Genomic DNA, 115,343 nt, shown 5'->3' with positions numbered 1-115,343 from the left:
GAGTCAGCCCCGCCCCATTAGTACAGCGGTCCAGCGTGTCATCATGAAAAATGACCAACCCGCCTTCGGCAATTAAATACACATCAATTTCAACCCAGGTCGCCCCCACTTCGGCAGCGGCACGGATAGAAGCGAGTGTATTTTCAGGCGCTAACAATGCCGCACCACGATGCCCCATTACCTTGGTATCAAGGACTTTGTCTTTCACGATATAACCGGTTGCCACGCTGTCGTTTTCCATATCGACCTCACAATCGTTGTTGAGTATTTGCGTCAAATAAATGCCACTGAGACACAGGTGCCGTTAACCACATAAGGCTATTCACATCGGGTAAATGAGGGCCTGACAAACGCACCACCAAAGGCTCACCTTGGCCAGACTCCGTCTCTATTTTACCGTGAATGAGCGTCTCTGCTCCTAGGGATTCTACCGCTTGAATACGCAAAGCGAAATCGGCATTTTGCTCTTCACACACTTCTAAATGCTCTGGACGAATCCCCCAGACAATAGCACCTCGATGCTGATGAGTGTGAGGCAAAGTCAGTGTCTCAGAGATCTTAACGCCCTGCTCCGTCAGATTGGCATTGATCAAGTTCATTGATGGAGAACCAATAAACGCCGCCACAAATGGCGTAGCAGGTTTATTGTATAAATCCATTGGCGTACCGATTTGCTCGGCCTTACCTTTATTCAATACCACCAAACGATCCGCCAACGTCATGGCTTCCACCTGATCATGGGTAACATACAAGGTCGTCGTGCCTAACTTGCGCTGTAACTGACGAATCTCAACACGCATCTGCACACGCAATTTTGCGTCTAAATTCGACAAAGGTTCATCAAACAAAAATACCTTGGGGTCACGCACCATAGCACGTCCCATGGCAACTCGCTGACGCTGCCCGCCGGATAACTGCCGCGGCTTACGCTGTAGCAGTTCAGTTAAGCCCAGCATTTGCGCTACATCACTGACTTTCTCTGCAATCTGGTCCTTTGGCATACCGCGATTTTTCAAGCCATAAGCCATGTTGTCGTACACAGACATATGCGGATACAAGGCATAATTCTGAAACACCATAGCAATATCACGCTCGGCAGGCTCTTTATCATTCATACGCTCACCACGAATGCGTAGCTCACCAGTGGAGATGCTTTCCAGCCCTGCAACCATGCGCAACAAAGTCGATTTACCACAACCAGACGGCCCAACTAGAACAATAAATTCGCCCTCTTCAATGGATAAATCCACGCTGGGAATGGCTTGATAACCGTTTGGGTAAGTCTTACCTACTTTTTCTAAAATTACGTCCGTCATTACTACTTCTCCGAATCCACTAAGCCTTTAACAAACAGCTTCTGCATGCCAATGACCACGGCAACGGGCGGCAACATTGCCAATAAGGTGGTCGCCATAATTTGGTTCCATGCGATATCGCCATCCGTCACCGACAGCATGCGCTTAATACTCATCACCAAGGTGTAATACGCGTCATCAGTAGTGATCAACAAAGGCCATAAATATTGGTTCCAACCATAAATAAACAAAATCACAAACAATGCCGCGATATTGGTTCTCGACAAAGGCAACAGAATGTCAAAAAAGAAACGCCAAGGCCCAGCGCCATCCATTCTTGCTGCTTCCACCAATTCTCCAGGAACACTCAAGAAGCACTGACGAAACAAAAAAGTCGCCGTCGCACTGGCGATCAATGGCAGAGTTAGCCCCGTGTAGCTGTTAAGCAGATCCAGATTCGCCACCACCTCGTAAGTCGGCACAATCCGCACCTCAACAGGCAACATCAAGGTCATGAAAATGATCCAGAAACACAGGTTACGAAACGGAAAGCGAAAGAACACAATCGCATAAGCCGACAACAAAGAAATGGCGATTTTACCGAACGTAATCCCCAATGCCATGATCAAAGAGTTCAGCATCATAAACCAGACTGGGGTATCCACGCCGTTACCGGCTTTTTCAAATAACACGGTTCCCCAAGTTTGTGCACCCGCATCGCCAAACCATAAAGGAATATGCCCGACACCAAAGGCCGAAGCGGGATGAGTCGAGGCCACCAGCGCCATCCAAACAGGCAACGCCACCAAAGCAATCCCTATCATTAACGTGGCATGACTCGCAAAAGTTAACCAAGGTCGATTTTCGATCATGAGTACTGCACCTTACGCTCAATAAAACGAAACTGAATCACCGTCATCAGACCGACAATCGCCATCAATACAACCGATTGGGCGGCCGATCCCCCCAGATCCAAGCCGACAAAACCATCATCAAATACTTTATAAACCAAGGTAGTTGTACTTTGCCCTGGGCCACCTTTGGTGGTCGCATCGATCACCCCGAAGGTTTCGAAGAAGGCGTACACCAAATTCACCACTAACAAGAAAAACGTTGTTGGCGATAATAACGGAAAGACAATTGTCCAAAAGCGCTTGAAGGGACTTGCACCATCAATGGCCGCCGCTTCAATGAGCGAACGAGGCACCGCTTGCAAACCGGCAAGAAAGAATAAGAAGTTATAACTGATTTGCTTCCAAGTAGAAGCAATCACCACCAATATCATGGCTTGGTTGCCATTCAAATAATGGTTCCAGTCCACACCAGCAGACTTAAGCCACAGGGCAATCGGTCCCATGCTGGGGTCAAAAAGAATCCACCATAAAACACCCGCCAAAGCAGGCGCGACCGCATAGGGCCAAATTAATAAGGTTTGATAGGCCAGCTTGGCACGAATAACGCGATCGGCCATCACCGCCAATAATAAAGCCAACGACATCCCGACAATGGCAACAGAAAAACTGAACACCAAGGTAGTCAAAATAGACTGGTAATATAAAGGGTCGGTAAAGAGATCTATAAAATTTTCTAAGCCAACAAATTCTCGGCTCAAACCAAAAGCATCTTCCTGAAAAAATGCTTGTTCTAACGCTTGTTCTGCAGGCCATAGAAAGAAAATCGCTGTAATCAATAATTGCGGTAACAGCAATAACCAAGGCAGGCCTTTTTGGGGAAAAGTAACCGTCATCAGACCATCCAAAAAAAGAACGACAAATAAAAAAGAAACCGATTTAACGCATAAAAAAGCGCCCTTATTCAACATAAGGGCACTAGTTGTAGTTAGTCGTTCGCTTTTTCAAATTTACGAAGTTGCGCATTACCACGTTCAACCGCAGTATTTAACGCTGTTTGGGCATCCACATCACCACTCCAAACGGACTCTAGCGCTTCATCAATGATGCCGCGAATCTGGACAAAGTTACCCAAACGTAAACCTTTGGTGTTCGCCGTTGGCGTCCCCGTGGTCATCTGCATCACACCGATTTCAGTTCCAGGATTAGCAGCGTAGAAACCTTGCCCTTTGGTCAAATCGTAGGCCGCTTTGGTAATGGGCAAGTAACCAGAAAATTGGTGCCAATCGGCTTGCACAGACGCTCGAGATAGATAACTCAAGAAAGAAGCCACACCTTTGTATTCTTCTTTAGAATGGCCTTGTAGCACCCACAAAGAGGCACCACCGATAATGGTATTTGAAGGTTGTTTCACCTTGCCTTCCCAGTAAGGAAGTTCAGCCACACCAAAATCAAATTTAGCATTACGTTTTATGCCAGCGTAACCAGCAGAAGATTCGGTAAACATGGCGCATTCTTGGCTATAGAATTTCGCCGCGCCATCGTTGGTACGACCAGAGTAGCTAAAAATGCCATTCTTTTGCCATTCACCCATTTTGGAAATGTGCGCTACTTGCAATGGGCCGTTAAATTTCAGCTCAGTTTTCAAACCGCCAAAACCATTTTCCAATGTGGCGAATGGTACGTTATGACGAGCACTGAGGTTTTCTAATTGTACCCAAGATTGCCAAGCTGTTGTGAAACCACAAGACACACCTGAGGCTTGCAATTTTTTCGCTGTACTTTCGACTTCTTGCCAAGTTTTCGGTGCTTGGCTAATGCCAGCTTTTTTAAATAAATCTTTGTTGTAATACAAGACTGGCGTAGAACTGTTGAACGGCATGGAAAGCATTTGCCCTTCGCTGTTGGTGTAATAACCGGTTACAGCACTCAAATAAGCACTTTCATCAAAGGCTTGACCCGATTCACGCATCAATTTGTATACAGGGTAAATCGCACCTTTAGCGGCCATCATACTGGCGGTGCCGACTTCAAAGACTTGAACAATAGCGGGCTGTTGTTTAGCTCGAAACGCGGCGATAGCCGACGTCATTGTCTCGGTGTAATTGCCTTTATAAACCGGTTTCACTTCATACGCGTCTTGCGAATCATTAAACGCTTTGGCGATTTCATTTACTTTTTCGCCATTTGCGCCCCCCATTGCGTGCCACCATTCTATTTCGGTAGCAGCGAAGCCTGAACTCGCAATCGATAGACCAACAACCACTGACGCTAACTTCAAATTATGCATTTCCGTGTTCCTCACAATGAGTTTTTATTAGAAAAGAAAGAACGACTATAGAAAGAAAATATTTCAGTTTGATGATAGATAGGTTTCATTTGAAATACAATTATAATTCAAACGAAACTTTTAACGTAATAAAATAAGAGAATTGACCAATATGAAAGGTCATTTGAATAGAGGCACAACTAAAAAAGCAGAAAGATCTTAACCAAACTTACAATAAAATTTCTTGTTGAAGTGATAACGCCAAAGCATCAAGCTCCTCAGCGAGCGCTTGGACACTTTTTACCAATAAATCAGAATTAGATTGACTGAGATGCAGTTTCATTGCCTCGATTAGTTCACATAATCGATAACCAGACACTTCCAAGGCAGCACCTTTTAAACGGTGGGAGACAAGTTCAAATTGATGCCAATCTTGCGCTTCTAGATGATTCTGTAACATCACCATCAGCGCAGTCGCTTCCTTAATGAACTCGCTCGCAACCAATGTCATCAGCTCTTGATTAAAAGCTAAGCGGCTCTCGTAATCATTATGATCAAAAACCTTTAATTTCAACATTTTCAGTCACTCCATATTCTTGGCATTTAATCTTAATTAAGACAGCCATTTTGTCAGTATCGCGGTCAACTTATCTTGCGAAATTGGCTTCGCGATATGATCATTCATGCCCGCTGCAAAACATTCATCTTCATCACCTTTCATGGCATTAGCGCTCAATGCAACAATCGGAATATCGGCAGGCGTGTTCGAATCGGTAAACTGACGAATAGTTCGTGTAGCCTCATAACCATCCATGATGGGCATTTGGCAATCCATAAAGATCATATCGAACTTGGTTGATTGAGCTAGTTCAACCGCTTTCTGACCATTTTCCGCCACAACGACTTCTACGCCGTATAAATTTAACAAGCCTCGGGCAACAATTTGATTGGTCAGATTATCTTCTGCCAATAACACTTTCGCATTGAAAACAGGCCTACCATCTGGCGTTTTTTCTACTTCTTTTGCAACCATTGCAGGATCTCCTTTAATTGAAGAGTTTAATTTCTCAAGTACATCTAATAACGGTTGATGAAATACAGGTTTTGTTAAAGCCGCATCATACTGCACCTTATCAAAATCCATACTTGACCGCCCTTGCACTAACACACGTTTAACGCCGTTTTGCTGGCAAAATGCATTTAACTCATCAACCTCAGCAGACATTGTTAACACATCAGAATCCAGTAATATTGTATTGCCTAGCCATTCCTTATCAGCGAGAGCACTGGCAATACTGTCATAAACATTGTAATTGACGGCTTGGGAATCCAGCAATGCAGCAACATACTCACGACCTGTTTTATTTGCATAAATCAACGTCACTCTAATATTCTGCAAAACTGACTTATTAGCAGATTCAGTTGAGTCCAAAGTCGACTTCATTGTAAGAGGAATTCGGAACCAAAAAGACGAGCCCTGACCTTCTACTGATTCAACGCCGATTTCACCCTCCATGGCTTGGATGATTTCTTTACTGATTGCCAACCCTAAGCCAGTTCCACCAAACTTACGCGTTGTCGAACCGTCAGCCTGTTTGAAACGCTGGAATAAATGCACCTGACTCGCCTGAGGAATGCCAATACCAGAATCATCAATCGACACATTCAATACAATATCGTCATCCGCTAAAGGATAAATAGAGAGTCTTAATTTCACCTCACCTTCTTGGGTGAATTTCACTGCATTCCCCATCAAATTGACCAAAACCTGCTTGATGCGCAATCGATCGCCAAATAACACAAGATTAGGAATCGGCATAGAAGGCGAATTGAGCACTATGCCTTTTTCTTCCGCCCTCAAAACAAAGATATTGGTCACTTCTTCAATTAAGGCTCGCAGTTCAAATTCTTGTTTGTCTAATGAAAGTGACCCCATCTCAATCTTAGACAGATCTAAAATGTCATTAATAATTTCCAATAAGGATTCCGCACTCTGCCGAGAAACCTTAGCTAAATTAGCCTGATCAGACTGTAGCTTCGTATTCATCAACAAAGTTAAACAGCCAATGACACCGTTCAAAGGCGTACGAATCTCATGACTCATATTCGCCAAAAATTCACTTTTAGCCCGATTAGCATTCTCCGCCTGCTCCTTAGCTTTACTCTGCTCTAGTTCAGACGCTTTCAAATGTTCGTTTGCTAGCTGTAAATCGCGTGTTCTTAACCGTACTCGATTTTCAATTTCTGCGGTATGACTGCTGACGATCAATAAAAACCAGCCAAATAAACCTGTAAACAAAAATCCGCAGGCCAAAACGAATTTCACAATCCAAGGCTGTTTAAAAAAGTAGTTGTCACTGACTTGATACAACTGCCACGTTTTGCCACCCACACTAATGACAAAATTCGCCGCATGATTAAACTCACCATTAAAATATCGAGAAGCTAATTCTTCTACGGTCAAATTTGCCGACTCGCTTTTTGTGACAATAAGTGGCTTAGCGTCATCAGTATAATAATCCACTAAGTAAAGCTCGGTATTTGGCAACACCCCTTGCTTTACAATGGTTTCCGTTAAGACATCTAGTTTAATAACGGCCGTAGCCACTCCTAAAAAGTCATCAGTTTGTCGATCATAAAAAGGCAAAAACAGTAAAATACCATTGGCATTCTGCACCAACTTAATGGGTGATGTAGGGTAAGACTCACCAAGTGAAATTGCATTATCTAGAGCAAAGCGGCGATCTGCCTGGGAATAGACGTCGTAACCTAATGCCGCCTGATTCGTCTTTAATGGATGAATATAAGTGACAACAATATGCCGTTCTCTGGGAGTAACAGGCTGAAGCTTTCCTTCACTGTTTCTTTCTTTCACATGAAAAGGAATGTCTGGATAACTTTCTTGAACCTTCTGCTCAAAACGAGAAATGTCTTTTCCAGCCACAGCAAAATTTAGCGACACCCCAAGAATTGAATCGTCTCTTCGCATGACACTATCAGCAAACAGTTCAAACTCCTCAGCTTCAATTTGTTCGCTGCCATTTATCAAACCAACAAAACTGTGCAACATATCCACACTGTTCTTAATTCGATTATTGAGTAACACAGCGAGTAACTCGGCATTAGAACGAAATTCTTTCGATTGTTTATTCCATTCGGAATAGCTACTGCCCCACGACAGCACAATCGTAATAGTTAATACCGTTAAAAGACCTCCCAGCAGACGAAGTGGATGATCAAATTTATTACCAAAATATTTGGGGAAGCACACCGCTAGCCAAGGCACCACAACGAGTACGCCGATCATATCGCCGCCCCACCAAACCAACCAATTAGTAATAAAATCTTCTCGGTCAATGACGCCAAACGAAAACAATGCGGTGGAACCCACACTCGCACCGATCAAGGTCGATAAAACGCCCGCTAAAAAAAGGAATCGCACCACCAAACTAGTGCGATGAAAATGGAAAGGCAAACCAACAAAGCGACGCACCAAATAGCCGCCAACAAAAGACTGCAGCGTTGATCCGAATGCGATCAGAGCAGGAAGAGACCAAGCAAGAATATGATTATTAAACCAAGTTGCCCCTACGTTTACTAATAAAGAACCTATAAAAATTCCAAACGGCGCGTACTTAGGGAAAAAAATAGACACAGCCACTGCAAAACCTGAAGCGGGCCAAATAATCGTCGAATATCCAGGTGAAATAGCAACAGCCAGACCCACAACGCCAAGGACAAAATACCCTACCGCCGTTAAGACCACTATCGACATCACTTTCATCATATCCACTTGCTCCATCAAAGATAGTCTAAGCATAGCTAAAAACACGAATTTTGAAGATCTAATATTGGTTACGATATGTAATAAATAGCAATCTGTTGGGGGAAAGCAGACTACGAACTTATGGTCTGTTTGGAAGGTATAGAGTTAAATATCAATGAGGACATATGAATAATATTTTTGATAAGTTTGAAATGCCGACAGCTCAGAATTTAGCCAAGTGTTAGTGGATGACTTTAATGAATCAGACATAAAAAGCCCACATTTAATGACACAGGTTTTGTTTCAATTGTCTAAGAGGGAAGAACGCTCGACAAACTAATCACAAAAATAATGGCCAAAAAGCAGTTCCAGAGCATAGTATCAACATCTGTTTCAGATCACTCTATTCAATAAGGACTTTGTAGACATGTCAGTTGATTTAGTTAAAGAGCAAATTAGGAAATTTCTTTCCACCGATAATCCCGAAGTGCTCGCCATCAAAGGCAGTTGGGGGGTGGGTAAAACTTACAGTTGGGAGGAAAACATCAGAGCACTCAAAGATGAATGCAAATTGAAGTCATACTCCTACGTTTCTCTGTTTGGTATTAACTCTATTGCCGAATTAAAACAAATGACATTTCTAAATGCCATTGATACCCAAAAAATTGGTGACGCATCTAACATCAAAAGCTACTCAAAAAAATTTATGAGCTTAATGGGAAATACAAAAATACCTTTTATCGGTCAGTATGTTGGAGGAACTAGCAGCATTATTAGCTCAGTTTCTCAACTAGCCATGAGCAAGACCATCATTTGCTTTGATGATTTAGAGCGTCATAGCAAGGGAATCACCATCAAAGACTTAATGGGGTTGGTTTCATTCTTTAAGGAGCAAAAGGGTTGCAAGATTGTATTGTTACTTAATGAGGATGCTGGTGACGAGACCTTCGAAGACTACAAAAAGTACAAAGAAAAAATCGTAGATAGGCAACTTCATTTCGAGCCAACAGCAGACCAGTGTTTTGACATAATGTTTGCAGATAACTTCGAGTTCAGAGACTTCATCCGTGATCGCTGTATTGATTTGGACATCAAAAACAAGCGAGTCATAAAAAAGATAGTCACACATACAAATGAATTTTTGACACACGTGGATGACTTTGATGAAAGCATCAAAAAACAAGTCATACACTCAACTATAGTGCTCAGTTGGTGCTACTACTGCCATGGAGCAGATAAAGAGCGTATCCCAGAGTTTGCATTTGTAAATAGACACGGGTACCGAAAAGAGAACAATGAATTAGGTTGGACCAAAAAAATCACAGACCATTGGAATTCGACTTTGAATCAATATGGTTATGGAAGCTCTGATGAGATAGATTTAGCTGTTGCTCGCGGTATAGAGCAAGGCTTTCTTGATGCAGACAAACTACTCCCTCTTTGTGTTCAAAAGCAACGAGAAGCAGAAATTGGGCGGGCTAGTGAGAAATGGGATCATGCATGGAATCTTTTTCACGATTCCTTTAGCAACAATGAAGCGGACATTGCTTTAGCTTTTGAAGACGGCATNCGAGATATAGCTGCTAGTGCCTCAGCCTCTCAATTAGGTGGTGGACTGCAGATATTGAGAGAGATTGGGTATGAAGAAAAAGCTGACGAGTTGATTGAGCTATTCATTGAATCAAATCGTGAAAACCCTGAAAAACTTAATGTTGATAGTTTATCGTTTGAAGTGAAAGACCAAAATTTTGTTAGCAAGTTACGTGAAGCATATTTAGAATTAAAGCCAGAACCGACCGTACACGAGATATTGGAATTGAGGCGAGGCACTCGGTCATACAACACTTCGGAAGCAGAGATATTAGCCCAGCTTACAGTCGACGAAATGTATGACCTGTTTATGGGATTTAGAGGTGAAGAATTAACGGATTATATTCGTGTCTTTTTATTACTTTCTAATAGCAACGAGAAGTTGGCCCAAAAAGTTCGTGAAACTCTCGAGAAGATATCAAGCACTAGCAAGTTAAACAAAGCCCGAATGAGTAAATTTAGGGTCTAAACGAACGACTCAAGTGCATAAGGTTGATGTCAAAATCAGTATCCACTCGTAATACCTTCTTTAGTTGCTCAACACATTGCAGACAGGTTTGAACAATGTATTGATTTTCGGGATCAAAAACTCATTTGCTCGTGGTATCAAGTTATACAACCCCTTTTTCAGCTGCTCAACTTCATATTTGGTTTCCGGTGTCACCAAGAAAAGGAATTCACTACTTTTGAAGGTTAGTGTGAGATATATAAAGTAACAGCGATTAGAGGATTTGAAAGAAATCTGGAAAATACTATAAATGGTGCCCAGAGACGGAATCGAACCGCCGACACGAGGATTTTCAATCCTCTGCTCTACCGACTGAGCTATCTGGGCAAATAGAAAAATGACTGTGTGGAAGTGCGTGCCATTTCGACCAAAAAAAAGCCTGCTAAAAATAGCAGGCTTTCTTTTTAATCATGGTGCCCAGAGACGGAATCGAACCGCCGACACGAGGATTTTCAATCCTCTGCTCTACCGACTGAGCTATCTGGGCAAGTGGGGCGTATTATAGAGAAACCTTTATTAGGGTCAATAGTTTTTTTGAAAAAAAATTAAAAACTTAGTTTCTTCTGCTCGTCTGGTATTATCTTCCTATATCAAGGAGATAAACCAATGCTTCATATTGTACTTTACCAACCAGAGATTCCGCCTAATACGGGCAATGTTATTCGACTGTGTGCCAATACAGGCTACCACCTTCATTTGATCGAGCCACTTGGCTTTGAACTGGAGGATAAAAAATTACGCCGAGCGGGACTGGATTATCATGAGTTTACACGTTTAAAGCGTTATCCAGATTTTCAGGCATTTGTTGATCAAAACGAGATAGGCACTGTTTACGCATTAACAACCAAAGGCAGTCACACTCATAGCGAAGCGCAATTTGCTGAAAATGACGTCTTGGTGTTTGGTCCAGAAACTCGCGGTTTGCCTGCTGAATTCATTGACGCTTTGCCACCAGCCCAGCGCTTACGTTTGCCGATGCAGGCGAATTCTCGTAGCTTGAATCTGTCTAACACCGTTGCTGTCATGGTATACGAATCTTGGCGTCAGCTAGGTTACGCCATGCCTGCAGACAGCGAATAATGAACTGAGGTACGATGAATTCTCTTTCACTACTTTTAAAGAAAAAAAATAACCGCCGGCAATTTCGTAAAAAAGTGCACCTTCATGAAACCGGTGATTTAAAAAAACGCCTTGTTTTATTGGCGGGTGTTATTGCTCTGCATAGCTTGGCAATGGTGTTTTTTGAAGACTTAAATTGGTGGCAAGCCTTCTGGCTAACGATGACATCAGCCAGCACTACAGGCTATGGTGATATTTCTGCGGCCACTTTTTGGGGACAATTTTCAACCATTATCTTAATTTATGGAATGGGAATTACCTTACTCGCACAAATCGCCAGTGACTATGTTGAAATCAGGCTAATGCGCAAAGAAATGCGCATCAAAGGCCGTATGAGATGGGACGAAATGCAAAACCATATATTGATCATTAACACCCCAAAATACGATGCAGAACGATATTTAGGTCTGCTGATTAATCAGATCAGCCAAACACCTGAATTAGTGGATATTCCAATTCAGATTTTAACCAAGGCCTTTCCTGAGGGGTTACCTCTCGATCTTAGGTCACAAGGAGTGGTTCATCACACTGGTGATGCATTAGAAGACGGCATGCTGGAGTCAGCAGGAACACACAAAGCAAAATACATTGTTGTGCTTTGCCAAGACCCTCAAGACAGCCATTCTGATAGCTTAACCTTTGATGCCTTGCATAGAATCCAAGCTTTAAATACGTCGGCATTCGTCATGGCGGAAGCGGTTAATGATACAAATCGGCCACGCTTCAGAGCGGTTGGTGCAAATGCCGTTATACGCCCAGTGAGAGCTTATCCTGAAATGCTAGTGAGGTCTTTGATTGCTCCGGGTACAGAGCAAGTGTTGGAAGATTTGTTTCGCCACCAAGGTGATCATACGATTCGCCTTGATGTGGAAATAACTGGTGTGACTTGGGCCAAAGTCGTTACGACCTTGATTCAAAAAAATGTGGGTACGGCACTGGGATATGTGAATAAGTATGGTGCCATCATTACTCATCCTCAAACCTATTCCACCATTGAGGCACAAGGGCTAATTGTTCTTATTAACGATGATCAAGTTATCCCACCATTAGCTGAAATCAGTCAGTTCTTTAGTGAATGATAATATGGGCTTAAACTTGCTTATCTTGCAGCTTAAGCCCAATCATTTCGATATGATTGCCGTCCATCTGTCTTATTGTCAGGCGGATATTACCAAATCGCACTCGGTCACCCACAACAAGGTTCTTACCAAGCTGACGCTGTAACAAATCTGCCGCTGTCTGTGCCTCTTCAATTCCCTCAAGCGACACACCGTACACTTTCGCAAGATCGATTAAAGACGCATCGCCACGAATCGAAAACTCACCAAAGAAATTCTGTAATAAGAAAGACGCTGACGCTTTATGAGAGAAAATCTGTGCGACATCATTTACATCGCCAGGATGCAACAACATCCATATCCTATCGCCCGATTTCAACTCCGTATCTGCATTGACTACGATCGGCTTTTGATCTCGAACCAGAGAGACAAGTTGGGGAGTCGATACCGTAGTGCTCGGAACATTTTGTACAATCGCAGCGGGAATACGGACACCTTCGGTTTGAACTAAAAATTCGTACAATTCTAAGGTGTGATTTGCATCCTCATCATTAATAAGAGAAAAACGCGTTGTGGGTGCTGGCGCTGGCGGAACGACGATATTTAGCCACCTTGCCACGTGAGGAACCGTAGAACCCTGTAATAACAAAGAGATCAGCACCACGGTAAAGGTAATCTCGAACAATAACTCTGAATTAGAAAGCCCTGCGATCACAGGATACAAGGCTAATACAATCGGTACGGCACCACGTAAGCCAACCCAACTAATATAAATACGCTCAGGAAAACGAAAATCGAAAGGCAATAGACATACCAATACCGCCACGGGTCGAGCGACAAAAATTAAGAAAATTGCAATAACGACCGCCTGCCAACCATGTGTTAACAAGCTTGAAGGGGTGACCAGCAAACCGAGCAATAAGAACATACCGGCTTGCGCTAACCAAGCTAACCCATCCATGACTTGAGAGATCGACTCTTGCTGCTTTATACGTCCATTTCCTACTGTCAAACCAACCAGGTAAACCGCAAGAAAGCCGCTACCACCAATGATATTGACACCAGAAAACACAGCTAATCCGAAGGAGATAATTAATAACGCGTACAGGCCTTCGATTAAAGGTACCCGACGCAAAACGAGAAGCAGTAACTTACCACCAATCAGACCTAATACACCGCCGACCGCAAACTGTTGAATCATTTGCCCTAGAAAAGCCCAAATACTCAATGACTCAGCACTTTGTAATAGCCCTGTTAACATCACCACCAACAAAATGGCCATGGGGTCATTGGCACCAGACTCTATTTCTAAAGTACCGCCTACACGCTCGTTAAGTTTCACACCGCTATTACGCAGTAAACTAAATACCGCAGCAGCGTCTGTCGAACCCACGATAGCACCAAGCAACAATCCATAAATAAGCTTAACGTCTAACAACCAAGCGGCAAACGCACCTACAGAAGCTGTGGTGATCATCACCCCCAAAGTGGCTAATGATAAAGATGGCCAGAGAGCGACACGGAAAGTACTGGTCTTCGTTTGCATACCGCCATCCAAAAGAATAATGGCTAAAGCAAGATTACCAACAAAAAAGGCAAGATTAGGGCTGTCAAAATTTAACCGACCCAATCCCTCTTCACCGGCTAACATTCCCATCCCGAGAAACACCAGTAATAAAGGTAAGCCGACACGAAGAGTAAAGGAGGTGGCCAGAATACTGAATAAAAACAGTATTCCAGCTAAAAAAATATAACTATTGGTATCGATAGTAGGAACTACCTATTGGTTATAGTTGACCTGTGAGCGTTAGATATTTTTCCATCAACTGCTCTTCTGTTTCTTTGTGATTAGGATCCAAAGGAATGCAGTCAACAGGACAGACTTGCTGACATTGAGGTTCATCGAAATGCCCCACACATTCAGTACACTTAGATGGATCAATCACATAAATTTCTTCGCCCTGAGAAATGGCCTCATTAGGACACTCAGGCTCACATACATCACAGTTGATGCATTCATCAGTAATAATAAGAGACATTTTTCTCTCCTAAAAACGCTACCCAATTTTCACAGGTGCTCAGCAGCGTGACTAAAAAAACAGAAACTAAACGGTTTTATAATGCTCTTGCAAAATACGTTTTACTTCTGGATTAACAAACTGACCAAAATCGCCATTTAAGGATGCAATTTCACGAACCAAAGTTGATGAAATATAAGAGTGCTTTTCAGAAGGCGTCAAAAAGATGCTTTCTACATCTGGCGCTATCGCACGATTCATATTGGCTAACTGGAATTCATACTCAAAGTCAGAAACAGCACGCAAGCCACGAATCACCACTTTACCATTTACGGAACGAGTAAACTCGGTTAGCAAGTTATCAAAACCGACGACTTCCACATTCGGCAAATGACCCAACACTTTTTTTGATAATGAGATTCGCATCTCATGGGACAATGCCGGACGCTTTTTAGGGCTCGCAGCAACAGCTACGATAACTTTTTCAAATAGTTTTGACGCGCGTTCAACCAAATCCGTATGGCCGTTAGTAATAGGGTCAAATGTCCCCGGATAAACCGCAATCGTACTCATAGCTTTCATCCAAAAAATTAATAGGGAGAACGAGTCTGTTAGCTAACATTTTGTCTGCGCTAATTCCCGTTTAGGTGAGGCATCATATAGGAATACGCCTTCGTTCTCAATTCACCGAGTTGAAGCAAGAATGATCTCGCTTCAACTCCAGCCTATATATGATATTAAATACTGTATGGCGCTAAGAATTGCTTCAAAAAAGTAATCGCCAAAAAGATAAATATTGGAGAGATATCTAAACCACCTAAAGGCGGAATCACTCGTTGACAAGCCCGATACAGAGGCGCTGTGATTTGCCAAACTAACATAGCGCCAGGGTGATTAGCGGTCGGGGCGACCCAACTAAGAATAACCGAAATAAGCATCGCCCAAAAATACAAATCCAATAAGTGATACATGGTCCCAGCCACAGTATAAATGGCGTAGCTGGTCGGTGAAATTGCGACACCTTTAATCAATACAACTAAAAATACAGTGGCCAATTGCACGCCAAACGCCAAAATAAGTGACGCTGTGTCTAATCGACCAATCGCTGGAATCACTTTTCGCAATGGCAAAATAATTGGACTCGTCGCCTTCACTATACCTTGGCTGATTGGGTTATAAAAATCGGCTCGCGTTAGTTGAAGCACCAAACGCAACAGCACGATAAATAAATACAGGTTACAGATAACCTTTACGAGCATGACAAATGGATCGGAATACATGGTATCTATGTCCTTAATTAGTCTTTTTTAGCAGCAAAGTCTGCCGCCATTTCTTTTGATCGGTTAACGCAGGCCATCATTGCATCTGCGACTATTTTATCAATGTTGGCCGCTTCAAAGGACAACAAAGCTTGTTCGGTTGTTCCTTTTGGTGAGGTAATATTTTTGCGTAACTGCTCAATAGGATCTTCCAATTCAATAACCATTTTGGCCGCTCCCAACATAGCATGACTCGCCAATTCTCGACTGGCTTTCTCATCCAAACCTTGCTCTTGGGCATTTTTAACCATAGCTTCAAGAAAGCGAAAGAAATACGCTGGCGCACTACCTGATAAGCTGGTTACAGTATGCATATGCTCTTCATTTTCAACCCAAACCGAGTTACCAATACTAGAAAATAACTCGCTTACCCAGCTTTTTTGCTCATTAGTAGTGTGTTCATTGGCAATCAATCCCGTCATACCTGCGCCAATTTGCGAAGGCGTATTTGGCATACAGCGGACAACAGCAACAGGCTTTCCTAGCCAGTGCGCTAATGAACCCAATTCTATACCAGCTGCCACCGAAATAAATAATTGATCCTCAAGTACTTTAGAGGAAAAATCCTCGACTACTGCTTGCATTTGCGCCGGTTTAACGCAAAGCACCACGACATCAGCCTGTTTAATCGCTTCATCATTATCCGCCAACATAGAAATACCATATTGCTCATGATAATAATCACGTTTTTCTGGCGTTCTTGATGTACCAATGATGTTTTTTAAGGGATAGCCACTGGCGATCATGCCACTAAAAATCGCTCTTGCCATATTTCCCACGCCAATGAAGGCAATATTTAGCGTCATTGTTATATCCTATTCTTTCATTATTTAAGCTGACAATATTTCTGCCGCTTCTTCAAATTTGGGGGCCCAAAAAGCTTTCCCACTATGCTCTACCTGAGTAATCTCGTTCACCAAAAATCGCCGTTCCAACACGAACCATGGTACTACCAGCCTGAATAGCGGCTGGCAGATCTCCCGACATACCAATCGATAAGGTATCTATCATGCTATCGGATTTGGATAATTCAACAAAGGCTTGAGCTAAAGGTTGATAAACCGCACATTGAGCTTCATGGCTTTGCTGTGGTGCGGGAATAGCCATTAACCCGCGAAGACGTAAGTTGGGTAATTCTGCTACCAGCGCGACCATATCATTTAATTCAGACAAGGTTACTCCGGCTTTCGTATCTTCGCCGCTAATATTCACTTGAATACAAACATTTAACGGTGGCAATTCAGTCGGGCGCTGTTCGCTCAAACGACGGGCTATTTTTTCGCGATCGATTGAATGTACCCAATGCATAGTTTCGGCAATAAGACGAGACTTATTAGATTGAATAGGACCAATGAAATGCCATTCAACATCCGACAAATGTGTTAAAGCATGATATTTATCCACTGCTTCTTGTACATAATTTTCACCAAATGCTCTCTGTCCAGCATGGTAAGCGGCCTCTAATGCTGATAACGGCTTGGTTTTGCTGACTGCCAGTAATCGTACACTGCCAGACTCTCGTTGATACTGTTGAGCAAGATGATCAATTTGCTGAGATACTCGGACTAAATTCGCTTGAATTTCTTTCGCTTCAATATTTTCGACTTCTATTGCCATTTCGCAACCAGCTCCTTTATATAGAGGTATAACAAGCTAGCCCTGTTATCACTATTTACAAATATCCAAAAAACGCTAATCAAGCGCATCATATCATTATTATACTAGGGCAAAAAAACTAAGCAGGACCTACAAAGAATAGAAATCTTCACTTGATTCATAACATTCACCATGGAATTCAATACGAAATCCTGGTGTATTTTTCAATGAACTCGCAGCAAAAGAAGCAGCCTGATGTAACGCCTCAAGAGTGGCGTGCTCAGGATAAAAGGCGATACCAATAGACAAGCCATCACTAATTAATCTGTTTTTAGAAAGTGTTGATGAGCTTAATGATTTTAATAATTTACTCGCAACCACTTCAGCATCTTCAAGGTGTTGAATACGAATCCCCATGACAAGCTCTCGTTCATCATAATGAGCAATCAAATCATTATCTCGAACGGTTTCACGCATTAAATCGGCCAACCATTTCAACTCATCTATTACAATTTTAGCGTTTGAAAGCAGTTTAATTGAAAGCAAAGCGGCTCTCTGAAAGTGGCGACGAGAATCTTTTAAAACAATACCAAAGCTATTTTCAAAACTATAACGTCGTAATAAGCCCGTTGCTGGGTCACGGTGACTATCTTCTAATAATATTTGGTCTGCTTTTTCTCGTTCAAAAACAGACCCTAACCAAGACGCGTAAGTATCTAAAGCAAGCTCCATTAGTTCGCCTTCGATACGGTTTTCTTCACGCTGAAATGACAACATAAGATAAATAGAACCACGACCATCGGACACACTAACCATAGAAACATCAGAAAAAGCATGCTCACGTAAAAATGGCTGCCAAAGCTTCCAGCTAGAAACATTTTGAATATCGATATCATGGCGTTTAGGGCAAGAAGGGCTTGCAGCGAACGTTACCATTGCTTGAGGCACTAAAGCCAATTGCCCTTTAGAATTTAATAAACAGTCATTGATGGAGTCTGTGTATTGTAAGCGCCACTGCAAACAGTCTTTATCACAGACAACAAACAGGCAATATGCATTAGACAGTTGAGACTGCAACTTACTTTTAAAACGGTTCAATAAGGTGCTTAACAAAGCTCCCTTCGATATCGCCAGTAATATTTGTGGCATATCACTATAGAGGTTTTTCACGAAGTCTCGCTCTTTTTCAAGAGAGGCAACACGAGATCGGAGGACCTGCTGCTCCTTGAGCAATGTATTTGACGAGTCGATTGACATAAAACTATTGAAACCATAATGATTTGTGATTCAAACTAGATTAACGGTCGAATACAAAAAGTAAAGGAATAGTAAGACCAAGATTGCGAAAAAACCAACTTAGTCTTACTAAATAGGCTCAGACAGCCTGATAGACACGTTGTCCTGAAATATAAGTCGACATTACTCGACCAATAAACTCTTCCCCAAAGTAAGGAGAATTATGACCTTTGGTTTTGCGTGTTTCATAGCTCCAAGCCCAACGAACCGTGCTATCAAACATAATAAAATCAGCAAAACTCCCCACCGATAACGAACCGGCCTCCAATCCAAAGCAAGCCGCTGGACCAGACGTTAGGCATGTCAACACTGTAGAAAAGTCCAAATCACCTTCATCCATCAATTGCATCGACAAAGGTAATAAAATTTCAATGTTTGCCATACCTGGCTCGGTTGCAGCAAAAGGCGCAATTTTTGCCATTTTTTCATGAGGTTGATGATCTGAGCAAATTGCCGAGATCACACCCGCTTTAATGCCTTCGATCAGAGTCAAACGATCTTCATCGCTGCGCAATGGAGGCAAAACATGATAATGACCATCAAATCGACTCAGAAGCTGATCAGTCAGCAGTAAATTATGAATCGCTACATCTGCGGTCACATCTAAGCCTGATGCTTTAGCATCAGCGATCATCTCTACTGACTTTGCACAAGATAAGCGAGCAAAGTGAGCCCGTACTCCGGTTTTTTCAACCAACAGCAAATCACGCATCAGAGCAATGGTTTCCGCTTCTTCAGGAATCCCCGCCAAACCATGCATAGTTGACATCAAGCCCTCATGAGCACAGCCCCCTTCAGAAAGACTTGACTCATCCGGGTGGAAAACCACTAATAGATCGTGTGTTGCAGCATATTCCAGTGCACGAGACAAGACTTTCGTATTCGCCATGGGATGTCGATGATTAGATACAGCTACACACCCCGCTTCTGTCAAAGCTACCATGTTGCTTAATTGTTCACCTTCAAGCCCTTGAGTCAACGCGCCAATAGGAAAGACATTCGCCATGCCCGCCTCATCGGCTTTATCTTGAATAAGAGCAGCTACCGCAGGCGTATCAACAATTGGGCGTGTATTAGGAGGACAGACTAGAGTTGTGACACCACCAGACACAGCCGCTCGACCTTCAGTCGCGATGTTACCTTTCTGCGTCATACCGGGTTCACGAAGAGAAACCGCAAGATCTACCAGTCCTGGCAAAATCCACTGGCCAGAAGCATCAACAATGTCAGCATTCTCAAAGCCTTCTGGCGCTTCACCAATCGCAACGATTTTCTGGTTATCAATAAACAAATCAGTGACAGCATCAATGTCTTGGCTCGGATCGATCAAACGACCATTTTGAATACGTAATTTCATTTTATTTTTCTCCCCTCGCTACTGGCATATCATCACGTTGTAACTGACCACTCATTGCCATAGACATCACCGCCATACGCACTGCAATGCCATTGGTGACTTGGTTCAAAATGACGGAATGATCACCATCAGCAACTTCAGAGGAAATTTCTACCCCACGGTTAATAGGTCCCGGGTGCATAACAATCGCATCAGGCTTAGCCCAAGCAAGGGTTTCTTCGGTCAAGCCATACAAGCGATAAAACTCACTCTCACTTGGCAGCAAAGCACCTTTCATACGCTCTTTCTGTAAACGCAACATCACCACGACATCAACGTCTTTTAAGCCAGCTTCTAAGTCATGACAGATGGTTGCTCCCATTTCTTCGAAAAAGCTCGGCACTAACGTCTTTGGCCCAACTAAGCGGACCTCACTAACCCCTAGAGTCGTTAACGCTTGAAGTTGTGAGCGAGCCACACGTGAATGCAGGATATCCCCCACAATCGCTACCTTAAGACCTTCAAAGCGGCCTTTATGACGACGAATGGTCAGCATGTCCAGCATGGCTTGAGTTGGATGAGCATGACGACCATCACCTGCATTGATGATAGCGACATTCGGCGTGCAATGTTCCGCGATAAAATGTGCTGCGCCACTGTCTGAATGACGAACTACAAACATATCACTTTGCATCGCCTCTAGATTCTTCAGGGTATCGAGTAACGACTCGCCTTTCGACGTCGCCGACGTTTCAATATTTAAATTAATAACATCAGCAGACAAGCGCTTTGCAGCGAGCTCAAATGTGGTTCGTGTGCGTGTGGAGTTTTCGAAAAATAGATTAACCACCGTTCTACCTCGTAGAAGAGGCACTTTTTTTACAGACTGCTCCCCCATTGAGAGAAAAGAATCTGCTCGATCAAGAATTTCCGTCAAAATGGTTTTATCTAACCCATCCAAGGTTAAAAAATGCTTAAGCTGCCCGTGTTCATTTAATTGTAATGCCCGAGGTTCGGATCGCATCATGGTTTGCTTTCCTCAAACTGCAAAGACGGTATCGTCTTTCTCTATTTAAAATAGTTAGTCTAGAGTCAATACGACCTTGGTAAATAACGGCGTTTACCCTAGATAGGAAAATGCCCGGTACAGAAAACCTGCAACCGGGCATTAATAACACTAAACGATTGTCCCACCATTTGTTCTTGGTGAGATCTGATACTTTTAACCATCACATCGTCAATTCTACTCATAGGCTAATTGTCGTATGTGTTTAACAAAAAATAAAGCTTTGTTATGCATATTAACGAGTCTCAATCACTGAAACTGACAAAGGTTTTGGCCCACTTAACTTAATCCTTTGATCAGAATTGAGAGTTAAACGTTCTCCTACTATATCTGCAGCGATAGGCAATTCATGCTGACCAAGATCATAAAGAATCGCTAAGGTAATGCTAGCAGGTCGACCAAAGTCAAAAACTTCATTCATTGCGGCACGTATCGTTCGCCCAGACATCAACACATCATCCACCAAAATAACGTGACGATCTTCAATCGCAGGCAGCAGAGTTTGATTAACCTTAGGGTTCAAGCCTGCTTTGGTAAAGTCATCGCGATAGAAAGTGATGTCCAAGGTTGCCAAGGGATCTTGTGTAGGTACAGCCGACATCAATTGCTCAGCAACCCAAACACCACCACTATGAATCCCCACTACGATGGCATCTTCAATATTTTTCTGTTCGCAATAAGACGCCAGTTGCGCTTTCATGGATGCTAGAGAATGCTCTAAATCTAACTTCATTATTTTCTTAAACCCTATTATATTCTTTATAAAACACTGTTCAGCAAACAGCTCCTAGTAAGATTGGGCAAACCAAGTCTCTAAAATCATTTGAGCGGCCAGGCCATCCACCGAGTTTTCTTTAAAATTACGATTACCTCCTCGCGCTATGACTTGACCTTTTGCTTCATAGGAAGATAAACGCTCGTCCATCATATGGTAAGGACGGTTAAAACGTCCATGCAATCGCTTAGCAAATTTGCGTGCTCGTTGACACATCTCATTTTCTGAGCCATCCATATCCAATGGCAACCCAACAACAAAGGCATCAGGCTTCCACTCTGCCACTAAACGCGTTATTTCATCCCAATTAGGAATGCCATCTTTAGCTTTCAGTGGATCAAGCGGTTGTGCTGTACTTGTTATATTCTGACCGATTGCAACGCCAATACGCGTTGTACCAAAATCAAAACCCAATACTGAATGAACAGTATTGGGTTTCTTATGATCACTTTCCAACGTTTCCGTAGAGCTTGACGCCGTCATTAACCATGTCCTATATCCGGTGAAAGTCTTGTCATATCAATTCCCAATACGCGTGTCGCCGCGGTAAATTGCATATCACTTGGTGTGTGGAATAATACGTCTAAATCTGCCTCACATACCAGCCAATCGTTATTGGCAATTTCTGTTTCAAGCTGCCCCGCATCCCAACCAGCACACCCCAGTGTAATACGAAATGCTTCTGGGCCTGTGCCTCGAGCAATATCCTCCAACGCTTCCAAAGAAGCAGATAGAGAAACTTCATCTGTCACTGGTAAAGTATTACTCCACGTTTTATCTGTCGTATGTAAAATAAAACCTCGCTCAGCTTCCACTGGCCCACCGTTGTAAATCGGCTCCGAGGTTAACTGCGGACTTTCAATTTGAATTCCAAGGTGATTAGCCAATTCGGTAAAATCAACGTTTGTGGGGCGATTAATAATAATACCCATGGCACCTTCTTTGCTGTGTTCACAAAGATAAATAACAGTGTGTTCGAAATGTGGGTCGTCTAGGTGTGGCATTGAAATTAAAAAGTGATTTTTAAACGAATCGAAAAATGCATTCATAGTCATGAGCCCTCTTTAATTGATGACAGCGCAAAAAAACACGCCTGTAACTTAAACCTAAGAAGTACCTGAACTTTAGAAAAAAACTCGTCTAATAAGACGAAATACAGTCATAGTGAAGAGCAAAAGAAGACGGTAAAAAATAAACCGACCATTTCAGTATAAGGCATATAAAGAATTAACCCACCCCAAAATACAATTTATTACGGAATCCCTTCAAAACTCACATTTCTAGAAGTAAACTAACACGCTTAATCCTTAATCTAGGGTTAAATTACATATTTTCGTACTCAGGAGACATGTTGTGCTCTCACTATCATCGCAAAACGTTCAAACACCATCAGCTCGTGCTGAGATGCTTGACTGCCTAAATATGATGAGCTTGTCAGCATGGACTCAACACTATCAAGCTGAAACCATCGACTTGCGCTATTTCTTCCATAGCGGCTGGTCATCGTAGTTTTCCAATTTTGTCCTAACAACCTAACTGCTCTTTCGATTCAACGAAAGCCGCATCTTTATAATATATACGACAAGACAGGAAATTATCATGCAACTAAAAGCCGTTGATTACACAAGCCCAACCGCCGCTGAAGACTTTGTTAAATCTTTACGTGAAACCGGGTTTGGCGTTCTTAAAAATCACCCAATCAAAAAAGAATTGGTTAGCGCCATTTACAAAGATTGGGAAGCGTTTTTCGCAGACGAGAGCAAATACGATTATCGCTATAATGTTGGTCCACAAGATGGTTATTTTTCGCCGAAGGCTGCGGAAACAGCCAAAGGCCACACCAAGCGCGACATAAAAGAATACTTCCATTACTACCCTTGGGGACAATGTCCAGAAAAGCAAAAGCCACTTCTAGAGCAATACTATGGCGAAGCCATTAGTTTGGCGGAAGAGTTGCTTGGATGGGTAGAAAAACATTCCCCAGCGGACGTTGCGATGCACTACTCACAGCCTCTTTCCAGCATGGTAGAAGGCAGCCAACAAACACTATTGCGAGTTCTACATTACCCGCCACTAAAAGGTGATGAAGAGCTAGGAGCCATTCGTGCCGGCGCACATGAAGACATCAACTTACTGACCATTCTGCCTTCTGCAAACGAACCTGGCTTGCAGGTAAAAGCCAAAGACGGATCTTGGATGGACGTGCCTTGTGATTTTGGCACTTTAATCATCAACATCGGTGACATGTTACAAGAAGCCTCTGGCGGGTATTTCCCATCGACCTCTCACCGAGTGATCAATCCAGAAGGGGCTGACAAAACCAAAGGACGTATTTCTTTGCCTTTGTTCCTTCATCCAAAGCCTGAAGTCGTCTTGTCAGCCCGTCACACGGCGAAAAGCTACCTACATGAGCGTTTAGTTGAATTAGGAGTATTACCAGCGTAGTACTGACAACTTAGCCAACCGTTCGACAAAAAACGCGGTTCATCTTGTAAGATAAACCGCGTTTTTTATGTAGGTTATTGGTTTAACCACCCGTTACGCGAATAATAATAGGCGCGCAAACCACAATAACAACGGAAGAAACCAAGGTTGTGGTGGCAATGGCATTGGCCGTTGATTTGCCATCGTCCCCTTTTGCCACAGCGGTAACATACGCGGATGCCGCCGTTGGCGCCGCGAGAAAAACGAACAAAAACAGCAATTCTTTCTGACTAAAGCCAAGCACATACGCCAAACTGGTAAACAACATTGGACTGATGGCGACCTTGCTTAGAATCGCCATAGAGAAGTGTTTAGGTAAGGTAAAACCACTGGTCACCAACGAGCCACCGATACAAATCAATGCCAAAGGCAAAGATAACCCACCGACTAACAAACCGGTTTTCATAATAAAAGCGGGCAGTTTCAAACTAATAAGATTGGCTAGCACACCCAACACAATGCCAAGTATCAAAGAATTCTTAAATAGACTTTTTAAAACAGGAACCAGTTGTAATTTACCATGGCTGTAACGCGTTAAAATCACTTCCGCCAAGACATTAAACAGCAGAACACTCAAGCCCGACATCACACCACCAAGCGCAACCCCCTCTTGACCAAACATATTAACCACAAGCGCAACACTGAAAACCCCACAATTACCACGAAAAGCGATTTGCACAAAAACGCCTCGTTGCCGTTCGGGAATATTGAGTTTTATTGCCAACCACCAAGTCATTAAAAAGGTTAACAATATGGCCGCAATAAAGTAGGCGGCTAAATTGACACTGATTAGCCCATTTAAGTTGTTACCCAACATGCCAAAGAAGAACAGCACAGGCATTGAAACCTTAAAAACAAATCGCGAACTCACCAGAATAAAATCGTCATTTATTAACTGAATTCGGCGCAGAAAAGCGCCCATTGCGATCATTAATAATACAGGTGCAGCGACATGCAAAATCACGCTTTGCGTATCTAAAAACATAGACTCCCTAAAAAAACACTCTCAAACCACCTTGGTTAATAGAGTGCTCCATCTATAAATTTAAAAGTCTATTTTATACCAACCTTCCATTCACTAATTGAGGAATATTCAAGGGATTTTTATCTTGAATTGCCTCAGGGATCAATGAGCTAGGGAAATTTTGATAGCAAACAGGGCGCAGGAAGCGATCAATTGCAGCGCTACCTACCGACGTTGAACGGCTATCAGATGTTGCAGGAAAAGGACCGCCATGAACCATAGAATGACAAACTTCTACACCAGTTGGGTAGCCATTACACAGGATACGACCCACTTTACGTTCTAAAGTTGGCAATAAAGCTCGAACGGCTTCAACATCCGCATCAGACATTTGAACAGTTGCAGTCAATTGACCTTCTAAATGCTCAGCCACCACCTTGTATTCATCCAAGGTATCGCATTCGATAATCAAAGACGTTGAACCAAATACTTCGTCTTCCATTGATGCGTCAGCTAAGAAAGCTTTTGCACTGGTAGCAAAAACATGTGGGCAACACTGGTTTGGTTGATCTCTGTCATTACCTTTCGCCAAAAGTGCCGCTGCTGAATTCTTATTCAGTTTATCAACACCTTCACAGTAAGCTTGATAAATACCAGGTGTTAGCATGGTTTGTGTACCCAATACTTGCACTTCGCTGGCAACCGTCGCTTTAAAGCTATCCGCCGCTTCGCCTTTCAACAGCACAACCATGCCTGGGTTTGTACAGAATTGACCTGCGCCCATGGTAAGTGAACCAACAAAACCTTTCGCCACACTTTGCGCTTCAGCGGACAACTTTTCAGGCATGACAAAGACTGGGTTGATGCTGCTCATTTCTGCATAAACAGGAATTGGCTCAGGACGATTTGCCGCGATATTCATTAGCGCAACGCCGCCACTACGAGACCCAGTAAAGCCGACGGCTTTAATAGAAGGATGCTCAACCAAAGCACTGCCGATTTCACGACCAGAGCCATATAGTAGAGAAAACACACCAGCAGGCAGGCCGCATTTTTTAACCGCTGCCGTAATCGCGCGGCCAACAAGTTCAGACGTACCAGGATGAGCTGAATGTGCTTTTACAACAACAGGACAACCTGCCGCCAATGCAGACGCTGTATCACCACCAGCAACAGAGAAAGCTAATGGGAAGTTACTTGCACCAAAGACCGCAACTGGGCCTAAGGCAATTTTTTGGAAACGCAAATCAGAGCGAGGCAATGGCGTACGATCTGGCATAGCAGGATCAATGCGAGCATCCGTAGCTTTGCCCAAACGAACAACGTCAGCGAACAAACGTAATTGGCCCATAGTACGGCCACGCTCACCTTCGATACGCGCTTTTGGCAAACCAGATTCCGCCATAGCACGCTCTACTAGCACATCACCTAGCGCTAAAATCTCATCAGCAATACATTCAAGGAAAGCGGCACGTTTTTCTGTACTGATGGCTCGATACGCATCAAAAGCTCGCCTTGCAGCACTAACTGCTTGATCAACATCAGCTTTAGTACCGCCGAGATAAGCTGGTTCAAGTGTTTCGTTTGTCGCAGGATTAATTGCATAAATGGCTTTTTGAGTACCAGTAATATCGTTACCGGCCACCAATGAAGTACCTTTAAGAAGCTCTTTCGTGTCCATGTTTCCCCTAAGTTTTATAAAAAATAAAAGCAAGCCGTAAAAACAAAAGTGAACAGGGTTCACTTTTAACAAATTATTCTGAATAGCGCGGTATTTAGACCTATATACCAAAGTATTCCTCTTAAACTATCTAACAAGCGCAGACTTCTTTGGATCAAAGGTCCAACCCGGTATGAGGAATTGCATTGCCAAGCTGTCGTCTCGTTGCCCGAGAGTCAAGGTTTTATAAAGCTCATGGGCTTGCATCAGTTTTTCCCTATCCAGCTCAATACCTAAACCCGGTTTGGTCGGAACACTAATTTTGCCATTGCGTATTTTTAGTGGTTCTTTGGTGATTCGTTGACCATCTTGCCAAATCCAGTGGGTATCAATCGCCGTGACTTCGCCGGGACAGGCGGCAGCAACATGGGTCATCATCGCCAAGGAGATATCAAAATGGTTATTACTGTGAGAACCCCATGTCATGCCCCATTCATGACATAACTCGCCAACGGCAACCGCCCCTTGCATTGTCCAGAAATGACAATCAGCTAAAGGAATATCAACAGAATCAAGACGAACGGCGTTTTTCAGCTGTTTCCAGTCTGTGGCGATCATGTTCGTCGCGGTTTTCAAACCTGTTCTACGTTTAAATTCAGACATGGTTTCACGACCAGACCAAGCACCTTCTTGGCCACAAGGGTCTTCCGCGTAACTCAACATATGTTTGATAGGCGTAAGGTATTCAACTGCTTGGTCTAGTGTCCAAGCACCATTAGGATCCAGCGTTAATCGTGCATTAGGGAAGGCTTCATACAGAGCGGCAATGCATTCTGCTTCTTGATGACCATCTAACACGCCGCCTTTTAATTTGAAATCTTTAAAGCCATAACGGGCATAAGCCGCTTTTGCTAATGTGGCAATGGATTCTGGGGTTACGGCTTCTTGGCTGCGTACTAAATCCCACTCATCGACTGGATTATCGTAGGTCAGGTAAGGCAAATTCGTTTTGCGATGATCACCCAAGAAGAATAAATAGCCTAGCGCCTCTACTTCATTACGTTGCTTACCATACTGACCTAATAAATCGACTACCGGCAAGCCCATATTCTGACCCGCTAAGTCTAACAATGCAGATTCAATAGCGGTAATAACATGCACAGCGGTTCTTAGATCGAAAGTTTGATTGCCACGTACATCATCCGATTTACCGGATGTGGCACTGCGAATATCACTGATAATACTTTTCCATTTGCCGACGCTTTTACCTTCTACCAGCATTCGACATTCTTCAAGAGTGGAAATGATTTTATCGGTAGCAGGCACTTCACCTAGGCCAATATTGCCATCGTTATCTTCTAATACGACAACGGTACGAATAAACCAAGGCGCATGGCCACCACTTAGGTTTAATAAAAAACTATCGTGACCTGCAACAGGTATAACCTGCATTTTTTTTATTGTTGTAAACATAGCGCGAGTCTCCGCCTTATCAAAAAATGAGTAGGCTGAATTATTCAACCCAACCTACTCTAAATTGTCATGAGTTTTTCTTGATGATCGCTTCTAACTCTGCCATTTCGCTTGCTGTAGGCATAGTTAGTGGCGCTCGAACCTTGCCTGCACTACGTCCCATCAAGGTAGCGCCGGCTTTAATTAGGCTAACGGCATAGCCTTTTTTGCGATCACGCAAACGACAGAATGGAATAAAAAAGTCTTTAATGATTGCCGTCACCACAGCCTGATCACCAGCACGCAATGCTTTATAAAACTTGTTTGCCAGTTCTGGCATAAAGTTAAACACAGCAGAAGAGTAGGTATTTACGCCAATAGACAAATAGGCTTCGGCGAAGATTTCAGCCGTTGGCACACCACCAATATAAACCAAACGATCGCCTACGGTTTTGATGGTGTCGTTTAATGCAGCAATGTTGCCGACACCGTCTTTTAGGGCCACCATATTTGGATTCGCCGTTGCCAATGCTTTTACGTTTTCAGCCGTTAAAATGCCATTACCACGGTTGTAATAAATAAAATGTGTTTTGCTGGATGCCATGATTTGACTAGCGTATTCCACAATCCCATCTTCTGGACACTCAGTCAGGAAAGGAGGCATCAATAAAATACCATCACAACCCGCCGCATCAGCAATCGCCACATACTTTTTAGCATCTGCCACACTGCGACCCGCAGAAGCAATTACTGGCACGCGACCTTTTACTGTGGCAACCGATAATTCGACAATTTGACGATAATCATCTTCATCTAGAGAGAAAAATTCCCCTGTTCCACCAGCAACAAAAATAGACGATACGCCATGCTCGATAAAAGACTCTAGACGTATACGAAATGTCTCTGCATTGAATTTACCATTCGCATCAAAATCGGTTACCGGAAAGGACAATAGTCCGTCACTCAGTGCTGCTCTCATTTGTTCAACCGAAAAAGCCATATTTTATTCCCTCTTATATATTATTTAGACTACCCTGCAGGGTGCTGTATTTTGTTTGGACGGGTTAACACCCATGCTCATTAGTTAAATCGATTACTAAAAACGCGGTACTGTACCTTTCCAGTCGGGTTCATATTTGCGCATTTCACTCACATCATCACGGGCTCTAATACCACAGTTTTTGTAGTTTTCAGCGAGTATTGCCAATGCTTCGCGGTCCAGCTCAACACCCAAACCCGGTTTGTCGGGCACCACAACAGCACCGTTTTCAAATTGGATTTTGCCACCCTTTATGACTTCTTCTTCTTGCCACGGATAATGGGTGTCACATGCGTATGTCAGGTTTTCGATTGCCGATGCGGCGTGCGTCATCGCCATAAGACTGATGCCTAAATGAGAATTTGAGTGCATGGAGAGACCGATCCCCCATGTTTTACAAATTTGCGCAAGATCGTGGGTTGCTTTAAGACCACCCCAGTAATGGTGATCGGATAAAATGACCTGTACTGCGTCTAACTCAATGGCTTTAGGTAAATCAAAAAAGCCAATGACACACATATTGGTTGCTAGAGGGATGTCGGTGATAGCGCTCACTTGTCCCATCGCTTCTTTACCGGGCGCAGGATCTTCCAAGTACTGCAATAGTCCATCATCAAACTCTTTTAACAGCGTTTTGGTTGTTTCAACTGTCCAACCGCCATTTGGATCAATGCGTAAAGGATGACTTGGAAAAGCCTCTCGCAATGCTCGTAACGCTTCGATTTCTTGTTCTGGTTCAAATACACCCGCTTTTAATTTGATGGATTGAAAACCATATTGATCAATCATTTTTTTAGCTTGCTTGACGATTCCTGCTGGCGTTAATGCTTCCCCCCAAGAATCTACCCACGGATCATTAGTAAACCCATGACGTTCGTACTTATAAAATAAGTAAGCACTGTAGGACACGGAATCACGCACTTTCCCACCCAGCAAATCACACACAGGACGGCCTGTGATTTTGCCAACTAGGTCTAAGCAGGCCACTTCAAAAGCCGAATAAATTCGTGGTACGGTTGTGGCGCCTAATGTGCCCGGCGCTATCTCTAATCCTGATTTAGGATCTGGCAAGGTAATCACTTGTTCAATTTTCTGACGAATCAGATTCATTTGAAAAACATCCATATCAACCAAGTAAGGCGCAACTTGTTGTAATTGGCTGATGGTTTGCTCATCACCATAACTTTCACCCAAACCATACAGACCATTCTCTGTTTTGATTTCAATGATGGTACGTAATGCCCACGCTTCATGAATGCCGTACACATTCAGTAATGGCGGATCACGAAAGGCAATAGGTGTAATTTCGATAGCTTGAATACGTGACATAACAAAATCTCCTGACAAAAGCTGTCTGTACTGATTAATTTCTTAATCAGCAGACAAGCGTAATTTATATATGAAAAGTGTTGTTTAACTTGGGCTAGGCAAATCCTGCGGCCAAAGCAAACATGCAAATGATTAACGCAGCCGCCATGACTCCACCAGCAATCCAAGGAGCAAAGCCATAACGATTTACATCAGACTGATCATCTTTACCGACCATAAAATTCTCCTTAATTAACTTCCAAGTGTTTCAGGCAGCCAAAGGGCTATTTGAGGGAAAGCCATCACCAAAATAAGTCCTACTATTTGAATCGCGATGAAAGGCAAAACAGACATAAATATTTCTTGTAATGTCACATCTTTGGGAGCAACCGACTTAAGCCAAAAACAAGCAGGCCCGAATGGCGGTGATAAGAAATAAATCTGAATATTCAGTACGAACAAAATACCAAACCATACTTTCGCTTGATCAGCGGTAAGCCCCAGCTCTGGTGCCAAAGACATCACCACAGGAGCAAAGACAGGAACGGTAATTAAGACAATCGCAATCCATTCCATAAAGGTGCCAAGGATGACCAAAATCAGCATCATTACCAGAATCACCCCAATGGCAGGCAAGCCTAGATTCATAAACAACGAGCGCATAAATTCTGCCCCGCCGATTAAGTTAAAAATCCCAACGAAGGAGACCGAACCAAGCACTAACCAGATAATGGTGCCAACCGTCGACATTGAACCCACCAAAGAAGCCTTTAGCATGGACCACTTAAATTCATGACGAACCGCAGAAACAATCATGGCACCAAGAGCACCTAAAGCAGCCGCTTCGGTAATAGAAGCAACACCGGCATAAATGGACCCCATTACGCTACCAATAAGCAAAATACTTAACATAACCGCATTTAATCGGGCTCTAGATAACTTATTTTCTTCGCCTGTTAGTTCTGCAACTTCCTTCGCCGTTGGTGCCATAGAAGGATTGATATGTACACGAACAAGAACATACAGTGCGTAAAAGACAGCCAACATGACACCGGGAATAGCCCCCGCCATAAACAAATCACCAATCCCTACTTCCGCCGACAAACCATAAACAATCATGATAATGGAAGGTGGAATTAAGGTAGCTAAAGCGCCAGCCGCACAAATAAGCCCTATTGCCATTTTTCGGTTATAGCCCAAACGTAACATTTGCGGTAAGGCGACTAACCCCAACATTACGATTTCGCCCCCCATCACACCCGACATGGCGGCCAAAATGACAGCAACAACCACAGTTTGAACGGCAACACCACCACGCAAATTACCGGCGAAAATAGACATGGCATCAAACAAGTCTTCGGCTATACCAGATTTTTCCAAAATGGAGGCCATCAGAACAAAGAATGGAATGGCAATCAGAGTGTAATGATCCAGTAAAGAAGCCGTATTAGCAGACACCAAATACAAACCACGCGGCCCGAAAAATGCAATCGCCATCACCACCGAAACAATAAGCGTCACAATACCTAATGGCATTCCAGTCATCATCAGTGAAATAAGCATTGCCACCATGATCAGAGAAATAACGCCAAGACTGTATGAACGCATATTTAACGTCTGACTTGGGTCGAGCGCCGCGCCAATAGATGAGAAATAACCACTGGTAGCATCAAAGATAGAACCAGGCCCAGAAATATAAGCCAGTGCCCCATTAATGAAATAAAGTGCCATAAATAGGCCAACTAACTTAACCAAGGTTTTGGCCCAAGAACTTTGCACATGCCGCCATAAATTAACGGTCAATTGTGCTAGATAGAGCAAACCGCCCAACAGCAATAATGTTTTCAACACCATTGGCATAGGTGAGTTAAAGGCACTCCCTGCTCTTTCAATATGATCAATAGCCAAATAGGCACGCAAAGAGGCATCGGACAACAACAAAAATAGCGCCATGATGCCAACGATCATGGCAAAAAGATCTAAACGCCATTTAGCTCGGGCAGATACCATATTATGTATAACGGTAATACCAATATGACGTTGTTTTAACGTGATAAAACCAGCAGATAACATCCAAGTAGCAGCGCACAACACCATTACCACTTCAAATGCCCACTGAGTTGGGGCATTAAAGACATAACGTGCGACCACTTCCCATAACGTTGCTCCTGCGGCAACTAAATAGAGTAACGACACTCCAATGCCAATAAAATGGCTTATATGATCAATAGGAGTATAAGAAAAACGCTCGGCAACCTCATCGGGTTGAATCGGATTATCACCAGCGACTTCAATGACATCATCAAAAGGAAGTTCCTGAGAATTAGACATAACCTCACCTTATTACTTAGAAGCAAGCACTCGCCACCACTAAGACACATAACTAGGAAGACATAAATAACAGAGAAATCAGTCTCTCTGTTATTTACCCGTAGTGACTTAAAATGACCTATAACAAACCATGACTCTTCATATAAGCAACGTGTGCGTCATATACTTCTTGAGCTAAAGGAGAAGCCGCTGCAAACGCGCTCCATGCTGTTTGCGCAATTTTACGGAACTTATCGCGTTCTGCTTGAGACCAATCAATAACCGTAATATCACCCGCTTTTTTATCACGCGCGACTAACTCTTTATCTTTCGCATCCAAATACACACGTAAATCATCATAAGCGCTGGTGAACCATGTGGTCAGCGCTTGCTGATTTGCTTTAGATAAAGATTCCCACTTGCTATCCGTTATTGTGAATTGCATAAATGGCATTGAATGAATACCGGGATAAATTGGAAACTTAGCCACTTTGTGCATACCGCTAGCATCATTATTGGCATACGCTGAAGAGTCAGCGGCATCGATCACATTTTTTTCTAGCGCGGTATAAACTTCGGAACCGGGAAGAGATACGGGTGCCGCTCCAGCACGTCTAAACACATCGGCAGCTAAACCTTCTGGTGAACGAACCTTCAAGCCTTTTAAATCGGCCACACTTCGCAGTGGCACTTTAGAGACAAAGGCTTCACGTTTTTCTGAACTACAACCAATAACGTGTACACCCGGATCGTATTTATCATACAGTTTTTGCAGTAACTCTTTACCACCACCATTCATACAGAAGTCTTGAATTTGAGATGGGTTATCATACCCAGCGATCAAATCTCCCATTAAAGCGAATGCTGGATCTTTACCGGCAAAATAACTTGTTGCCGTCAGGTCGCCATCTAGTATCCCCATAGAAACCGCAACTGGCGTTTCTTTATGAGCTACCACAGAACCAATCGGCAATAACTCTAGCTCTACAGCGCCATTTGTCATCTCTTTGAGTTTAGGAATCCAGATTTGGTTAAGTCGAGTAAGACTGATATGAGAAGCATTAAAACTGGTTTGAATCTTTAGTGTTTCAGCATAAACAGAGGGGGTAAGTGCGATTCCAGCTGAGACGGTTAATACAGCGACAGCCTTACGAATAGATACTATTGGCATTGAGGTACTCCTAATTTTTTAATTTTATTATTTCAGGGTAACTATTTATTGATACTAGTCACAACAACTAATATATTAGTATATGAGTTATCGAGTCAAACACTTTTTCTACTTTCGGCTATACCAAGTCTCTGAGATAATGTAGATATAACAAACAAATCCAATGTGAAGTTTTCAACTATGAGTCAGAACAGTAATAATTTTCTAATTAAGAATTACCTAGAAAGTGTCGGTGACAAACCAAGAACCGCCGTTGAAAAGGTGTATGAAGATTTATTACGCAGAATTATTAATTTAGAGTTACCGCCCGGAAAGGCATTAACTCGTGGTGATCTATGTAAAGAATATCAGGTAAGTCAAACGCCGGTTCGTGAAGCTTTACTGCGCTTAGAACAAATAGGCCTAATAAAAGTGAAGCCGCAATCTGGGACTGAAATCACCAGCATTGATATTGAGCAAATAGAACAAAACCATTTTTTACGTGAAGCACTGGAATTTGAAGTCGTTAGACGCCTTGCCCTTAAACCAAACAAAGAACTCATCAAACACCTTCGCTCGATTGTAGATATGCAAGAACAAGTTTCTACCGGAGACAGCATGGATCTTATGCTATTTGCGAAACTTGATGAGTTCTTCCATCGTTCAATGTTCGAGGCTGCAGGGCAAATAAAACTCCACGAACTAGTTCGATCACGATCTGGACATATGGATCGCATTCGCCGCTTACACTTGCCTCATGAGGGAAAGATCCGCGCGATATTAGAATCGCATCGAAAGATTATAGATGGCATTGAAGCTAATGATATAACTGAAGCCGTTAATTCAATGCGCGAACATTTATCAGGAACATTAACAAGAGTCCAGTCATTAAAGGATGAGTTTCCAGACTACTTTCTACATTAACACTCCGAATTTAACTCACCGAAAATAAAAAGGGGATGACCACTAATCATCCCCTTTTTTCCGATACAGTAAAGTAAGTATTAAAGGTCAATCCCTTTGGATTTAAGCAATTCAGCCACTTCGATGATCTTGCCTGTTTTTACGGATTCTTCCGCGGCACACCCTACCACAACAGACCAGAAGCCTTCCTCCACGGTCGCGCTATTGGTCTTCTTGCCGGCCATTTGATCGGCAAAAGCAATGTGTTCGAACCATGTTGCACCGTTGTGACCGGAGGCCTCGATCAATTTAGGGTAGCTTGGTTGCGAGGTTTTAGAGGGACGATTCTGACCACAGAACACTTCCATTTCGGTACGTAAACGGGCGTTTTCACTGAAGTCTTCAATCTCGGCGGCTTTGACACGGCCTTCATCACCGCAGACTAATAGTTCTTCATGGAACATAGGCGCAAACATACAAAGGTTAAAGCCAGCGCGAACGCCATTTTCATATTCAACAGTGACAAAAGCGCTATCCAGAATGTCGGATTTTTCGCCTTTATACTCGAAGTCACGGAAATTGGTAGACTGGGAACCGTTAGCATAAACGCGTACTGGACGAGATTGAGCAAACAGGTTCATTAAATCAAAGTAGTGACAGCATTTTTCTACTAGCGTACCGCCAGAGAATTTAGAGAACTTGTTCCATTGGTTTACTTTATCAAGGAAGGGAATGCGGTGTTCCATGATGTTGATCATCTTCACTTCACCGACCGCTTTGCGTTCTAGCACTTCATGAATGGCTTCGGAATAAATCGATTTATAGCGATACTGCAAGCCAATCTGCAACACAGCGCCGTATTCTTTCGCCATTTTGGTAATTTCGTAAGCATCTTCCAACTTGGTCGCCATCGGCTTTTCCATGAAGATGTGCTTGCCCGATTTGATCGCCACTTTTAAAACATCAAGGTGCGTAAAGTTAGGTGTACAGATTAAAATGCCATCAACTTCTGGGTCATTACAGGCCGCTTCTAGCGTTTCGTAGACTTTAAAATCTTCATCGGTGATTTTGGCAAATTCTTCTTTGGCAACTTTTACGCTGCGCTCGTTTAGATCGAACACACCATGGATAGCAGAGCGACCAACGCGAGTCGCCACGCGCATGTGCTCCATACCGATCATACCGCAACCAATCAGATTCACACGAAACTGCACTGGCTCTTTGGCGAAGAAGTGACGCTCCTCTTCATTGATGTAATGAAAGGCTGGGCCTGTGTAGCTAAAAAGCTGTCCGTCGATTTTTTCTCTGCTCATGATGTCTCACCTAAACTAACTTAGAATTATTTTGTAAGGCTAAGATAGGAAAAGCGCATCATTATGTCTAATATATGTTAATCACATGCTTAATATGAAAAAGATATCATGCGCTTTAGAAAACTGAATTATTTTATTACCGTAGCGGAAGAGCTGCATTTTGGGCGCGCTGCGGCTCGCTTGCATATTGCCCAGCCACCTCTGTCACAACAAATTAAAGCCATTGAAGATGAAATTGGCGCCGTACTTTTTGAGCGTAGTAGCCAGAAAGTCTCTCTGACGCCTGCAGGAGAAGCCTTACTACCTCAGGCAAGGGCCCTTTTGCAGGACTGGGAAAAAATACAAGAACAAGTTCGAAGTATTGCCAACGGCACATCAGGCAACCTATCACTGGGTTTTGTTTGGGCGGCTGGCACGCCGCATTTTTCCAAAGGCATCGCTCAGTTCAAACAAGACAATCATGGCGTGACGCTCAATCTAGAAGAAATGACCACAACCCATGCCTTGGATGCCCTAAGAACAGAAAAAATCGATTTGGCGATGATCTTCCTTAATCCCCTAATGGACATCACCGACCTAGAACACCAAGGCTATGAAACGCAAAAACACCTACTCGCCTTGCCAGAGAATCATCCACTTGCGCAAAAAGAAAGTGTGCCTTTAAGTGGCTTACACCAACTGCCGTTTATCTCCTTTGTGAGACAAGCTCACCCATCCCTTTACGATCAGATTATGCATGCTCTCCATACGGCAGGAGTGGAACCAAACATTGTACAAATCGCTCGGTTGACTCAAACAACCCGAACCCTAGTGGCCGCTGGTGTGGGCATCGCACTTGTTCCAGAATCCACACAATTCGACCAACGAGAAGGCTTAACTTACCGCCCGATTGATGGTATTTTGCCAGAACTCGACATCCACTTTGTATGGCGTAAAAACAGTCTAACACCTCTCATGAAAAGATTAATCGCCCACCTTCAAATGCAAGTGCCGAAAATCTAAGTATTGAAATCAATAAAGAACAATAGATAAAAAAAGCCAGTGCAAGCACTGGCCTAACGGAAAATCATCGTTCAGAAGATGATTAAAAATATTAGTTCTGTGCCATGTAGGCCTCATTAATTGACGCTTCACATGACTTCACGGCACTTTCAGTGGTTTCGACCCACTTAGCGCCATATTCATTAACGAACCAATCACGTACTGGTTTCGCTGCTTCTTGGAACTGGGCTTTTTCTTCTGCTGTTGGTGCATACACTGTTCCGCCGGATGCTTTAAAGTCGTTATAAGCTTCAATCTGACGACGCTTAGGCATCACGGTAGTGACTTCACGCAGCGCATCAAAACCATCCATCATGATGTGTTGAAGGTCTTCTGGCATGTCTTTCAATGAGTCATTGTTCATCCACCACATAGACGCCATATAACCATGGCCATCTAGCGTCATATATTTAATATGTTCATTAAATTTCATACCCATAATATCGGTAATGCCGTTTTTCGTGCCTTCCACCAAGCCTGTTGCCAATGAGGTATACACTTCTGGCCAAGGCACAGCTGTTGGGCTGCCGCCCATCGCTTTCACAAGCTGCATTTGAATAGGCGAGTTGATCGTACGGATCTTCAAACCTTTCACATCAGCCGGTGTTTTAATCAATTTATTGGTTGTCGCAAAATTACGCCAGCCGCCCGTATTACCAATGGTCATTAAACGCATAGTACCTGTTCGATCTAGCAACTCTTTACGAATTGGTCCGACCAACATTTCATTATTCAAGGCACATTCAGCAACACGATCTGTTGGGAATATATAAGGAATATCTAGCGCTTGGATCTCTGGGAAAACATTCGACAAACCACCCGTCGTGGTATTAAACACTTGGATCAAGTTAGCTTGCAGCGCTTCAATACATTCTGTTGGGTTACCACATAGCTGACCGCCAGAATAAATATTAACGTGAATACGACCGTTTGAGTGCGCTTCAACATAGTCTTTCAACACAACAGCGCCATCATAATCTTCGTCACTCGTATTAGAAAGATGAACAATATTGAAATCATAATCAGCCGACAGTGCAGGCATAGCAGCAAGAGACAAACTCGCTGCCATTAATGTTGGAACAAAAGCTGCTGTGGTCTTTTTTAGTAAAGCGGTTTTTTTCATTTCGAAGGCTCCGTTTTTTATTCTTTGATCACTTTTTTATTCTGAATCACGCAAGTGGTAAACAAATAAATAGGTCATTCATAAGCCTGTCTCAAAAGAGATTACTTATAGAAAATTCACTATTTTCTTGTCATGTCTTGTTTTATATCTTATATAAGACATAAAGTGCAAGAAAATAACAGATTTTTTTATTACGTCTGGTATTCTAAATTTATTCGATACACAACAGGGCAAATCATGACAGTCAGTACACCGCAGCCATCCCCAACCTTCAAACCTCTGTATAAACAGGTTCAAGAGTTAATTACGGAAAGAATTATTGAAGGTTCTTGGAAGCCCGGTGAGATTTTACCGAGTGAATTTCAACTTGCAGACCTGCTAGGCGTCAGTCAGGGAACGGTTCGAAAGGCACTTAACGCATTAACCGAGGACAATGTCTTATTTCGTCGTCAAGGTGTTGGCACTTTTGTATCAGAGCACACACTGCAAAAAATGATGTTTCACTTTTTCCATTTCAAAAGTGATAACGGTGATATTCCCGAGCTTCCTTACGCCCAATTACTCGAAACACAATTAATCACACCGGACGAAAGCTTACGAGCGATATTTGATCTCGCGTCAGATGAAAAAGTTATTGAAATTCATCGTGTGCGTTCAATTAACAATACGGCTTCCATCCGTGAGTTAATCTATCTGCCCTATCGTTACTTTACCGATTTAGATAAAGAAGAAAAGTTGCCACACTCCCTGTATCACTATTACCAGCAACATTTTAATATTACCGTTCACAAAGCTACAGACAGACTAAAAGCTGTGTTAGCCGACGAACATGACCAAAGTGTGTTAAACATCGCTGCAGGACAACCGCTATTAGAAGTAACCCGCACTGCTCGCGCATTAGACGGACGTACCGTGGAATACCGAATCAGCCGCGCCAACAGCGAAGACCTACATTATCAGGTTGAACTCAATTAACTGATTCTAAAAATTAACAAACGAAAAGAGCGCATCACCACAAGGTCATGCGCTCTTATACCCACTAAAGAGGATCTACCTAAAACCCTGCCACATCAAGCTAACACCCGACAATAGCAACAAACTAAACGCCACGAAGCGCATCGCTCGCCCCGAAATAGGCATAGGAAACTTTCTCGCTACTAAGGTCGCTATCACAACTACAGGAAAGCCAAGCGCACATAATAGCCAAGTGTCGATATCAACACCTTGAGAAAGGCTAACTGATCCCACGCGCAATGCCGCCGTGCAACAAAATATACCTAATAAAGTCGCGCGTATTCTGGCTTGGTCATCTGGCTGGCGATACATCATGAAAGTGATCGGTGGACCAAAAGTCGCAAACATGCCGCCCATTACCCCACCTATTACGCCACTGACAGCAAAAGCCCTCGCAGAAGATTCTTTTCTCACCCTATGAGCTTGTAACATCATCACCAAACTGCTGACGACGATACACAAACCTAAGCTAAATTTAAGCCAGCCTAATGCGTTCTCGCCAAGGTAACCAAGCAGCCATACACCAAGGAAAATAGCTGGTAGACAAGGTAAAATAAAGCCCCAAAAAGCGCGACGATTTATCTGTTTCCAATGCCCACCATAAAGCCCAATTCCAGCATTAATAAGACTTAACACGCTCACCGCAAACGCTGTTACTTCAATGGGCGCTAAACCTAATGCAGATACACTGCTTACGACAATCAATCCAAAAGCGAATCCCGTCATCGCTTGAATGTAACTGCCGAGCGCAAAGAACAATAATAAAAGCAGGCTAGAACTATCCATAAGCATAAAAGCCTCCCTCGTTTGTTTCGCCCTTAACTATGCCAAAAAACTGTGGTTTACCATCCATCAGGAGGCAAAACCGAGCAAACGAGGCAAGGTCATTGTTAATGCTGGGATATAGGTAATAAGCAAAATAACCATGATATGCACCGCCAAATAAGGCAGCATTTCTCGGCTAATTGTTTCTACTCGTTCGCCACTCACACTGGACGCAACAAACAGCACCAAGCCCATGGGTGGTGTCGTTAAACCTATGGTTAAGTTGACACACATCACAATGGCAAAGTGCAATGGATCAATACCAAACTGCGTCACGATAGGGCCAAGAATCGGACCCAAAATAAGAATCGCAGGGCCTGCATCTAAGAACATACCGACAAATAACAGTAGCAAGTTAATAATCAGCAGTAGCAACAATGGATTTTCAGTAAGAGAAACCATGATTGCAGCGACTTTTTGTGGCGCGCCAGATAGGCTGATCACCGAAGAAAACGCCACCGCACTGCCGACAAGGAACAAAATCACCGCAGACGATTTAGCCGTAGCGTAAAACAAGCTTGGCAAGTTACTCACCGTCATGGTTTTCGACAACAAGCTAACAACCAAGGCATACGCCGCCGCAACCGCCGCCGCTTCTGTTGGTGTAAACACACCAGATAAAATACCGCCAAGCAAAATAACTGGCGTCAACAACGGCCAAAAAGCTTGTTTTACCGCTGCGCCACGCTCCGGCCAAGTAGCTTTTTCTGAAGCCACTTTATAGCCTCGACGACGTGCCAAAAACCAGGTCATTGCCATGAGGCTAACCCCTACCAAAAAGCCTGGAACAAGACCGGCTGCAAACAATCCACCTACCGACACATTCATCACAAACGCATACAGAATCATGATGCCGCTAGGAGGAATAATTGGTCCGATGACCGATGAGGCCGCCGTCACGGCCGCCGCAAAGCGACGCGAGTAACCGTTCTTTTCCATCGCTGGGATCAGCATTTTCCCCAACGCCGAACAATCGGCTACCGCCGAGCCACTTAGCCCCGCAAACAACATGGAGGACAAAATATTAATTTGCGCCAAACCGCCCCGTAAATGCCCAATAAAAGCTTGGCTTACTTGTACAAGCGACAAAGTAATGCCACTGCGGTTCATGACCTCACCTGCCAACATAAAAAACGGAATCGCCATCAAAGGAAAGCTGTCAATACCGTTGTACAAACGCTGTGTCAGCAAGAGATAGAACATCTCCTTACCTTCGAGAAATAGACTGAGACCTGGCGCAAACAACAACGCAAAAGCAACAGGCATCCCCAAAAACATGACAGAAAGCAAAATCCAGAAAAATGAAATGCCCATGGGTTATCCCTCGCTCTCGCTATCTGACAACACAAAATGGTCATCGTCAGATTCATTAAAAAGACGTGCAATACCTATCAAGAACAGTTCGATATACACCAGCATCATCACGCCAAAACCAATCGGCATCGCCATGTATGACCAAGCTTTGGTAATAGGTAAAGCCGTCGCTAACATGCGCGTCCCTTTTAGAGCGAAATCTAGGCTTTTATTAAACGCGTAATACAAGACAATCCCGACCAATACATACAAAACCAACTCCAGCAGCAAGCTCAAGCGCCTTGGTAAAGACCCCAAAATAATATCGAGCGCCGCATGTTGCTTAGTGCGAGAGACCACAGGCAGTGTCAAAAATGTCATCCAAACCATCAGGTAACGCGCCAGCTCTTCAGACCAAGGTAATGAATCGTTAAGCACATAACGACAAAACACCTGAACGAGAATCGAAGCCGTCATCACTGCCACTGCGGTGATTGCCAGATATTTAAAAGCGAAAATAAGAGCAGAATTTATCCGCCCCAGTAACGTTATTATTCTTGTTAATAAAAGCATAGAGACACCTTTACGAGTTCTTCATTTGCGCCAAATGCGCTTTACACTGCCCCAGCATATTGGCCAGATCATTGGCAATCGACACAAAACTAAAGCCAACTTCTAACGCCCATTTTGCATCGTCAGGCGCAGGCATAACCGTTCCTACAGGAATCCCAGCTTGATTACAGGCCGTCACACAAGCCACTATTTTGGCGCGCACATCAGGATGATTAACCTGACCTGGCAAGCCCATTGTCATCGACAAATCTCCAGGACCAATGAATACTGCACTGACGCCTTCCACCTGGCCGATTTCTACCGCAAGCTCTAACGCTTCAACCGTTTCCAACTGAGGAATCAAGCAGACTTGTTCATTAGCCGCAGTAGGATAATCTTCACGGGTGGTATAGCGCGCAGCACGATGCATTTTGGCAAAGCCGCGCTTGCCCAACGGTGGGTACATACTGGCCTGAACAATGGCTTTCGCCTCTTCTACCGATTCAACGAATGGGAAATACAAGGTCATGCCGCCTTGGTCTAACACCTGCTTGATCGCAATCGGATCATGGCTTGGCATACGAATAACCGCGGCCGTTGGTGTTTGTTCAACCGCGCGCAAGATCGGAGTGGTGTCATGAATGCTGGCTGGGCTGTGCTCTAAATCCACGACCAAGTAGTCGTAGTTCAAAAATGCCATGGCTTCGGCGACGGTTGGGCTACCTGACAAGGTCCAACCACCGACTAATTTTTGGCCATCCAGTAAACGCTGCTTAAACGGGTTAGTTGTGTTGCTCATTTAAAATATCTCCGGTTCATCGATGACAGCGTCACCTTGTAAAAAGTCAAAGTCACACCCTTGGTTTGCTTGGGTAACATGAGTTGAAAACATAGCGCCGTAGCCACGGGCAAATTTTGGTAGGGGTGGTGTCCAAGCCGCTTTCCGAGCGGCCATCTCTGCATCGCTGATGTCTAAATTAAGTGTACGCTTTTCCACGTCTAAAACGATCCAGTCGCCAGTTTGAACAAAGGCCAAGGGGCCGCCCATATAAGATTCTGGCGCAACGTGCAAAATACAGGTGCCATAATGGGTACCACTCATCCGCGCATCGGAAATTCGCACCATATCGCGAACGCCTTTTTGCAAAAGCTTTTTCGGAATGGGCAAGCCACCCCATTCAGGCATGCCCGGTCCACCAATAGGGCCTGCATTTTTTAGCACCAATACGGTATTTTCATCCACATCCAGATCTGGGTCATCAATCTGTGCCGTCATTTGTGCATGATTTTCAAACACCAAGGCTTTACCACGATGTTTCAATAAATGAGGCGAGGCCGCAGACGGTTTGCACACCGCACCATCAGGACAAAGGTTGCCAGTGATCACGCCAATCGTGCCGCGGTCATTCACCGGATTACTCAGAGGACGAATCACATCCTCGTTATAAATCTCCACACCGTCCAAGTTCTCCCCCAAGGTACGACCATTCACATTACCTTGATCCAGATGCAGAAAATCTTTAAGGCGAGTCAATAAGGCTGGCAAACCTCCCGCATAAAACAGATCTTCCATTAGATATTCGCCCGCCGGCATAAGATTGGCAATAACAGGGATTTTGCGTGCCCATTCATCAAACAAAGACATGGGTAAATCAATACCAGCACGCCCAGCCATGGCGATTAAATGGATAATGCCATTGGTGGAACCACCCAGCGCAACATAAGTGACAATGGCGTTTTCAAAGGCTTCTTTGGTGGCAAGGGACTTTGGTGTTAGGTCTTCAAACACCATTTTGGTAATGCGCTCACCCGCCAAAGAACACAGACGTTGGTGAGCCGAATCGGCCGCAGGAATAGTCGCCGAACCAGGCAAACAAAAGCCCAACACCTCGGCCATAGAAGTCAGTGACGAGGCGGTCCCCATGGTATTGCAGGTTCCCACCGAGCGAGTCATTTTGGCTTCCAGTTCGAGCCAATCTTCATCACTCAAATTGCCAGCACGTTTCTCATCCCAAAACTTTCTAGTGTGTGTGCCAGTACCAATTTTTTGCCCCTTGAAATTACCGTTTAAACTAGCACCAGCAGGAATGTAAATCGCGGGAATATTCATACTGATGGCCCCCATTAATAGGCCTGGAGTGGTTTTATCACACCCGCCCATCAGAATGGCGCCATCAATGGGATGACTTCTCAGTAGCTCTTCCGTTTCCATCGCAAGAAAGTTTCGATACATCATGGTAGTGGGTTTCACCATGACTTCTCCCAGCGACATGGCTGGCATTTCTAATGGATAACCACCAGCGCGAATAATGCCTTCTTTAACAAACTGCGCACGCTCCCTAAGATGCGTGTGACACGTACTGATGTCACTCCAAGTATTAATAATCCCAATGACTGGGCGATTCATAAAATCGCTGCGCTTGTATCCAGTTTGTTGCGTTCGTTGTCGATGTGCAAAAGCACGCATATTGTCAGGAGCAAACCAACGCTGACTGCGAAGGTCTTCAATACGTTTTACCATGATGCGGTCCTGTTCTTACTCTGTTTATTTTTATCGCTATGCCGTTTAAGGATCGATGCTTGTTTACGGCTTCTTTAAACTTGTGATATAACTCTTATATAAGACATAAGATAAGTCAAGAACTATCCCCTTACCGACTCAAAATAATGAGTAAAAATAATGGCAATAGAAAATTGGCTTGAAATAAGCACAACCTGTAACAACCTAAAAATAAGACCAACTCAATAATGAAAAGAGGTACCGCAATGCTTGAACTAAAAAACAAAGCACTCCTGCAAACGAAATGTTTAATCAATGGAGAGTGGGTTGAATCTTCACAAGGCAGCACACTAGATGTGTTTAACCCTGCAAATGGTGAATTAGTAGCAACCGTTGCGACCGCGGGTGAGGCGCAAACCGAACAAGCCATCGCCGCTGCCGATGCCGCTCAAAAAACATGGAAGAAAAAAACCGCCAAAGAGCGTTCCGTTTTATTACGTCGTTGGCACGACCTACTTATGGAAAACCAAGAAGATCTTGCGAAGCTGATGACAGCCGAGCAAGGCAAGCCTCTAGCGGAGTCTCGTGGTGAGATTGGCTACGCCGCGTCTTTTATCGAATGGTTTGCTGAAGAAGGCAAACGCGTTTATGGTGATATGATCCCAACTTACGCGGCAGACCGTCGCATTCTAGTGATGAAAGAACCGGTCGGGGTGTGTGCGGCCATCACACCTTGGAATTTTCCTGCTGCCATGATCACACGTAAAGCCGGTCCAGCGCTTGCTGCGGGTTGTACTATGGTGATCAAACCCGCTTCTGACACGCCTTTGAGTGCTCTAGCCATGGGCGTTCTCGCCATTGAAGCTGGCATTCCAGCGGGGGTTATTAATATCGTCGTAGGCAAAGCCAGCGAGATAGCCAAAACCCTCACTAATTCTCCTGTGGTACGTAAACTGACCTTCACTGGCTCGACCCCCATTGGCAAACTGCTAATGAAAGACTGTGCCGATACCATGAAAAAAGTGTCCCTTGAACTGGGTGGTAATGCGCCTTTTGTGGTGTTTGACGATGCCGACATAGATGAAGCCGTTAAAGGTGCCATGATGTCTAAATACCGTAACGCAGGCCAAACCTGTGTTTGCGCCAACCGCATCTATGTTCAAGCAGGCGTTTACGACACCTTCGTCGAAAAATTCGCCGCTCAAGTGGCCGCAATGAAAGTGGGCAACGGGACAGAAAAAGACGTTGAACAAGGCCCTCTAATTAACCGTGCCGCCGTGGATAAAGTGGACGAGCATGTACAAGATGCCATCAGCAAAGGCGGCAAAGTCATCACAGGCGGTAAACACCATGAATTGGGTGACAACTTCTATCAGCCAACGGTGATTGCCAATGCGACCCAAGACATGCTGTTCGCTAAAGAAGAGACCTTTGGTCCTTTGGCTCCTGTTTTCAAATTTGAAACCGAAGACGACGTCATCGCCATGGCAAACGATACCGAATATGGATTAGCCTCTTATTTCTATTCTCGTGATATTGGCCGTATTTTCCGCGTAGCCGAAGCCTTAGAGTCGGGACTGGTCGGCGTTAACGCAGGGGTTATTGCAACGGAAGTCGCACCATTTGGTGGCTACAAAGAATCTGGCCTTGGCCGTGAAGGTTCAAAATACGGCATTGATGATTACATCAATACCAAATACGTGTGTGTTGCTGGTTTAGATAAATAACGGATTAAACCTGATAAAGAATGCCTTGGTTTCTAGGCATTCCCATTCTTTGTCGACTGGAGAATAGTAAATGCCGACATTAACAAACCAATACCCCTCTTTAAAAGACAAGGTTGTCTTTATCACTGGCGGTGGTTCAGGGATTGGCGAATTCCTTGTTCATCACTTTATGAAACAAGGCGCACATGTGGCGTACATCGATATTGATGACGCGAGCTCTACGACGTTAAACCAAAAACTGGCCGACGAGTTCAAAGTGACGCCTTGGTATAGAAAAGTCGATGTCCGTGATATTGCCGCTCTGCAATCTGCCATTGACGACGCCGCACAAGAGCTTGGCCACCTAGACGTACTGATCAATAACGCGGGCAAAGATGACCGACATAAGATCGAAGACGTCACACCTGAATACTGGGACAACTGCCTAAACATCAATATGCGCCCACACTTTTTTGGTATGCAAGCCGCAGCAAAATGGATGAAAGAAGGGGCGAGCATTATCAATATGGGTTCCATTAGTTGGATGCGTGGCCGCGCAGGTATGGTAGGTTACACCACATCAAAAGGCGCGATCCACACCATGACTCGTACCATGGCGCGCGAACTTGGGCCACAAGGCATTCGCGTCAACTCTATTGTACCTGGAGCGGTGGTCACCGAACGACAAAAAGCCCTATGGCTAACGCCAGAATTGGACCAAGAGTTTATCGACGTTCAATCGCTTAAATTCCGTATTGAACCAGACGATATTGTGGCAATGGCTCTGTTCCTTGCCTCACAAGACAGTCGAGCTTGTGCTGGACAAAACTTTGTTGTGGATGCGGGCATCGTTTAACCCCTGCGAACTTAGCGGTTCCTCTGCTGTGTGGAACCGCTCACCTCTCAGGATTGGTTACCTTCCTAACAGCTAGAAACCGCTTAGATTCTGCAAACAAAAAGTATCTGCCGTATTTCTGTCTCCCAGAGCTTTTAATTTCCTACGCTGCCCATAAGAATAGATTAATAATTAAGCACCGAGGCCATATCCCATGAAAGACTCTTTAGACATTCAATTCATCTCCGATGTTATGTGCCCATGGTGCGTAGTCGGTTTAGGCAATCTAAACAAAGCCCTAGAACAATTAAGCGACAAAGTGGATACGCACTTATCATTTCAACCTTTCGAACTGAATCCCAACATGCCGGCAGAAGGTCAAAACCTGAACGAGCACATTACGGAAAAGTATGGCATTACCAAGGAACAATCTGACCAAAACCGCGCCATGATTCAACAGCGTGGCGAAGAGATTGGTTTTGATTTCCATTTCTCCCCAGAAAGCCGCATGCGCAACTCCTTCGACGCTCACCGCTTGTTGCATTGGGCAAAACTAGAAAACAAGCAAGCCGAGCTAAAAGAAGCCCTGTTTAAAGCCCATTTCACCCACAATCAAGATGTAAGTGATCACACGGTTCTAGCGAACCTTGCGGCTAGCATCGGCCTTGACCCAGCAGCTGCCAAAGGCATTTTGGAAAATAATCACTTTGCTGATGAAGTCCGTGAGCAAGAACAAATCTGGCAACAAAACGGCATTACCTCTGTTCCTACTGTCATCATCAACAACGCCTACGCCATCTCAGGCGGACAGCCAGCAGAGGTGTTTAAAAGCGCGATAGAAGAAGTGTTAGAAAAAATTAAAGCAGAGCAACCAGCTTAGCACCTGATACTTCACGCATACTGTGAACAAACGCTAAACCCCAAAGCCCCATGTCTCTTTCCAATCAAAGGAAAAAACACATGGGGCTTTTTATCATCTAGACTAATTACCCTTTCGACCACAAAACTGAAATCAACCAAACATTGTGTTGGGAAGAAAAAGCACAATCTGCGGGAAGATAATCAACAAAGCAACAGATAGAACCATCATCAACCAAAAAGGCAGAACACCTCGAAATATGTCACCTAACGCCACGTTCGGTGCTACCGATTTCACAATAAAAACATTAATACCAACAGGAGGAGAAATTAATCCCATTTCAAGCGTCAAAACGGTAAGCACACCAAACCAAATAGGGTCGATGCCGAGCGATAAAATAATAGGAAAGAATATTGGTAAAGTGAGTACCAACATGGCAAATCCTTCCAGAAAGCAACCAAGCACCAAATAAATAGCCAAAATCAAAATAAGAGTACCAGTCACTCCTAAACCAAGCCCTGTCAACAAGTCTCCGACAGCAGAAGGGATATGACTAAGCGCCATAAAGGGGTTAATTAAGTGAGCGGCGATCAGTATTAGCATCACAGTTGCGGTTGTAACAACGGCATCTCGAGAAGCATGCCAAAGGCCTTTTAATGATAAAGACCGTGTAACAAAGCCCACTAGGATCACAACCCCAGCGCCAACGGCAGCGGCCTCAACGGGGGAAAATAACCCGCCATAAATACCACCAATCGTCAAAAGTATCACAGCCACAATTGGCCCTGCACCTAATAAAGCTTTCCCTTTGTTACGCCAACTTGTTGCAGGCCCCGCAGGCCCAAAGTCCGGTCTAAACCAACAAATTATTGTAATCACCAAAATGAAGAGAAGTAGCAACAAAATCCCGGGCAGAACACCTGCTAAAAACAGCCGTCCGATACTTTGTTCTGTCAGAATGGCATAAATAACAAACCCCGTTGAAGGAGGAATAAGTATCCCTAACGTACCGCCCGCCGCCACAACGCCCGTGGACAGTTTTTGGTTGTACTTGAAGCGCTCCATCTGCCCTAACGCTACTTTCCCCATGGTCAATGCTGATGCAACCGACGAACCAGAGAGCGCAGCAAAACCGCCACAACCAATGACAGTTGCCGACGCTAAGCCGCCACGTAACTGACCAATGATGGCATACGCAGCATCATAGAGTTTTTGGCTCATTCCAGTAATGGAGGCAACATTCCCCATCAGAATAAACAGCGGAATGACCACCAATTCTGGAGATGAAGCTAAGGTAAAGGTTTCTGAAGCGAGCAAGCTAAATGCTGATCTGCTGCTATCCAGTACCGTTATTCCAACAAATCCCACGGAAAACATAGCAAACGCCACCGGCACACGTAGCACCAGCAGGGCAAACATGATCAGTATGCCAATAAAGCCAATCATTGCTGCACTCATACTGTATCTCCTTTGCGCACATCACGCTTCGACACAATAAGTTCAAGGGCACGCAAGAACATTCCTACGGCGGTGAGCAAAGCGAAGATAGACAGTGCATTTTGGAATAAACCTTTAGGCAAACGTAAAAGGTTGGTGGATAAGTTCAGCATGGTGGAGATTTTCGCACTTTCATTGACAGCATAAGCAATACCCAAAAAGATCACAGCACCCAATAAAGCGGAAAAAACATCAATCAAGCGATTCACTAATACAGAATAACTTCGCTCAAAAAGATCGACCGAAATGTGGCCACCTTGGCGATCACACAATGCCATAGCACCGAAAACAACAATTACCATCCCCATGGTCGTCATGTCTTGTGATCCATAGATAGGCGTCCCTAATGATCGGCCAACCACATCCATGAGAATAATTACTACCTCAAAAATGAGCCCTAGAGCACCCAATGCAGCGGATAAGCTAATTAGCCCATCCGCTAATTTACGCAGAATAAAAAGCATACGCTACTTGCCTTGCATTGCAGCCAGAGCACCTGCTCCGTCTACACTTTTTACATAAGACTGAACCACCCCAGAAACAGCTTTGGTAAAAGCCGCTTTTTCGGCATCGGTTAACTCAACAATGGTGTTTGCGCTATCTGCACGAGCCACTTCAAGAGCCTCTTTGGCTGTTTGCAACCAAGCATCCTCTGCACTTTTCGATAAGCCAAGCCCACTTGCCGCGTCAATTGCTGCTTTTTGCTCTGCGTTCAAATCATTGTACACACCAGCGTTAAGGACAGTGTAAAACGTCAAACGCCCCAACGGCGCACCAAGTGTTAGCGAATCAGCCACTTCATCAAGTTTAAAATCTCTTAATGTCGAGGCGCCAGTAATCACCCCATCGATTAGCCCCGTCTGCATAGCGTTGTAAATTTGACTAGCAGGCATTTGCACTGGTGTTGCCCCAAAGGCTGAAGCCACTTTTGCGGCAGTTGCACCCGCAACACGAATTTTAAGCCCAGCCAAATCTGCGGGAGTACGAATAACCTTATTTCGCATAATGAAAATATTAGGCTCAGAGGTCCATAATGCTAGGGGCTTAGTAGCAGGAAACTCACCACTCAAATGTTTATCATAAGCACGCCAAAGCGCTTCGTAACCCGGCATATCTTCAGGTATAGCACCAGGCAATTCTGCGATCATGGTTTTACCAAACTGAGATGAGGTATAACCCGGTAGCCCCCAAGACAGGTCTGCGGCGCCTTGCAAAACGCGAACATATTGCTCAGCAGGCCCAGCACCTAATTCTCCACCATGGTAGCCTCGTACCGTTAAAGAACCATTCGTGGCGGCAGACACATCCGCATTTAACTTTTCAATTACCGATGCATTAATGGTGTGAAATGGTGGAGTGAAGCTCGCAAACTTCAATTCCTCAGCAACAACCTGAGTGGATAATGTGAGCGCTGCTGAAGCAGCAATAATCAATTTTTTGAATGTCATATCTGTTCTCCCAATCTTAGTTTAATGCCTTAATTTAAAGGCTTTGTTATTTTTGTTATGGGACAAGCCGGGTGATCGGAGCGCCCTTTTTAACCAGATAGTCGAAGTTTAACCATTAGCTCAGTGTTCCAATATTGCTTTCCATAGCACTCTCATCCATCCACTCAAACACTTCGGTATCTTGTCTACTTTCCAGTGTATTTCAGTTCAATGGAGCCTTGTCTTTTGGCGATTAACCATTCGCCGTTTACCTTCTTCAATTCATCAACAAAGCGACCGATAAAAATATCCGCATTGGCTGGCAGTATATTCTCAATGCCTTCCACTTTTGTATTGGCTGAAAAAAGTACGACTCTCGAAGTAACAACCACATGCTGGTCATCGATAATCTTAGACTCTACATTGGCCAGTGCATGACAGGTTTCTTTCGCAGGCCGCGCAGTAAAAGATTGCAAAATGGCATCACGCCCAACAATAGCAGAGGTAGGACTACTCGGGCGATACAAGATGCCATCTTCGGTATAACAATTCGCCAGTTCTTGCCAGCGGCCTTGGTCTAATAAGTTGATAGAATGCGTCACTAACTTCTGACACTGCCACTCAATCAACATAGTTTCGATATTGTGATTCGTCATCGGCCTCTACTCTTTCTGTAACCAGACACGCATTGCAGCGGCTACTTTTTCTGGGGCTTCCGCTGGCGCCATGTGGCCAGCACCTTCAATAACCACCAGCTCGCTGCCAGCGACTTGCCGTTGCATGACCTCATGCTGTGACACCGGACTCCAAGTATCTTCTGATCCAGACAGCAATAAGGTTGGCACCGATATCAAAGGGAGCTGTGCTTGCGCATTCGGACGATGGATCAAAGCATGAATCTGCTGTTCAAATTCTTCCACAGTATAAGATTCGACCATCTTGGTTAAATCCGCCATCAGAGTTGAATTCTTTAGGCCGTTTGGCGACATCATCGGAATCAGCCATTGGCTGGATAAAATAGAAATGCCGTTCTTTTGCGCCGCGTCAATCAACCCAATTCGCCCCGGTATTTCTTTGTCTGATTTAGGGTGAACACCTGTGTTCAACAAAGCCAAGTGAGTAATTCTTTGTGGCGCTAGGCGGTGAATTTCTAACGCTACACGACCTCCCATTGAATGCCCTGCCAAGGCAAAATCACCGTCAACACTTGCCAATACGAACTTTGCCATCTCAGTGAGGTCATCAAAGCCTGCAAAATTGAATATTTCGACATTCGCCTCGTTTGACAATTGATCTGCCACGCTTTTCCACATGGTCTGATCACACAGCAAGCCGGCCAAGCACACTAGCTTGGGCTTATTCATGGCCGTCTTCATCACACCGATTCCTCCGCCCCATCGTTCACATTTTCGTAAATTAGGTGCCCCAAAGCGGTATTCGAAACAGGCACGTGGTAATGACGATGAACTTCGTTAACTTGATCATGCAAAGCACCGCGCATAATTAACCACATCACCATCTCACTGCCCTCGGTTCCCGACTCGCGGATGTATTCAACTTGAGAAATAGCGCCCAATTTTTCATAGTCACTTTTTAAGTCATCCATAAACGCGAGATCCCACTCTTGGTTAATGAGACCCGCACGTTCACCTAACAATTGATGGCTCATTCCCCCCGTTCCCCATACTTGAACATTTACGTCTTCTGGAAACTGCTCTACCGCCGCTCGAATGGCTCTTCCCAAGGCAAGACATCGCTCTCCGGTTGGGGATGGATAGACAACGGTATTCACCGCTAAAGGAATCACTTGGCAAGGCCATTCTTCAACCTCACCAAACACCATAGACAAAGGCACCGTCAGCCCATGATCCACATCCATTTCGTTCACCACAGTCATGTCAAAACCTTGTTTGATTAACGACTCGGTAATATGCCACGCCAGTTTGGGAGCGCCTTTCACAATAGGCACTGGCCGCGCCCCATAACCTTCATCCGCGGGGTGATATTCTTCACCACATCCAATGGCAAAAGTGGGGATCATTTTCATATCAAATGCGGTGGCATGGTCGTTATATACAAGAATCACCACATCGGGCTTTTGCTCTCGAATCCATTGTTTAGTGAAGCGATAACCATCAAAGATAGGCGCCCATTTTTCATCGCCACTGTCGCCCTTATCAATAATGTGCCCAAGTAAGGGAATATGAGACGTACCCACTCCAGAAGTGATTTTGGCCATTATGACTTTTCCTCCATGCTCGTTGTGACAACATAGCGATTGCCTTCAGGCGAACGGCCACCTTGTTGCATCATTTCTAGGTAGTCTTCGACAGAGAGGTCTGTCATGGTCGACACAGCCGCCGCCACGCTTAGGCCATCACAGGAACTGATTTTGACGAGATAATAAATATTGCCACCAAGGTCGATGAGCTGACTAAAATCACGTGCCAGTACAGCCTGCCTTTGCGCTTCGGTCATTGGCCATTTGGCCAAATAGGCACTTTCGTCTTGTTTAAATTCGGCACGATTAGCGGCCTGCATTAATGACATACAAAACTGATTGAGATGAAAGCCTATTCTGGCCATATCACCATCAAATACCGTGGTGCCAGGAATATCGCTGTAAGCTTTATTGTTGTTATGCATTCGAGTCTTACCTTGCGCTAAAAAGCGCCATGAACAAATTAGATATTATTCCTCCAAACTACAGGGAAAACGTCGACCTTACATATGCACAATTAAAAACATAGATAAAAATTTGGTTATATCATAAGTTATGGCTAACGGTTTTCACTCGTCACTACATCAAGATGTCGCCATAAAAAGGAAAACACGAATGAGCAATCCGAATTCACACTTTCCATTAACACTTAAGCAATGTCGTGTTATCTCGGAAATCATGAAAAAAGGCACAGAAAAAGACGCCAGCTCTTCGTTAAACCTTAGCCAATCCAGTATTTCGCGCGCCCTTTCACAAGCAGAACAAGCCCTACAAGTTACTATCTTTACCCGAGGTTGGAGTGGCGCTGAACCGACGTCTGCAGGAGAAGTGGTGATCTCATCTTGCAATCGCATTTTACAAGCAATTTTCGACACTGAACGACAATTGCAAGACAACACCATGGCGTTATTAAAACTCAAAACCTATGTTGAATGGCGACATCTTTTGGTCATAGAAACGGTGGTAAAAGTCGGTAGCGCCTCTGTCGCAGGGCAAGCACTTGGCATGACACAACCTGCGGTTAGCAAGACATTAAAAGAACTCGAGAATATGCTTCAGCAACCCCTTTTCTCCAGAGCAAGACGAGGTTTAATACCACTAGATGCCGCTAAACAACTGGCCTCGTTATTCCTCAGAATCGCCCCTGTGGCTCAATCTTTGCCCAACGAGCTTAAGTCATTACCAAACCAACTAACCGGTAGATTGTCCGTGGGCATGCTGTCTTTTTCTTGCCAAGATATTGTTCCCATTGCCTTTGCGTCTATATTTAAGCAACACTCAGCAATACGTCTGCAAGCGATGCAAGGTCCCTACCACATGTTAGCCAACGCTCTACGACAAGGCGAGATAGATTGTTTTCTAGGTCTAATGAGAAAAGGCCCGCTTCATCCAGAGTTAATTGAACTCCCCTTATTAACAGCCCAATACGCTTTAATTGCTCGTGCTGATCACCCAATTCATACAACAGCAAAGACTATCAATGACCTAGTTAACGAACGCTGGATTGTCGCGCGCCACGGCACGCCTATTCGCGATTATTTTGAAAGCCTGTTTCATAGCATCAACAACAAGCCCCCCATTCAAGCTCTGGAGATGCTGACTTTCGCCTCTTCAGAAGAATTGGTGATCCACAGTGACGCTATCGCCCTTCTTTTCTACGATGAGTGGAACATCAAGCAACTCAACCCACGCCTAAAACAAGTCCCCATTTCACTGCCTAATCCAGAGTGCACCATTGGTATTACACTGCATAAAGACAGACAGTCCGAACTCATCAATAGGTTTATTGAAGAGCTCAGAACCGCCATTGCCAACAAGCAAAATCAGCAATAAAAAAGCCCCATAACAAGAGAAATGGAGCTTTCAATACTGTAATCCACCTAACAATCAAAACACTTAAAAAGGATAAGGCGTTGCCGATTGTTTCACGGTCACCCATTGCCAATGAGTATAAAGATCCCAATCCGCTGGGCCACACACCGCGCTGCCATTACCAGACGCACCGCAACCACCAAATGGATTGATACATTCATCATTCACGGTTTGATCATTGATGTGCAGCAAGCCCACATGCAACTGAGCGCCGATATTTTGCGCACGAGCAAAATCATTCGAGATCACCGCACCGGCTAAACCATATTGCGTATTATTGGCCATTGCGATGGCATCTTCATCTTTGTTGAAGGTCACAATATTGACCACAGGCCCAAAGATCTCTTCATCAAAAGAACGCATTCCTGGCGTCACATTACTCAGCACGGTTGGCGCATAGAAAGGTCCGTCATGGGTGCCGCCCGCTTCTAATTTAGCGCCTGCTGCCACTGTGTCTTGCACAATGGCATGCACTTTTTCAAGCTGACGCTGATTGATTAAAGGCCCTATCGCCACTTGCCCAGAAGCTGGATCACCCACTGGCAAATGTTTGGCTTTCTCAACGATTTTCGCGGTTAACGCTTCTGCAATACTTTCTTGTACCAAGATACGCCCTGATGCCATACAAATTTGCCCTTGGTGGAAATACGCCCCCCAAGCGATATTGCTGGCGGCCACATCCAAGTCGGCGTCCTCTAAGATAATCAAAGAACTTTTACCACCTAACTCAAGAGAAACCTTCTTCAAATTGCGACCACAAGCCTCGCCCACTTTGCGACCAGCCGCCGTCGATCCAGTGAACGCCACCATACCAATTTCTGGTGCAGAACAAAGCGCTTCACCGGCTTCCACAGCCCCTGGCAGCACTTGAAACACACCTTTTGGTAAGCCAGCCGCTTCCAAGGCAAGAGCAAGAATAAAGCCACCCGTAACTGGCGTTTGAGGGTCTGGCTTAGTCACCACCGCATTACCGGTTGCTAAAGCGGGAGCAATTGAACGAATAGATAAAATCATTGGGAAATTAAATGGGGAGATCACACCCACCACCCCGATGGCTTTGCGCGTTGCGTAGGACATTCTTTCTGGGACAGATGGCAAGGTGAGACCATTTGGTTCCAATGTCATGTTGGCCGCCAATTGCAAAATCAAGATGGCCTCTTTCACTTCGTGCTGACCTTTTGGAATAATCCCGCCCGTTTCGCGGGCAATATACAAAGCCAGCTCATCAAAGTGTTCTTGGATAAAATTCGCCGCTTTATGGAACAGGGCAGCCTTTTCTCTTGGTGGCACTTTTAACCATTCTTGCTGAGCTTGCTGTGCTTTCTGGCAAGCGGAATAGACTTCGTCTGCCGTCGCGATACCCACTTGGCTCAACACTTTTCCAGTGGCAGGTTCCAAAACGTCTTGTGAGTTTGACGCCGTCACCCAGTCACCATTAAAAAATTTACCTGACCATTTTTTAGATTCCAGAACGGAAGTTGTCATGTGTGTTCTCCTATTTATTTTTATTCATCACTGAATTCCTACACGGACAAGCCAAGTCGGTGAAAGATCAGTGTTTTGGTTTTATTAAAACGCTTTAATCAGTAGAGCAATAGCTATGCCGAAACCATACGTCACGCCATATCATGCGGCATTAAAACCATAACTCATTGATGAAAAAGACTTTTTAATATCGCACCGACCAAACTCCAATAAAGCTTAGTATAAAAACCACACAACACACTTGACGATATCGTCAAATACATTTCACACTAAGAAAAAGCAGTTAATCATTTCATCAAGAGGATGAAAGAGGAAAAATAATAATGACAAATGCTCACCGAATTTCTTTGGCGGACTTAGCCAAAAACAGCGAAAAGATCTTACTTAAAGGCAATTCACGAGAGCTTGATGAACAACATGCTCCAACGGTAGAAGAACTCACCGAGTGCCTTTTTTTCTCACCAGGTGATGGTCGTATCTGGCTAGATGATCAACGCATGCTGCTGATTCACAGCTCGTCATTTGGTTTATTACGCCGGGAATTAATTGATTCCCTTGGCCTAGATAAATCTCGCGACATTCTGACCAGAACAGGCTATTTATCTGGACTAAGAGACGCGGAGCTGATTCAAAAACGCTGGTCGAATTCAGATCCGGCGTCCATTTTTACCGCAGGCACTCACCTTCACGGACTCGAAGGCGTGGTCAAAGTAGAAACCGTGCATTTTGAATTTGATACCGAAAAAGGCCTCTACGATGGCGAATTCCTGTGGCATCACAGCAGTGAAGATGAGGAGCACATTGCAGCATACGGTATTGGCAGCTCCCCAGCTTGCTGGATGGAATTAGGCTATGCCATTGGCTATGTTTCTGGCCTTGTGGGCTCTTTGGTTATTTTCCGGGAAGTAGAATGCCAATCCATGGGACACGCTATCTGCCGAGTTATAGGTAAATCGGCAGAACTTTGGGACGATATCGAAGACGATATTCGTTTTCTTAATGTCACCAGTAACGATACCGACAGCCAATCCAAATCAAACCTTCAGCTTGATACTATGGAGCCTGTGCCACTAGACGACCCACTCAAAATGATTGGCGTTTCTGCCGCTTTCACCGCGGCCACTCATTCCCTGCAAAAAGTCGCCCCGACCAATGCGACTGTCTTATTCAGTGGAGAATCAGGTGTGGGTAAAGAGCTGTTTGCCAGTATGCTGCATAAATTTAGCCGACAAACAGGGCCTTTTGTTGCTTTTAATTGCGCGGCTATTCCAGAAAATTTGATGGAAAGTGAACTCTTCGGAGTCGAAAAAGGCGCCTACACTGGTGCAACCAGCAGTCGCCCTGGCCGTTTTGAAAGAGCCAACGGTGGCACCCTCTTCTTAGATGAAATTGGCACTCTCAGTCTTGCAGGACAAAGTAAATTATTGCGCGTCTTACAGGAAAAAGAAGTGGAGCGAGTCGGTGGCACGTCAGCCATCAAAGTCAATGTAAGAGTCGTCGCGGCGACCAATGTCGACCTGAGAGAAGCCGTTGCAAAAGGCGAATTTCGTGAAGATTTATTCTTTCGTTTAAACGTATTTCCCATTCATTTGCCACCACTAAGAGAACGAAAAGCCGATATTCCCTTGCTGATTAACCACTTTTACCATCACTTTTGCCAGCTGCATGAACGAGCCCCTTCAGGTATGACCCAGACTGCCCGACGTGCTCTATTAAATTATCGTTTTCCGGGAAATATTCGTGAGCTACAAAACTTAATGGAGCGAGGAGTGATTGCCTCAGAAGAAGGTGAACCGATCGATCTTCATCACCTTTTCCGTAATGAGTCCATCCCTGAAGACATTATTTACTCGGTGAGTCACCAAGGAACCTTAAGCCATGCCAATGGCGCCAAAATAGCGTCTGAATCCCTCTTGGAACACATTACACAATTTGTTGGGGGAGACGATAAGCTTGATATTGAAAAGCTTGAGCAAAATCTATTGGAAGAAGCCGTGAACCAAGCGCACGGCAACTTATCAGAGGCCGCAAGACGAGTGGGGTTAAGCAGACCTCAATTGGCATACCGCCTAAAGAAAAACAAACACGCCACCTAAGTTGAAACTAAAGCCCGAGAAAACATTCCAACTCGGGCTTTATCAGCTACATTACAAATAAGTCGACGCCAACCCACCATCAACGGGAATATTTACCCCACACACCCAACGGGATGCATCTGAGCAAAGAAACGCAATCACGTCAGCCACTTCATCGGAATAAGCAGGACGCAACATTCTCTCGGCGTCTTTTTGTACTCGCTCTTCACCCAACATAGAAACAAAATCCCCCAAAATTGGCGTAAAGACAGGACCCGGCGCCACAGAGTTCATACGCACCCCCTGATCCCGAAACCAAGCAAAGGCTTGTTGAGTAGACCAAACAATAAGCGCTTCTTTAAAGTATTGATAACAGGTTTCTTGTGGAACAGGATTCTTTTTCAGCCAGTCAGCGCCTTCTTTAAAATTAGAGGTATTGGCCAAGGCCTTATGTTCCTCAAGACGTTCTGGCCATTCAATTCCTAAAATAGAAGCCACATTGACAATACTCGCCCCCTTATTGAAACGGGACATAAGGGCGTCACACAAATGACGTAAACCTAAATAATTCACTCGACCAACTAATTCCGCATCGGCTGTACCTGGCACGCCAGCGATATTACATAAGGCATCAATATGTTCAGGCAATCGATCCAGTGCAGCATCAATCGCACTTGGGTCGCCCAAATCTATTTGCACAAAGCCATCCAAGGTCATACTTGGCTCATTACGATCAATACCAATCACCTTTGCGCCATGAAAACGAGCCAGCCTCGCCACATCGGCACCAATCCCCGAAGACACGCCAGTAATCACAATGGTTTTATTCGCTAACATCATAGTGTTTCTCCTTTATTTTTTTATGAAACGTAGGGAGAGCAGACATCGTCACCTTCCCTTAGTAACTTGGAGAATTGCATGGAGTGTGCCGAATCATACAAACCACCGATAGCTAATCGCCGATACTCCTTTAAAACATTGATATAAAAATACTTTTCACTTTCAGACGACAGGGTTTGAAGGAGTAGGTTTTGTATTGAATAGAAATGGAATTCATCAAATGATCAAAAAAATACAATAATGACCTTGGCAAATTGATGATTTAGAGAATGAACAAAGATCTCCCATCAGCCCAACTTTAGCCTCTGGCGAATTCGACTCAGTGCCACTGGGGTGATGCCTATATATGAGGCTATTTGTTGCTGCGGAATGGTGTCCTTTAACTCTGGATAGTCGACGCAGAAATCCAAATATCGACGCTCCGCAGAGTGCTTTACAAAGGCATTTTCGCGCTCTTCTTTGGTGATAAAAATGCGTTCCAGAAATTTGGCATAGCACTCTAAAAAGCCAACATCGTGACGCATCTGAGCATAAAACGCTTGCCACGGGTAAGAAGAAACTATGCAATCTTCCAGCGCTTGAATACCAAACAGCACGCGGGTTTCAGTCACCATCGCCTTGGTTGAACCAATAATTCTTGGGCTTTTCGCAAAGGTTTGGGTGAACTCTTTCCCTTCCTCAGAAAAACTCACGTAACGTACTAATCCAACATGCAAAAAATACAGACGGTTAGCAAAGTTCCCCTGTTGAAACAGGTAATCGCCTTTTCGAATCACATGCACATCCATCGGCACAGACAGCCTTTGCCAATCAATGTCATAGCCTAATTCATTAAAATACGCTTCGAAGCTATTTTGTAATTGAGCTCGATCCATGGATTACCTTTACCTTGCTAAAATTGCCATCAATCAGAAAGAGTGCAACACCTAGAAAAACAATACCAGAAACAAAAGAAGCATCCATCAAGCTCAATAAACGCGACTCATGCAAAGCGGTAAACAACGCCACCCAAACAGGGATAGTGTAAGACATCGCCAGTAAGCGACTTGCCCCCACTGTCATAACCAAACGCTGTTGCAACAAAAAAGTGAAGAGCGTGGTAAACACCGTTAGATACAAAACAGTCACCCAGAACCCTTGCGAAGCCCATTGCACTTGATCAAGTTCTCCCCACATCACCGCTATGGGTATCAACCAAAACGTGCCGAATAACATAATCATAAAGGCGCCAGAAAATGCCCCCAATGAACGTCCCCACCTTTGTACAGCAACCACATGCAATGCCAATAAAAAGCAAGAGCCAAGAAAAATGTAATCGCCAGAATGCCACTCAAATCCATCATTGCTTTGCGCAGAAACGCCTTGTGTCGAAAATAACACGGTCATGGCGCCGATTGAGCCAAGAACAAAGCCTATGACTCGCCAAAAAGGCGCCACTTCCTTGAGCCAAACTCTCGCTATTATCACGCCAATCAAAGGAACCAAGGTATACAAAACGGACGTATTTAAAGGGGTTGTTGTCTTTAGGGCTGCAAACAAGCCGATAAAAAAGCCCACCAACGCACCACTGATAATCACGTAATGAAACAGCCGCTGACGAGAAGCAAACAAGCCCCTAAATTGTTCTCTCTTGTTTAACTTAGCTCGCTGCCAACTTAGCCATAACGCTGGCAGCATGATCAACATGGCAAAAAGAAAACGAAACGCGGAAGTCGCAATTGGGCTGGCGTATTGCACCATATGGCCCGATACAATAAAGGAGGACGCCATTAACCACGCCCATAATAACAAGGTAAAAAATGAGCTCATGACCTTGCCTCACTAGCAGCTTTATCCAAAGCGGGCACCACAAAGCGGATGAAAAGATGTTCAACAACAGAAGGTTCAAGAGAGATGTTAAACTCGGATCTCAAAATATCACCCAGCAACTCTGGGCTTTCGATAAACCGTTTTTGCTCCCCATTGTGGTTTCTGACAATAAACTCGGCATTCACCAAAGCCATAGTTTGGTCTTGTTGCTTCAAGGTCACCATTAAGTTATTCACAAACACCGCGTGCGGATTTTTATGTGAATAGAAATGCCCTAACTCACAATCAGCATCTGTATAAGTGGCACTATCAAAACGGTAGAGAGTGAAATCATCTTCACCTTTCATGACTTGAAGATCGTATTCGCCCTTACCTCTTGCAAGCATTCGATAACTGTCTATACCGGCCACTTGCTGTGCATTTATATCTAATCGCAAGGGGGCAACAGGTCCATTGCCACCAAAGCCAGTATCAATCAAATAGCTGATGCCTTCGAACGTTAACAAGGTCACACGATGTGTTCTTGCCGTTTCTCGCTCAACATTATTATTCAGCACTCGCGCCAACTTGAGCTGTACGTCATAACCCAAGGCTTTTAATAGCTCAAACGTCAGCTTGTTATGTTCAAAGCAATAACCGCCCAAACCACGAGTCACTATTTTCTGGCTGATCGCGCTAAGATCCAAAGAAATTTCTTCTCCCAACACCACCGCCAAACTGTTGAAGCTATAACGCGCTACATGCCTTTCTTGTAACGCCCGAACAAACTCAATGTTTGGCTGCTCTGGCGCAACCAAACCGAGGTCAGAAAGATAATCTTGAAGATAAGATAACAACGGCATTCTGTGCACCCTTACTTAATAAAAAAATGGAATACAGGCAAGATTACAGTAGCTAAGAGGGGAAGAAATTAACCTAAGTTAAGAATATAACCCAAGATAGGTATATAGATGGAGTATGACTTCATTTATCATGTCCCACTTTTAACCTTTCAGGTTGAATAAACCCGTACCCATTTATAGTGTTTATCTGGGGAAAGCCTAAAAGACACCAACACTAGGGAAGGTATTCAATGATCATTCGCTCTCAACGCACAGCAACATTTATGCTGATCTTTGTCGCGTTTGTGTGGGGAGCAGAATTTACGCTAATCGATTTAGCGATGGAAATTATTCCGGTTCATACCTTTAACGCCGTGCGGTTTACACTCGCAGGTCTCGCCCTTATTCCCTTATTAATACTTTCATCAGAAAAAATACCAAAAGAATTGATACGCCCTTTACTACTTAAAGGATCGGTTCTTGGATTATTATTGTTTATCGCTTTTTATGCTCAAACCGCGGGTCTTAAATTCACCACAGTGTCAAATGCTGGATTTATAACTGGCCTAGCTTCGCCATTGGTTCCTATTCTTGGCTTACTGTTGTTTAGAACCAAAATTAGCATACCTATTTTTCTGGGGGTTATTTTCGCCACAGTGGGTTTGTACTTGCTAACGGTTGGAGACAAATTAACGTTCAATCGTGGGGACTCTTTGGTGCTCGTTTGCGCATTTGCCTTTGCTGTTCACATGTTATTAACAGGCCGTTTTGTTAGTACATTACCCGTTATTCCTTTAACCATAGTGCAGTTATTTGCGGTGGGAATTTACAGTACCGTCAGCACTGTCATTTCACCAGAGCCCGCGTTTTATCTCATGGAAAATCAGCCACTTAGCTGGCAAGAAAGCCTGTTCTCACCAATTGTTTTATCCGCCATATTAATTGCGGGTATCCTTGGCACCGCCTACGCTTATTGGGCGCAATCCGCTTGCCAGAAAATCTTACCAGATTACAAAGTCGCGCTTATTTTCACCCTAGAGCCTATTTTCGCTTGCTTAACAGCGGCAATTTTCCTTAATGAAACACTGGGCATCATTGGCTTAATCGGTGCCGCTTGCATATTGCTTGGCATTCTCATCGCAGAAACCGGTAACAAATTTTTATTTCGCAGTACTCTGAGTTAATTCAGGTAAATGGGGAAAATACAACTCATAGCACGTCTCAAAATATGCAAAATACATATAAAGTTCTAGAAAACAAAACCCCAGCAAAAGCTGGGGTTCATTCATGATTAAACTGTTAATATCACAGACATAATTTACTTTTTAGAGTTCTTATACCTGTAATAAAAAGGAAGAAATATCGAAACGATAGATAGAAGAATAAAACTAAGGCTAATAGGGTGACTAAAAAAAACCGTCCAATCACTGTCATACATTGCCATACTACGTCTAAAATTCGATTCAACCATGTAGCCCAAAATCATCCCTAAAACGACAGGCGCAGAGCTAAACCCATAGCGATTTAAAAAATAACCAAACACACCAAAGAACAATAAAATCCAAGCCGAAGTTAACGATCCACTTATCCCGTAGGAGCCGACGATACACATGACCAATATAAACGGCATGAGAAAAGAACGAGGAATTTGCAAAACCTTCACAAACAACTTGATTCCAACCGCTTGAAAGCAAAACATAAAAATATTGGCAAAAAGAAAAGCAATAATAATCCCATAAGCAATATCTGCATGATCTTGAAACAATAATGGGCCGGGTTGCAATCCATGTATAAGAAGCCCCCCCATCAAAACAGCTGCAGACGCATCACCAGGAATCCCCAGTGTCATCATCGGAATTAATGCTCCACCTGTCATCCCATTATTAGCAGATTCACACGCAACAATACCTTCATTATGACCTGTTTGAAATTTTTCAGGTGTCTTCGATTGCCTTTTAGCAACATCATAAGCTAGAAAAGATGCAATACTCCCTCCCGCCCCAGGAATAGCACCAACTAAAGAGCCAATCACTGAGCTCATCGACCACACGCGCCACAAGCCAAAAGTTTCTTTAAATCGCGGATAAGCATTATCCACTTTAATTTTTACCTCTGCTCCCTTTCTATTTCGACTCGAAACAATATCACTAATAATTTGCGACAATGCGAACAAACCTATCAGGGCTGGCATAAAATCTACACCACCGATTAACTCAGGAATATCAGCAGTAAGACGCACCATTCCACTCAATGAGTCAATTCCTATCAAAGAAATTAACACTCCAATTAGACCAGCGACCAATCCCTTCACGATCGATTGTCCTGATACAGATGCAATGATAGTTAAACCAAAAACACCCAATGAGAAATACTCTACGGCACTAAATTCAAGAGCCGCTTTGGCAATAACAGGAGACAGTAAAGAAAAAACTAAGACACTAATAATCCCTCCAATAAATGAAGCGACAACACATAAACCTAAAGCTCTTCCAGGCTCTCCGCTTTTTGACATTGGATAAGCATCCAGAGTTGTTGCAACAGAAGAAGGAGTACCAGGTATGTTCAATAAAGCCGCAGGAATAGACCCCCCAGATATAGCACCACAATACATACCAAACAACATCCCCATACCACTGATTGGTTGCATACTGAATGTTAGCGGTAATAAGAGAGCAATTCCCATAGTTGCTGTCAAACCTGGTAATGAACCAAAAATAAGACCTAATATGGTACCTGCCGCAATAGCGAGAAAAACTGTTGGTTCTAAAAATGCTTCAAACGAATGAACGAATTGCATAAACATAATAATCTACCCTCAACTACGGCAAACTCATTTTAAACAGAATGGAAAAAACAAAATAAATGGAGCATGTTGCTACAAAAGAAAACAAAATCGATATTAAGTAGGATTTAATACTCGAATCAGCACCACTGAGAACATAACCATTAAGCCGCTGAAATAAGAATAAAAACAAAATAGTAGAAGCAAAAAAACCACTGAGAGACAATGTAAATATATAAACAAAAACCAAAAGCAGCACTCCTACTAGGGTATAGAGCTCTACTCGACTAAAGCGTAATTTCTTAGTCTTATCTCTGAATTCCATCACAAAGAGATAAGCAACAAGCAATAAGATCAGCACGCAAATCACAATAGGAAGAAAAGCCGCTCCCGGATCCCCTTCAACACCAATGCCAGATGGAATATCTAAAGCCAGCTTTAAAAAAAAGCCTGCTCCTGCCATAAGAAAAAGATAAAAGATATGTTGTTCTTTCAAGTGAGACATGTTGTCACCTAAATAATTGAAATAAGGTCAGATGAAAATAATCACCTGACCTTATAACTCATTTTTTCAAGTTATGAGCAGTATTAATAAAAGACTCAGCCAATAATGACATCCATAGGTCTAACTTCTCTCCAGACTTTTGGAAATCAATAGTACTTCCTTGAGTAGCAATCAACTGCTGAAATTTCTCCCCCTTCACGGCATGCTCTAATGCCTTATTCCATGCGTCTTTCACTTCATCACTTACACCTGCTGGTGCTGCAATACCACGCCAATTAGTCAGATTCAAATCCACGCCTGTTTCTTGCAAAGTTGGAACATCAGGGTACTCACTAAGTCGCTTATTCCCCAAAGACAATAGAGGCTTTAATTTACCAGACTTAATACCAGAAGAAAGGTCACCAAGATTTAACATTAAGGCATCAATGTGTCCCCCCATTGCAGAAACAACGGCCTTAGAAGAACCATCATGGGGTATTTGCTTTGCTTTATAACCCACCACATTCTCTAGTATTTGACTCGCTACATGCGTAGAACCACCATAGCCGGAGAAACCGAATTTGATTTTGTTGGGATGCTCACGCATATCCTCTAGCAAATCATTCCAGCTATTCCATGGACCGTCAGCTCGAACAGCAACCACATAATCTTCCGTCAAAATATTGCCTAAGTAATCAAAATCTTTGTACTTATACGTAGCATTTCCCATACCTTCTGTAGCAAAAATCACATTGTTAGGTATCGTAACGGTATAGCCATCAGGTTTTGAATGTACCAATTGCGTGAACCCCAAGATACCGCCACCGCCAGGTACGTTTTTTACAACGACCGTTTGCCCAAATGATTCTTCAAGAGCCGGCTGCAGCGCTCTAGCTAAGACATCCGTACCACCACCTGCGCCATAAGGAATCAACATTGTTATGGTTTTTTCAGGATAAGCGGCGTATGAGCTTTGTGATAAAACAGCCCCTACAAGAGTAAGAGAGAGAGAAAGCGACTTTATACATTTTTTCATGCTTGGTACCTTTTATTTTGTTTGTTGGTCTTTGCATTAATTAGTGTGTTTAAACACACATCATTTTTATTGCATCATGTGTTACTGGATTATTTAATACACTGATTGATCTGGTCGCACCGTAGGTTGACCAAGTTCAAATTCTTCTGCTCGCTTCCGAATTGCTTGCATCATAAGTGAGACGTCTAGCCCAACTGCCACAAATCCCACACCTAGTTCCATATANTTTTTCGCCTGTAAAATATCGCTAGTTAACGTACCGGCGACTTTTCCACTAGCAATTATTTTATGAATACTGTCTTCAATAGCCTGCTTTACTTCTGGATGATTAGGATTACCCATATGCCCCATAGAAGCGGCCAAATCTGCAGGCCCAATAAAAACACCATCAACCCCTTCAACAGCACAAATAGCTTCTAAATTTTCGAGAGCTACAACAGACTCAACCTGAACCAATACACAGATATCTTGATTGGCGTTATGAACATAATCTGTTATGCCATTCCATAAAGACGCCCTTGCCGCGGCAGCGCCAACACCCCGCGTTCCAAACGGTGGATAACGAGTTGACTTAACAATCGTTTCAGCTTGCTCTGCACTTTGCACCATAGGGATTAGCAAAGTCTGGGCCCCTATATCCAGTATTTGTTTAATAAACGCTGGATTATCGTCAACTAAGCGTACGACTGGATGGGCGGAATAAGGAGCAATGGCCTGTAGCTGTAAAAGCATTGTTTGTAGGTCATTAGGAGCATGCTCACCATCTATCAATAACCATTGAAAGCCTACAGAAGCACACATTTCTGCACTGTATGAGCTTCCCATTGAAAGCCAAAATCCGACTTGCTGTTCTCCTCGGGATAAAGCTTGTTTAAATCCATTTGTGTTTTTTGCATTCATAACAACCTCTTAAGAAAGATTTCCTTGGCATAAGTATTTAATATGCAAGTAATCGTCTAATCCGTACTTAGAGCCTTCTCGGCCGTAACCAGACTCTTTAACCCCTCCAAATGGGGCCGCATCTGCAGCAATGGCACCTTCGTTAATTCCGACAATTCCGGTTTCTAATGCACTCGCAAGTCGCCATATACGGCTCACATTTTCAGAATAAAAATAGGCAGCCAAACCAAAAGGCGTATCATTGGCTTGTTCAATAACTTCTTGTTCATTGTCAAAACAAAATAATGGTGCAACGGGACCAAACGTTTCCTCCCGACAAAGCATGGCCTTTTTGCTCACGTTTCCTAATATCGTAGGAGCTACATAATTCGGGCCATCAGACAATCTCACTCGACCACCTCCCGTCAACACAGTAGCGCCTTTCTGTACAGCGTCATCAATATGCGAGAGAATTTTATTTACTGCTTTTTCATTGATCATAGGACCAATTTCACTATCTAATTCACTGGCCGGGCCAACTTTTAATGCTTGTACCCTGGCCACCAACTTAGTAGCAAACTCTTCATAGACCTTGGCTTGAACATATACTCGATTAGGGCATACACAAGTTTGACCACCGTTACGAAATTTTGAAGCCATTAATCCAGAAACTGCTGCATCCAAATCTGCGTCTTCGAACACAATAAAGGGAGCATTACCACCAAGTTCTAAAGAAAGCTTTTTCAGCGTTGCCGCCGAGGCCTTAGCCAAATGCTTACCAATCGGGGTTGATCCGGTGAAACTGATTTTGCGAACACGACTATCCTGCAACCAGCTATCCACCATGGCTGGAGTATTATCACGAGAAGAGCAAACAATATTAATCACACCACCAGGTATTCCAGCGTCCTCAGCTAACTTAACCAAAGCAAGCGAAGTTAACGGTGTATCTTCTGCAGGCTTTGCAACCACCGTACAACCAGCAGCTAAAGCAGGCGCTATTTTGCGAGTAATCATAGCGGCAGGAAAATTCCATGGTGTTATGACTGCAGTGACACCAACAGGCTCTTTAATCGCCATCATTTTTCGACCTACTACCGGAGATTCGATTAAATCCCCCTCAATTCGAGGAGCTTGTTCGGCAAACCATTCAACATAACTTGCCGCATAGCTAATCTCACCCTTGGCCTCGGCTAATGGCTTACCTTGCTCTAATGAAATGAGCCCAGCTAACGCATCCAAATTAGCTAAAATCAAACCATGCCAAGCCTTTAGATACTGAGCTCGCTTTCTTGCAGGTACTAACCGCCATGTAAAAAAAGCCTGATGCGCAGCATCAACTGCAGCCAAAGCATCACTACTATCGCTATCAGGAACATTAACAATTAAAGCCTGACTAGCCGGATTTAAAACATCAAACGTTCGCGCTGAAAGAGCAGGTATCCAAACTCCTGCGACATAGTTTCTATTCGTAATAGAATGTTGACTCATGCAATTGATTCCTCTGCAATATAGAAAATAGAATTAACTTACGATGCCGATGTGCCAAGGAATAAACTCGTTATCACCTAAACCTAAACGCTCGCTAGAAGAGTTTTCGCCAGACGCCACCTTGATAATGTGTTCGAAAATATGCTGCCCCATTTCTTCAAGGGTCATTTGCCCATCTAGTATTAACCCACAATTGATATCCATATCTTCTTGTAAGCGGTTATACATATTTGAGTTAGAGGCTAATTTAATTGTAGGAGCAGGTTTTGATCCAAACATCGAACCTCGTCCTGTTGTAAAACAAATCAAATTTGCGCCGCCTGCTATTTGGCCAGTTGCAGAGACAGGGTCATATCCAGGAGTATCCATAAAAACCAGACCATTCTGTTCAATTTGTTCTGCATATTCGTAAACGGCTTGAAGAGGTGTCGTACCGCCTTTCATAGCGGACCCCAACGATTTTTCAAAGATATTTGCCAAGCCACCAGCTTGATTACCCTGCCCGACAACACCATTAAACTGCCCATTGTGGCCACGGGTATATCCCTCCCACCAAGAAAGACGATCTAGTAACTTCTGACCAACCTCTCTACTTACAGCACGTCGAGTCAACATATATTCAACACCATGAATTTCTGGAGTTTCTGATAAGACAGCTGTGCCGCCATGTCTTACCAAAATATCCATTGCGGCACCTAAAGCCGGGTTGGCAGTAATAGCTGAAAAACCATCAGAACCACCACACTGCAAACCAATTTTCAAATGCTCAACACTAACAGGCTCTCGCACCACCTTGTTGGCTTCAGGTAACATACTTTCAATTGATGCAATGCCCGCCGCAATTGTAGCGCTAGTACCACCAACGGCCTGCATAACCAGCGTCTGTAAATGAGAGCTTTCTTCAAGTTGCTGAGAAGCGATTAAAGAGGACATTTCATTTCGTTCACAACCAAGCCCAACAATGAGCACTCCAGCTAGATTTGGATGACGTGCATATCCAGACAAAGTTCTACGGAGAACATCGAAATGATAACTAGGAGAAGACATGCCACAACCACTGGTATGAGGAAAAGCAATAACGCCATCAACATTAGGGAAATCAGATAGTCGTTCGGAAGTAAAATGATCTGCAATTTGTCGAATAACAGTAGAGGAGCAATTAACGGTTGAAAGAATACCAATATAATTACGTGTAGCTACTTTTCCGTTAGAACGCACAATACCATTAAAAGTTGCTCTGGCAGAAACGTCCACATAATCAACTGGAACGACATCCCGACAAAAGCTAGGGTCTCTTTCATAATCAACCAATTCGAGATTGTGAGTATGAACATGATCTCCAGCCTCAATTCGACGTAATGCCACACCAATGCGTGTATCGTATTTGATAACAGGCTCACCAGCCTCAATAAGCTTAGCTGCGATCTTATGACCACCTGACACTTGCGCTCGAATACGAAGATTAAACTCTGGAACTTGCTGCCCTATTGATACTGACTCACGAACAATGCAGACATTATCATTGGAGTGCAATTTAATTAAAGGTGACGATGAGGACGACATATTTTATTCACTCACACTAAATTTGTAGTAATTATGTGAGCAAGTATGTTGAGGCTCTATATAAATGTAAAATGAAACGATAGACTCTCTTCATTCCATTATGTTATGAAGTAAATAAAAAGAGTAAAACCATCATGATAGGTATTGATCGAGTCTTACGCTCCAATTTAAGGCTAAGACACTTGCAATTATTAGTTGCATTGGACGAGTTTCGTCATTTAGGAAGAACCGCTGAATTTCTCTCTGTGACTCAACCCGCCGTATCAAAAATGCTAGCTGAAATAGAAAAGACATTTGATTTACAACTTTTTGAACGCTCCAGCAAAGGAACAGAACCTACCCCATATGGCTTAACTGTCATAAAATTTGCGCGTTCAGTATTAGCGGATTATGACAGAGCCAAAATTGAAATTGCAGCGGTCACAGAAGGTTCAGCTGGTAGAGTACAAGTTGGTGCAATGGTGGCCGCAACCCCAACATTATTGACACAGGCCGTTAACAATCTTAAAAAGCATGCAACGAAAACAACGGTTCTAATAGAAGAAGGAGATCTAAGACGCCTTTTACCTAGGCTAAGGTCTGGAGAACTGGATCTAATAGTTGGAAGATTAGAACCTGGCTATGCAGCACCAGATCTAGAGACTGAAGCACTCTATAATGAACCCATGTGCCTCATTTGTGCACCCGACCATGAAATCCTAAAAGAGAACATTATCGATTGGTCTTTACTCTCCCAACAAGCTTGGGTCGTTACACCATCTTGGGCCGCATCTAGAACGAAACTAAACCAAATTTTTTATAAACATAACTTACATCCCCCAGAAAATATCATAGAGTCAGCATCCTTCTTAAATATACTGATGTCATTACAAACTTGCTCAGCCATTGGGTTTATGGCTCATCAAGTTGCACAACATTTCGAACAACAAGGATTGATATCTATAATTCCCATTGAGCTAGAAATTGATTTACCACCAATAGGCATAATCACTTTAGACGACCGAGAAAAAACACCAACGACACGAAAGTTAATAGAGCAGATCAGAATGATAAATAAGACAAGCTAAGAGTCTTGCAGATGGGTTGCAATGCAAGATTCTTAGCCTGATATATAAAACATGAAAGGTTACTGGTTATGTTTAACGAGTGTTTAACGAGCTAACCAGCCACCATCAACGGCAATCGTGTAACCGTTAACATAACGAGAAGCATCCGATGCAAGGAAGACGATTGGTCCAGCCATATCATTTGGCGTTCCCCATCGACCTGCTGGAATACGCCCCAAAATTTCACTAGAACGCTCTTCGTCCGCTCGTAATGCTTCGGTGTTATTCGTTGCCATATAACCGGGGGCAATAGCGTTTACGTTTATACCGTGCTTTGCCCATTCATTTGCTAATAATTTTGTCACACCCATCACACCACTTTTAGACGCCGTATAAGAAGGCACTCGAATCCCCCCCTGATAAGACAGCATGGAAGCGATATTAATAATATTGCCCGGTGTTCCCTGAGCAATCACCTGCTTAGCAAATGCTTGTGACATAAAAAACACAGCTTTTACATTAAGGTCCATCACATCATCCCAATCTTTTTCGCTGAAATCTATCGCGTCATTGCGACGAATAATGCCAGCGTTATTAACTAGAATATCTAACTGACCAAAAGCCTCCATAGCCTCTTTGATAACATGATCAATGCTATCCATTTTGCTCATATCCGCAATCACGCTATGAAACTTACGACCCGTATTGGCGATTAACGCCATCGTCTCGGAAGGAATTTCTCGACTGACGCCAACAATATCGGCACCAGCATTTGCAAGAGCCAAAGCCATACCTTGACCTAACCCTGTATTGCAACCTGTGACAATTGCCACCTTATTACTTAAATCAAACATGTTATTCATACACGTTGCCTTTCCTACTAATTTATTCTCAGCGTAAACCTCAAAATTAAGCCACCAAAGATTTCACATAAGCGGCAATCTCAGCATCTTGGCAGTGAGCAAAGAAACATTCTTGGAAACGAGACCCAGTAACGGCGGTTTTAACAAGCTCTTGATCCATCGCTTTTAAACCATCTAGGTAGTTAGATTTCATGGTGGCGGCTTTTACTTGATTTAAGATACCTGCGTTTTTCACTTGTGGTTCTTTTCGCTCAACGGGGTAACCTTCCCCACGAGGACCTGTAAAGGCTTTTTCGAAAATGTAGCGAGCATTCAACTCAGCGGCCCAACCAAAGCCTTTTGCGAACGCCATTGCAATGGCATTACCGTTGTTAATTTGGTTAAACAAAAATGCATCTGAAGGTTCTAAGCAGTAACCACACACCACACCTGGGTGCGCGTTTAGAGACATCATGGCGCCTTGGCCAGTACCACAACCAGAGACAATAAAGTCTACCGCTTTTGAATTCAGTAATAGACTCGCCATAATACCAAGGTGAATGTAGGTTAGATGGTGATCATTTTCATCACTCATCCCTACGTTAAACACTTCATGATTTAGTGGTGTAGCAACGGAATTCAGCTGCTCAAGAATCATCGCATTTTTACCTGCTTGGCTGTTTTCCATCATTAGTGCAATTTTCATTTTCAAATCTCCAACTTTAGGTAGCAAAACTAGTCATCAAATTATGATTATAAAAAAAAGCAGCGTTTTCACGCTGCCAAAGGTTTGACGCATCTCACAAAATTACTATTGCTTAGTTAGCTCAGCATTGCCTCTAGCAACATCTGATGCCATACGTTCATAAGTCTCTTCTAATGTCAGCTCACCCACGATCAACTGACTCATACGCTGCACAATAGTGTCATATACAATATTGCCGCCTTTGGCTTTCTGGAATCGACGAATGCTTTCAGTAACATTACTCGCGTTATTAGCAAAAACCGTCATTGCTGATTTAGCATTTTCATCTTTAAGCTGATAATTAATATTTTTAACGTTGGCACCAGGAATAATAATAAACTCTTCCGCTAGCTCTCTTTGTACAGGCTCTGAACCTAAATACTCTACTAACTCAGCCACCGCTTTAGGATGTTTAGTCTGCTTAAAAGCGGCCACATAGGTCGCACCAGGCATAGGGATACAACCACCATCACCACAAGGGGCGTTTAGAGCAGTCCATTCAAACGCATCGCCTATTTTTTCTTTGAACGGATTGACCATCCAGTTACCAGCAAAATAGGTCACTACGTTGGCATTAATAAATTCATCCCCCATATTCTTATAACGAGTACCACCTGCGGCTCCCCACATTTCTTTAGGGAAAGCACCGGTTTGTGTCCAATGATATAGGTCTTTTATATAAGCTTTGGTTGGCGCATCTGGGAAATTAAACGTCCCATCGCTGTTCATGAAGTTAGCGCCATAGGAGTAGGCTGGACCACTAAAACGGTGACCTGAACGGTCCATGGTGAAGGGAATCTCAACCCCTGTTTTGTCTGCAACTTTTACTGACGCGGCAACAATATCCGCAAGAGTGGCGCCTTTTTTAGGAATTGGCACCCCAGCTTGCTCAAACAAGGTGACGTTAACAAAAGGTAGGTTCAACGTTTGTGATGCAACATAGCCACCTATTTTATCAGGTGAGCTTTTATCGTCGCGCAATAAGCTTAAAGTGTTGCCATGAAGCTTGGCAAAACCATCAGGATCTTTCATGTAAGGACGTAAGTCTAAAGTAAACTTCATTAGTGAGTTGTCTGCTATTTTAGCAAGGTCAGGACCTTCCCCTACAGACAGTTGCAAAGGCAGCTGCTCTTTGGACTGCGCATAACTGGTAGTCACATATTCCACAGAAATATCTGGATGTGTTTTTTCAAACTTATCGACTAACTCTCCCATTTTTTTCACATAGTTAGGATCATCGTCAGTAAACCAGAAAGTTAGATTTTGTGTTGCGGCTTGCGCCTGACCAGCCAATAACGATGCGGCAGCAAGAGTACTTAGAACAACATTCAAACGAGCCATTTACTTCACCTCATTTTCTTTTTATTTAGTCAAGGTAATGAAAATATTTTCATTAAATTAATTCGAAATTTACTATTGATAGCGGTTAGATTATAGACATATACTGAAAAAAATTGCCAAATAAATTTAAAAAATCATATAAACTATAAAATCAATGAAAATTTTTTCATAAAATAAGAGACCCATAATGAATAAAAACAAAATCTATTGGGACCTTGCTAATAACAGCGCAATCAATCGCTGGGCTATGTCTCCTGCCGAAGAAACTTATTTCCCGGGTGAAGCCCGAATCATGCCTGATGCGGTCGACTATCGCTTTATTAATGGCTGGGTCGATACAGGCGACCTACCCTGCCGAGAAAGCTTGAGGGAACATGTTGCTCAACGAACCGTATCTCTTCCTAATGACCTTTCTTTCCCCGAAATTTATTTTGGTGGTGAAGACAATCGCGTGGATTTCTCTACCTTTCGCTTTCGTCCCACTCTTATCAAACGCTGGCTGACTTGCTCATTACATTCCGAACAAGCCCAAGAAGTTGAATTTTCATTAGAAACTTGTGGCGGCGTTCATATTTGGCAAGATGGCCAAAAAGTGGTTCAGCTTGACCACTACCAACGCAATAGCCCAACCAACCAATCCTTCGCTTTAAACCTTCCAAAAGGCAGCTGTGAACTCATTGTTTTTTTAGAAGAATTACATGAACGCGATGCCAGTTGTTATTTTGTTTTGACACTTAAAAAAGGCGATCAAATTAAAACAGGGTTATCGTTAGAAATCGATGAAGATGAAGTAAAAGAAATCGAAAAGACCCTAGAAGGTTTACGCACCAACCAAGTTTTTTATTGCAATGAAGATCTATTAATTGAAGCGGATTACAAGCCTAAAAAAACCACCAAGGTACAACTTGATACTGGTAGCTATCCTAGCGAAACCGTCACTATGAACGTGCTGCTTGATGGTATGAAGATGCAAGAGGAAGTCAGCTTTTTCGTGGATCAAGCGTTTTCATCTGCCACTCTATTTAATACAAAAGGGTTAAATGCTGGATGTATCTCACTGCGTTTCTTAGTCAAAACAGGGCCACTTACCTTTAGTCGCAGTCTTGGCACCACCATTTTACCACCAGCAATCGATGTTACTTCTTTGGATCTAGCCTCTCGCAAAGCCCTTGCTTTAGAAACCATGCTTAGCCAAGGCAAAGAAGAGCCTGCCAGAGCATTAGCCGCTCTTGCACTGAAGCAACAACCAGAATTAGCAAGTCGCCTTATCGAACGTGCTTTATTGCCCATTCAAGAACGTCACGACTGCGCGGACTTTTGGATACTACCACTCCTTTGGATGTACAAAAGTTATGGCCACTCCCAACTCGACCCAGCTCTTTGGGAGCGAGTCAAACACGAGGTTCTAAACTTTCGCTATTGGCTGGATGAACCAGGCAATGACGTTATGTGGTTCTGGAGTGAAAACCATGTTTTATGCTTCCACGTCGCACAATATCTTGCTGGTAGCTTATTTGAAAATGAGATCTTCCCGAACAGTGGTAAAACAGGCAAACAACATCAAGCCCAAGCTCACGCTCGCTTAATTCGCTGGTTTGATTCAATGGATGATCACGGTTTAGCCGAATGGAACTCTGCGGCCTATTATCCGATTGATTTTCTTGGTTTGTTCACTCTCATGACCAATGCCGAAGACGACATACTAATCATCAGAGCGAAACAGCTGATTGATCAGATTTTCGTTATGGTTGCCCTACACACTACGGGCAGTGTATGTGCTGGTTCTCAAGGCAGAATTTATGAAAAAGAATTATTAGCAGGACCTGCGACCGAGCTTGGATCAATAGCAGCCATCGCTTTTGGTGGACAATGGTACCCAGGTTATGACCGAGTAACGGCACTCCTAGCGGTCAGTGATTACCAACCACCTCAGCTATGCCACCTTTTACTCAATTTGCCTGAAGGTGAGTCCATCTATTCCAAATACACACAAGGACTGGATAACAACGCCAAAATCACCCTATGGAAATCAGCGTCATTGCAACTGTCAACGGTCTCTGACTATAAGACAGGACAAAAGGGACACCAACAGCACTTTTTAGATGTCCAAACCAATGCCCATCCTTTGGCTCGTTTTTGGATAAATCACCCTGGCGATTTAAAGGTTTGGGGCGGTAGCCGACCATCTTATTGGGCCGGTAATGGTGTTCACCCTAAAGTGGCACAATACAAGAACATAGGCTTTATGATTTTTGACCAAAGAGCCTTTGATGACGCCATCAACTTCACCCATGCCTTTGTGCCAGCACCAATTTGCGACGAATTTATCGAAGAAGCACATTGGTTATTTGCTCGCTCTGGTTCAGCGTTCGTCGGCATTTACTCCTCACAAGCGTTACAACCATTAAAACATGGCTTATATGCAGGTTATGAATGGCGTGCTTATAGTGACCATTCTGCATGGTTAGTGATTAGTGGCGAAGTAGAAGATCACCAAGACCTAGAAAGCTTCCGTGAGCATTGCTTAGCACATGCCCCTGAATTCCGAGAGGAAGACAACCAAATTAACCTAAATTATGACAATGGCATATTGGCCTTGAATTACCAATCAGGCATTCACCTAAAAGGTAAACCTATCCCATTTGCTCCATTGTCAGCGACACCACACTTAGCCTTTGGTGATGCTGAGCTCGTTCCTTGGCAGAACTTATCCTAATAACGACTTTTCAATTTATTAGGGCTATTTCCCATAGCCCTAACTTTTTAAAGCTCTGTTGATTTAAACAATAGAGGCTAAGTATTTGGAGAACACAAACATGCAAGCAAACACCAATACGCACAATCTAAATGAAGCCTTAGCGTCCTTATCAAAAGGCTTTCGCTCACTTAAAGGCATAGGAAATGTCGAAGCACAATCCAGCGACGACATACTGTTTGACGAATGGGATTGGGAAGTAGGCGTCGGTTTATACGGTGATTTCCGTGATGCTAAAGAACGCAATGACCAAGCCGCACTAGAACGCATTGGCCGTTGGTACGACTGGCAAATTCAACGTGGTTTACCTCGTCGTCAGGTTAACTCCACCGCGCCTATGCTGACTCTGGCATTATTAGCAGAGCATTTTCAACGTGAGGATTGGAAAAACATTGTCGAAGAGTGGGCCGACTGGATTCACACTACAATGCCAAAAACAGAGGAAGAGGGTTACCAGCACCTCGTTAAAGAACGCGACAATGACGGTGAGCTTTGGGATGACACTTTATTCATGGCGGCCTTATTTATGGGCGCGGCGGGTAAACTTTGTCAGCGACCAGAATGGTCTGAAGAAGCACAATACCAATATTTATGTCATATCCGTTTTCTTGGCGACACTCACAGTGGATTGTTCTATCACGGCTGGACCTTCCTTGGCCGTCATAACTTTGCCAATGCACTATGGGCACGAGGTAATGCATGGCTAACACTTTCTATCCCTGAATTATTCCGTATTCTTAAACCTCAAAGTGTGACAGCTCGACAATTAAAAAATGTGTATTTAACACAAGTCAAAGCACTAAAAGAATGCCAACGCGAAGATGGTATGTTCCACACATTACTGGATGACCCTAGCTCGCCTATCGAAGCATCGGCAACCGCTGCTATTGGTTACGGTTTATTGGCTGGCTGTCGTGAAGGTTTATTAGACATCACAGAATACCGAGATATGATCCATTTATGTCTAAATGCGGTCGTCACCAGAATCAACGACAAAGGCATTGTTGAAGAAGTATCAGACGGCACAGCCATGGGACACTCATTGGAATTTTATAAACAAATTGGCAATACCCCAACCCCCTATGGCCAAGCACTTGCATCGCTTTTTCTATCTGAATACCGGAGCTTTACCAACAAAACCAATTAACTCTCCGATAAGTAAACACTGAACAAGACGGCACACGAAGTCATAAGCGTACCAAGACCAATTCATTTTTGAGAACGTTTTGGCAAGCACAACAATCGTGAAAGCCTCTAATAAAAAATATAAAAATAGGAGCACCAAAAATGGCTGCCATTCAGCTCAAAAACCTTCACAAACGCTATGAGTCTGCTGATGTCATGCATCATGTTAATGTCGACATTGAAGACGGCGAGTTTGTCGCTTTAGTAGGGCCTTCAGGTTGCGGCAAGTCTACTTTATTACGCTTAATTTCTGGGTTAGAAGACATTACCTCAGGAGAAATCCTATTTGATGGCAAAGTCGTGAATCACCTTTCTCCCGCAGAACGAGAAATTGCCATGGTATTCCAGTCATACGCGCTCTATCCGCATATGACGGTGAAGAAGAACCTCTCTTTTGGCCTCGAAAACCTCAATATGGACCGAGCGACTATTGAAGAGCGTATTCAAAAAGCCGCGAAGCTGCTCGATCTTCTGCCCTATATGGACAGAAAACCCAGAGCCCTATCTGGAGGACAAAGACAACGGGTTGCTATTGGTCGAGCCATCGTGCGTAACCCTAAAGTCTTTCTATTTGACGAACCCTTGTCTAACCTAGACGCCAAGCTACGCGTACAAACCCGTGGAGAAATCACCAAGCTCCATAAGAAACTAAATACCACCATGATTTATGTTACTCATGATCAGGTGGAAGCCATGACCATGGCAGAGAAAATTGTTGTCGTAAACGCAGGGAGAATCGAACAAGTCGGTAAACCACTCGACCTTTTCGAACGCCCAGCTAATCGCTTCGTTGCCGAGTTTATTGGCTCACCCAAAATGAACATGTTCAGCGCTAAGATCACCAATGTGTCTGACAATGGAATGGAAGTGACCTCAAGCACTATCGATCATTTCAGCATTCCCGTGATCTCGGAAAACGCTAAAATTGGCGACAGTGTGACCCTTGGTGTTCGCCCATCGCACATAGAAATAGCGGAATCAGGCATTCCATTGGAAATTACTCAGCTGGAGTGCATGGGGCATGAAACTTTTATTTATGGATCAATTAAGGGAGAAAGCGAAGACCTAGTGGCGCACCTTCCTCACCATTTTGAGGCCGAAATTGGTGACACCATTTTCTTGCGCTTCAGTTCCCAATTTATGCACGTATTCTGTGATAAAACAGACCAAGCATTTAAGAGGATTGAATCATGAAAAACGTGTCCGCTTTCCTTTTCTCGATTCTCGATAAATTCATGCGTTTTGTGGAATTACCGACTGTCTATCTGCAGAAAAAGATAGGCGTGCAACGCATGGGTTACTTGTTTGTCGCACCCAACATGGTGTTATTTTCCCTATTCGTTTTTCTGCCTGTTGGTTTAGCCATCGCTTATGCCTTTACCGGCGGCACCAACATGCTGATCTGGGACCGTCCGTTTGTTGGCTTTGAAAACTTTTCCCGTCTTCTAAGCTGTGGCAGTTATATGGACCCCGCTAGCTGTGAATTCGATCTTTTTTGGACCGCTGTTCATAACACCTGGTGGTATACGCTATTAAACGCCACAGGCACTTTAATCATGGCTCTCATTACGGCTGTGGTATTGAACCGTTTAACCAGAGGTAAAGCATTATTTCGTTCCATTTTCTTTTATCCTGTACTGCTTTCACCTGTCGTAGTCGGGTTAATTTGGAAATGGTTTCTTGCTCGTGATGGCTTGCTAAACGCTTTTATATTAGACCTTGGCGGCGAACGCACTATTTTCTTATTGGAAGTTTGGTGGTCACGCTTTTGGGTGGTTTATGTCTCTATTTGGTTTCATATGGGGTTCTTCACTCTAATCATCTTGGCGGGTCTACAAGCCATTCCAAGAGATATTTACGAAGCCGCAAAAGTGGATGGAACCAGTGAATGGCGGCAATTTTGGCGAATTACTCTACCCCTATTAACCCCCAACCTCCTAGTCGTTGCTGTGCTTTTATTAATTCGCTCAGTACAAGTTTTCGATGAAGCTTGGGTCCTAACCGATGGCGGTGGCCCAGGAACAGCCAATACCTTTATCGTGCAATTTATCTATCAAACCGCCTTCAGCTCAGAAGTTAGGCTTTATGGTCTTGCCTCTGCAGCATCAGTCTTAATGGGCCTAGCCCTGCTCGCCCTGACATTGATTCAAGTCTGGCTAGCGAAAAAAGCGGAGTACTAATTATGCTTAAGTTTTTAACCCGTACTCGTCATCCCGGCAAAATGGACATGACAGATATTTTATCTTGGCTTTGGCTAACACTAGGAACCGCGGTGATAGCCATCCCAATTGCTTGGGCTATGTTGTCCTCACTCAAAACTGAGGCGGAAGTAAACAGTTTTCCACCCAGCCTAATCCCGCAATCTACAGTTAGCACTAAAGTTGAGGGTTACAACAAAGACCTTTCTGTTTGGGAATGGACAAAACCAAATGGCGAAGTCAAAAAAGTGGCGATGGTACGACGAATTGGCATCAAAGCCACTGTAGTAGATATGGATAAACCAGAAAAAACATTCCAAGTGCCTATTTCAGAAATCACCCAGCTAAAAGACGTGCATTTCCAATGGCAAAACTATACCGATCCTTTAGAACGTTTTGATTTTTTCACTTACATCAAAAACACAGTGTTCGTCACTGTAGTAGCGACAATTTTGACGTTATTACTTAATTCTATGGCCGCTTTTGCTTTATCAAAGTACAAATTCCGCGGCAAAAATGCGATCTTCATGTTGATTTTATCCACCTTAATGTTGCCACTATCTGTCATAATGGTGCCCGCATTTATCGTCATTGTCGGCTTAAACCTAGCGGACAATTTATGGGGGGTAATTTTTGCCACCGTCGCCACACCGACCGGTGTCTTTATGCTGCGGCAATATATGCTCACCATTCCAGATGATTTGATCGAAGCCGCTCGAGTCGACGCAGCTTCCGAATTTCGAATTTATTGGCGTATAGTGTTACCGCTTTGTGCTCCTGCACTCGCGGTATTAGCGATATTCTCTGTGATATGGCGCTGGAATGATTTCCTCTGGCCGTTAATCGTGTTATCAAGTCCAGAGAACTACACGTTGCAAATTGGTTTGAATGCTTTCCAAGGGCAATTCTCGGTAGAGTGGCACTATATTCTTGCCATGACCGTTATTGCACTGTTACCAGTGACCATTGTCTTTCTTATTCTTCAGAAATACATTACCGAAGGTGTTGCTGGCAGTGGGGTCAAATAGTTTGAAACTCTTACTCAAAATAATGAGCAAAGCTAAAACAAGGCAAGAATAAATGAGTTTAAAGAAAATTTCAGAACAAAGCGGAGTCGCCATTAGCACAGTAAGTCATGTGCTGAATGGCACCGCCAAAATATCTGATGATGTTCGCCAACGAGTATTACAAATAGCCAAAGATATTGGCTATTTGGACTCTCGTATCAAGCGAGCGCAGACGACTACATTGCGAAAAATTGCCCTATTTGTAGACTCTGATCGCCTCAGACAAACTGATGTCAACTTCGTCTCATGGACCATACTGGAAACACTTCGCAAAGAATGCGAGCAAAATGGGGTCGAAATCGAACCTATTTTGATTGACGAGATAAAAGACGATTACAACAAAATATCTGAGCTGATGACAAAGACAAAGTGCGACGGTATTTTGGTGTATTTCGATGAAAACCAAAAACTACTGAATGAAGTTATTAATACCGCTTTACCTTGTATTCTTCTCGCCGGACAAGAGCCCGGAATGCATATAGGTTCAGTTGGTATTGGTGATCGAAACGGCGCGAGGATCGGGGTAGAGCATCTCATTGAACTGGGTCACCGCAATATTGGTATTGTCTCTTGGCCGGGGCGTTATACCATCAGGCAACGACTTGATGGTTTTCGAGAAGCCATTCACGAACATCAGGAATTAGACATCACCACCACCAGCATTCAATTAGACAGCTTTCAGCCAGACATTGCTGAAAAGGGCATGACTCAATGGCTTGAGCAACACCCAGACCTTAATCAAGTCACCGCATTCTTTTGCCTAGCTGATAACGTTGCCATCGGTGTCTTAAATGCTCTGCAAAAGAAGGGCATTCAAGTGCCAAAGGATGTCTCAATCCTCGGATTTGACGATGTATTTGCCGGCCAAATGATGAAACCCGCTCTGTCGACAGTTCATACACCGTTACATCACATTGCCCGCTGTGCCTTAGAAGAACTCGAGCTTCTTACTCGCCGTGCAACCAACAGCGCCCCAGCACGAAGAGTCGAGCTCAGTTGTCGACTGATCGAGAGACAATCGTGTAAAACGCTGTAGTGAAACGCTTAAAACAAAGCCCAACTTCCACCGAAAAGCTGGGCTTTGTTTTCCATCTTTTTCAACCAAGTTCTTTTTCGAACCACTCCACATCCCAGTATTGGCTAAACTTCCTTCCAACTTCTCGATAAGCACCAACGGAGGTAAAACCGAACCTTTCATGAATTGTTATGGATGCATCATTAGGCAAAGTAATACCAGCGTATGCTCGATGCACGTCTTCGTTTTTTAGGCAATCAAATAATTCACGATATAAAGCAGAACCGACACCGCATCCTTTGGCACTCTGCGTTAAGTAAATACTTACTTCCACTGACGTTTCATAAGCGCGCTTGGGTTTAAATGGCCCACTGCAAGCATAACCTAGAATCTCCCCATCTAGTTCTGCGACCAGCAAACGATGTCGACCAGTTTGGGCAAATTGCGAAAACCAAACCGTCCTACCCTCTAATGTATAAGGCTCTATATCAAACGTGGCTGGTGTATGTTCGATGTAATGATTATAAAGATCCGTTAATACAGGTAAGTCATCGGGAACAGCGGGACGAATTTGAACGCTCATTTTACCTCCTAGTAAAAATATAGATTTAAAGCGACTCTATTGTGATGACTTCGCTTTGCTTTCAGTTCTCAGCCGCGCCATTCTAACGTTTGCGAGGGTTGCTCGCCAAACAGTTGTTTATAGTCTTTGGCAAATTGACTCAAATGCCAGAACCCCCATTGCGCGGCGATGTCACTGACGGCTTGTCCATTTTTAGCTTGTACCAGTGAGCGCCGTACACCGTTTAATCGGCTGATACGCAGATATTGAATTGGACTCACTCCTAGAATACTTTCGAAACTGTACTGTAAGGTACGTCGACTGACGTTGGTGATTTCACACAACTGCGTCACAGTGACAGGCTCATCAAGGTGTTGGTCTAAAAACTGTCGAGCCACATCCACTACTTTTTTTCGATGACAATAACTTTGTGTTTTGGCGGGTTGCGGGATTTCCATCTTAAGCACTTCTAGCAGAGCAATCATGACAAGCTCTTGCTGTAATCGTGGCGACGATTCTTTGTTTTGTACTGAGAGTAAACGCGCCAATACAAAACGCACTTCCTCTAAAGTTTTATCAGGTACACCAAGACGACCATATTCTGTGAGTTCTTTCCAATTGATATCCACACCATGGATCGCCGCCATTTTTATCAACTTCGACTGATCTACAACTAAGCCATATAAATCATAATCTTGCGGTGTTGATAACTGAAAATCACAATCCCCCGGTCGACACATAATATTATTTTCATTGATCGTTAAGCCGTTAATACGACTTTCTCCTTGATCGGCAAGGGGAATTCCAAGCCAAACAGAATCAGGCCAAACCACACATTTTTGCTGCAAAGCCTGACTGGTGTGCTCACAAAATACCTGCAAACCATCAAACGGCAGCTCCACAATACAGCCATAAAAACCGCCTCGACTGGTTTGATCGTATTCTTGTTGCCAATTGGTTAAATTACTCGCATGCAAATCCGCATCATAGGCTTCTGAAACACATACTCTTGATACAGCAGAAAAATCGCCCCCTTTCGGTGCATCCATCTTTGAATTCAACATAATCACACCTACCTGTGTTTGTTTTTTTCATCAAACATCACGGCTTATAAAAACTAAGTGTTTGAAATAGTTAGTTTTTATAATTTTTGCCATTATTCGATAACGTCAATTTATGGATTTCCGTAATGTTAACTTACGTTAAAAATTTAGACGTTAAATTGACATCTTGCATCTAAATAGTAAAAGCAATTTTTGTGCCCCTTTTTACCTTAACGATCAAAGCAAAATTATGTTAATAAACCCGAGACAGAGTTATGAGTAAGTCACATTCAGCTTTTCAATTTAAAACTGCTCAATTCAAGAACATGGTAGGAGAGCGTACCTTCAGCTTTGTCGATCTTGCCGATCTCATGGCCAAAGCAACACCGCCTCGTTCTGGTGACCGTTTGGCAGGTGTCGCCGCACAAAGCGCGGAAGAACGTGCCATCGCTCAAATGACATTGGCCGATGTGCCACTGAGCCTTTTCCTAGAACAAGCCCTTGTCCCCTACGAAGAAGATGAAATTACTCGATTAATACTAGACGATCATGACAAAAACGCGTTTTCTTTGATTTCCCACCTAACCGTGGGTGGATTTCGTGATTGGTTATTAAGCGATCTCGCCACCAGCGATGTATTACTACAGATTCGCCCTGGTGTGACGCCAGAAATGGCCGCAGCGGTCAGCAAGATAATGCGCAATCAAGATTTAATTTTGGTTGCAAAAAAATGCCATGTGAAAACCGCCTTTCGCAATACTATTGGCTTACCGGGACACTTGTCGACCCGCTTACAACCAAACCATCCAACCGACGATTTAACCGGTATCGCCGCCAGCATGTTAGATGGTTTGCTTTATGCGAATGGCGATGCCGTGATTGGTATCAACCCAGCAACAGACAATGTGCAGCAAGCCACGCGCTTGATCAAGATGATGGACGAAGTGATCCAGCATTATGAAATCCCCACTCAATCCTGCGTTCTCACCCACGTAACCAATACGATTGAATGCATTGAGCAAGGTGCGCCCGTGGATTTGGTTTTCCAATCCATCGGTGGCACCCAAGCAACCAATGACAGCTTTGGCTTTAATCTCGCCAATTTGGCGGAAGCTCAAGATGCGGCCTTGTCGTTAAATCGCGGAACCGTTGGTAACAACGTCATGTATTTCGAAACCGGCCAAGGCAGCGCGTTGTCGGCCAATGCCAATCACGGTTTAGATCAACAAACCTGCGAGGCTCGTGCCTATGCGGTAGCACGTAAGTTCAATCCTTTACTGGTGAATACCGTGGTCGGTTTTATCGGCCCAGAATATTTGTACGATGGCAAAGAAATCACGCGAGCCGGTCTAGAAGATCACTTCTGTGGCAAGTTGCTTGGTTTACCCATGGGTTGTGACGTTTGTTACACCAATCACGCAGAAGCCGATCAAAATGATATGGATAATTTACTGACACTTTTGGGTGTCGCTGGCTGCACCTTCGTGATGGGCATTCCCGGTTCCGACGACATCATGCTGAATTATCAAACTACCTCATTCCATGATGCCTTGTATGCTCGTCGCGTACTCGGCTTAAAACCCGCTCCAGAATTTGACCTTTGGCTCGCCAAAATGGAAATCTTCAAAAATAATGAGCAATTTACGCTCAACCACCAGCTGCCTGACGCCTTCCATAAATCTCTTAATCGAATGATTGGAGGCCGCTCATGAGCCAAGACATTCCTAAATCTAATAAGTCTTTCCCGACACATCCTCATGCAGAAGCCGTCACCGAAAACCCGTGGAGCAAACTCAATGCTTTTACGGATGCACGGGTTGGTTTGGGTCGCTCAGGGATCAGTGTTCCCACTAAACACTTATTAGCATTCCAACTTGCCCACGCTCAGGCCATCGATGCGGTACACACTCAACTCGATTGCAAAGCCCTAGCAGAATCCATTATGGCGCAAGATTGGGCAAATGAATGGACAAAACACTGTGCCCCCCTAATGTTGCACAGTCGCGCGACGGACCGCGCAACCTACTTACAACGTCCAGACTATGGCAGGCGCTTAGACGAAGAATCAGCCAACAAACTAGATAAACATCGTTCTTCTACGTCAAACAGTTACGACCTTGCCATTGTGGTAGTGGATGGTTTGTCCTCTCTGGCGGTAGAGCAAAATACTCTGCCATTTTTACAAGCGCTTTCTCATCATATCAAGGATTGGAGCTTGGCACCCATTTGCTTTGTCGAACAAGGCCGTGTGGCTATTGGTGATGATGTCTGCGAGCGCCTAAATGCCAAATGCGTCTTGGTGTTAATTGGTGAGCGCCCAGGATTAAGCTCCCCTGACAGTTTAGGTTTGTATCTCACTTGGGGTGGCAAAGTTGGCTTAACCGATGCCTACCGAAACTGTATTTCCAATGTTCGGCCTGCGGGCTTGGTGTATCACGAAGCCGCTCGTAAAGCCTTTTATCTATTAAATGAAGCAAGAAACCTGAAGCTATCAGGCGTGAAACTCAAAGACAGATCGGACGATGATTTAATCATGGACACGACTAAGGAGTCGCAGAACTTCCTCGTATCTTAAGGATAAGAAAGACCACACCCTCTGGGGAAAAATAACGAGTCAACACTCAACTAATAAAGCACAAAAGGAACCACTATGAGCGATCAATTAGATAAAGACTATCTGGCGAAACGCCAGTTAAAAAGGGGGTCAGCTGGCTGGATTTTGCTCGCTGGCTTAGGTGTTTCATACGTTATTTCCGGTGACTTCGCAGGCTGGAACTTTGGGATTGCAGAAGCGGGCTGGGGTGGTTTTGCCATCGCTGCGGGCTTGATGGCGGTCATGTATTTAACGCTGGTTTTATCTTTAGCAGAAATGTCGGCGGCTATTCCTGCTGCTGGCGGTGGCTATAGCTTTGCTCGTCAAGCCATGGGACCTACTGGCGGATTTTTAACTGGGTTAGCCGTTTTAATTGAATATGCTTTGGCGCCTGCTGCCATTGTGATTTTCATCGGCTCTGCTGTAGAAGCGCTATTAGGCTTTAACGGTCCTTGGGTCTATGCCGCCTTTTATCTTGTCTTTATCGGCATTCACTTAGCGGGGGCGGGCGAAGCACTTAAGGTCATGATGGTTATCAGTGGCTTGGCCGTGATTGCTATTCTGGCGACAGCGGTTGCTTTGATTGGGGACTTCGACACCAGCCGTTTATTTGATGTGGCTGTAACCGATGCCGCTGGTGCATCTGAGTTCATGCCTATGGGATGGTATGGGGTTTGGGCGGCTTTGCCATTTGGCATGTGGTTGTTCTTGGCCGTTGAAGGCGTTCCTTTGGCCGCTGAAGAAGCAAAAGATCCTGCGAAAGACGTACCAAAAGGCATTATCGGTGCGATGATTTTCTTACTTTTCACGGCGGTGTTGGTTGTATTCTTATTGGCCGGTGCCGCTGGTGCAGACGCTATGGGTAAGAGTGCCGTTCCTTTGGTTGATGCCTTAAACTTTGCTGGACACGGATCTTTAGCAACCACGGTCAACGTATTAGGTCTTGCTGGCTTAATTGCGTCTTTCTTCTCTATTATCTACGGTTACAGCCGTTTAGTATTTGCCTTGTCTCGTGCAGGTTACCTACCACAAAGTCTCTCTGTGACTAATAAACGTAAAGTCCCTTCTCGTGCTTTGATCGTACCAGGGGTTTTGGGCTTCTTTGCTTCTTTGACTGGCGAAGGCGACCTAATGTTGGCTATGGCGGTGGTAGGAGCAACGGTATCTTATGCTTTGATGGCACTGAGCCATATTTTATTACGCATTAAACAACCGGATATGCATCGTCCATACAAAACTCCAGGTGGAATCTTCACCTCATCCATCGCATTTGTTTTATCCCTACTGGCTCTCACAGGTGTTTATGCATACGACCCACGTGCTTTTAACTACACACTGGTACTGTTCGTCATTGGCACTGCTTACTACTTCTTGTACAGCAAGAATCGCCTTGTAGCCAAAACACCAGAAGAAGAGTTCGACATGCTGGCTGCGGCTGAAGCGGATCTTGCCACTTCACCTTAACCGCTCTGAATAAAGTGCTAACAAACCAAAGCCCTGCATTGCAAAATGCGGGGCTTTTTACTTAAAACGCCCTCTGAAAAGAAACAACTTAGCCCCACTTTTCTTTCTCATCCTGAGCTATGCAAAAAAACAAAAATTGTAAAAAAAAACATAAAAAATATCACATGGTAATAATTTTTATTGAATCATTCCTTATTTCTCTCTATTTTCTTACGTAAAGCACTGCGTTTCTTATAATAATCAGCGAAAAACAAAAGGACCCCCTATGAAAATATTGTTCAAAAGAAACACCCTAAACATGTGTATTTGTGCTGCGCTAGTCGGTAGCACAGGCGCTGCTCAGGCGTACTCAATTGTCGACAAAGAAGACACACATGTAACCTTCACTGGCGAAGCAGCTATTGGAGCCTTTCAAAGCCAAGAAACTTATGGCAACAGCAAGAGCTCTCCTTCTTGGCAGGAAGGCTATATAAAATATGGCCTAACGGGTGATAAAACACTTAATAGTGGCGAACTGTTTGGATCAGTCAGTGCACTTTCAAGTGGTACCTGGGGGGATGGCGATGCAAGTGGCGCCACCACAGGGGATGAAAGAAAAACCAAACTTGAAGAGCTATTCATAGGCTATCGGACTGGTCAGTTTGAAGTATCCGTTGGCCGTCAAGCATTCAGCATCGGTGATGGATTTATTATCAATGGCGATGCTTTAAACCTTGGTAGCGGCTTAGATTCAGCTCCAGGTGCATCTGAAATAACAATTAATCGTGGCGGCGGACTTTGGTTGGCACCACGTAAAGCATTTAGCAATACAGCGATTCTTCGTGTAGGTGGAGACAAGGGCTGGCGCTCTGACATTTACTGGTTACAGTCGGATAATGCCGGCCAAGCCAGCACAGAAATGGCCGGAATCAATGTTGAGAATAACAACTCGTATGGCGTAGTTGGTTTCTTATACAACCAAGGACTTAGTGTTGATAAAAAAGAAGCCAACTTTTTTGGCTTAACCAAGCGTGACGGTCAGAAAACCATAAGTGTGCGTTTCCAAGGCGATGCTGGAGTCGAAAACTTATTCCTATCTTCTGAATATGTGAAGCAGACCCAAGGCGATAATTCTAAAGATGCCAATGCTTGGTATGCGGAAGCCGGTTGGACATTTGCTGACACAACATGGTCCCCAAGTGTGAATTATCGTTTTACCCGTTATGATGAGGGCTATGACCCATTATTCTACGGTTTCAGCCGTGGTTACGGCACTTGGTTCCAAGGGGAAGTAGCCGCAAACTACGCTGGCACATCTGGGGGCACTATAGCCTCGGACATTCAGTCCATTAGCATCAAGGCTAACCCTACTGAAATGCTCAGCGTGGGTGCTTCCTATTTTGATATTTCCAAAAATAAAACAGACCAAGGCAAGAAAAATGATGCTAAAGAGCTAGATATTTGGGCTGAATGGGTCGTCAATGACAACCTTATAGTGTCTCCATTAGTAGGCTTTTACACTCCTAAATACAGTAGTAAGCAAGGAAATACCAATACCAATACGTATGCGCAAATTATCGCAATTATGCCTTTCTAACCCAATAATTTAATGAGTTCGACAACGACGACCTGTTCCCCCTTTTCAGGTCGTCGTTTTATTTTTATATCTTAAAAAATATGATGTTCATTTAAGCTTAAATAGAACAATGATTCTCATAAACAAAGTTCAAACTACCTCAAGCAGCAAGTAATCATCTCTATTTTGCCTCTTTGCACCACTTAATTAATTGCTCACTGAAAATACTGTTATTTATTAACAAATCATTTCCTAACACCGTGTTTGAAAAGTAAATTAAAGCCTTTCAAAGTTTTTACGACGAGATGATACCCACAGCCATAACTACTTTGCATCAACCTGATTGCAAACAAACCAAACTCAACCATCATTTTGTGGCTTTCATCACTGCAACTTAAGTAACTACTATGATGCTCCTGTTTTATCCCTGAAAAACAATATTAGAAAAAACCACTACAGAGAGAATAATCTCTCCCACAAAAAAAGACGCAGAAGCGTCTTTTTTTGTGGCTCATAACGCTATACCCTATTTAGGAGTACGCAATACCATAAGCTTCATCTCAGTCATGTCTTCTATTGCGAAGCGCACACCTTCACGTCCCAAGCCACTGTCTTTGACACCACCATAGGGCATATGATCAACACGCCAAGAAGGTACATCACCAATGACAACGCCACCGACTTCTAGTACATCCCAAGCTTTGTAGGCTTTATAAATATCTTTGGTAAAGATTCCTGCTTGTAGACCAAATACGGAATTGTTTACTTCTTCTAACGCAGCATCAAAATCACTAAAGGATGACATAATAGCCACTGGACCAAACACTTCTTGGCAAGACACAGACATAGAAGGGTCTACATTTTCCATCAAGGTAGCATCCAACATAGCACCACTTCGTGTACCACCCGCTAACACGGTTGCGCCACCAGCAACGGCTTCTTCTATCCAAGTATGCAAACGAACCGCTTCTTTTTCAGTAATCATTGGACCAATAAAGGTGTTTTCATCTAATGGATTGCCCGACACTAAAGCATTCACCGCCTGAGTAAGCCGTTGTTTAACATCATCATAAAGAGATTCATGCACGATAATACGCTGTACACTGATACAACTTTGTCCAGACTGGTAATACGCACCGAATACAATGCGTTGAATAGCGTCATTTAAATCAGTCCCTTCATCAACAATGCAAGCCGCATTGCCACCAAGTTCAAGTACAACCGGCTTTTTACCCGCTTTGGCTTTCAACGCCCAACCAACATCTGGGGAACCAGTGAAACTTAACAATTTCAAACGTTCATCAGTCGTAAACAAATCGGCACCATCACGATGACAAGGTAAAATCGAGAATGCACCTTTTGGCAAATCAGTTTCGGCTAGAATTTCACCAACAATCAAAGCACTCACTGGCGTTAAGCTGGCTGGTTTTAGAACAAAAGGACAACCCGCAGCGATTGCAGGAGCAATTTTGTGCGCAGCTAAATTCAACGGAAAATTAAACGGCGAAATAAACGAACATGGACCAATAGGAACGCGCTTCCACATACCTTGGTAATCTGCTGCACGCGCAGAAATGTCCATTGGCATGACTTCACCATAAATTCGAGTGGCTTCTTCAGCTGCTATTTGGAAAGTATCAATTAATCGTGTTACTTCTCCGCGCGAGTCTTTGATAGGTTTACCTGCTTCAATACACAGCGCATAAGCTAACTCTTCAAAGCGCTCTTTAAAACGAGTTATACAATGCTGCAAAATGGCTTGACGCTGATAAGCTGGCATAGCTTTCATGGCATCTTTCGCCCCATCTGCTGCGGCAATGGCTTTATCAATATCAGCAGCACTGGCCATAGCCACTTTTGTCGCGACTTCATTAGAGTATTTATTATGAACCGACAAATCCGTGTTGGCATAAACAGCTTCATTAGCCAAGTAAAATGGATAACTGGATTCAAGCATGGTTACGATCTCTTTTTATATTGTGGGTGGGATGATAAGAAAGGAAGGCGCATGAAGACCATGCGCTCCATTAGCATTATTTGGACATAAGACGATTAGGCTAATTCAGAGGCATCTAAATCCAGCCCCATTTCTTTTAATACCGCACTGGCTGATCGAAAGGCATCGATCGATGCTGGTACACCGCAGTAAATAGCCACCTGTAATAAAACTTCGCGAATTTCAATGAGAGTGACGCCGTTATTCACAGCACCGCGGACATGTAAAGCTAATTCATGAGGGCGATTAAGCGCTGCAATCATGGCCAAATTGATCAAACTACGTTCTCGCTTTTCCAGCCCATCTCTCTGCCATACATCTCCCCAGCAATACTCTGTTACTAACTGCTGAAGTGGGCGCGTAAAATTAGTCGCGTTGTTAATTGAGTTATCAACATACGCATTGCCTAAGACGGCTTTACGAGTGATGAGGCCTTTATCAAATTTATCAGTCATAACGTTACCTGCAGGTTAGTTGTAATGAAGTAATAGGCTCTGACCAAGCAAGTGAAGGCGATAAGTATGGCTCGGCACCATATCTACAGGCTTGGTCAAAGAACCACTCAAAAACTGTTGCCCGGCTTTTATTTCACCAAAAATAGCCAAAACCCCACGTATCATGCGCACGACTGAACCAAGTGGCCCACCCAAAACATTTTCCATAGAACCGACTTCACTCATAACAGCTGTTTCTAACAGACAAGAGTCACCTATCATTTCCAGTTCATTAACATTAAAGGGAACCAGCTTACCAACCTGATAAAAGCCCGCTGCCGCATTGTCAGCCACAAAGTGACTAATATCGAACTTCCAATCTTTAAGACGGCAATCCGCAACTTCAATAGCGGGAGCCATCCAGGCAATAGAGGCCAATATTTCGTCGTCAGACACATCAGACCCAGAAAGACTTTCCCCCAAAACAAACAGAACTTCAGATTCAATTTTAGGCGCAATAACCTGCTCTTGAGCTAAATGACTAGACAGTATATTTGCTGCAAATAGCGGCGCATAAATCGGTTCTTCCAAGCCAAAACGATCTAAAGCAGGTTGATTAGACAATGCAACTTTCCAACCTATTAGCTTGTTACCCGCTTGTTTATTCAGATCAATAATCGCTTTTTGAACTTGATACCCAAACGCAATATTTTGCTTGGAAAGGTCATCAATCAAAGGGATAGCAATACTGTCACGACGTGTTTCAAACAACCTCTTTGCAATTTGCTCTTCCAACACCAGGCTCTCCTACTTTTAGTAGTTATTTAGCAGTAAGTTTGGCACGCAGCTCATCCAACACTTCATTCAAACGCTTGGCAGACGTTAACGCGGCAACAAATCGATCTGGGCGAATGATGGCAATTTTGTCACGGGCTTGACCGAACCAATCGGATAAATTGTTATCTATGTCTTCAATGCTGACGCAACCGGATGCTTTTAACCGCTCGTCATGACTTAAGCCACTGCGAGAAGGGTTAGCTTGAATATATTGGGTTTGCATCTTGTTCCAAAACGCAAGGTTTTCTTCTGACATGTAATCAGTGGGATTGACGCGATAGCCAATTATTGAGAACCAATCACCTAACACTGTATCAAGTTTCTCTTTCTTGCCTTCAGCCGTTTCTACGTCAGGCTGAATAAACAATTTTCCGACTAACGTATCTTCGTAGACTTCTTCACTTTCATGATAAACGATACCTTTAACGATATGAGCTTTAGGCTTAAATTTGAACTCCACCAAATGCTCACGCAAACTGTCTACGGAATCTGTTGCTTTGAACATCCAGTCGCGGATACCCGCCATAATAGGGTTGGTCATTCCAAGAATCGCGCCCATATTATCGGCCAAACCGACCAAGTCAGTCGCATGACCTCGGCGCTCGTCATCATAACTTTGTAAAATTTGGGGGGATGCCAGGCCTTTAACCACGGCAGCAATTTTCCAGCCGATATTAACCACATCACGAATTCCCGAGTTAAGACCCTGACCCGCCCATGGCGGTGTAATATGTGCCGCATCACCACATAGCAATACTCGGCCTTTGACAAAGGTATCCGCGACACGGGAATTATGCGTATAAGCACGAATGCGTACGATATCAAGGCTATCTACTTTGTCACCAATGTGACGACGAATCAGGCCACGAATAACGTCTTCTTGGCAGATATCCTCTTCTTTCTCATGAGGGAATAACATAAATTCCCAACGACGATGTTGATAAGGTAGATAAATACAAACAAAGGGTCTTACTGGGTCACCATGTAGTGCCGTAAAGGGGGCATCGAGGGTGTCATTCGCCGCATCCACTACGACCCATTTTGCCGGGTGGGTTAATCCAGAGAAACCTATGTTTGTCTGCTTACGGACTTCTGAACGACCACCGTCTGCGCCAACCGCATAGGCCGCTTCAAGGCGATATTCTTCACCGGACGGATCGGTAACGGTCAACACCACCTTGTCATTCTCTTCCGTTATACTGGTCATTGAATGACCAAGGCTCAAATCTACAGAATCAAAACGGCTTAAACCCTCGCGCAGAGTTACTTCCAAGAGCTGTTGCATGAACATATTACGCATCGGCCAGCCGAACTGGGCAGCCTTCGGCTTCACTTCCGCAAAACAGACTCCTCGAGCGTTGTAATAACGCAGCGGAACATTCGCAATCATGTCTTTAACAGCCACTTCGGCTAGACCAACACCTTGCAACACTCGCAGTGCTTCGTCGTCCATTCCCACTGCTCGTGGGTAAGGTAAAATCTCGGCTGATGCCTCGAGCAATACTGTTTTGATATTATACATGCCCAGATAATTGGCTAATGTCACGCCATTTGGACCACCGCCAACAATTACAACATCGGTTTTTTTTATTTTCATTTGAAAGACCTCTAATCTGTAAGAACCATTTTCATGAACCGAACCACTGAGTCATTGAATTTTTCAGGTTGATCATCATGAACGTAGTGACTAGCTCCATCTATCTGAACGGTCTGAACAACATCATTGTTAGATGCCATAATTTCTATAACAGTTTGATTGGATAAAAAGTCAGAATTACCACCTTTTACCAATAAAGTAGGACAATTGATTGCTTTAAAAGCGGGCCATAAATCTATCGGCTCAATGCTCAATCGCGCTTCAGCAATGCCTTTTTGATCATGCTTCCACATCACTCGATTGTCCTTTTCGCGGAACGAATGATTCAAACGCGCTTGAAGTGCTTGTTCGGTTAAGTTTGGGCGTGACTTAGTCCAGAAAGCTTTGGCCTCTTCCCATGAAGCGAAGCTTAAAGGTGTATTGCGCATTTCACGACGAATACGTTCTGCGCCTTCACCTTGTTTTGAAGAACCGGGGCCAATATCTTCAATTACCATCGCCATCACACGATCAGGGTGTCGTCGCGCGAATTCTACGGCATTCTGTCCACCTAACGAGTGACCGATCAAGACGAAGCGATCTAGCGCTAAATGATCAACGAATCGTGTAAAATCTTTTACATAAGTGTCAGCGTTATAATCTTCTGCTGGTCCCCAATCACTATCCCCGCGCCCGCGCTGGTCCAACGCATAGCAAGTAAAGTCTTCACCCAAAGCATCCACTAAGTCTTGCCAAGTTTGAGCAAAGCCACGTAGACCATGAAGCATGACCACAGGTACCTTGCCATTGCCCCATTTAAGGTAATGTAAGCTAAGTCCATCGCTGGTAAAAAAGTGGCTGCTACTCGACATTGTCATTGCTCTTACCTCTATACAAAACGCCCCGTTAAAAATGACCTCTAAACGAGGCCATTTTCACCTTTAACATCTTTCGCTTCTAACCCACCAAGGCGAGCATGTAAGCGACCACGAGTAGCGAATGACCAGATAATCAAGATTTCGTCATTACGTGGCGCATCGTTAAAAGAGACGGCTATTGAGTCATAATGAGAGCGCACATATAAAGCATCTTTATGAGCCAATGGCACGTCGATGGTCGCACCAGGAGCACCCACCTTACCGGTTGATGGCACCCAAGATTTACCACCACCGACAGCAGCACGTACAGGGTCAGCAGCTGGATTCGTAAGAAAAGCATTACCGTGTTCGTATTCGCCAAAGGCGCCAACCAGAACCGACTTACCATAGCTAACAATCTCATTGTCACCGGCGACTTCATTGATACGGCGACCAAACTCTTTGCCGAGCTCTGGAGACTGATTGATCAAACTAGACAAATCTTCTGAATAGGTATTAGCAAATGGATTATGAACAGCTGCCGCAATAACATATTTTTTAACAGGTTCACCATCGGCCAACTTGCCCGTTTCGTTGGCTAAGGTCTCTTCGTAATGGTAGAACCATTTACGAATATGGTATGGGCCAAAATTAGCTTCTTTCATGAATAAAATCCTTACAAAATTAGTCAAAAATGGGTTCAAGTACGAGTGGACGACTTGGGGCATCGGTCGCTCTAAAGCGTTGCTTACCTAACTCATCGTCATGCTCTGTTTCTAAAAAGAACTCTAAGCGGTTGCCATCTGGATCCTCAAAATACAGTCCAATACCTACTTCATGATCCGTAGTTTTGACAATCGGGACGTTTTTAGTCAGCAACATGCCATAGAGTCTGCGCAAGGTGGTCAAATCGCCATCGATCTCCAAGCCATAATGCTGTAGACCAATCACTCCTTTTGCAGAACCTTCAGGCGCTCTAATCAAAGCAATATCATGGTGCTTGTCACCAAAGCTCATCATTACCCATTCGTCACCATTACGAGCGTTTTTCTCCATAGACAAAACATCTTCATACCAATCTGCAGAGGCATCTGGGTCGGATACGAATAAAGATATATGGGTACGATTGATTTTCACTTTCATGTTCATCACCTATTTATATACGATCACACCACTATTTTTTGATTACAGAGGTATGAGCAGCTTCAATAACAGCTTCGGCGGGTGTCCAAAGCACATCCGAAATTTCGCTGAATTCACGCCATTCTTTTTTCCAAGATAGGCCGGCTTTATCACTAGTAAACAAGTGTCCATACTTAGTACCAGCAACCACTTGATTTGGGTTAGCTGGATTTACATGAATCCCCCAAACACATGAGTTTGGTTGTAGTGGAAAGGGCAATAACTGCCATGTTGCAGCCGCATCATGAGAAACAAAAATTTGGCTAGTTGTACCTGGAGTACCATCAGAGACACTTAAATAAATAGTACTTTCTGTGCCCATAGGTACAGCAGTTGAGCGTGCGTAATACAAACCAAATTCATCTTTTGCGATTACGCCTTCCCATGTTTCGCCATCATCAAAACTACGATAAACCGCGTTAACACATACAACAACAATGACTTTTTGTCCGTGGTTAGGCATAACTTGAATAGTGTGAATGTCTGAATTAAAGTCCCACAATAAACGATCATCGATACGTTCCCATGTATCACCACCGTTCACACTCTTAAATAGACCACCTTCTTCTAAACCAAACCAAACCTTATTACTGTCAGTTGGATCAAAAGCAAAGGCTAATAAGCGAGGCTTACTCACACCAGCACAAAACTCAGGGATTTCAACAGGTGCACGATCCCATGTTTTACCCGCATCTTTTGTACGCCACAAAACAGCACGTGATGGTGCACCAGTACCCACAAAAATTCGCATTGAATCATTAGGGTCAACCGCTACTTTCCAAACGGTTTCACCATTGAAAGGCGAATCAATACGATGCCATTTGGCGCCTGCATCTTTACTGACACACAACCCAACATCCGTACCAATATATAGTGTGCTTGGATTCGCAGGATCTACATCCAATGAACGAGTAATAGCATCAAATTCAATATCTTGACCTAAACCAAGGCGATGCCATGTTTGTCCATTATCTGCACTTTTGACGACACCTTGGCCGACTGTAGAAACTAAAATTGTTCCGCTCATCGTGCTGCCTCCTAAATGAATATACCGCGCGTTAGTCCGCCATCAATACCTATAGACTCACCTGTTACCGCACCGGCTTTTGGCGATACCAAGAAACCGATTAACCAAGCAATTTCAACGGGAGCTAACGTACGGCGAATTGGTGTAACATCAATGTAGCCTTGCTCTACTTCCTGAGGCGTTTTATTTTGTAACTTGCCTTCACGCTCGTATAACTCTTGAATGTGAGGGGTATCAACCACGCCAGGGTGAATGATGTTACAAGTGATGCCGTGAGGACCAAGCTGATCAGACAAGTTTTTCGTCATGTGAACAATGGCAAGGTTACGCATACCTGACATGACTTTGCTGCTACGACCCGTTAAGCCACCAATGTTCACAATGCGACCAAAACCTTGTTTCTTCATGTAAGGAACCACAGCTTTCGCACAACGGAAGTAACCAATTACCTTAGTATCCAAATCGCCTAATAACTCGTAGTCGTTAGCAAATTCAATCGAGTTACGCACAACACCCGAAGGCGCCGCCGCACCGTTAACTAAGATGTCGATTCGACCAAACTCTTTTGCCGCTGTTGCGACCATTGCCTCCACAGAGTCCATGTCCGTTGTATCACACACAACAGGCAAGACACGACGACCAGTAGCCGCCGAAATTTCTTCAGCGGTTTTTTCTAAAACAGACAGGGTGCGAGAACAAATAACAACATCGCAACCTTCCTCAGCCAAAAACATTGCCACATCTTTACCAATGCCCATACCGCCGCCAGTAACAATGGCAACTTTATCTTGTAATTCTAAATTCATAACCTAATCCTCTAATGACTATTAACCTAAATTGACAAAAACGCTCTTGGTTTCCGTGTAGGCATCAATGACATTTTTGCCCATTTCACGTCCCCACCCAGATTGCTTATAACCACCAAATGGCGAAGCAGGATCGACAACATTCCAACAGTTAATCCATACAGACCCAGCTTTTAAGCGGCTTGCAATGGAATGCGCCTGAGTCAGATCGTTTGTCCAAAGACCAGCCGCTAAACCAAATGGCGTGTCATTGGCACGATGAACCAGTTCATCTACATCCGACCAACTCATCACGGTGACGACAGGACCAAAAATTTCTTCTCGAGCAATACGCGCTTGCTCTTGTCTATCTAAAAAAACGGTCGGCGGCATGAAGTAGCCATCGCCTAGTTCGCTTGGCTTCTGACCACCACACACAAGTTCAGCACCTTCAGAAACGGCGCTATCAACATAGTCTTTGACGATATTAAACTGAGCAGAAGAGACCAAAGGCCCCATGGTTGAACGTGGATCCAGTCCCGGACCAACAACATGAGCAGCGGCATGTTTACGCAACTCTTCAAGGGTTTGCTCGAGCACACTCTCGTGAACATATAAACGTGACGCAGCAGTACACACTTGGCCTTGGTTATAGAAAATGCCATCAGCAGCACCTTTAGCAGCCTTAATAATGTCTGCATCAGGCAAAATAATATTAGGTGACTTACCACCCAGCTCTAAAGACACTTTCTTCATGTTTCCAACCGCACTTTGCGCGATCAAACGACCAACATTAGTAGAACCGGTAAAAGCGATTTTATCGACATCAGGGTGAGCCGCGAGTGGCGCTCCAGCGCCCGCACCGAACCCCGTCAGAACATTAACAACACCACGAGGAATACCTGCACGCTCAATCAATTCAGCTAAACGAATAGCAGAAAGCGGTGTTTGTTCGGCAGGTTTTAAGATAGCTGTACAGCCCGTTGCCAATGCCGGCCCCAATTTCCAAGCGCACATTGAAAGTGGGAAATTCCAAGGCACAATAAGAGCACAAACTCCCACAGGCTCTTTCACCGTATAATTCAACATACGTTCGCCACTGCGTGGGGAAACAGGAATGGTGCTGCCTTCAATTTTTGAAGGCCAACCAGCAAAGTAACGAATAATGCTAGCAGTAATGACCACTTCACCATTCTTCGCATTGCTATAAGGCTTACCATTCTCTAGCGAGATAATTTGACCTAAATTTTCAGCATCTTCTTCTATCAAATCGGCAAGGCGAAGCATAAAGCGTGTACGTTCTGAAGCCGATACACGCCCCCACTCGCCTTCAAGCGCGCTTCGTGCTGCATGGACCGCACGATCGACATCATCAGCTTGAGCATCTGCAACACTTGCAATAGCTTGAATAGTTGCAGGATTTTCTACTGTAAAAGATTTACCGGATTGCGCATCAACCCACTCGCCACCAATAAATAAGCGCTTTGGATTTTCTAGAAATCGTTTTACTTCGGGAAACAGTTCCATCGTAGTCATGCTCAACCTCACAAAGACATTTCAATTAAACGCGGTGCTTTAGAATCACATGCGGCTTTAAAGGCATGCGCTAACTCTGCATTGGTTTCAACACGAACTGCCTCAACACCGTACCCTTTAGCTAAAGACAACCAATCGACACGGGGCTTATCCAACACAGTTAAGGCAATGGAGTTCGAACCAAATTCTTTTACTCCATAGCGACGTAATTCATTTTGTAGGATGTTGTATTTGTGGTTAGCTGCGATAAGAATCACTACGGGAAGATTCTCGCGGGCGATACTCCACAAAGTTTGAATGGTGTATTGAGCACTACCATCAGATTGCAAACACACAACGGTATTGCCCGGCTCAGCCAATGCGGCACCAAATCCTGCGGGTAGACCCTGACCTATGGCACCACCAGTATTGGTAATCACTCGATGACGAGCAGAAAGAGCTGACTCGGTAAAAAATGGGTAACCACAAGTGCCACCTTCAATAGATACGATACAGTCGTCCGGCAAACCTGTTGCAACGACTTTACCGATAGAATCAGGCGTCAATGCTTCATTTGCACTTGGCAAAGGGATCGTGCCAGTTAAATCTTTATGAGCTGGCGCATTGAGCAATTCAGCCAACGCTTCCATTGCTCCAGATACGTCTTCACCTACTTCCGCCAATGTCACCAAACGATCCACTTCGGCTAAACGAGATGGCAACCCTTCATAACCAAAGTAAGAGATTGGCTCAACCACTCCAGCACAAACCACTTCGTCGAATTTTTCTAATTCAGCAATAGCTTTTTCTGGAAAATAAGGCAGACGATCAAGATCTGGCAAACCACCGCCACGATGCGAAATGCGTGGGAAAGTTTCCGCAAACATTTTAATGCCTGGAAGCTGTCCAACTCGACCTGCAGCTTTCAAGCCTTTTTCATCAAGTCCATTATCACCAACGATAAAGACCAAACGCTTGCCCGCTTTGATACGTTCAGCAACAGCTTCAACATAATCCGTTTTAAAGTGACGCTTAGGAGGCAAAATAGAAACATTTGGCATGCGATCTGATAATTCTTTGGCTTGCAAATCCATCGGTAGAACAAGCGTTGAAATAGACCCAGAAGGTTGCCAAGCAGAACGCATTGCTGCGGCAAAATCTTCAACTATGCGATCAACTGATTTAGAGGTACGAAAAAAAGTAGACACAGGGCGAGCCAAAGATTCGATATCGCTTGCTAACGGCGGATCATAATTCACATGCCAAGAAGCATGATCCCCAACTAAATTAACGATTGGGCTATTTGCGCGACGAGCATTATGTAAATTGGCAATCCCATTGGCGAATCCTGGCCCCAAATGAGTAAGTGTCAACGCTGGGCGTCCAGATACACGACCGTAGCCGTCAGCGGCACCAGTACATACTCCTTCGAACATACTGAGAACGGGGCGAAATCCTGGCTCACTATCCATAGCAGCTACAAACGGCATCTCAGTCGTACCTGGGTTAGCGAAACAGTACTCAACACCTGAGTCGACTGCGGCTTTTATTATTGCTTCTGCACCATTCATAGAAGAACCTCTTTATTTAACTTATTCTCACATTATGCGAAAATACAAACATTTGTCAACGATTAAAACACCTATTATTTGATAATAATTGATAAATGTAAGATTTTCGTATTATTGGCCCTCTTATTTTTTCCTATTCGACGGCTTCTAATCTCAAAATCAGAGAAAAATAAAACCAAAAAAAAAGCAGCGATAGCGGATGAACCACTTTCGCTGCCTAAACAGGGAGGACACTTAGCTGTAAGCAAAAACTCTATTTGTTGATGTGAACCACCTGTAACGTAGTAAATTCCAGTAAGCCTTCTTCACCAAACTCCACACCAAAGCCAGACATTTTGCATCCGCCCATTGGAATGTTTGGCTGAATCTTGGCGTGAGTGTTGACGAAGGTGGTACCACACTCTAGACGAGAAGCGATCTCTGTAGCTTCTGCTGTATCTGGTCCCCAAACAGAACCATCTAATCCAACATCGACACCATTAGCCATTTCAACTACATCGTTAACATCGGTAAACTTAATAATTGGAAGAGCAGGGCCAAACTGCTCTTCTTTAACTAAAAGAGCATCATTGGAAATATCAGCAACAAGCGTTGGCGGGTAAAAATACCCTGCACCTTCAAGTGGCTGGCCACCCGTTAATATCGTCGCGCCACGTTTTCGCGCATCATCAACAAAGCTCGCAACCAATTCTAACTGGTCTTTATTCTGGACCGGGCCAAAGTTGACACCTTCATCCATACCATTACCAACAACCTGTTCATTAGCAGTAGAAACCAATGCAGCACACATATCTTCATAGACAGACTCATGAACATAAAGACGCTTAATAGCACCACAGGTTTGACCCATATTGAGGAATGCGGCAGCAAAAATTTCGCCGGCGACTTTCTCTACATCGGTTCCTTTTAGAACAATCGCGGCATCATTCCCGCCTAATTCCAACGTAAGTCGCTTCAAATTATCAGCCGCACTACGCATTACCGATTGACCCGTTTCCGTTGATCCAGTGAAAACAATCTTACTAATCTGAGGATGGGAGGTAATACCGCTGCCTATGCCACTTTGGCCAGTAATTATATTTACAACACCTTTAGGCAGATGATTGTTCATAATCTCTACCAATGTGATCGTACTAAAGGGCGTTAATCCAGAAGGCTTGTTAATAACAGTATTCCCAGCTCTTACTGCGGGAACAATATGCCAAATAGCAATCATGAAAGGCCAGTTCCAAGGGGTAATAGAACCAACAACACCAAGTGGCTTATGATGAATTTCAATGCGTTTAGTGTCTGTTTCTTCGGCTACTTTTACTGGGATATCCTGAGAAGCTGTGTATCGCAACCATGCCACCCCCGCCTGAACCTCACCCATTGCAAGAGCAAAAGGCTTACCTTGTTCAGCGACAATCAGAGCAGCAATTTCACTGGCGCGCGCTTCTAATTCATCACCAATTTTATGGAGCGAGCTTTTACGCTCTTCATGACTAGAAACCGACCAGCTTTTGAAAGCAGTTTGCGCCGCCTTTACAGCTTCATCTAATTGCGATTTATCAGCATTAGCACAAGTTGCCACAGTTTCAAGTGTTGCTGGGTTCTTCACGCTAAAAGGCGAATTATTTCCTTCTACCCAATCTCCATTAATAAGAAATTTAAAATGACGATTCATTGCTTACCTCCACATAACTTGCAATGCCTAACTAGACAGTAATGGCATCGAATAGAAAAAATTAACTAAGCAGCACAATCAGAATGTTTCATTCAGTCTAATTAATCCGCCTCAACAAGAGACCAGATCAGCCAAAAAGCAATCATCAACCAAAAGCACAATGTAAGATTTATGCCACACAAAAACTACCATGTAAACAACTTTAAATCACATATTTCTCATAATAAGATAAAAATTGTAATTTTTTACAATAAATTCTGTCATCTAATAATAAGCAATCGCAATATGAGAATTTAAGTACTTTCAGTGTACAAACCAGAAGGAAAAAGCAAAAAAACTAAGGCGTGAAAAAATCTCACTATGTGAAAAAAATACTAAAATCAAAGTGTTTTTGACACCAAGCATCAAACAATTGATCAAATAACGCTATCGAACATATAATCTATCAATTCATCTATTACCAAGGAGTGTACGTGTCCAGTCTCAATAAAATGTTAAATGTCCTCAATATTTTTGGACCTAACTCCCTCGTCATCAATGTGGATGATATTGCTAAGCAACTGTCCCTTTCACGTGCCACTGCTTACCGATACGTACGTGAGCTTTGTGATGCAGGACTATTAACCCGTATAGATACTAGCTATACATTAGGCCCCAGAATTATCGAACTTGACTGGATGATGAGACAACATGACCCTCTTATTTCACATGGTCGTGAAGTCATGGCCGAGCTATCAAAAAGCACAGGTCTTACTGTCTATATGAGTGTGTTTTACGATGGTCACATCATTAATACTCATATTGAATCAGACATTAAAAAGTATGGCTTTACCTTTGGCCGAGGCCGCCCGTTGCCCATTTTTAAAGGGGCACAATCTAAAGTACTGGTCGCTCTCCAGAAGCCCAATCGCCTCAAAAAAATCTATGATGAACAAATTGAACCAAATGACGAATACAGTCTTACTTGGAAAGAATTTAATGCTGAAACCAAAAAAATCCGTAAGGATGGCTTTTGTATCACTCATGATGAGTTAAATTTAGGTTTAACAGGGATTGCCGCTCCCATTCTCAACCTTGAAAACGATGAAATTATTGGAAGCATTGCCTTTGTAGGAACCACAAGCTCATTCGAACTATTTCGCCTGGATGCAGTAGTAGAGCGTTTAAAGCTTGCGACTGCGACCATTGAGAAAGGCGCACATTTAGACAACGAATAATGTGGATCACAAAGCGGGGCTTATACCCGCTTTGTTTCATTGCTCATACTGTTGTTAACCCCGTGACTGCCGTATTTTCCCAATAATAAATATCGAAATAGAAATCACTGTTAACGACAGCAATATCACGCTGATAGGGCGTGTTAAAAACATCGTCATATCACCATTCGAAATCCCCATAGACTGCTTTAACCGCGTCAAAAATACGGGACCTAAAACCATGCCTAAGATGATGGGTATCCCTGGTATACCGTTACGTCGTAGAACATAACCAATGACAGCAAAAAACAAGGCAATTAAAGCGTCTGAAGCTTGATAATTCTGACTATAGCTACCCACAAAACCTAAAATAAGAATCACAGCACCAATAAATTTACCACTGATTTTAGTGAGCTTAACCATCCAACGTGTCGCGAAAGTTAAATAGATAAAAGCCACAATATTCATTAAAAACAATGATATATAAAGCCCGGAAATAAACTCAGGACGTTCTGCAAATAAGGTTGGACCTGGAGTATAATTATGGACAGTAAACACCGCTAACAACATCGCCATCAAAGCATCTGCAGGAATACCGAAGGCTAGCAATGGCACCATTACAGAAGCGGTGACCGCATTGTTTGATGTCTCAGAAGAAATTAAACCTGCAGGATTACCTTTACCAAAGCTGCCAGGGTCTTTAGAGAATTTTTGCGTCAAGGTATAAGAAAAAAACTGCGACCCGAACTCCCCTACACCAGGCAATAAGCCCATGAACACACCCAAAGCAGCGGAACGAATCACTACAATTTTATGTTTTAACAAATCAACAAAGCCACCAAAATACCCCGTTCCTTCTAACTTGGTCTCAAAACTATCAGGTCCTTTATTAGACAGCAGTACAAACGCCTGTGACATTGCAAACAACCCGATTACAGCAGGCACCAAAGGTACTCCGCCTAATAGCCAAGTTTGTCCGAAAGTATAAATAGGCGTATTAAATGAACGATCTAGACCAACAGAACCTAGAAAAATCCCAAACCCCAGCATTATGGCGGCAGAAAACACATGTTTACCATGAGCAAGCACCACAAATGTCATACCGAGTAAGGCCAACATTGCAAATTCAGGGGAGCCAAATTTCGTTGCTACTTTCGCCAAAACTGGTGCCAAGAACACCAAGGAAGCAACACTAATAATTCCACCAACAAATGAAGAAGTATAAGCGATGGATAAAGCACGCTTCCCCTCTCCTCGTTGCGACATAGGATAACCATCATAGGTTGTTAATACTGCTACGGGAGTTCCAGGGGTATTCATTAGAATCGCAGGAATAGCCCCTCCATACCAAGCACCACCATAAACACCCACCAACAGCATCACACCAGCAAGTGGATCCATAGAAAAGCTTAAGGGTAATAAAATTGCAATTACCCCAGCCGGCTCCAATCCAGGAATAGAACCAATGGTAATACCAATGATTGCCCCAAAAACGATCGCCATAATCACATTTAAGTGGGCGACCTCATTTAAACCTAATAAAATCGAGTCAAACATATCAATGACCTATAAATACATATTGCAAAAATCGGCTACTGAATCAGGTAATAAGCCGTAAAGCCAAACATCATCCATCCATAAGCCAATTACAACTCGAAAGATCACCACAATAGCCACGGCAGTAGCACAAGCTACCAATCCCCAATATCGATCCAGTTTTTTTGCAACAAACAACATAAACAACAGCAAGACTAAGTTCGACGGTAAAAAGCCAATGAAGCTCAACGCATGAATATAGAGGTAAAAAGACCCAACTGCCCAAAATGCAATACGATGAACTGATACCATTTGAATTAAATAATGAAGAACAACGGAAAGTGATAAGAACCTTAAAAACACGAAAGACTGAACCACTTTAATAAAGGACAATAGGGTCATTATTGACAGACCTATAGCGGGACCAAGCATAGGCTGAAGATACCAACCTTTATTATTAAACACCTTTACTTCATCGCCAATGAAATACATAAGAACAGCACAACAACAAAAAAAGATGAAATAGAATGGTAATGTCTTTGACTGCTCTACCATCTCAGCGGTCATTTCATGACTTTTTATACCTAGAAAAAACCTACTGCCCATACTCGCACCCGCTTACCTAATTTCTTCCTACCCCCTAGAAAGATTTCTAGGGGGTCTGTCTCTCTAATTTTTCATATTGCACTTATTGCTGAAGGTATTTCACCAGTTGATTACTAAGGAAGGTTTCTTCCTCTATACGTTTTTTAGCGTCTTCTGCATCTTGCCAATAAACAACAGCACCAGTTTCATCTGCGATACTTTTCACTTGCGGAGACTTCAGCGCCTTCTTAGCAATTTCAGCAATACGCTGCTTAACATTTTCAGGAGTACCTTTTGGTACAAACAGACCATTCCAAGTTGTTAACGGAATACCTGCAACTTCATCCAGGGTGGGCACATCTGGAGATAAATTAAGGCGAGTAGACGTAAAACTGGTTAGGATTTTGACGTCCCCAGATTTCAAGCAAGCCAAAATTAACTGTGTCGTCGTATTAATTACATCTGCATCGCCATTCGCCAGTACTGAACAATTTGTTGCATCAAATGGAGCATTTGACGAGAAATTAATATTCAACCGATCCGCTGCTTGAAACGTCATAGCTGTAGGACCTGCTTGATAACCAAAATGCCCCAGAGATACGTTATTAGATTGCGAATAAGTCGCTAACTCCGCCATTGTGCTATATGGCGCATCACTTTTTGCAGCCAACACAAATGGGTAATCTAAAAAGATGCCCACTGGTTCAAAAGTATCAAAATCCCAAGGGACACTTTTTGTTAATACCTTAATCGTCAACAAATCATTCACGAAAGAACCAATGGTTAAACCATCTGGTTTTGCTAAAGAAACTTCAGTTGCCCCAACCACGCCACTACCACCAGCTTTGTTTACAACCGTTGCAGGTTTACCAGTTTCTTTGGTCATTTCTTCAGCAATAATACGCGTCAATACATCCTCAAGGTCTCCAGGAGGCCAAGGCACAATAAATTTAACAGGGCGCTGAGGGTATTCAGCCATAGCAAGTGGCGACAGCAATGTCGCTCCCATCAATACTCCACTGGTTAACAATTTAGTAATTTTTTTCATACCTTTCTCCAAATACAAAATGAGTAATAACCTAGTCAAAAGCAGTCTAAAAAGCGTCTATTGAGTAATCCTTCTCACTTTTTTAGAAAAACACCTAAAAACAAAATAGAGAATTATATAAAAATAAACAACAAAAAAATCACTATATTTTCACATAATTATCATATTCAGAGATTTTGACACCAAAAATACACTCTCAAACCAGCCAAAAATTTCCATCATTGTGACAAAACAAGATCCCAATAACCTCTAAGTCATAGGTCTAGGTAATGACTCATTCATTCCACCACCTTAACCAGAACACTACTCAATGCATAAAAAAACAATGAGTGCAGCCCAACAAACTCATAAATTAATAAAACATCAAAACAAACACTAAAATTCACTTCAAAAAACTATATTTTTATCGTATTGTGAGAATGGAGGTCATTCAATACCTCATTAAAACAACAATTATCCTATGAGGTGATGTTATGCCAGAGAACTCTAAGATCGATTTTATTTACCTTTCAGAACCAGACATGATTAAAGCTGGCGTTACGGATATGCCTCGCTGCGTAGATACAATGGAAGAGATGTTTGCTCTTTTATACAAAGGCGATTATCGGATGGCGGGGTCTAATAGTGATTCACATGGAGCACTAATTACATTTCCTGAAGAATCTCCTTTTCCAACCATGCCAAAACCCACTGCAGACCGTCGTTTAATGGCGATGCCTGCCTACCTTGGCGGTGATTTTCAGACTTCTGGAGTTAAATGGTATGGCTCCAATATTGCCAACCGAGACAAAGGTTTACCTCGCTCTATCCTCACCTTGATTCTTAATGATATTGATACAGGCGCGCCTCTTGCCTTTATGTCTGCAAATCTTTTATCCGCCTATCGTACAGGAGCAATTCCGGGCGTTGGTGCTCGCCACCTTGCTAGAAAGGATTCTAAAGTGATTGGTTTACTTGGCCCTGGCGTAATGGGCAAAACTACTGTCTCCGCCTTTATGTCTGCCTGTCCTGAACTAGATACCATCAAGATAAAGGGCCGTGGTCAAAAGAGTCTCGATGACTTCATCGGATGGCTAAAAGAAACCTTCCCACAAATCAGCAATATTCATATCGTCGATAGCATTGAAGATGTCGTTCGAGGCTCAGACCTTGTCACTTACTGTAATTCTGGTGAAACAGGGGACCCATCCACCTATCCAATTGTTAAACGCGAATGGGTAAAACCCGGTGCCTTTTTGGCAATGCCTGCCAGCTGTTCTTTAGATGAAGGAATGGAAGGACCAGGAGTTCGTAAGGTATTGGATAATACGCGCCTATACGAAGCATGGTTTGAAGAGTTACCAAAACCAGCCCATAACTGTGTTCCTTTAGTTGGGGTTCGTTTTATGGATCTAATTGCCGAGGGTAAGCTTGATAAAGCCGAGTTGGAAGACATTGGCAAAATTATAGCGAACGAGGCACCAGGTCGTCAGACCGACGAAGAGATCATCATTATGTCTGTGGGTGGAATGCCTGTAGAAGATATTGCTTGGGCAACGGTGGTTTATCGCAATGCAATCGAAAAGGGTATTGGTGTGAAACTGAACCTGTGGGATATACCCGCGTTGCGATAAGCGAGTTCCCTACTTATTTGCCTTTTTATTCTATTTTTAGGAATACTGAAATGACCAAGATTACCAAACTAAAAACTGGTTCAAAACTGGAAGAATTAAGTAGCTATTCTCGCCTAGTGTGTGTAGACAACTGGATATTTGTTTCCAATACAGCTGGACGCAACCCAGACACAAAAGAAATTCCAGACGACGTACTTGAACAAACCCATCAAGTTTTCAGTAATGTGGAAGCCGCACTAAAAAACGTTGGCGCCTCTCTTGCTGATGTAGTGATGTCACGTGTCTTCATTCAGAACCCTGAAGACACTCCTGCCGTAATGACACTTATCGGTGAGAAGTTTCGTGGAGTCGACCCTGCCACAACGGTTACTTGCCCACCATTAGGTTCATCCATTTATAAGATGGAATTGGAAGTTACCGCATATCGTGGCGCTGCAAAAGCTGACATTGAAACTATTACTGTTGCTCAATAGAACCAAATTGGAAGGCGCCACATGTCAGTTGCAGCCTTCCAAATACTCTTCAGGAAACGAATTATGACTAAGACACTTGATGCTATTCATACACAGGATGAACTACCTGAATCAACTACGGTGGTGATTATCGGCGGTGGCATTATTGGCGTGACAGCGGCCTTAACGCTAGCAGAACGAAACATCCCTGTTGTATTAATTGAAAAGGGTCATATCGCTGGAGAGCAATCTTCTCGGAACCTAGGCTGGATACGTAAAACTAGCCGACACCTTCACGATGTACCTCTCGCTCAGGCCGCAGATAAACTCTGGAAAGAAATGCCTGAGCGCATCGGTCAATCCGTTGGCTATAAAGAGTCTGGCATTATGTTCCTCGCCAAAACCGAAGAACAAGTTGCTATGCATGAAGCATGGTTAAAGTCTGTTGAATCTCTTTCATTAGATTCAAAAATGCTCAGTTTAAAAGAAATTAATCAGCATGTTCCTGGCGGACAAAACGAATGGCAAGGTGGAATTTATACCCCTTCCGATGGACGCGCAGAACCTTCGATAGCCACAACTGCCATGGCCAGAAAAGCCATCGAAAAAGGGGCTATTATGGTGCAAAACTGTGCGGTTCGAACACTCTCAACTAAGGGAGGAAGAATTAGCGGTGTCATGACTGAAAAGGGTGAAATTCGCTGTGATCAAGTATTACTAGCCAGTGGAGCATGGTCTCGACGCTTCTTAGGTAACCACGGAGTGTCCTTATCTACTCTACCATTGGTTTGTTCAGTATTAAGAACCAAACCAATGGAAGGACCAACAGACATCTCCGTCGGTGGCCCTGATTTTTCATTTAGGAAGCACAAAGATGGCGGCTTCATTATCACCCAGCGTGGAGCATTGGATGCTCATATTACTTTAGATCATTTGCTGATTGGATGGCGATATCTTAGCCAGATTCGTACACAAGGCGGAGTGTTACGCACGTCATTTGGTAAAGAGTTCTTAAAAGACCTGAAACTCGCCCGACGCTGGAAAGCCAATAGCCGTACACCATTTGAACAAATTAGAACATTAGATCCCAGTGCTAACCCTGCACTCAACAATGAAGCCTTAACCAATTTAAGAAAAGCCTGGCCTATTTTTGAGCAAGCAGAAATCGAAGAATCTTGGGCAGGAGTAATTGATATCACACCGGATTCAAACCCAATTATTGATAGAATAAGTGCGATTCCAGGTTTAACCATAGCGACAGGTTTTTCTGGACATGGCTTTGGAACAGGGCCAGCAGCAGGGCAATTGGCAGCAGACATTGTCACTAATGCAGACCCTCTTATTGATCCTAGCCCTTACAAGTTCGAGCGTCTTTAAGATCACCCTAAATCTAAATATAAGACCTTAGCTCATGCCAGTATACTTTGAGTATGCTGGCATTTTTTTGTCTTTTATGAAGACAGAATGAATCAAGGAAAAAGGCACAGGTTTTGACGATATCTGGGGAAAATTTAGTCATCTGTTCGTTTCCACGAACGCCGAATTTCCGTTTTCATCATGGCTTTTTAAACAGGTTAAGGCGGTGTTTTGCAGCATTAATAGTCAGTTTAACGTTTGACAATCAAACTCTTGCCTTGGCCCGAAGGGTATTTATAGTCTGCGAGGGGAGCTCACCGAATAAACGCTTATAATCACATGTAAACTGCGAAAGATGCCAAAACCCCCATTGAGTCGCAAGATCACAAATATTACTTTCCGGACATTCAAACATACTTCGTCGAACACTATTCAATCGAATATTCTTTAAGAAAATTGCAGGACTTTGCCCTGTCACTTTCAAAAAATGGTTCTGAAGTGCTCGCCGGGAGGTATGCGTAATCTGACACAGTTCATCAACGGTTATTGCGACATCGGGATGGCCTAAAATGATGTCTTTTGATTGGCATACGATTTCTTTTGCTTTTTGTCGAGAGACGCCCTTTCTCTCAGGAGTGTCATCTTGGGCTTGAAAGAGTAACAGCATTATTTCCCTGATATCACTTTTAAATTGCTTTATCGCTGCCTCTTGGTTAAGCAGCAATGAATATCGGCTCATACTATAGACAATTGAGCTAAATGCATTTCGAAAGTTTCGCGAAAGGGTCGAATCAATAAGCGTTCCGACTTTAGAGTATGGATGTTCTGTAAGACCAACTAATAGCTCTTTGGGAACACTGAGAACAAAAAGACTGCAGTCCTCAGGTGTTTGAATCATGATTTCTTCTTGAAAACCACACCAAGATATACCATTTTCTTGTATAGGCTTTCCGAACCAACGAGCCTCACCATTGAGCCTATTGAATACAGAAAAAGACAAACAATCTTTTCTTACCTCTCCATGCTGAAGCACCGACTTAGATAAACTCTCTTCAAATAGTTGTATCCCTTCCACCCAAATTTCTATTAAACCGCCTTCAAACTGTCCTTGAGAGAGTTGCTCATAATTCAACGTCCAATCCATTAGGGTGCTGCTGTGCTCAGATAGATTTCGTATGTTTGCTGAACTACGAAAAAAATTAGAGGATTGATTGGCCAAAATCGACATATGATTCACTTTTTACCTGTTAATTAACTTTACTAAAGCATAAAAAACAGCCCATAAAATGTTTTTCTAATACCAGACGCTGGTGCCACCTAATTCTGAGTACATTTTCCTTAAACCCAGTCTATCTCTAGTTTTACTCCATGTGACTGGATTGCGCCAGCTGTCTCATGACTCCCCTCTAGGCTCTATCCTATTCACCAAGTATCTGTGTCTTTTCATAAGCAGCAAACTGCTTTTTATCATTCCTCTAAGAGAGGAGGACTAGGCGCCTTTAATTAAAATAGTGCTACTAGCCGCTTACAAATAAATTAACACTTAAAAAACATAAAATCAGCCAAATAAACATAAAGAATTCTCACTTTGTGATATTTTTTTATTTTTTATTTGGAAATGTGCCGATTTTCGATAACGTACCCCATACCTACTAAATAAACTGAAATAACAATTAAAAACATTAGGAACCGTCAAGATGAAACAGACTACATTAAAAAAAGAGAGCTTAGGGCTATGGTCGATAGTGTTCTTCGTCATCGCCGCTGCTTCTCCACTAACAGGTGCAGTGGGCGCATTGCCTATTGCGTTTATGGCCGGAAATGGTGCAGGGATTCCTGGAATCTATGTAGTTGCGGGCATTCTGCTAACACTATTTAGCTTTGGCTTTATTGCCATGAGCCGCCATGTAATCAACTCTGGGGCATTTTACTCATACATCAGCAAAGGGCTTGGTCCTTCTGCCGGTTTAGCTGGTTTCTTTATTGCTATTCTAGCTTATCTGTCTATGGTTTTTGCTGTCAGCTCATTATTTGGCTTCTTTGCCAGCATTTTCTTATCAAGCAATTTCGGTCTAGATGTTCCTTGGTGGGTATTGGCGGTTGGTAATCAGGTTATTGTTGTTTTACTAGGTGTTGCCAAAGTAGAAATAGGTGGGCGCATACTTGGGGTTTTAATGTTACTCGAGGTAGCGATCATTCTGCTAGTTGACATTTTTATCATTCAACAGCCAATTGAAATGGAGTTCTCCTCTTTCACACCATCCGTTACCTTTGCTGGTAATGCTGGCGTCGGGCTCATATTTGCTATCTGTTCTTTCATCGGCTTTGAAGCCTCCGCCATCTACTCAGAAGAATGCAAAACGCCTGAAAAAACTATCCCTCGCGCAACACTTGTTGCTGTCGCAGTCATCACTATATTTTATGCTTTTACAGCATGGGCAATCGTTCAATACTTGGGTGGGGCTAATGTCGGAGCAGTGACGGCACAAGATCCAGGTATGTTCATCTACAACATTGCAGATCAGTTACTTGGCACTTGGGCTAGTCAAGTCATGTCTATCTTACTTATCACTAGTTTATTTGCGGCTACCCAAGCTTTCCACAATACTCTTTCACGCTACTTATTTTCTTTGAGTCGCGATGGCTTGTGCTGGAAAAAATTCTCGACTTTGCATACGAAATACCAAACACCCTATATTGCTAGCCTTGTTCAAGGTATCGCCATTATTGCAGGTCTACTCACCTTAGTAGCAATGGGACTTGATCCAATGGCAAATATTTTTGCGTGGTCATCTGCGCTTGGTGCCATTTCCATATTGGCATTACAGTGCACGGTTTCATTTGCCGTTATAGCATTTTTCATGAGAAACCCTTCTTTAGAAGCCTCTCTTTGGAGCCGATTGATTGCCCCTTCACTAGCATCCATTGGGATGGTCGTTTCTCTCTATATGGTAATTAACAATTTAGACGTACTGAGTGGCTCTGATTCACCCGTAGTAACTGCCTTACCATATTTAGTTGTCGCTTTTGCTGTATTAGGTTTTCTCATCGCAAAACGCTTGCATATGGCCAACCCAGACCGTTTTGCAAACATGGCTAAAGTCGTTGAAACTTTGAAATAATTTTTCAAAGCGCAGAAAACTTGAAAGGTGAGATTTAACAAACATTTCTCACCTTTCAAAATGCCGCAACGAAGAGTGACTAGTTCTTATTTTCTCCAGTAAGAGATATGAACTAAAAACATATATTCTTTGTTAGGCACCTCTTGTTTCCACTGACTAAAAATACAGAGGTACTACAAATTGAAATACTCTAAATCGTTCAGATTCATGCATTGGTTAAGCGCTTCCGTCGTTGTAATTTTACTTGCTTTAGGCCTTTATATGACACCTTGGGATGAAACTAGGCCTGAATTTGCAGATAACCTATATTATTGGCACAAATCATTTGGCGTACTCTTTTACATCCTAATTATGGTGCGTCTCTTCATGCGCAGAAAAGATAAATTGCAGCCACTCCCGGAGGGCATATCACCAATTGAAAAGTTTGTTGCGCGTCTTGCTCATAGAATGCTTTATATTTTAATGGTTGCCCTACCATTACTTGGCTATGTGCAATCTTCTTCTTACGAATACAGTACTGGTGTGCATTTCTTCTTTGTCGATTTACCTGAACTGATACCAAAAAATGATCGCGTATTTGAGATCTCAAATGCATTGCACAAATGGGCATCTTATTTATTAATGGCAGTTATCTCACTGCATATTTTAGGTGCATTAAGACATCGCTTTTTCGATAAGAAAAATGATGTTTTACATAGAATTTTATAAGCCTATTTAGCCTAGCCCAAACCTTGCGTTGCACTATTCCAAACGCATCAAATACAAAAGCCTCGCATTGTTCAATGCGAGGCTTTTTTCTAGCGACTGTCCCGTCCTGAAATAGGTTTACACCTAGGAGACCTATTATGGGGACATCAAGTAATACCAAGCGCAAGCGTACTCAACGTGACTACACAATGGGCTTTAAATTACAGATAGTGATGGCCGTCGAAAAAGGCGACATGACTTATAAGCAAGCTCAAAAAATCTATGGAATCCAAGGGCGATCAACGGTGCTGACTTGGCTTCGAAAACACGGCAAAATGGATTGGTCTACCAAAGTGAGGCTACCCATGTCTAAATCCCCGAAAGCCAAAGAGACACCTGCTCAAACAATCAAAAGA

General features: G+C 43.6%; 104 protein-coding genes and 2 tRNA genes (1 of these 106 running past the window's edge). 31 read left to right on the top strand and 75 right to left on the bottom strand.

Annotation, left to right across the window (positions count from 1 at the left end; translation table 11 throughout):
• The 9 genes from C0J08_RS02455 to C0J08_RS02415 all read right to left on the bottom strand — a co-directional run.
• Positions 1–241: the 5' end (the start) of a glycerophosphoryl diester phosphodiesterase gene (locus C0J08_RS02455; RefSeq protein ID WP_212654556.1), read on the bottom strand. 533 nt of this gene lie to the left of the window's left edge; only the first 241 of its 774 coding nucleotides appear in the window; it begins with the start codon at positions 239–241; its stop codon lies off the left edge, out of view.
• Positions 242–248: 7 nt separating this feature from the next.
• Positions 249–1,316 carry a sn-glycerol-3-phosphate import ATP-binding protein UgpC gene (locus C0J08_RS02450; protein ID WP_212654555.1) on the bottom strand — a complete coding sequence of 356 codons (1,068 nt, stop codon included), beginning with the start codon at positions 1,314–1,316 and terminating at the stop codon, positions 249–251.
• Between the two features lie 2 nt (positions 1,317–1,318).
• Complete coding sequence (gene ugpE, locus C0J08_RS02445) at positions 1,319–2,167, bottom strand: sn-glycerol-3-phosphate ABC transporter permease UgpE (protein ID WP_212654554.1); 849 nt, start codon at positions 2,165–2,167, stop codon at positions 1,319–1,321.
• Entirely contained in the window at positions 2,164–3,042 is an 879-nt protein-coding gene (gene ugpA, locus C0J08_RS02440) for a sn-glycerol-3-phosphate ABC transporter permease UgpA (protein WP_212654553.1), read from the bottom strand. The genes ugpE and ugpA overlap by 4 nt, the downstream gene beginning before the upstream one ends.
• Before the next feature lie 92 nt (positions 3,043–3,134).
• Complete coding sequence (gene ugpB, locus C0J08_RS02435; RefSeq protein WP_212654552.1) at positions 3,135–4,436, bottom strand: sn-glycerol-3-phosphate ABC transporter substrate-binding protein UgpB; 1,302 nt, start codon at positions 4,434–4,436, stop codon at positions 3,135–3,137.
• 208 nt (positions 4,437–4,644) lie between these two features.
• Positions 4,645–4,992 (bottom strand): Hpt domain-containing protein, encoded by a 348-nt coding sequence (locus tag C0J08_RS02430; RefSeq protein WP_212654551.1) that lies wholly within the window; start codon positions 4,990–4,992, stop codon positions 4,645–4,647.
• A gap of 36 nt (positions 4,993–5,028) precedes the next feature.
• A complete protein-coding gene (locus C0J08_RS02425) occupies positions 5,029–8,235 on the bottom strand; it encodes an ATP-binding protein (protein ID WP_249344479.1) in 3,207 nt (1,068 codons plus the stop codon).
• 2,295 nt (positions 8,236–10,530) lie between these two features.
• Positions 10,531–10,606 (bottom strand) — tRNA-Phe (locus tag C0J08_RS02420).
• Positions 10,607–10,690: 84 nt separating this feature from the next.
• Positions 10,691–10,766: transfer RNA gene (locus C0J08_RS02415), tRNA-Phe, on the bottom strand.
• 119 nt (positions 10,767–10,885) lie between these two features.
• Here C0J08_RS02415 and trmL point away from each other — a divergent pair.
• Positions 10,886–11,359 (top strand): tRNA (uridine(34)/cytosine(34)/5-carboxymethylaminomethyluridine(34)-2'-O)-methyltransferase TrmL, encoded by a 474-nt coding sequence (trmL, locus tag C0J08_RS02410; protein WP_212654550.1) that lies wholly within the window; start codon positions 10,886–10,888, stop codon positions 11,357–11,359.
• Positions 11,360–11,373: 14 nt separating this feature from the next.
• A complete protein-coding gene (locus tag C0J08_RS02405; protein WP_212654549.1) occupies positions 11,374–12,477 on the top strand; it encodes a potassium channel family protein in 1,104 nt (367 codons plus the stop codon).
• Between the two features lie 10 nt (positions 12,478–12,487).
• On the opposite strand, the gene C0J08_RS02400 is transcribed toward C0J08_RS02405, so the two are convergent.
• From C0J08_RS02400 to C0J08_RS02345, 12 genes are all read right to left on the bottom strand, one after another.
• On the bottom strand, positions 12,488–14,224 hold the full coding sequence (locus C0J08_RS02400) for a potassium/proton antiporter (RefSeq protein WP_212656221.1): 1,737 nt from the start codon (positions 14,222–14,224) through the stop codon (positions 12,488–12,490).
• A 19-nt stretch (positions 14,225–14,243) separates the two neighbouring features.
• Positions 14,244–14,495, bottom strand: coding sequence for a YfhL family 4Fe-4S dicluster ferredoxin (locus C0J08_RS02395; protein WP_212654548.1), 252 nt, complete (start codon positions 14,493–14,495; stop codon positions 14,244–14,246).
• A 66-nt stretch (positions 14,496–14,561) separates the two neighbouring features.
• Positions 14,562–15,047: a pantetheine-phosphate adenylyltransferase gene (gene coaD / locus C0J08_RS02390; RefSeq protein ID WP_212654547.1), complete on the bottom strand. Its 486-nt coding sequence runs from the start codon at positions 15,045–15,047 to the stop codon at positions 14,562–14,564.
• A 164-nt stretch (positions 15,048–15,211) separates the two neighbouring features.
• Positions 15,212–15,754, bottom strand: a complete 543-nt coding sequence (locus C0J08_RS02385; protein ID WP_212654546.1) for a YggT family protein — start codon at positions 15,752–15,754, stop codon at positions 15,212–15,214.
• Positions 15,755–15,771: 17 nt separating this feature from the next.
• Positions 15,772–16,599 carry a pyrroline-5-carboxylate reductase gene (gene proC / locus C0J08_RS02380; protein WP_212654545.1) on the bottom strand — a complete coding sequence of 276 codons (828 nt, stop codon included), beginning with the start codon at positions 16,597–16,599 and terminating at the stop codon, positions 15,772–15,774.
• A gap of 82 nt (positions 16,600–16,681) precedes the next feature.
• Positions 16,682–17,410, bottom strand: a complete 729-nt coding sequence (locus tag C0J08_RS02375) for a YggS family pyridoxal phosphate-dependent enzyme (RefSeq protein ID WP_212654544.1) — start codon at positions 17,408–17,410, stop codon at positions 16,682–16,684.
• Positions 17,411–17,539: 129 nt separating this feature from the next.
• Positions 17,540–18,646 (bottom strand): GGDEF domain-containing protein, encoded by a 1,107-nt coding sequence (locus tag C0J08_RS02370; RefSeq protein WP_212654543.1) that lies wholly within the window; start codon positions 18,644–18,646, stop codon positions 17,540–17,542.
• A 118-nt stretch (positions 18,647–18,764) separates the two neighbouring features.
• Entirely contained in the window at positions 18,765–20,042 is a 1,278-nt protein-coding gene (locus C0J08_RS02365) for a dihydroorotase (RefSeq protein ID WP_212654542.1), read from the bottom strand.
• 1 nt (position 20,043) lies between these two features.
• Positions 20,044–21,048, bottom strand: a complete 1,005-nt coding sequence (locus tag C0J08_RS02360; RefSeq protein ID WP_212654541.1) for an aspartate carbamoyltransferase catalytic subunit — start codon at positions 21,046–21,048, stop codon at positions 20,044–20,046.
• Positions 21,049–21,322: 274 nt separating this feature from the next.
• Positions 21,323–21,820 (bottom strand): bifunctional pyr operon transcriptional regulator/uracil phosphoribosyltransferase PyrR, encoded by a 498-nt coding sequence (pyrR, locus tag C0J08_RS02355; RefSeq protein WP_212654540.1) that lies wholly within the window; start codon positions 21,818–21,820, stop codon positions 21,323–21,325.
• A 54-nt stretch (positions 21,821–21,874) separates the two neighbouring features.
• Positions 21,875–22,345 carry a Holliday junction resolvase RuvX gene (gene ruvX, locus C0J08_RS02350; RefSeq protein ID WP_212654539.1) on the bottom strand — a complete coding sequence of 157 codons (471 nt, stop codon included), beginning with the start codon at positions 22,343–22,345 and terminating at the stop codon, positions 21,875–21,877.
• Complete coding sequence (locus C0J08_RS02345) at positions 22,345–22,917, bottom strand: YqgE/AlgH family protein (RefSeq protein ID WP_249344477.1); 573 nt, start codon at positions 22,915–22,917, stop codon at positions 22,345–22,347. The genes ruvX and C0J08_RS02345 overlap by 1 nt, the downstream gene beginning before the upstream one ends.
• A 298-nt stretch (positions 22,918–23,215) precedes the next feature.
• On the opposite strand from C0J08_RS02345, the gene C0J08_RS02340 reads away from it, so the two are divergent.
• Both C0J08_RS02340 and C0J08_RS02335 read left to right on the top strand, forming a co-directional pair.
• Positions 23,216–23,371 (top strand): hypothetical protein, encoded by a 156-nt coding sequence (locus tag C0J08_RS02340; protein ID WP_212654538.1) that lies wholly within the window; start codon positions 23,216–23,218, stop codon positions 23,369–23,371.
• A gap of 90 nt (positions 23,372–23,461) precedes the next feature.
• Positions 23,462–24,307 (top strand): 2OG-Fe(II) oxygenase family protein, encoded by an 846-nt coding sequence (locus C0J08_RS02335; RefSeq protein ID WP_212654537.1) that lies wholly within the window; start codon positions 23,462–23,464, stop codon positions 24,305–24,307.
• 82 nt (positions 24,308–24,389) lie between these two features.
• Here the strand turns inward: C0J08_RS02335 and C0J08_RS02330 are convergent, their stop codons facing one another.
• The 8 genes from C0J08_RS02330 to C0J08_RS02295 all read right to left on the bottom strand — a co-directional run bounded on the left by C0J08_RS02330 (position 24,390) and on the right by C0J08_RS02295 (position 34,250).
• The gene (locus C0J08_RS02330) at positions 24,390–25,331 is read right to left on the bottom strand and encodes an AEC family transporter (protein WP_212654536.1); all 942 of its coding nucleotides are present in this window, start codon (positions 25,329–25,331) and stop codon (positions 24,390–24,392) included.
• 73 nt (positions 25,332–25,404) lie between these two features.
• Positions 25,405–26,991 (bottom strand): aldehyde dehydrogenase (NADP(+)), encoded by a 1,587-nt coding sequence (locus tag C0J08_RS02325; RefSeq protein ID WP_212654535.1) that lies wholly within the window; start codon positions 26,989–26,991, stop codon positions 25,405–25,407.
• A 126-nt stretch (positions 26,992–27,117) separates the two neighbouring features.
• A complete protein-coding gene (locus C0J08_RS02320; RefSeq protein WP_212654534.1) occupies positions 27,118–28,443 on the bottom strand; it encodes an enolase C-terminal domain-like protein in 1,326 nt (441 codons plus the stop codon).
• A 67-nt stretch (positions 28,444–28,510) separates the two neighbouring features.
• Entirely contained in the window at positions 28,511–29,422 is a 912-nt protein-coding gene (locus tag C0J08_RS02315; RefSeq protein ID WP_212654533.1) for a 5-dehydro-4-deoxyglucarate dehydratase, read from the bottom strand.
• 96 nt (positions 29,423–29,518) lie between these two features.
• On the bottom strand, positions 29,519–30,790 hold the full coding sequence (locus tag C0J08_RS02310) for a glucarate dehydratase family protein (RefSeq protein WP_212654532.1): 1,272 nt from the start codon (positions 30,788–30,790) through the stop codon (positions 29,519–29,521).
• Positions 30,791–30,884: 94 nt separating this feature from the next.
• Complete coding sequence (locus C0J08_RS02305; protein WP_212654531.1) at positions 30,885–31,007, bottom strand: dihydroxy-acid dehydratase; 123 nt, start codon at positions 31,005–31,007, stop codon at positions 30,885–30,887.
• 14 nt (positions 31,008–31,021) lie between these two features.
• Entirely contained in the window at positions 31,022–33,100 is a 2,079-nt protein-coding gene (locus C0J08_RS02300; RefSeq protein WP_212654530.1) for a TRAP transporter large permease subunit, read from the bottom strand.
• Positions 33,101–33,218: 118 nt separating this feature from the next.
• On the bottom strand, positions 33,219–34,250 hold the full coding sequence (locus tag C0J08_RS02295) for a TRAP transporter substrate-binding protein (protein ID WP_212654529.1): 1,032 nt from the start codon (positions 34,248–34,250) through the stop codon (positions 33,219–33,221).
• A gap of 180 nt (positions 34,251–34,430) precedes the next feature.
• Here C0J08_RS02295 and C0J08_RS02290 point away from each other — a divergent pair, with 180 nt between their 5' ends.
• Positions 34,431–35,153: a GntR family transcriptional regulator gene (locus C0J08_RS02290; RefSeq protein WP_212654528.1), complete on the top strand. Its 723-nt coding sequence runs from the start codon at positions 34,431–34,433 to the stop codon at positions 35,151–35,153.
• 80 nt (positions 35,154–35,233) lie between these two features.
• Here C0J08_RS02290 and C0J08_RS02285 read toward each other — a convergent pair whose 3' ends face one another.
• Entirely contained in the window at positions 35,234–36,445 is a 1,212-nt protein-coding gene (locus tag C0J08_RS02285) for a Gfo/Idh/MocA family protein (protein ID WP_212654527.1), read from the bottom strand.
• Positions 36,446–36,553: 108 nt separating this feature from the next.
• Here C0J08_RS02285 and C0J08_RS02280 point away from each other — a divergent pair, with 108 nt between their 5' ends.
• Positions 36,554–37,447, top strand: coding sequence for a LysR substrate-binding domain-containing protein (locus tag C0J08_RS02280; RefSeq protein ID WP_212654526.1), 894 nt, complete (start codon positions 36,554–36,556; stop codon positions 37,445–37,447).
• Between the two features lie 91 nt (positions 37,448–37,538).
• Here the strand turns inward: C0J08_RS02280 and C0J08_RS02275 are convergent, their stop codons facing one another.
• A complete protein-coding gene (locus C0J08_RS02275; RefSeq protein ID WP_212654525.1) occupies positions 37,539–38,609 on the bottom strand; it encodes a TRAP transporter substrate-binding protein in 1,071 nt (356 codons plus the stop codon).
• 237 nt (positions 38,610–38,846) lie between these two features.
• On the opposite strand from C0J08_RS02275, the gene C0J08_RS02270 reads away from it, so the two are divergent.
• Positions 38,847–39,584 carry a GntR family transcriptional regulator gene (locus C0J08_RS02270; RefSeq protein WP_212654524.1) on the top strand — a complete coding sequence of 246 codons (738 nt, stop codon included), beginning with the start codon at positions 38,847–38,849 and terminating at the stop codon, positions 39,582–39,584.
• A 75-nt stretch (positions 39,585–39,659) separates the two neighbouring features.
• Here C0J08_RS02270 and C0J08_RS02265 read toward each other — a convergent pair whose 3' ends face one another.
• The 5 genes from C0J08_RS02265 to araD are packed head-to-tail and all read right to left on the bottom strand — an operon-like array spanning position 39,660 to position 44,814.
• Complete coding sequence (locus C0J08_RS02265; RefSeq protein WP_212654523.1) at positions 39,660–40,415, bottom strand: TSUP family transporter; 756 nt, start codon at positions 40,413–40,415, stop codon at positions 39,660–39,662.
• A gap of 60 nt (positions 40,416–40,475) precedes the next feature.
• On the bottom strand, positions 40,476–41,762 hold the full coding sequence (locus C0J08_RS02260; protein ID WP_212654522.1) for a TRAP transporter large permease: 1,287 nt from the start codon (positions 41,760–41,762) through the stop codon (positions 40,476–40,478).
• A gap of 3 nt (positions 41,763–41,765) precedes the next feature.
• Positions 41,766–42,314, bottom strand: a complete 549-nt coding sequence (locus C0J08_RS02255; RefSeq protein ID WP_212654521.1) for a TRAP transporter small permease — start codon at positions 42,312–42,314, stop codon at positions 41,766–41,768.
• Between the two features lie 10 nt (positions 42,315–42,324).
• Positions 42,325–43,092 (bottom strand): HpcH/HpaI aldolase family protein, encoded by a 768-nt coding sequence (locus C0J08_RS02250; RefSeq protein ID WP_212654520.1) that lies wholly within the window; start codon positions 43,090–43,092, stop codon positions 42,325–42,327.
• Positions 43,093–44,814, bottom strand: coding sequence for an L-arabinonate dehydratase (araD, locus tag C0J08_RS02245; protein WP_212654519.1), 1,722 nt, complete (start codon positions 44,812–44,814; stop codon positions 43,093–43,095).
• Positions 44,815–45,059: 245 nt separating this feature from the next.
• Between araD and C0J08_RS02240 the strand changes: the two genes are divergently transcribed.
• From C0J08_RS02240 to C0J08_RS02230, 3 genes are all read left to right on the top strand, one after another.
• Entirely contained in the window at positions 45,060–46,520 is a 1,461-nt protein-coding gene (locus C0J08_RS02240; RefSeq protein WP_212654518.1) for an NAD-dependent succinate-semialdehyde dehydrogenase, read from the top strand.
• 70 nt (positions 46,521–46,590) lie between these two features.
• Positions 46,591–47,355 (top strand): SDR family NAD(P)-dependent oxidoreductase, encoded by a 765-nt coding sequence (locus tag C0J08_RS02235; RefSeq protein ID WP_212654517.1) that lies wholly within the window; start codon positions 46,591–46,593, stop codon positions 47,353–47,355.
• A gap of 193 nt (positions 47,356–47,548) precedes the next feature.
• On the top strand, positions 47,549–48,214 hold the full coding sequence (locus C0J08_RS02230; RefSeq protein WP_212654516.1) for a DsbA family oxidoreductase: 666 nt from the start codon (positions 47,549–47,551) through the stop codon (positions 48,212–48,214).
• 132 nt (positions 48,215–48,346) lie between these two features.
• Here the strand turns inward: C0J08_RS02230 and C0J08_RS02225 are convergent, their stop codons facing one another.
• The 7 genes from C0J08_RS02225 to ligA form a co-directional block, all read right to left on the bottom strand.
• Complete coding sequence (locus C0J08_RS02225; RefSeq protein WP_212654515.1) at positions 48,347–49,651, bottom strand: TRAP transporter large permease; 1,305 nt, start codon at positions 49,649–49,651, stop codon at positions 48,347–48,349.
• Complete coding sequence (locus C0J08_RS02220) at positions 49,648–50,154, bottom strand: TRAP transporter small permease (RefSeq protein ID WP_212654514.1); 507 nt, start codon at positions 50,152–50,154, stop codon at positions 49,648–49,650. Before C0J08_RS02220 ends, C0J08_RS02225 begins: the two co-directional genes overlap by 4 nt.
• A 3-nt stretch (positions 50,155–50,157) precedes the next feature.
• Complete coding sequence (locus tag C0J08_RS02215; protein ID WP_212654513.1) at positions 50,158–51,138, bottom strand: TRAP transporter substrate-binding protein; 981 nt, start codon at positions 51,136–51,138, stop codon at positions 50,158–50,160.
• 185 nt (positions 51,139–51,323) lie between these two features.
• Positions 51,324–51,773: a nuclear transport factor 2 family protein gene (locus C0J08_RS02210; RefSeq protein WP_212654512.1), complete on the bottom strand. Its 450-nt coding sequence runs from the start codon at positions 51,771–51,773 to the stop codon at positions 51,324–51,326.
• Between the two features lie 6 nt (positions 51,774–51,779).
• Positions 51,780–52,481 carry an alpha/beta fold hydrolase gene (locus C0J08_RS02205; RefSeq protein ID WP_212654511.1) on the bottom strand — a complete coding sequence of 234 codons (702 nt, stop codon included), beginning with the start codon at positions 52,479–52,481 and terminating at the stop codon, positions 51,780–51,782.
• Between the two features lie 11 nt (positions 52,482–52,492).
• A complete protein-coding gene (locus C0J08_RS02200) occupies positions 52,493–53,356 on the bottom strand; it encodes a class III extradiol dioxygenase subunit beta (protein ID WP_212654510.1) in 864 nt (287 codons plus the stop codon).
• Entirely contained in the window at positions 53,356–53,763 is a 408-nt protein-coding gene (gene ligA, locus C0J08_RS02195; RefSeq protein WP_212654509.1) for a protocatechuate 4,5-dioxygenase subunit alpha, read from the bottom strand. Before ligA ends, C0J08_RS02200 begins: the two co-directional genes overlap by 1 nt.
• Before the next feature lie 190 nt (positions 53,764–53,953).
• Between ligA and C0J08_RS02190 the strand changes: the two genes are divergently transcribed.
• The gene (locus C0J08_RS02190) at positions 53,954–55,171 is read left to right on the top strand and encodes a LysR family transcriptional regulator (RefSeq protein WP_212654508.1); all 1,218 of its coding nucleotides are present in this window, start codon (positions 53,954–53,956) and stop codon (positions 55,169–55,171) included.
• A gap of 63 nt (positions 55,172–55,234) precedes the next feature.
• On the opposite strand, the gene C0J08_RS02185 is transcribed toward C0J08_RS02190, so the two are convergent.
• Positions 55,235–56,695 carry a benzaldehyde dehydrogenase gene (locus C0J08_RS02185; RefSeq protein ID WP_212654507.1) on the bottom strand — a complete coding sequence of 487 codons (1,461 nt, stop codon included), beginning with the start codon at positions 56,693–56,695 and terminating at the stop codon, positions 55,235–55,237.
• A 323-nt stretch (positions 56,696–57,018) separates the two neighbouring features.
• Here C0J08_RS02185 and C0J08_RS02180 point away from each other — a divergent pair, with 323 nt between their 5' ends.
• The gene (locus tag C0J08_RS02180) at positions 57,019–58,791 is read left to right on the top strand and encodes a sigma-54-dependent Fis family transcriptional regulator (protein WP_212654506.1); all 1,773 of its coding nucleotides are present in this window, start codon (positions 57,019–57,021) and stop codon (positions 58,789–58,791) included.
• Between the two features lie 51 nt (positions 58,792–58,842).
• Here C0J08_RS02180 and C0J08_RS02175 read toward each other — a convergent pair whose 3' ends face one another.
• The 4 genes from C0J08_RS02175 to C0J08_RS02160 form a co-directional block, all read right to left on the bottom strand.
• Positions 58,843–59,610, bottom strand: coding sequence for a coniferyl-alcohol dehydrogenase (locus tag C0J08_RS02175; protein WP_212654505.1), 768 nt, complete (start codon positions 59,608–59,610; stop codon positions 58,843–58,845).
• Between the two features lie 287 nt (positions 59,611–59,897).
• Complete coding sequence (locus C0J08_RS02170) at positions 59,898–60,485, bottom strand: Crp/Fnr family transcriptional regulator (RefSeq protein WP_212654504.1); 588 nt, start codon at positions 60,483–60,485, stop codon at positions 59,898–59,900.
• Positions 60,460–61,419 (bottom strand): DMT family transporter, encoded by a 960-nt coding sequence (locus tag C0J08_RS02165; protein ID WP_212654503.1) that lies wholly within the window; start codon positions 61,417–61,419, stop codon positions 60,460–60,462. The genes C0J08_RS02170 and C0J08_RS02165 overlap by 26 nt, the downstream gene beginning before the upstream one ends.
• Positions 61,416–62,261: an arylamine N-acetyltransferase family protein gene (locus C0J08_RS02160; protein WP_212654502.1), complete on the bottom strand. Its 846-nt coding sequence runs from the start codon at positions 62,259–62,261 to the stop codon at positions 61,416–61,418. The genes C0J08_RS02165 and C0J08_RS02160 overlap by 4 nt, the downstream gene beginning before the upstream one ends.
• A 230-nt stretch (positions 62,262–62,491) precedes the next feature.
• On the opposite strand from C0J08_RS02160, the gene C0J08_RS02155 reads away from it, so the two are divergent.
• Entirely contained in the window at positions 62,492–63,424 is a 933-nt protein-coding gene (locus tag C0J08_RS02155; RefSeq protein ID WP_212654501.1) for a DMT family transporter, read from the top strand.
• A 134-nt stretch (positions 63,425–63,558) separates the two neighbouring features.
• On the opposite strand, the gene C0J08_RS02150 is transcribed toward C0J08_RS02155, so the two are convergent.
• The 6 genes from C0J08_RS02150 to C0J08_RS02125 form a co-directional block, all read right to left on the bottom strand.
• Entirely contained in the window at positions 63,559–65,043 is a 1,485-nt protein-coding gene (locus tag C0J08_RS02150) for a tripartite tricarboxylate transporter permease (protein ID WP_212654500.1), read from the bottom strand.
• Positions 65,044–65,059: 16 nt separating this feature from the next.
• Positions 65,060–65,527: a tripartite tricarboxylate transporter TctB family protein gene (locus tag C0J08_RS02145; protein ID WP_212654499.1), complete on the bottom strand. Its 468-nt coding sequence runs from the start codon at positions 65,525–65,527 to the stop codon at positions 65,060–65,062.
• Between the two features lie 58 nt (positions 65,528–65,585).
• Complete coding sequence (locus C0J08_RS02140; protein ID WP_212654498.1) at positions 65,586–66,542, bottom strand: tripartite tricarboxylate transporter substrate binding protein; 957 nt, start codon at positions 66,540–66,542, stop codon at positions 65,586–65,588.
• Between the two features lie 93 nt (positions 66,543–66,635).
• Positions 66,636–67,442 carry a 4-hydroxy-2-oxoheptanedioate aldolase gene (gene hpaI, locus C0J08_RS02135; protein WP_212654497.1) on the bottom strand — a complete coding sequence of 269 codons (807 nt, stop codon included), beginning with the start codon at positions 67,440–67,442 and terminating at the stop codon, positions 66,636–66,638.
• Positions 67,443–67,451: 9 nt separating this feature from the next.
• Positions 67,452–68,912 carry an NAD-dependent succinate-semialdehyde dehydrogenase gene (locus C0J08_RS02130; RefSeq protein ID WP_212654496.1) on the bottom strand — a complete coding sequence of 487 codons (1,461 nt, stop codon included), beginning with the start codon at positions 68,910–68,912 and terminating at the stop codon, positions 67,452–67,454.
• Between the two features lie 33 nt (positions 68,913–68,945).
• Complete coding sequence (locus C0J08_RS02125; protein WP_212654495.1) at positions 68,946–70,475, bottom strand: UxaA family hydrolase; 1,530 nt, start codon at positions 70,473–70,475, stop codon at positions 68,946–68,948.
• Positions 70,476–70,609: 134 nt separating this feature from the next.
• Here C0J08_RS02125 and C0J08_RS02120 point away from each other — a divergent pair, with 134 nt between their 5' ends.
• Positions 70,610–71,542, top strand: a complete 933-nt coding sequence (locus tag C0J08_RS02120) for a LysR family transcriptional regulator (protein ID WP_212654494.1) — start codon at positions 70,610–70,612, stop codon at positions 71,540–71,542.
• An 83-nt stretch (positions 71,543–71,625) separates the two neighbouring features.
• On the opposite strand, the gene kduD is transcribed toward C0J08_RS02120, so the two are convergent.
• From kduD to C0J08_RS02105, 3 genes are all read right to left on the bottom strand, one after another.
• On the bottom strand, positions 71,626–72,384 hold the full coding sequence (kduD, locus tag C0J08_RS02115) for a 2-dehydro-3-deoxy-D-gluconate 5-dehydrogenase KduD (protein WP_212654493.1): 759 nt from the start codon (positions 72,382–72,384) through the stop codon (positions 71,626–71,628).
• Positions 72,385–72,430: 46 nt separating this feature from the next.
• Positions 72,431–73,069: an RpiB/LacA/LacB family sugar-phosphate isomerase gene (locus C0J08_RS02110; protein ID WP_212654492.1), complete on the bottom strand. Its 639-nt coding sequence runs from the start codon at positions 73,067–73,069 to the stop codon at positions 72,431–72,433.
• Between the two features lie 105 nt (positions 73,070–73,174).
• Positions 73,175–74,449, bottom strand: coding sequence for an ABC transporter substrate-binding protein (locus tag C0J08_RS02105; protein ID WP_212654491.1), 1,275 nt, complete (start codon positions 74,447–74,449; stop codon positions 73,175–73,177).
• 187 nt (positions 74,450–74,636) lie between these two features.
• On the opposite strand from C0J08_RS02105, the gene C0J08_RS02100 reads away from it, so the two are divergent.
• The 6 genes from C0J08_RS02100 to C0J08_RS02075 all read left to right on the top strand — a co-directional run bounded on the left by C0J08_RS02100 (position 74,637) and on the right by C0J08_RS02075 (position 82,690).
• Positions 74,637–77,165 (top strand): hypothetical protein, encoded by a 2,529-nt coding sequence (locus tag C0J08_RS02100; protein ID WP_212654490.1) that lies wholly within the window; start codon positions 74,637–74,639, stop codon positions 77,163–77,165.
• A 100-nt stretch (positions 77,166–77,265) separates the two neighbouring features.
• Entirely contained in the window at positions 77,266–78,351 is a 1,086-nt protein-coding gene (bglB, locus tag C0J08_RS02095; protein ID WP_212654489.1) for a beta-galactosidase BglB, read from the top strand.
• A gap of 140 nt (positions 78,352–78,491) precedes the next feature.
• Complete coding sequence (locus tag C0J08_RS02090) at positions 78,492–79,583, top strand: ABC transporter ATP-binding protein (RefSeq protein ID WP_212654488.1); 1,092 nt, start codon at positions 78,492–78,494, stop codon at positions 79,581–79,583.
• Positions 79,580–80,569 (top strand): carbohydrate ABC transporter permease, encoded by a 990-nt coding sequence (locus C0J08_RS02085; RefSeq protein ID WP_212654487.1) that lies wholly within the window; start codon positions 79,580–79,582, stop codon positions 80,567–80,569. The genes C0J08_RS02090 and C0J08_RS02085 overlap by 4 nt, the downstream gene beginning before the upstream one ends.
• 2 nt (positions 80,570–80,571) lie before the next feature.
• Positions 80,572–81,615, top strand: coding sequence for a carbohydrate ABC transporter permease (locus tag C0J08_RS02080; protein WP_212654486.1), 1,044 nt, complete (start codon positions 80,572–80,574; stop codon positions 81,613–81,615).
• Positions 81,616–81,667: 52 nt separating this feature from the next.
• Positions 81,668–82,690 (top strand): LacI family DNA-binding transcriptional regulator, encoded by a 1,023-nt coding sequence (locus C0J08_RS02075; protein ID WP_212654485.1) that lies wholly within the window; start codon positions 81,668–81,670, stop codon positions 82,688–82,690.
• Between the two features lie 61 nt (positions 82,691–82,751).
• Here the strand turns inward: C0J08_RS02075 and C0J08_RS02070 are convergent, their stop codons facing one another.
• Positions 82,752–83,252 carry a GNAT family N-acetyltransferase gene (locus C0J08_RS02070; protein WP_212654484.1) on the bottom strand — a complete coding sequence of 167 codons (501 nt, stop codon included), beginning with the start codon at positions 83,250–83,252 and terminating at the stop codon, positions 82,752–82,754.
• Positions 83,253–83,320: 68 nt separating this feature from the next.
• On the bottom strand, positions 83,321–84,295 hold the full coding sequence (locus C0J08_RS02065; RefSeq protein ID WP_212654483.1) for a helix-turn-helix domain-containing protein: 975 nt from the start codon (positions 84,293–84,295) through the stop codon (positions 83,321–83,323).
• A gap of 305 nt (positions 84,296–84,600) precedes the next feature.
• On the opposite strand from C0J08_RS02065, the gene C0J08_RS02060 reads away from it, so the two are divergent.
• From C0J08_RS02060 to C0J08_RS02045, 4 genes are all read left to right on the top strand, one after another.
• On the top strand, positions 84,601–85,986 hold the full coding sequence (locus C0J08_RS02060) for an ethanolamine ammonia-lyase subunit EutB (protein WP_502711627.1): 1,386 nt from the start codon (positions 84,601–84,603) through the stop codon (positions 85,984–85,986).
• Positions 85,983–86,849, top strand: coding sequence for an ethanolamine ammonia-lyase subunit EutC (eutC, locus tag C0J08_RS02055; RefSeq protein WP_212654481.1), 867 nt, complete (start codon positions 85,983–85,985; stop codon positions 86,847–86,849). The genes C0J08_RS02060 and eutC overlap by 4 nt, the downstream gene beginning before the upstream one ends.
• 75 nt (positions 86,850–86,924) lie before the next feature.
• Positions 86,925–88,331 carry an ethanolamine permease gene (eat, locus tag C0J08_RS02050; RefSeq protein WP_212654480.1) on the top strand — a complete coding sequence of 469 codons (1,407 nt, stop codon included), beginning with the start codon at positions 86,925–86,927 and terminating at the stop codon, positions 88,329–88,331.
• Between the two features lie 265 nt (positions 88,332–88,596).
• Positions 88,597–89,907 carry an alginate export family protein gene (locus C0J08_RS02045; RefSeq protein ID WP_212654479.1) on the top strand — a complete coding sequence of 437 codons (1,311 nt, stop codon included), beginning with the start codon at positions 88,597–88,599 and terminating at the stop codon, positions 89,905–89,907.
• A gap of 505 nt (positions 89,908–90,412) precedes the next feature.
• On the opposite strand, the gene C0J08_RS02040 is transcribed toward C0J08_RS02045, so the two are convergent.
• The 12 genes from C0J08_RS02040 to C0J08_RS01985 all read right to left on the bottom strand — a co-directional run bounded on the left by C0J08_RS02040 (position 90,413) and on the right by C0J08_RS01985 (position 103,332).
• On the bottom strand, positions 90,413–91,843 hold the full coding sequence (locus tag C0J08_RS02040; protein ID WP_212654478.1) for an aldehyde dehydrogenase family protein: 1,431 nt from the start codon (positions 91,841–91,843) through the stop codon (positions 90,413–90,415).
• Between the two features lie 95 nt (positions 91,844–91,938).
• Positions 91,939–92,337 (bottom strand): carboxymuconolactone decarboxylase family protein, encoded by a 399-nt coding sequence (locus tag C0J08_RS02035; RefSeq protein WP_212654477.1) that lies wholly within the window; start codon positions 92,335–92,337, stop codon positions 91,939–91,941.
• Positions 92,338–92,352: 15 nt separating this feature from the next.
• The gene (locus C0J08_RS02030) at positions 92,353–93,114 is read right to left on the bottom strand and encodes a 2-keto-4-pentenoate hydratase (protein ID WP_212654476.1); all 762 of its coding nucleotides are present in this window, start codon (positions 93,112–93,114) and stop codon (positions 92,353–92,355) included.
• Between the two features lie 22 nt (positions 93,115–93,136).
• Positions 93,137–94,750, bottom strand: coding sequence for a bifunctional 3-(3-hydroxy-phenyl)propionate/3-hydroxycinnamic acid hydroxylase (locus C0J08_RS02025; protein ID WP_212654475.1), 1,614 nt, complete (start codon positions 94,748–94,750; stop codon positions 93,137–93,139).
• 11 nt (positions 94,751–94,761) lie between these two features.
• Positions 94,762–95,607 carry an alpha/beta fold hydrolase gene (locus tag C0J08_RS02020; RefSeq protein WP_212654474.1) on the bottom strand — a complete coding sequence of 282 codons (846 nt, stop codon included), beginning with the start codon at positions 95,605–95,607 and terminating at the stop codon, positions 94,762–94,764.
• 41 nt (positions 95,608–95,648) lie between these two features.
• Positions 95,649–96,251, bottom strand: coding sequence for an amino acid synthesis family protein (locus C0J08_RS02015; protein WP_212654473.1), 603 nt, complete (start codon positions 96,249–96,251; stop codon positions 95,649–95,651).
• A gap of 19 nt (positions 96,252–96,270) precedes the next feature.
• Positions 96,271–96,729, bottom strand: a complete 459-nt coding sequence (locus tag C0J08_RS02010; RefSeq protein ID WP_212654472.1) for a VOC family protein — start codon at positions 96,727–96,729, stop codon at positions 96,271–96,273.
• A 31-nt stretch (positions 96,730–96,760) separates the two neighbouring features.
• Positions 96,761–97,795 carry a VPS10 domain-containing protein gene (locus tag C0J08_RS02005; RefSeq protein ID WP_212654471.1) on the bottom strand — a complete coding sequence of 345 codons (1,035 nt, stop codon included), beginning with the start codon at positions 97,793–97,795 and terminating at the stop codon, positions 96,761–96,763.
• Between the two features lie 11 nt (positions 97,796–97,806).
• The gene (locus C0J08_RS02000; protein WP_212654470.1) at positions 97,807–98,601 is read right to left on the bottom strand and encodes an SDR family NAD(P)-dependent oxidoreductase; all 795 of its coding nucleotides are present in this window, start codon (positions 98,599–98,601) and stop codon (positions 97,807–97,809) included.
• 21 nt (positions 98,602–98,622) lie between these two features.
• Positions 98,623–100,116 carry an aldehyde dehydrogenase family protein gene (locus C0J08_RS01995; protein WP_212654469.1) on the bottom strand — a complete coding sequence of 498 codons (1,494 nt, stop codon included), beginning with the start codon at positions 100,114–100,116 and terminating at the stop codon, positions 98,623–98,625.
• An 8-nt stretch (positions 100,117–100,124) separates the two neighbouring features.
• The gene (locus tag C0J08_RS01990; RefSeq protein WP_212654468.1) at positions 100,125–101,666 is read right to left on the bottom strand and encodes an acetolactate synthase large subunit; all 1,542 of its coding nucleotides are present in this window, start codon (positions 101,664–101,666) and stop codon (positions 100,125–100,127) included.
• Positions 101,667–101,919: 253 nt separating this feature from the next.
• Positions 101,920–103,332, bottom strand: coding sequence for an aldehyde dehydrogenase family protein (locus C0J08_RS01985; protein WP_212654467.1), 1,413 nt, complete (start codon positions 103,330–103,332; stop codon positions 101,920–101,922).
• 473 nt (positions 103,333–103,805) lie between these two features.
• Between C0J08_RS01985 and C0J08_RS01980 the strand changes: the two genes are divergently transcribed.
• A complete protein-coding gene (locus C0J08_RS01980; RefSeq protein ID WP_212654466.1) occupies positions 103,806–104,549 on the top strand; it encodes an IclR family transcriptional regulator in 744 nt (247 codons plus the stop codon).
• A 54-nt stretch (positions 104,550–104,603) separates the two neighbouring features.
• Here the strand turns inward: C0J08_RS01980 and C0J08_RS01975 are convergent, their stop codons facing one another.
• From C0J08_RS01975 to C0J08_RS01965, 3 genes are all read right to left on the bottom strand, one after another.
• A complete protein-coding gene (locus C0J08_RS01975) occupies positions 104,604–106,085 on the bottom strand; it encodes a tripartite tricarboxylate transporter permease (protein ID WP_212654465.1) in 1,482 nt (493 codons plus the stop codon).
• A gap of 9 nt (positions 106,086–106,094) precedes the next feature.
• Positions 106,095–106,529, bottom strand: a complete 435-nt coding sequence (locus C0J08_RS01970; RefSeq protein WP_212654464.1) for a hypothetical protein — start codon at positions 106,527–106,529, stop codon at positions 106,095–106,097.
• A gap of 223 nt (positions 106,530–106,752) precedes the next feature.
• Complete coding sequence (locus tag C0J08_RS01965; protein WP_212654463.1) at positions 106,753–107,697, bottom strand: tripartite tricarboxylate transporter substrate binding protein; 945 nt, start codon at positions 107,695–107,697, stop codon at positions 106,753–106,755.
• Between the two features lie 473 nt (positions 107,698–108,170).
• Between C0J08_RS01965 and C0J08_RS01960 the strand changes: the two genes are divergently transcribed.
• The 3 genes from C0J08_RS01960 (at position 108,171) to C0J08_RS01950 (ending at position 111,139) form a co-directional block, all read left to right on the top strand.
• On the top strand, positions 108,171–109,310 hold the full coding sequence (locus C0J08_RS01960) for an ornithine cyclodeaminase family protein (RefSeq protein ID WP_212654462.1): 1,140 nt from the start codon (positions 108,171–108,173) through the stop codon (positions 109,308–109,310).
• A 50-nt stretch (positions 109,311–109,360) separates the two neighbouring features.
• The gene (locus C0J08_RS01955) at positions 109,361–109,783 is read left to right on the top strand and encodes a RidA family protein (protein WP_212654461.1); all 423 of its coding nucleotides are present in this window, start codon (positions 109,361–109,363) and stop codon (positions 109,781–109,783) included.
• Positions 109,784–109,846: 63 nt separating this feature from the next.
• The gene (locus C0J08_RS01950; RefSeq protein WP_212654460.1) at positions 109,847–111,139 is read left to right on the top strand and encodes an NAD(P)/FAD-dependent oxidoreductase; all 1,293 of its coding nucleotides are present in this window, start codon (positions 109,847–109,849) and stop codon (positions 111,137–111,139) included.
• Between the two features lie 244 nt (positions 111,140–111,383).
• On the opposite strand, the gene C0J08_RS01945 is transcribed toward C0J08_RS01950, so the two are convergent.
• Entirely contained in the window at positions 111,384–112,346 is a 963-nt protein-coding gene (locus C0J08_RS01945) for a helix-turn-helix domain-containing protein (protein WP_212654459.1), read from the bottom strand.
• Positions 112,347–112,815: 469 nt separating this feature from the next.
• Between C0J08_RS01945 and C0J08_RS01940 the strand changes: the two genes are divergently transcribed.
• From C0J08_RS01940 to C0J08_RS01930, 3 genes are all read left to right on the top strand, one after another.
• Positions 112,816–114,240: an APC family permease gene (locus C0J08_RS01940; RefSeq protein ID WP_212654458.1), complete on the top strand. Its 1,425-nt coding sequence runs from the start codon at positions 112,816–112,818 to the stop codon at positions 114,238–114,240.
• A gap of 180 nt (positions 114,241–114,420) precedes the next feature.
• On the top strand, positions 114,421–114,948 hold the full coding sequence (locus C0J08_RS01935) for a cytochrome b (protein WP_212654457.1): 528 nt from the start codon (positions 114,421–114,423) through the stop codon (positions 114,946–114,948).
• 137 nt (positions 114,949–115,085) lie between these two features.
• The coding region (locus C0J08_RS01930) for a helix-turn-helix domain-containing protein (RefSeq protein WP_212652675.1) at positions 115,086–115,343 on the top strand (258 nt) is incomplete at its 3' end.

Origin of the sequence: Marinomonas sp. CT5, from assembly GCF_018336975.1 — a bacterium.
Classification (GTDB): domain Bacteria; phylum Pseudomonadota; class Gammaproteobacteria; order Pseudomonadales; family Marinomonadaceae; genus Marinomonas.
Note: the sequence above shows the minus strand (reverse complement) of the source record. Positions and strands in the feature narration are given on the sequence as shown.

Coding starts and splice junctions, on each gene's coding strand:
- C0J08_RS02015 (WP_212654473.1), bottom strand. CDS start 96,251: ATGAAAGAAGCTAATTTTGGCCCATACCATATTCGTAAATGGTTCTAC.
- C0J08_RS02280 (WP_212654526.1), top strand. CDS start 36,554: ATGCGCTTTAGAAAACTGAATTATTTTATTACCGTAGCGGAAGAGCTG.
- C0J08_RS02365 (WP_212654542.1), bottom strand. CDS start 20,042: ATGAAATTACGTATTCAAAATGGTCGTTTGATCGATCCGAGCCAAGAC.
- C0J08_RS01965 (WP_212654463.1), bottom strand. CDS start 107,697: ATGAAAAAAATTACTAAATTGTTAACCAGTGGAGTATTGATGGGAGCG.
- C0J08_RS02170 (WP_212654504.1), bottom strand. CDS start 60,485: ATGGATCGAGCTCAATTACAAAATAGCTTCGAAGCGTATTTTAATGAA.
- C0J08_RS02360 (WP_212654541.1), bottom strand. CDS start 21,048: ATGATGCGATCCGAACCTCGGGCATTACAATTAAATGAACACGGGCAG.
- C0J08_RS02375 (WP_212654544.1), bottom strand. CDS start 17,410: ATGGCAATAGAAGTCGAAAATATTGAAGCGAAAGAAATTCAAGCGAAT.
- C0J08_RS02310 (WP_212654532.1), bottom strand. CDS start 30,790: ATGTCACGTATTCAAGCTATCGAAATTACACCTATTGCCTTTCGTGAT.
- C0J08_RS02105 (WP_212654491.1), bottom strand. CDS start 74,449: ATGGCTCGTTTGAATGTTGTTCTAAGTACTCTTGCTGCCGCATCGTTA.
- C0J08_RS02065 (WP_212654483.1), bottom strand. CDS start 84,295: ATGTTGAATTCAAAGATGGATGCACCGAAAGGGGGCGATTTTTCTGCT.
- eat (WP_212654480.1), top strand. CDS start 86,925: ATGAGCGATCAATTAGATAAAGACTATCTGGCGAAACGCCAGTTAAAA.
- C0J08_RS02220 (WP_212654514.1), bottom strand. CDS start 50,154: ATGCTTTTTATTCTGCGTAAATTAGCGGATGGGCTAATTAGCTTATCC.
- C0J08_RS02430 (WP_212654551.1), bottom strand. CDS start 4,992: ATGTTGAAATTAAAGGTTTTTGATCATAATGATTACGAGAGCCGCTTA.
- C0J08_RS02205 (WP_212654511.1), bottom strand. CDS start 52,481: ATGAATAAGCCCAAGCTAGTGTGCTTGGCCGGCTTGCTGTGTGATCAG.
- C0J08_RS02130 (WP_212654496.1), bottom strand. CDS start 68,912: ATGAGTCAACATTCTATTACGAATAGAAACTATGTCGCAGGAGTTTGG.
- C0J08_RS02120 (WP_212654494.1), top strand. CDS start 70,610: ATGATAGGTATTGATCGAGTCTTACGCTCCAATTTAAGGCTAAGACAC.
- C0J08_RS02395 (WP_212654548.1), bottom strand. CDS start 14,495: ATGTCTCTTATTATTACTGATGAATGCATCAACTGTGATGTATGTGAG.
- C0J08_RS02125 (WP_212654495.1), bottom strand. CDS start 70,475: ATGTCGTCCTCATCGTCACCTTTAATTAAATTGCACTCCAATGATAAT.
- C0J08_RS02250 (WP_212654520.1), bottom strand. CDS start 43,092: ATGAGCAACACAACTAACCCGTTTAAGCAGCGTTTACTGGATGGCCAA.
- C0J08_RS02405 (WP_212654549.1), top strand. CDS start 11,374: ATGAATTCTCTTTCACTACTTTTAAAGAAAAAAAATAACCGCCGGCAA.
- C0J08_RS02045 (WP_212654479.1), top strand. CDS start 88,597: ATGAAAATATTGTTCAAAAGAAACACCCTAAACATGTGTATTTGTGCT.
- bglB (WP_212654489.1), top strand. CDS start 77,266: ATGCAAGCAAACACCAATACGCACAATCTAAATGAAGCCTTAGCGTCC.
- C0J08_RS02210 (WP_212654512.1), bottom strand. CDS start 51,773: ATGACGAATCACAATATCGAAACTATGTTGATTGAGTGGCAGTGTCAG.
- C0J08_RS02345 (WP_249344477.1), bottom strand. CDS start 22,917: ATGACTATGAATGCATTTTTCGATTCGTTTAAAAATCACTTTTTAATT.
- C0J08_RS02000 (WP_212654470.1), bottom strand. CDS start 98,601: ATGAATTTAGAATTACAAGATAAAGTTGCCATTGTTACTGGCGGCGGT.
- C0J08_RS01945 (WP_212654459.1), bottom strand. CDS start 112,346: ATGTCGATTTTGGCCAATCAATCCTCTAATTTTTTTCGTAGTTCAGCA.
- C0J08_RS02175 (WP_212654505.1), bottom strand. CDS start 59,610: ATGATGTTAGCGAATAAAACCATTGTGATTACTGGCGTGTCTTCGGGG.
- C0J08_RS02315 (WP_212654533.1), bottom strand. CDS start 29,422: ATGGCTTTTTCGGTTGAACAAATGAGAGCAGCACTGAGTGACGGACTA.
- C0J08_RS02325 (WP_212654535.1), bottom strand. CDS start 26,991: ATGGACACGAAAGAGCTTCTTAAAGGTACTTCATTGGTGGCCGGTAAC.
- C0J08_RS02285 (WP_212654527.1), bottom strand. CDS start 36,445: ATGAGCAGAGAAAAAATCGACGGACAGCTTTTTAGCTACACAGGCCCA.
- ugpE (WP_212654554.1), bottom strand. CDS start 2,167: ATGATCGAAAATCGACCTTGGTTAACTTTTGCGAGTCATGCCACGTTA.
- ruvX (WP_212654539.1), bottom strand. CDS start 22,345: ATGACGGCGTCAAGCTCTACGGAAACGTTGGAAAGTGATCATAAGAAA.
- kduD (WP_212654493.1), bottom strand. CDS start 72,384: ATGAATAACATGTTTGATTTAAGTAATAAGGTGGCAATTGTCACAGGT.
- C0J08_RS01985 (WP_212654467.1), bottom strand. CDS start 103,332: ATGAATCGTCATTTTAAATTTCTTATTAATGGAGATTGGGTAGAAGGA.
- C0J08_RS01960 (WP_212654462.1), top strand. CDS start 108,171: ATGCCAGAGAACTCTAAGATCGATTTTATTTACCTTTCAGAACCAGAC.
- C0J08_RS02295 (WP_212654529.1), bottom strand. CDS start 34,250: ATGCCAATAGTATCTATTCGTAAGGCTGTCGCTGTATTAACCGTCTCA.
- C0J08_RS02010 (WP_212654472.1), bottom strand. CDS start 96,729: ATGAAAGTGAAAATCAATCGTACCCATATATCTTTATTCGTATCCGAC.
- pyrR (WP_212654540.1), bottom strand. CDS start 21,820: ATGAAGTTAGATTTAGAGCATTCTCTAGCATCCATGAAAGCGCAACTG.
- C0J08_RS02040 (WP_212654478.1), bottom strand. CDS start 91,843: ATGCTTGAATCCAGTTATCCATTTTACTTGGCTAATGAAGCTGTTTAT.
- C0J08_RS02075 (WP_212654485.1), top strand. CDS start 81,668: ATGAGTTTAAAGAAAATTTCAGAACAAAGCGGAGTCGCCATTAGCACA.
- C0J08_RS02275 (WP_212654525.1), bottom strand. CDS start 38,609: ATGAAAAAAACCGCTTTACTAAAAAAGACCACAGCAGCTTTTGTTCCA.
- C0J08_RS02165 (WP_212654503.1), bottom strand. CDS start 61,419: ATGAGCTCATTTTTTACCTTGTTATTATGGGCGTGGTTAATGGCGTCC.
- C0J08_RS02190 (WP_212654508.1), top strand. CDS start 53,954: ATGAGCAATCCGAATTCACACTTTCCATTAACACTTAAGCAATGTCGT.
- C0J08_RS02300 (WP_212654530.1), bottom strand. CDS start 33,100: ATGTCTAATTCTCAGGAACTTCCTTTTGATGATGTCATTGAAGTCGCT.
- C0J08_RS02005 (WP_212654471.1), bottom strand. CDS start 97,795: ATGAGCGGAACAATTTTAGTTTCTACAGTCGGCCAAGGTGTCGTCAAA.
- C0J08_RS02100 (WP_212654490.1), top strand. CDS start 74,637: ATGAATAAAAACAAAATCTATTGGGACCTTGCTAATAACAGCGCAATC.
- C0J08_RS02185 (WP_212654507.1), bottom strand. CDS start 56,695: ATGACAACTTCCGTTCTGGAATCTAAAAAATGGTCAGGTAAATTTTTT.
- C0J08_RS02145 (WP_212654499.1), bottom strand. CDS start 65,527: ATGTCTCACTTGAAAGAACAACATATCTTTTATCTTTTTCTTATGGCA.
- C0J08_RS01955 (WP_212654461.1), top strand. CDS start 109,361: ATGACCAAGATTACCAAACTAAAAACTGGTTCAAAACTGGAAGAATTA.
- C0J08_RS02060 (WP_502711627.1), top strand. CDS start 84,601: ATGGTAGGAGAGCGTACCTTCAGCTTTGTCGATCTTGCCGATCTCATG.
- ugpA (WP_212654553.1), bottom strand. CDS start 3,042: ATGACGGTTACTTTTCCCCAAAAAGGCCTGCCTTGGTTATTGCTGTTA.
- trmL (WP_212654550.1), top strand. CDS start 10,886: ATGCTTCATATTGTACTTTACCAACCAGAGATTCCGCCTAATACGGGC.
- C0J08_RS02080 (WP_212654486.1), top strand. CDS start 80,572: ATGCTTAAGTTTTTAACCCGTACTCGTCATCCCGGCAAAATGGACATG.
- C0J08_RS02320 (WP_212654534.1), bottom strand. CDS start 28,443: ATGTTTACAACAATAAAAAAAATGCAGGTTATACCTGTTGCAGGTCAC.
- C0J08_RS02085 (WP_212654487.1), top strand. CDS start 79,580: ATGAAAAACGTGTCCGCTTTCCTTTTCTCGATTCTCGATAAATTCATG.
- C0J08_RS02265 (WP_212654523.1), bottom strand. CDS start 40,415: ATGCTTATGGATAGTTCTAGCCTGCTTTTATTATTGTTCTTTGCGCTC.
- C0J08_RS02035 (WP_212654477.1), bottom strand. CDS start 92,337: ATGACTGATAAATTTGATAAAGGCCTCATCACTCGTAAAGCCGTCTTA.
- C0J08_RS02230 (WP_212654516.1), top strand. CDS start 47,549: ATGAAAGACTCTTTAGACATTCAATTCATCTCCGATGTTATGTGCCCA.
- C0J08_RS02260 (WP_212654522.1), bottom strand. CDS start 41,762: ATGGGCATTTCATTTTTCTGGATTTTGCTTTCTGTCATGTTTTTGGGG.
- C0J08_RS02140 (WP_212654498.1), bottom strand. CDS start 66,542: ATGAAAAAATGTATAAAGTCGCTTTCTCTCTCTCTTACTCTTGTAGGG.
- C0J08_RS01975 (WP_212654465.1), bottom strand. CDS start 106,085: ATGTTTGACTCGATTTTATTAGGTTTAAATGAGGTCGCCCACTTAAAT.
- C0J08_RS01940 (WP_212654458.1), top strand. CDS start 112,816: ATGAAACAGACTACATTAAAAAAAGAGAGCTTAGGGCTATGGTCGATA.
- C0J08_RS02180 (WP_212654506.1), top strand. CDS start 57,019: ATGACAAATGCTCACCGAATTTCTTTGGCGGACTTAGCCAAAAACAGC.
- C0J08_RS02090 (WP_212654488.1), top strand. CDS start 78,492: ATGGCTGCCATTCAGCTCAAAAACCTTCACAAACGCTATGAGTCTGCT.
- C0J08_RS02255 (WP_212654521.1), bottom strand. CDS start 42,314: ATGCTTTTATTAACAAGAATAATAACGTTACTGGGGCGGATAAATTCT.
- C0J08_RS02305 (WP_212654531.1), bottom strand. CDS start 31,007: ATGGTCGGTAAAGATGATCAGTCTGATGTAAATCGTTATGGCTTTGCT.
- C0J08_RS02235 (WP_212654517.1), top strand. CDS start 46,591: ATGCCGACATTAACAAACCAATACCCCTCTTTAAAAGACAAGGTTGTC.
- araD (WP_212654519.1), bottom strand. CDS start 44,814: ATGGTAAAACGTATTGAAGACCTTCGCAGTCAGCGTTGGTTTGCTCCT.
- C0J08_RS01950 (WP_212654460.1), top strand. CDS start 109,847: ATGACTAAGACACTTGATGCTATTCATACACAGGATGAACTACCTGAA.
- C0J08_RS02450 (WP_212654555.1), bottom strand. CDS start 1,316: ATGACGGACGTAATTTTAGAAAAAGTAGGTAAGACTTACCCAAACGGT.
- C0J08_RS02385 (WP_212654546.1), bottom strand. CDS start 15,754: ATGTATTCCGATCCATTTGTCATGCTCGTAAAGGTTATCTGTAACCTG.
- proC (WP_212654545.1), bottom strand. CDS start 16,599: ATGACGCTAAATATTGCCTTCATTGGCGTGGGAAATATGGCAAGAGCG.
- C0J08_RS02025 (WP_212654475.1), bottom strand. CDS start 94,750: ATGAAAATAAAAAAAACCGATGTTGTAATTGTTGGCGGTGGTCCAAAT.
- C0J08_RS01995 (WP_212654469.1), bottom strand. CDS start 100,116: ATGACTACGATGGAACTGTTTCCCGAAGTAAAACGATTTCTAGAAAAT.
- C0J08_RS02155 (WP_212654501.1), top strand. CDS start 62,492: ATGATCATTCGCTCTCAACGCACAGCAACATTTATGCTGATCTTTGTC.
- C0J08_RS02160 (WP_212654502.1), bottom strand. CDS start 62,261: ATGCCGTTGTTATCTTATCTTCAAGATTATCTTTCTGACCTCGGTTTG.
- C0J08_RS02240 (WP_212654518.1), top strand. CDS start 45,060: ATGCTTGAACTAAAAAACAAAGCACTCCTGCAAACGAAATGTTTAATC.
- C0J08_RS02110 (WP_212654492.1), bottom strand. CDS start 73,069: ATGAAAATTGCACTAATGATGGAAAACAGCCAAGCAGGTAAAAATGCG.
- eutC (WP_212654481.1), top strand. CDS start 85,983: ATGAGCCAAGACATTCCTAAATCTAATAAGTCTTTCCCGACACATCCT.
- C0J08_RS02070 (WP_212654484.1), bottom strand. CDS start 83,252: ATGAGCGTTCAAATTCGTCCCGCTGTTCCCGATGACTTACCTGTATTA.
- ugpB (WP_212654552.1), bottom strand. CDS start 4,436: ATGCATAATTTGAAGTTAGCGTCAGTGGTTGTTGGTCTATCGATTGCG.
- C0J08_RS02290 (WP_212654528.1), top strand. CDS start 34,431: ATGAGTCAGAACAGTAATAATTTTCTAATTAAGAATTACCTAGAAAGT.
- ligA (WP_212654509.1), bottom strand. CDS start 53,763: ATGCATAACAACAATAAAGCTTACAGCGATATTCCTGGCACCACGGTA.
- C0J08_RS02370 (WP_212654543.1), bottom strand. CDS start 18,646: ATGTCAATCGACTCGTCAAATACATTGCTCAAGGAGCAGCAGGTCCTC.
- C0J08_RS02330 (WP_212654536.1), bottom strand. CDS start 25,331: ATGTTTTTAGATACGCAAAGCGTGATTTTGCATGTCGCTGCACCTGTA.
- C0J08_RS02215 (WP_212654513.1), bottom strand. CDS start 51,138: ATGACATTCAAAAAATTGATTATTGCTGCTTCAGCAGCGCTCACATTA.
- C0J08_RS02225 (WP_212654515.1), bottom strand. CDS start 49,651: ATGAGTGCAGCAATGATTGGCTTTATTGGCATACTGATCATGTTTGCC.
- C0J08_RS02335 (WP_212654537.1), top strand. CDS start 23,462: ATGCAACTAAAAGCCGTTGATTACACAAGCCCAACCGCCGCTGAAGAC.
- C0J08_RS02150 (WP_212654500.1), bottom strand. CDS start 65,043: ATGTTTATGCAATTCGTTCATTCGTTTGAAGCATTTTTAGAACCAACA.
- C0J08_RS01990 (WP_212654468.1), bottom strand. CDS start 101,666: ATGAATGGTGCAGAAGCAATAATAAAAGCCGCAGTCGACTCAGGTGTT.
- C0J08_RS02200 (WP_212654510.1), bottom strand. CDS start 53,356: ATGGCCAAAATCACTTCTGGAGTGGGTACGTCTCATATTCCCTTACTT.
- C0J08_RS02270 (WP_212654524.1), top strand. CDS start 38,847: ATGACAGTCAGTACACCGCAGCCATCCCCAACCTTCAAACCTCTGTAT.
- C0J08_RS02020 (WP_212654474.1), bottom strand. CDS start 95,607: ATGACAATGTCGAGTAGCAGCCACTTTTTTACCAGCGATGGACTTAGC.
- C0J08_RS02425 (WP_249344479.1), bottom strand. CDS start 8,235: ATGCTTAGACTATCTTTGATGGAGCAAGTGGATATGATGAAAGTGATG.
- coaD (WP_212654547.1), bottom strand. CDS start 15,047: ATGAGTACGATTGCGGTTTATCCGGGGACATTTGACCCTATTACTAAC.